94 protein-coding genes, 1 tRNA gene and 2 pseudogenes are annotated in these 111823 nt (G+C 60.2%); 57 read left to right on the plus strand and 40 right to left on the minus strand.

The annotated features are described in order from the left end of the window. Positions 1-184, minus strand: a 184-nt coding sequence (locus ACF8R3_RS05510) for a response regulator transcription factor (RefSeq protein ID WP_392515128.1), incomplete at its 3' end; no start/stop codon positions are given. Next, positions 181-2583, minus strand: coding sequence for a PAS domain S-box protein (locus ACF8R3_RS05515; protein ID WP_392515130.1), 2403 nt, complete (start codon positions 2581-2583; stop codon positions 181-183). The genes ACF8R3_RS05510 and ACF8R3_RS05515, both read right to left, overlap by 4 nt. A gap of 95 nt (positions 2584-2678) precedes the next feature. Between ACF8R3_RS05515 and ACF8R3_RS05520 the strand changes: the two genes are divergently transcribed. Further along, positions 2679-3674 carry an alpha/beta hydrolase family protein gene (locus tag ACF8R3_RS05520; RefSeq protein WP_392515132.1) on the plus strand — a complete coding sequence of 332 codons (996 nt, stop codon included), beginning with the start codon at positions 2679-2681 and terminating at the stop codon, positions 3672-3674. Positions 3675-3716: 42 nt separating this feature from the next. On the opposite strand, the gene ACF8R3_RS05525 is transcribed toward ACF8R3_RS05520, so the two are convergent. Genes ACF8R3_RS05525 through ACF8R3_RS05535 form a run of 3 tightly spaced genes read right to left on the minus strand, consistent with a single transcriptional unit; the run spans position 3717 to position 6173 of the window. After that, positions 3717-4484: a TerB family tellurite resistance protein gene (locus ACF8R3_RS05525; protein ID WP_058639603.1), complete on the minus strand. Its 768-nt coding sequence runs from the start codon at positions 4482-4484 to the stop codon at positions 3717-3719. A gap of 1 nt (position 4485) precedes the next feature. Beyond that, on the minus strand, positions 4486-5157 hold the full coding sequence (gene murU / locus ACF8R3_RS05530) for an N-acetylmuramate alpha-1-phosphate uridylyltransferase MurU (protein ID WP_392515134.1): 672 nt from the start codon (positions 5155-5157) through the stop codon (positions 4486-4488). Then, complete coding sequence (locus tag ACF8R3_RS05535; RefSeq protein ID WP_058639605.1) at positions 5154-6173, minus strand: aminoglycoside phosphotransferase family protein; 1020 nt, start codon at positions 6171-6173, stop codon at positions 5154-5156. The genes murU and ACF8R3_RS05535 overlap by 4 nt, the downstream gene beginning before the upstream one ends. 130 nt (positions 6174-6303) lie before the next feature. Here ACF8R3_RS05535 and ACF8R3_RS05540 point away from each other — a divergent pair, with 130 nt between their 5' ends. From ACF8R3_RS05540 to ACF8R3_RS05590, 11 genes are all read left to right on the plus strand, one after another. Beyond that, positions 6304-9111, plus strand: coding sequence for an LPS-assembly protein LptD (locus ACF8R3_RS05540; RefSeq protein ID WP_392515136.1), 2808 nt, complete (start codon positions 6304-6306; stop codon positions 9109-9111). Further along, on the plus strand, positions 9086-10411 hold the full coding sequence (gene surA / locus ACF8R3_RS05545; protein WP_392515138.1) for a peptidylprolyl isomerase SurA: 1326 nt from the start codon (positions 9086-9088) through the stop codon (positions 10409-10411). Before ACF8R3_RS05540 ends, surA begins: the two co-directional genes overlap by 26 nt. Beyond that, the gene (gene pdxA / locus ACF8R3_RS05550; RefSeq protein WP_196127741.1) at positions 10408-11397 is read left to right on the plus strand and encodes a 4-hydroxythreonine-4-phosphate dehydrogenase PdxA; all 990 of its coding nucleotides are present in this window, start codon (positions 10408-10410) and stop codon (positions 11395-11397) included. Before surA ends, pdxA begins: the two co-directional genes overlap by 4 nt. Further along, complete coding sequence (gene rsmA, locus ACF8R3_RS05555; RefSeq protein ID WP_078479218.1) at positions 11394-12194, plus strand: 16S rRNA (adenine(1518)-N(6)/adenine(1519)-N(6))-dimethyltransferase RsmA; 801 nt, start codon at positions 11394-11396, stop codon at positions 12192-12194. Before pdxA ends, rsmA begins: the two co-directional genes overlap by 4 nt. 166 nt (positions 12195-12360) lie before the next feature. Continuing rightward, a complete protein-coding gene (apaG, locus tag ACF8R3_RS05560; protein ID WP_058603038.1) occupies positions 12361-12741 on the plus strand; it encodes a Co2+/Mg2+ efflux protein ApaG in 381 nt (126 codons plus the stop codon). After that, positions 12741-13625 (plus strand): symmetrical bis(5'-nucleosyl)-tetraphosphatase, encoded by an 885-nt coding sequence (locus ACF8R3_RS05565; protein WP_058639608.1) that lies wholly within the window; start codon positions 12741-12743, stop codon positions 13623-13625. Before apaG ends, ACF8R3_RS05565 begins: the two co-directional genes overlap by 1 nt. Next, complete coding sequence (gene glpE / locus ACF8R3_RS05570) at positions 13622-13951, plus strand: thiosulfate sulfurtransferase GlpE (RefSeq protein WP_058603036.1); 330 nt, start codon at positions 13622-13624, stop codon at positions 13949-13951. Before ACF8R3_RS05565 ends, glpE begins: the two co-directional genes overlap by 4 nt. A 282-nt stretch (positions 13952-14233) precedes the next feature. Beyond that, entirely contained in the window at positions 14234-16156 is a 1923-nt protein-coding gene (locus tag ACF8R3_RS05575) for a PrkA family serine protein kinase (RefSeq protein WP_058639617.1), read from the plus strand. A 137-nt stretch (positions 16157-16293) separates the two neighbouring features. Then, on the plus strand, positions 16294-17565 hold the full coding sequence (locus ACF8R3_RS05580; RefSeq protein WP_058639609.1) for a YeaH/YhbH family protein: 1272 nt from the start codon (positions 16294-16296) through the stop codon (positions 17563-17565). After that, complete coding sequence (locus tag ACF8R3_RS05585; RefSeq protein ID WP_058639610.1) at positions 17562-19130, plus strand: SpoVR family protein; 1569 nt, start codon at positions 17562-17564, stop codon at positions 19128-19130. The genes ACF8R3_RS05580 and ACF8R3_RS05585 overlap by 4 nt, the downstream gene beginning before the upstream one ends. 54 nt (positions 19131-19184) lie before the next feature. Then, positions 19185-20291 carry a multifunctional CCA addition/repair protein gene (locus ACF8R3_RS05590; RefSeq protein ID WP_078479219.1) on the plus strand — a complete coding sequence of 369 codons (1107 nt, stop codon included), beginning with the start codon at positions 19185-19187 and terminating at the stop codon, positions 20289-20291. A gap of 94 nt (positions 20292-20385) precedes the next feature. On the opposite strand, the gene folK is transcribed toward ACF8R3_RS05590, so the two are convergent. Both folK and folB read right to left on the minus strand, forming a co-directional pair. After that, positions 20386-20895, minus strand: coding sequence for a 2-amino-4-hydroxy-6-hydroxymethyldihydropteridine diphosphokinase (gene folK, locus ACF8R3_RS05595; RefSeq protein ID WP_058639612.1), 510 nt, complete (start codon positions 20893-20895; stop codon positions 20386-20388). Beyond that, positions 20886-21242: a dihydroneopterin aldolase gene (gene folB, locus ACF8R3_RS05600; RefSeq protein ID WP_196124700.1), complete on the minus strand. Its 357-nt coding sequence runs from the start codon at positions 21240-21242 to the stop codon at positions 20886-20888. The genes folK and folB overlap by 10 nt, the downstream gene beginning before the upstream one ends. 74 nt (positions 21243-21316) lie before the next feature. Between folB and plsY the strand changes: the two genes are divergently transcribed. Then, entirely contained in the window at positions 21317-21886 is a 570-nt protein-coding gene (gene plsY / locus ACF8R3_RS05605; protein WP_058603030.1) for a glycerol-3-phosphate 1-O-acyltransferase PlsY, read from the plus strand. A 2-nt stretch (positions 21887-21888) separates the two neighbouring features. On the opposite strand, the gene tsaD is transcribed toward plsY, so the two are convergent. Next, a complete protein-coding gene (gene tsaD / locus ACF8R3_RS05610; RefSeq protein WP_058603029.1) occupies positions 21889-22914 on the minus strand; it encodes a tRNA (adenosine(37)-N6)-threonylcarbamoyltransferase complex transferase subunit TsaD in 1026 nt (341 codons plus the stop codon). A gap of 204 nt (positions 22915-23118) precedes the next feature. Here tsaD and rpsU point away from each other — a divergent pair, with 204 nt between their 5' ends. From rpsU to ACF8R3_RS05660, 10 genes and pseudogenes are all read left to right on the plus strand, one after another. Further along, complete coding sequence (gene rpsU / locus ACF8R3_RS05615; protein ID WP_003255575.1) at positions 23119-23334, plus strand: 30S ribosomal protein S21; 216 nt, start codon at positions 23119-23121, stop codon at positions 23332-23334. Positions 23335-23635: 301 nt separating this feature from the next. Beyond that, the gene (gene dnaG, locus ACF8R3_RS05620; RefSeq protein ID WP_392515141.1) at positions 23636-25612 is read left to right on the plus strand and encodes a DNA primase; all 1977 of its coding nucleotides are present in this window, start codon (positions 23636-23638) and stop codon (positions 25610-25612) included. Positions 25613-25679: 67 nt separating this feature from the next. Next, positions 25680-27527, plus strand: coding sequence for an RNA polymerase sigma factor RpoD (gene rpoD / locus ACF8R3_RS05625; RefSeq protein ID WP_392515143.1), 1848 nt, complete (start codon positions 25680-25682; stop codon positions 27525-27527). Positions 27528-27860: 333 nt separating this feature from the next. Continuing rightward, positions 27861-30824, plus strand: a pseudogene (locus ACF8R3_RS05630) (EAL domain-containing protein); the annotation flags it as partial. Between the two features lie 16 nt (positions 30825-30840). Then, positions 30841-30917: transfer RNA gene (locus tag ACF8R3_RS05635), tRNA-Ile, on the plus strand. Positions 30918-31043: 126 nt separating this feature from the next. Further along, complete coding sequence (locus tag ACF8R3_RS05640; RefSeq protein WP_392515145.1) at positions 31044-32105, plus strand: tyrosine-type recombinase/integrase; 1062 nt, start codon at positions 31044-31046, stop codon at positions 32103-32105. Between the two features lie 204 nt (positions 32106-32309). Beyond that, complete coding sequence (locus ACF8R3_RS05645; protein WP_104572874.1) at positions 32310-32540, plus strand: hypothetical protein; 231 nt, start codon at positions 32310-32312, stop codon at positions 32538-32540. Positions 32541-32542: 2 nt separating this feature from the next. Next, positions 32543-33310, plus strand: coding sequence for a helix-turn-helix domain-containing protein (locus tag ACF8R3_RS05650; RefSeq protein WP_392515147.1), 768 nt, complete (start codon positions 32543-32545; stop codon positions 33308-33310). A 467-nt stretch (positions 33311-33777) separates the two neighbouring features. Next, positions 33778-34107: a hypothetical protein gene (locus ACF8R3_RS05655; protein WP_392515149.1), complete on the plus strand. Its 330-nt coding sequence runs from the start codon at positions 33778-33780 to the stop codon at positions 34105-34107. Positions 34108-34179: 72 nt separating this feature from the next. Next, positions 34180-34422, plus strand: a complete 243-nt coding sequence (locus ACF8R3_RS05660; protein ID WP_392515151.1) for a hypothetical protein — start codon at positions 34180-34182, stop codon at positions 34420-34422. A 149-nt stretch (positions 34423-34571) separates the two neighbouring features. Here ACF8R3_RS05660 and ACF8R3_RS05665 read toward each other — a convergent pair whose 3' ends face one another. The 5 genes from ACF8R3_RS05665 to virB5 all read right to left on the minus strand — a co-directional run bounded on the left by ACF8R3_RS05665 (position 34572) and on the right by virB5 (position 37647). After that, a complete protein-coding gene (locus ACF8R3_RS05665; RefSeq protein WP_392515153.1) occupies positions 34572-34772 on the minus strand; it encodes an antitoxin VbhA family protein in 201 nt (66 codons plus the stop codon). 284 nt (positions 34773-35056) lie between these two features. Then, on the minus strand, positions 35057-36142 hold the full coding sequence (locus ACF8R3_RS05670; RefSeq protein WP_392515155.1) for a type IV secretion system protein: 1086 nt from the start codon (positions 36140-36142) through the stop codon (positions 35057-35059). Then, a complete protein-coding gene (locus tag ACF8R3_RS05675) occupies positions 36139-36393 on the minus strand; it encodes an EexN family lipoprotein (RefSeq protein WP_392515157.1) in 255 nt (84 codons plus the stop codon). Before ACF8R3_RS05675 ends, ACF8R3_RS05670 begins: the two co-directional genes overlap by 4 nt. Beyond that, positions 36390-36881 carry a hypothetical protein gene (locus tag ACF8R3_RS05680; RefSeq protein WP_392515159.1) on the minus strand — a complete coding sequence of 164 codons (492 nt, stop codon included), beginning with the start codon at positions 36879-36881 and terminating at the stop codon, positions 36390-36392. The genes ACF8R3_RS05675 and ACF8R3_RS05680 overlap by 4 nt, the downstream gene beginning before the upstream one ends. Before the next feature lies 1 nt (position 36882). Then, positions 36883-37647 (minus strand): P-type DNA transfer protein VirB5, encoded by a 765-nt coding sequence (gene virB5, locus ACF8R3_RS05685; protein WP_392515161.1) that lies wholly within the window; start codon positions 37645-37647, stop codon positions 36883-36885. A 392-nt stretch (positions 37648-38039) separates the two neighbouring features. Between virB5 and ACF8R3_RS05690 the strand changes: the two genes are divergently transcribed. Both ACF8R3_RS05690 and ACF8R3_RS05695 read left to right on the plus strand, forming a co-directional pair. Further along, on the plus strand, positions 38040-38585 hold the full coding sequence (locus ACF8R3_RS05690; RefSeq protein ID WP_392515163.1) for a plasmid mobilization relaxosome protein MobC: 546 nt from the start codon (positions 38040-38042) through the stop codon (positions 38583-38585). Between the two features lie 280 nt (positions 38586-38865). Then, positions 38866-39567, plus strand: coding sequence for a hypothetical protein (locus ACF8R3_RS05695; protein ID WP_392515165.1), 702 nt, complete (start codon positions 38866-38868; stop codon positions 39565-39567). Positions 39568-39672: 105 nt separating this feature from the next. Here ACF8R3_RS05695 and ACF8R3_RS05700 read toward each other — a convergent pair whose 3' ends face one another. Continuing rightward, complete coding sequence (locus tag ACF8R3_RS05700; protein WP_392515167.1) at positions 39673-41694, minus strand: ATP-binding protein; 2022 nt, start codon at positions 41692-41694, stop codon at positions 39673-39675. A gap of 61 nt (positions 41695-41755) precedes the next feature. Between ACF8R3_RS05700 and ACF8R3_RS05705 the strand changes: the two genes are divergently transcribed. Then, positions 41756-42181: a very short patch repair endonuclease gene (locus tag ACF8R3_RS05705; RefSeq protein ID WP_392515207.1), complete on the plus strand. Its 426-nt coding sequence runs from the start codon at positions 41756-41758 to the stop codon at positions 42179-42181. On the opposite strand, the gene ACF8R3_RS05710 is transcribed toward ACF8R3_RS05705, so the two are convergent. Both ACF8R3_RS05710 and ACF8R3_RS05715 read right to left on the minus strand, forming a co-directional pair. Beyond that, positions 42168-43226 carry a DNA cytosine methyltransferase gene (locus ACF8R3_RS05710; protein ID WP_392515169.1) on the minus strand — a complete coding sequence of 353 codons (1059 nt, stop codon included), beginning with the start codon at positions 43224-43226 and terminating at the stop codon, positions 42168-42170. The genes ACF8R3_RS05705 and ACF8R3_RS05710 overlap by 14 nt on opposite strands. 519 nt (positions 43227-43745) lie before the next feature. Further along, entirely contained in the window at positions 43746-44711 is a 966-nt protein-coding gene (locus ACF8R3_RS05715) for a tetratricopeptide repeat protein (RefSeq protein WP_392515171.1), read from the minus strand. 292 nt (positions 44712-45003) lie between these two features. Here ACF8R3_RS05715 and ACF8R3_RS05720 point away from each other — a divergent pair, with 292 nt between their 5' ends. The 11 genes from ACF8R3_RS05720 (at position 45004) to ACF8R3_RS05770 (ending at position 56937) form a co-directional block, all read left to right on the plus strand. Next, positions 45004-46146: a Fic family protein gene (locus tag ACF8R3_RS05720; protein WP_392515172.1), complete on the plus strand. Its 1143-nt coding sequence runs from the start codon at positions 45004-45006 to the stop codon at positions 46144-46146. Between the two features lie 80 nt (positions 46147-46226). Further along, complete coding sequence (locus ACF8R3_RS05725; RefSeq protein ID WP_058603024.1) at positions 46227-46688, plus strand: Lrp/AsnC family transcriptional regulator; 462 nt, start codon at positions 46227-46229, stop codon at positions 46686-46688. A gap of 184 nt (positions 46689-46872) precedes the next feature. After that, on the plus strand, positions 46873-48555 hold the full coding sequence (locus ACF8R3_RS05730) for an NAD(P)/FAD-dependent oxidoreductase (RefSeq protein ID WP_058639104.1): 1683 nt from the start codon (positions 46873-46875) through the stop codon (positions 48553-48555). 13 nt (positions 48556-48568) lie between these two features. Further along, positions 48569-49375 (plus strand): carbon-nitrogen hydrolase family protein, encoded by an 807-nt coding sequence (locus ACF8R3_RS05735; protein WP_058639103.1) that lies wholly within the window; start codon positions 48569-48571, stop codon positions 49373-49375. A gap of 47 nt (positions 49376-49422) precedes the next feature. Further along, positions 49423-51750, plus strand: coding sequence for a pyrroloquinoline quinone biosynthesis protein PqqF (gene pqqF, locus ACF8R3_RS05740; protein WP_392515174.1), 2328 nt, complete (start codon positions 49423-49425; stop codon positions 51748-51750). A 127-nt stretch (positions 51751-51877) separates the two neighbouring features. Further along, the gene (gene pqqA / locus ACF8R3_RS05745) at positions 51878-51949 is read left to right on the plus strand and encodes a pyrroloquinoline quinone precursor peptide PqqA (protein ID WP_003243383.1); all 72 of its coding nucleotides are present in this window, start codon (positions 51878-51880) and stop codon (positions 51947-51949) included. A gap of 84 nt (positions 51950-52033) precedes the next feature. Continuing rightward, positions 52034-52945, plus strand: coding sequence for a pyrroloquinoline quinone biosynthesis protein PqqB (pqqB, locus tag ACF8R3_RS05750; protein WP_078479231.1), 912 nt, complete (start codon positions 52034-52036; stop codon positions 52943-52945). A gap of 40 nt (positions 52946-52985) precedes the next feature. Then, positions 52986-53741 (plus strand): pyrroloquinoline-quinone synthase PqqC, encoded by a 756-nt coding sequence (pqqC, locus tag ACF8R3_RS05755; protein ID WP_023532576.1) that lies wholly within the window; start codon positions 52986-52988, stop codon positions 53739-53741. Continuing rightward, a complete protein-coding gene (pqqD, locus tag ACF8R3_RS05760) occupies positions 53738-54013 on the plus strand; it encodes a pyrroloquinoline quinone biosynthesis peptide chaperone PqqD (protein ID WP_058603019.1) in 276 nt (91 codons plus the stop codon). The genes pqqC and pqqD overlap by 4 nt, the downstream gene beginning before the upstream one ends. Beyond that, the gene (gene pqqE / locus ACF8R3_RS05765) at positions 53985-55145 is read left to right on the plus strand and encodes a pyrroloquinoline quinone biosynthesis protein PqqE (RefSeq protein WP_058603018.1); all 1161 of its coding nucleotides are present in this window, start codon (positions 53985-53987) and stop codon (positions 55143-55145) included. The genes pqqD and pqqE overlap by 29 nt, the downstream gene beginning before the upstream one ends. After that, positions 55111-56937 (plus strand): S9 family peptidase, encoded by a 1827-nt coding sequence (locus ACF8R3_RS05770; protein WP_392515176.1) that lies wholly within the window; start codon positions 55111-55113, stop codon positions 56935-56937. The genes pqqE and ACF8R3_RS05770 overlap by 35 nt, the downstream gene beginning before the upstream one ends. 37 nt (positions 56938-56974) lie before the next feature. Here the strand turns inward: ACF8R3_RS05770 and ACF8R3_RS05775 are convergent, their stop codons facing one another. Then, entirely contained in the window at positions 56975-57133 is a 159-nt protein-coding gene (locus ACF8R3_RS05775; protein WP_023532725.1) for a YqaE/Pmp3 family membrane protein, read from the minus strand. 143 nt (positions 57134-57276) lie between these two features. Further along, complete coding sequence (locus tag ACF8R3_RS05780; protein ID WP_392515178.1) at positions 57277-58521, minus strand: aminotransferase class III-fold pyridoxal phosphate-dependent enzyme; 1245 nt, start codon at positions 58519-58521, stop codon at positions 57277-57279. 202 nt (positions 58522-58723) lie between these two features. On the opposite strand from ACF8R3_RS05780, the gene ACF8R3_RS05785 reads away from it, so the two are divergent. Next, complete coding sequence (locus ACF8R3_RS05785; RefSeq protein ID WP_058603015.1) at positions 58724-59647, plus strand: LysR family transcriptional regulator; 924 nt, start codon at positions 58724-58726, stop codon at positions 59645-59647. A gap of 309 nt (positions 59648-59956) precedes the next feature. On the opposite strand, the gene ACF8R3_RS05790 is transcribed toward ACF8R3_RS05785, so the two are convergent. From ACF8R3_RS05790 to bioB, 9 genes are all read right to left on the minus strand, one after another. After that, the gene (locus ACF8R3_RS05790; RefSeq protein WP_392515181.1) at positions 59957-61735 is read right to left on the minus strand and encodes an acyl-CoA dehydrogenase C-terminal domain-containing protein; all 1779 of its coding nucleotides are present in this window, start codon (positions 61733-61735) and stop codon (positions 59957-59959) included. 122 nt (positions 61736-61857) lie between these two features. Then, on the minus strand, positions 61858-63141 hold the full coding sequence (locus tag ACF8R3_RS05795) for a diguanylate cyclase (RefSeq protein ID WP_196121326.1): 1284 nt from the start codon (positions 63139-63141) through the stop codon (positions 61858-61860). A 151-nt stretch (positions 63142-63292) separates the two neighbouring features. Next, complete coding sequence (locus tag ACF8R3_RS05800; protein ID WP_392515183.1) at positions 63293-65098, minus strand: phenylacyl-CoA dehydrogenase; 1806 nt, start codon at positions 65096-65098, stop codon at positions 63293-63295. A 264-nt stretch (positions 65099-65362) separates the two neighbouring features. Next, positions 65363-65659, minus strand: coding sequence for a pyrroloquinoline quinone biosynthesis protein PqqE (locus ACF8R3_RS05805; protein ID WP_392515185.1), 297 nt, complete (start codon positions 65657-65659; stop codon positions 65363-65365). 171 nt (positions 65660-65830) lie between these two features. Continuing rightward, complete coding sequence (gene bioD / locus ACF8R3_RS05810) at positions 65831-66511, minus strand: dethiobiotin synthase (RefSeq protein ID WP_058639092.1); 681 nt, start codon at positions 66509-66511, stop codon at positions 65831-65833. Between the two features lie 9 nt (positions 66512-66520). Continuing rightward, on the minus strand, positions 66521-67339 hold the full coding sequence (gene bioC / locus ACF8R3_RS05815) for a malonyl-ACP O-methyltransferase BioC (RefSeq protein ID WP_058639091.1): 819 nt from the start codon (positions 67337-67339) through the stop codon (positions 66521-66523). Beyond that, positions 67332-68063, minus strand: a complete 732-nt coding sequence (locus ACF8R3_RS05820; RefSeq protein WP_392515187.1) for an alpha/beta fold hydrolase — start codon at positions 68061-68063, stop codon at positions 67332-67334. Before ACF8R3_RS05820 ends, bioC begins: the two co-directional genes overlap by 8 nt. Further along, positions 68056-69228 (minus strand): 8-amino-7-oxononanoate synthase, encoded by a 1173-nt coding sequence (gene bioF, locus ACF8R3_RS05825; RefSeq protein ID WP_392515189.1) that lies wholly within the window; start codon positions 69226-69228, stop codon positions 68056-68058. The genes ACF8R3_RS05820 and bioF overlap by 8 nt, the downstream gene beginning before the upstream one ends. Position 69229: 1 nt before the next feature. Beyond that, positions 69230-70288: a biotin synthase BioB gene (bioB, locus tag ACF8R3_RS05830; protein ID WP_392475068.1), complete on the minus strand. Its 1059-nt coding sequence runs from the start codon at positions 70286-70288 to the stop codon at positions 69230-69232. An 87-nt stretch (positions 70289-70375) separates the two neighbouring features. Here bioB and ACF8R3_RS05835 point away from each other — a divergent pair, with 87 nt between their 5' ends. From ACF8R3_RS05835 to rarD, 4 genes are all read left to right on the plus strand, one after another. Further along, complete coding sequence (locus ACF8R3_RS05835; protein WP_196141937.1) at positions 70376-71110, plus strand: ComF family protein; 735 nt, start codon at positions 70376-70378, stop codon at positions 71108-71110. Positions 71111-71191: 81 nt separating this feature from the next. After that, positions 71192-71956: a TOBE domain-containing protein gene (locus tag ACF8R3_RS05840; protein ID WP_058639105.1), complete on the plus strand. Its 765-nt coding sequence runs from the start codon at positions 71192-71194 to the stop codon at positions 71954-71956. Between the two features lie 95 nt (positions 71957-72051). After that, positions 72052-73026: a serine/threonine protein kinase gene (locus ACF8R3_RS05845; RefSeq protein WP_078479242.1), complete on the plus strand. Its 975-nt coding sequence runs from the start codon at positions 72052-72054 to the stop codon at positions 73024-73026. Between the two features lie 62 nt (positions 73027-73088). Then, on the plus strand, positions 73089-73976 hold the full coding sequence (gene rarD / locus ACF8R3_RS05850) for an EamA family transporter RarD (protein ID WP_078479243.1): 888 nt from the start codon (positions 73089-73091) through the stop codon (positions 73974-73976). Positions 73977-74221: 245 nt separating this feature from the next. Here the strand turns inward: rarD and ACF8R3_RS05855 are convergent, their stop codons facing one another. Continuing rightward, positions 74222-74740, minus strand: a complete 519-nt coding sequence (locus ACF8R3_RS05855; protein WP_058639085.1) for a glycine cleavage system protein R — start codon at positions 74738-74740, stop codon at positions 74222-74224. Between the two features lie 445 nt (positions 74741-75185). On the opposite strand from ACF8R3_RS05855, the gene ACF8R3_RS05860 reads away from it, so the two are divergent. Beyond that, positions 75186-77363 carry a malate synthase G gene (locus ACF8R3_RS05860; protein WP_144964016.1) on the plus strand — a complete coding sequence of 726 codons (2178 nt, stop codon included), beginning with the start codon at positions 75186-75188 and terminating at the stop codon, positions 77361-77363. A 67-nt stretch (positions 77364-77430) separates the two neighbouring features. Here the strand turns inward: ACF8R3_RS05860 and ACF8R3_RS05865 are convergent, their stop codons facing one another. Further along, a complete protein-coding gene (locus tag ACF8R3_RS05865; protein WP_058603000.1) occupies positions 77431-77883 on the minus strand; it encodes a response regulator in 453 nt (150 codons plus the stop codon). A 208-nt stretch (positions 77884-78091) separates the two neighbouring features. On the opposite strand from ACF8R3_RS05865, the gene ACF8R3_RS05870 reads away from it, so the two are divergent. The 3 genes from ACF8R3_RS05870 (at position 78092) to ACF8R3_RS05880 (ending at position 83650) form a co-directional block, all read left to right on the plus strand. Continuing rightward, complete coding sequence (locus ACF8R3_RS05870; RefSeq protein ID WP_392515192.1) at positions 78092-80029, plus strand: DUF294 nucleotidyltransferase-like domain-containing protein; 1938 nt, start codon at positions 78092-78094, stop codon at positions 80027-80029. After that, a complete protein-coding gene (locus tag ACF8R3_RS05875; protein ID WP_058602998.1) occupies positions 80026-80736 on the plus strand; it encodes a PolC-type DNA polymerase III in 711 nt (236 codons plus the stop codon). Before ACF8R3_RS05870 ends, ACF8R3_RS05875 begins: the two co-directional genes overlap by 4 nt. A gap of 115 nt (positions 80737-80851) precedes the next feature. Next, positions 80852-83650 (plus strand): dermonecrotic toxin domain-containing protein, encoded by a 2799-nt coding sequence (locus ACF8R3_RS05880; protein ID WP_392515194.1) that lies wholly within the window; start codon positions 80852-80854, stop codon positions 83648-83650. Here ACF8R3_RS05880 and ACF8R3_RS05885 read toward each other — a convergent pair. From ACF8R3_RS05885 to glnE, 8 genes are all read right to left on the minus strand, one after another. Beyond that, positions 83623-85065 carry a lipopolysaccharide kinase InaA family protein gene (locus ACF8R3_RS05885; protein WP_196127751.1) on the minus strand — a complete coding sequence of 481 codons (1443 nt, stop codon included), beginning with the start codon at positions 85063-85065 and terminating at the stop codon, positions 83623-83625. The two genes, ACF8R3_RS05880 and ACF8R3_RS05885, sit on opposite strands and share 28 nt — an antisense overlap. Further along, positions 85065-85817: a lipopolysaccharide kinase InaA family protein gene (locus ACF8R3_RS05890; protein ID WP_326383292.1), complete on the minus strand. Its 753-nt coding sequence runs from the start codon at positions 85815-85817 to the stop codon at positions 85065-85067. The genes ACF8R3_RS05885 and ACF8R3_RS05890 overlap by 1 nt, the downstream gene beginning before the upstream one ends. Continuing rightward, entirely contained in the window at positions 85814-86548 is a 735-nt protein-coding gene (locus ACF8R3_RS05895) for a lipopolysaccharide kinase InaA family protein (protein ID WP_058602994.1), read from the minus strand. Before ACF8R3_RS05895 ends, ACF8R3_RS05890 begins: the two co-directional genes overlap by 4 nt. Further along, positions 86548-87354 (minus strand): lipopolysaccharide core heptose(I) kinase RfaP, encoded by an 807-nt coding sequence (gene rfaP, locus ACF8R3_RS05900; protein WP_058602993.1) that lies wholly within the window; start codon positions 87352-87354, stop codon positions 86548-86550. Before rfaP ends, ACF8R3_RS05895 begins: the two co-directional genes overlap by 1 nt. After that, a complete protein-coding gene (locus ACF8R3_RS05905) occupies positions 87351-88475 on the minus strand; it encodes a glycosyltransferase family 4 protein (protein WP_058602992.1) in 1125 nt (374 codons plus the stop codon). Before ACF8R3_RS05905 ends, rfaP begins: the two co-directional genes overlap by 4 nt. Next, on the minus strand, positions 88475-89533 hold the full coding sequence (gene waaC, locus ACF8R3_RS05910; protein WP_058602991.1) for a lipopolysaccharide heptosyltransferase I: 1059 nt from the start codon (positions 89531-89533) through the stop codon (positions 88475-88477). Before waaC ends, ACF8R3_RS05905 begins: the two co-directional genes overlap by 1 nt. Then, positions 89534-90583 carry a lipopolysaccharide heptosyltransferase II gene (gene waaF / locus ACF8R3_RS05915; RefSeq protein ID WP_058602990.1) on the minus strand — a complete coding sequence of 350 codons (1050 nt, stop codon included), beginning with the start codon at positions 90581-90583 and terminating at the stop codon, positions 89534-89536. A gap of 155 nt (positions 90584-90738) precedes the next feature. Then, positions 90739-93672: a bifunctional [glutamate--ammonia ligase]-adenylyl-L-tyrosine phosphorylase/[glutamate--ammonia-ligase] adenylyltransferase gene (glnE, locus tag ACF8R3_RS05920; protein WP_392515196.1), complete on the minus strand. Its 2934-nt coding sequence runs from the start codon at positions 93670-93672 to the stop codon at positions 90739-90741. 384 nt (positions 93673-94056) lie between these two features. Here glnE and aceE point away from each other — a divergent pair, with 384 nt between their 5' ends. From aceE to ACF8R3_RS05945, 5 genes are all read left to right on the plus strand, one after another. Then, positions 94057-96702, plus strand: a complete 2646-nt coding sequence (aceE, locus tag ACF8R3_RS05925) for a pyruvate dehydrogenase (acetyl-transferring), homodimeric type (protein ID WP_058602988.1) — start codon at positions 94057-94059, stop codon at positions 96700-96702. 13 nt (positions 96703-96715) lie between these two features. Then, complete coding sequence (gene aceF, locus ACF8R3_RS05930; RefSeq protein WP_078479251.1) at positions 96716-98365, plus strand: dihydrolipoyllysine-residue acetyltransferase; 1650 nt, start codon at positions 96716-96718, stop codon at positions 98363-98365. 323 nt (positions 98366-98688) lie between these two features. Then, positions 98689-101376, plus strand: a complete 2688-nt coding sequence (locus ACF8R3_RS05935; protein ID WP_145253998.1) for a bifunctional diguanylate cyclase/phosphodiesterase — start codon at positions 98689-98691, stop codon at positions 101374-101376. A gap of 151 nt (positions 101377-101527) precedes the next feature. Further along, entirely contained in the window at positions 101528-102193 is a 666-nt protein-coding gene (gene msrA, locus ACF8R3_RS05940) for a peptide-methionine (S)-S-oxide reductase MsrA (RefSeq protein ID WP_392515199.1), read from the plus strand. A 2-nt stretch (positions 102194-102195) separates the two neighbouring features. Beyond that, positions 102196-102819, plus strand: a complete 624-nt coding sequence (locus tag ACF8R3_RS05945) for a glutathione S-transferase (RefSeq protein WP_326383297.1) — start codon at positions 102196-102198, stop codon at positions 102817-102819. Positions 102820-102870: 51 nt separating this feature from the next. Here ACF8R3_RS05945 and ACF8R3_RS05950 read toward each other — a convergent pair whose 3' ends face one another. Beyond that, positions 102871-103371: an ATP-dependent zinc protease gene (locus ACF8R3_RS05950; protein ID WP_058639070.1), complete on the minus strand. Its 501-nt coding sequence runs from the start codon at positions 103369-103371 to the stop codon at positions 102871-102873. A gap of 182 nt (positions 103372-103553) precedes the next feature. On the opposite strand from ACF8R3_RS05950, the gene ACF8R3_RS05955 reads away from it, so the two are divergent. The 3 genes from ACF8R3_RS05955 to ACF8R3_RS05965 all read left to right on the plus strand — a co-directional run bounded on the left by ACF8R3_RS05955 (position 103554) and on the right by ACF8R3_RS05965 (position 106946). After that, positions 103554-104435 carry an acyltransferase gene (locus tag ACF8R3_RS05955; protein ID WP_058639069.1) on the plus strand — a complete coding sequence of 294 codons (882 nt, stop codon included), beginning with the start codon at positions 103554-103556 and terminating at the stop codon, positions 104433-104435. A 216-nt stretch (positions 104436-104651) separates the two neighbouring features. Further along, positions 104652-106004: an APC family permease gene (locus tag ACF8R3_RS05960; RefSeq protein ID WP_197844414.1), complete on the plus strand. Its 1353-nt coding sequence runs from the start codon at positions 104652-104654 to the stop codon at positions 106002-106004. 243 nt (positions 106005-106247) lie between these two features. Next, positions 106248-106946: an RHS repeat-associated core domain-containing protein gene (locus tag ACF8R3_RS05965; RefSeq protein ID WP_392515201.1), complete on the plus strand. Its 699-nt coding sequence runs from the start codon at positions 106248-106250 to the stop codon at positions 106944-106946. 11 nt (positions 106947-106957) lie between these two features. Here ACF8R3_RS05965 and ACF8R3_RS05970 read toward each other — a convergent pair whose 3' ends face one another. Together ACF8R3_RS05970 and ACF8R3_RS05975 are read right to left on the minus strand one after the other, a co-directional pair. Further along, a complete protein-coding gene (locus tag ACF8R3_RS05970; protein WP_392515203.1) occupies positions 106958-107533 on the minus strand; it encodes a DUF2780 domain-containing protein in 576 nt (191 codons plus the stop codon). A gap of 222 nt (positions 107534-107755) precedes the next feature. After that, positions 107756-107890 (minus strand): annotated as a pseudogene (locus ACF8R3_RS05975) (transposase); the annotation flags it as partial. 1355 nt (positions 107891-109245) lie between these two features. On the opposite strand from ACF8R3_RS05975, the gene ACF8R3_RS05980 reads away from it, so the two are divergent. The 3 genes from ACF8R3_RS05980 to ACF8R3_RS05990 all read left to right on the plus strand — a co-directional run bounded on the left by ACF8R3_RS05980 (position 109246) and on the right by ACF8R3_RS05990 (position 111248). Continuing rightward, on the plus strand, positions 109246-110025 hold the full coding sequence (locus ACF8R3_RS05980; protein ID WP_078479254.1) for an RHS repeat-associated core domain-containing protein: 780 nt from the start codon (positions 109246-109248) through the stop codon (positions 110023-110025). 312 nt (positions 110026-110337) lie between these two features. Next, entirely contained in the window at positions 110338-110964 is a 627-nt protein-coding gene (locus ACF8R3_RS05985) for an RHS repeat-associated core domain-containing protein (RefSeq protein ID WP_392515205.1), read from the plus strand. Beyond that, positions 110937-111248 carry a hypothetical protein gene (locus tag ACF8R3_RS05990; protein WP_153302522.1) on the plus strand — a complete coding sequence of 104 codons (312 nt, stop codon included), beginning with the start codon at positions 110937-110939 and terminating at the stop codon, positions 111246-111248. Before ACF8R3_RS05985 ends, ACF8R3_RS05990 begins: the two co-directional genes overlap by 28 nt. Positions 111249-111823: the final 575 nt, after the last annotated feature.

A 111823-nucleotide genomic window follows, 5' to 3' on the forward strand; every position in this document is an offset into this window, starting at 1 on the left:
CACTCACGCCCGGCATCGAAATATCCAGCAGCACCACGTCGCACCGGGTGTGCCGCAGGCTGTCGAGCAACTGCTCGCCGTTTGCGGCTTCCCCTACCACCTGCATGTCCTTGGCCAGCCCGATCAACTGCTTGATCCCTTCCCGGACAATGGTGTGGTCCTCGGCCACCAGCACTCGAATCACGTTCGCTCCTCCTGCTCCAGGGCAATGGCTACGCTCAAGCGCGTGCCGTCGCCGGGCTCACTGTGCAGCACCATGCTGCCGCCCATCATCAATACCCGCTCGCGCATCCCGACCAGGCCAAACGAGCTGGGGCGCGGCTGGTCTGGGCAGAAACCCTGCCCGTCGTCACTGACCGTCATGCGCAACTGCCCGGCCTCGCGCACCAGCTCGATTTCCACGCTGTGCGCCTGGGCGTGGCGCATCACATTGGTGAGTGCTTCCTGAAGGATACGGAAAAGGCCCGTTGCTCGGGCGTCGCTCAACGCCGGCAGATGGTCAGGAACCTGTACCAGGCAAGGAATCTGGGTGCGCGCCTCGAAGCGCCGGGCTTGCCACTCGATGGCCGAGGCAATCCCGGCATCCAGAATGGGCGGGCGCAGCGCCGTGGCGACATCGCGTACCAGCTGAAACAACTGGCTGATCAGACGCTTCATGGTGGTCAGCCGCTCATTGAGGCCGGGGTCCAGTTCGGCAAAGGCCAGTTCGCACATGGATACTTCAAGCTTGAGTACGGTCAGCATCTGGCCCAGCTCATCGTGCACCTCGCGGGCGATTCGGGCTTTTTCCTCCTCGCGCACGCTTTCAAGGTGCGCCGAGAGTTCGCGCAGCTGCTCTTGGGAACGGGCCAGGGCCCGCTCGGCGCGTTTGCCCTGGGTGATGTCCCAGACCACCCCGTACCAGACCAGCTGGCCGTTGCCCAGGCGCCGGGTGCTGGCCTTGATATCGGCCCAGCGCTGCTCGCCCTGACGCGTAAGGATGCGCCCCTGCCAGGCCCAGTCCTGCTCATTGGCCAGCGCCAGGTCTTGCACCCGGTGATAATCGGCGCGGTCGTCGGGATGTACCAGGTTGCGCAACCCCATCTGTGGGTGCTGGATCTCGCCAGGCGTATAGCCCACCAATGCTTCACTTCCCTCGCTGACATAAGGAAATTCAAGTCCACCCTCAGCGGGGTCTCGTTCCAGGCGAAACACCAGCCCTGGTACGTTGCCAGCGATCCCCTTCAGCCGTGCCTCGCTTTCGCGCAAGGCAGCCGTGGCGCGATGGCGCTCGGTCACATCGGCCAGGTACACCACCAGGTATTCCGCATCGCGAAACCGCAGGAAACTCAAAGACAGCTCCACCGGCAGCAGACGACCGTCAGCGCGCAGGCATCGGGTTTCGAACTGCCCCACACCGCTGTCGCCTGAACGCGCACCTTTCCACAGGTCCAGCCAGCGTTCCATGCTCAACGAGGGCTCGAAGTCCCCCAACGGCTTTTCCAGCAAGGCGCCTTCGCCATAACCCAGCATGCGCTCGGCAGCCGGGTTGGCATAGCGCACATGGCTGTCCCAGTTGACCCAGAGAATACCCACGGTGCTCTGGTCGATGGCGAACTGGCTCAGGCGCGAGGCTTCATCGCGCGCATGCCGCTCTACCAGTCGCTCACGGGTGGCCAACAGGCTGCGCTCCAGCTGGCTCTGCTGGCGGCGCTGCCATACCAGGGTGATCAACGCGCAGATCAGCAACAGCCCCAGTAACAAGGCCAGGTTTTGCCAGAACCCCGGCGACTCGCTGATCCTGGGATACCTGGGCTGCAACCAGCGCTGATGCAGCTGTTCCAGTTCTTTGGCTGGCAGTGCCTGCAAACCACGCTCCAGCACCTCGGCCAACAGTGGCCAGTCTGGCCGAGAACCCATGCGCAGCAGCTGCGGCAGGCCGATATCCCCCACCACCGCCAGTTCGCTGAACTCGCTTTCACGGGACAGACGACTGAGTTGGGCCTCGTCCATGACGGCGTAGCTGGCCTGCCCTCCGACCACCAGTTGCAGGGCCTCACGGTCGTTCGGTACGCCCTGCAGGTTCAGGTTGCCGTAGTTGGCGCGCAGGTAATTGGCCAGAACCCCGGGCATGCGCACGGCCACGCGCTGGGCGGCGTCCAGTTTTTCCAGCTCAACGCCCAGCGCCGCGTTGCGGGGGCCCACGATCAACTGCGGCACGCGCATGTAGGGGTCGCTGAATAACCATAGGCGCAAGGTGGCCGGCGTCTGGGTCAAACCTGGCGCGAAGTCGATCTCCCCTGCTTGCAAGGCCCTTTCGAGATTGGCCTGGTCTGGATAATGGCGCCACGTGAGGTCCAGATGCAGCGCTTTGGCCAAGCTGCTCACCAGCTCCACGTTAGCCCCGTACAGCTGCTGCAGGCGGCGGTCGAACTGGGCATAGGGGGCTTGCAATACCAACCCCACGCGCAAGCTGCGATGGGTCTCGAGCCATTGTTGCTGCGTCGGCTCCAGTGTGACGCCAGGCAACGTCTCAGGCCTTGCCATGACCATCAGCGGCAGCCACAGGCAGCCGATCATCAACAGGCGATGCACTCGCTTCATCTACACGTTCGTCCACACAGGGGCGGCCATCGACCGTGGCCGTAACGGGCAAATACCATTACGCTGCCGGTATCATTCTGGCTTTGGGTTGAGACATGTTCACACTCTATCGCACGACGCTGGCAATGTGCTGCCTGGTCTCGCTCCTTCCTGTGGCGGCGCGGGCTGACGACGCACCGGCTACCCCGCCCGAGACACCGCCTGCAGCAGAAGCTACGCCCTCGCGCCCGCCCCTGATCGAGCGCAGCCAGGAGGACGCCCAGGCACTCGAACGCCGCGTGCCCAAGGCCGAACAGCAGACCCTGCAAGCCGGTGCCGACAGCTTCCTGGCGTTGTGGAAACCCGCCAACGACAGCGACCCGCAGGGCGCGGTGATCATCGTGCCAGGGGCCGGCGAAACGGCCGACTGGCCCAACGCCGTGGGGCCCCTGCGCCAGAAATTCCCGGATGTGGGCTGGCACAGCCTGAGCGTAAGCCTGCCTGACCTGCTGCTCGACAGCCCATTGGCGCGTGTGCAGGCCAAGCCTGCCACAGCGCCTGTTCAGGCCGATGGGCAAACGGCGCCTGCCAAGGACGAACCTGCCGACGCCAACGCCAACGTGGCGCAAGCCACCGCTGCCGAGCCCGAAGCGGCACAAGGGACCGATGCCGAAGCTGCCAGCCAGCAGGCCGACCCCGCCGATGCCGAGCGCATTTTCGCCCGCCTGGACGCCGCCGTCGCGTTCGCTCAGCAACACAATGCCCGCAGCATCGTGCTGATCGGCCATGGCAGTGGCGCCTACTGGGCAGCCCGTTACCTGAGCGAAAAGCAGCCGCCAGAGGTGCAGAAACTGGTCATGGTTGCCGCCCAGACACCGGCGCGTGTCGAGCATGACCTGGAGAGCCTGACGCCCACCCTGAAAGTGCCCACGGCCGACATCTACTACGTGACCCGCAGTGCTGATCGCAACGCTGCCATGCAGCGCCTGCAGGCCAGCAAGCGGCAGAAAGACAGTCAATACCGCCAGCTGTCCCTGATCGCCATGCCGGGCAATCAGGCCGCCGACCAGGAACAGTTGTTTCGTCGCGTGCGGGGCTGGATGCAGCCCTGATTGTGCGGGCAGGGCAGGATCTCTGCCGGCGCTCGGTCCCGGCTAGAAATCGCGGCGCTTACGGATCAGCGCGTAAGCCTGGTGCAGTTCGCGGGTTCGCTCGGTGGCTTCGCGTAGCTGCGCCTCGCTGGCGCCGGTGCCGGCCAGCTTGTCCGGGTGATGACGACTGACCAGTCGCCGATAAGCCTGTTTGACAAGCGCGCCCTCGGTGTCAGTGTCGACGCCAAGCAGGCGCATCGCGGCCGCATAGGTCATGCCGACCCCTGCCATGCCAGCCGTTCGACGAGGTTCGTACTCCTGGGACATGGCCTGCACCTGGCGCCGGCTCATGCCCAATTTGTTCCCCCAGTCCAGCAGCAGCTCCCGCTCCTTGTTGCCCATCTTGCCGTCGGCCCAGACCATGCGCCAGCTGGCGCGCAAGGTGCCTTCCGCCCCATGGGGCTGCTGGCGGATCCGGCGCAGATAGCTGCCCAACCGCTCCTTGCCACCCTTGCCCCGATTGAAGGCATCGATCGCCCGCAACCTGGCCGCTTCATCCAGGTTCAGCCGGGCCATTTCCTGCCGAGCCTGCTGGATATGCTGCTCGACCACACGCCCATCGCTCTTGGCCAGCCGCCCCAGCAGCACGAACAGCAACTCTTCGTCCCTTGGCGCCGGACGCCCGCCCAAACGCTCGCGCACATCGTCCCAGCCTTGCAGGCGCAGGTGACGGTCCATCATCTGCCCCGCCAGCGCACCGAGCAGGGCACCAGGAATGCTGGCGATGGCAAACCCTGCCCCAGCCCCGATCAACGTGCCTGGCCACCACATCTCAGCGGTGCTCGCCCAGCAGACGCTCGGCCTCGGCCAGGCGCTCGACGGTGCCCACGTCGACCCAGTGCCCGGCAAAATGCTCACCGCTCACCTGGCCGCTGGCCATGGCCTGGCGCAGCAAGGGCGCCAACTTGAAGGCGCCAGGTTTGCAGCCCTCGAACAACGCCGGATGCAGCACCGAAATACCGCTGAAGGTCAACGTACCGGCTGCACCGTCCCCATCGACCACTTGGGTACCGACCAGGCGAAAGTCGCCTTGGCCGTGATGCCCGGGGTTGTCCACCAGCACCAGGTGGGCCTGCCCTTGCAGCGGCGCCTGCAAACGCGAGAAATCGTAATCGGTCCAGATGTCACCGTTGATCAACAGGAACGGCGCATCTCCCAGCAAAGGCAAGGCCTTGAAGATACCGCCTCCGGTCTCCAGCGGTTCGCCTTCCGGGGAATAGGCAATACGCAAGCCGTAACGGCTGCCATCGCCCAAGTGGTCCTCGATCTGCTCACCCAGCCAGGCGTGATTGATCACGACGTCGGTGACCCCTGCCGCGGCAAGGGCCATCAGGTGGTATTCGATCAGCGGGCGCCCCGCCAGCGGTATCAGCGGCTTGGGCGTATGCAGGGTCAGCGGGCGCATACGCTCGCCTTTGCCTGCTGCCAGAATCATCGCCTTCATGCACGCGCTCCCGCTTGCAGGCCAGCAATCAGCTCGCCCAGCTCGGCAAGCTCTGGCCGCCGGCCGATCACTTCTTCTATATAGGTGAAGAAGCGCGGTACGTCGGCCAGATAACGGGGTTTGCCGTCACGGTGGCAGATGCGGGCGAAGATGCCGATCACCTTGAGATGGCGCTGTACGCCCATCAGGTCGCTGGCACGCTGGAAGGCTTCGAACGTGCCCTGCACCGGAACACCTGCGGCCTTGGCCTTATGCCAGTAATCGTGCAGCCAACCTTCGACCCTCGCTTGCGGCCAACTGAGGAACGCATCCTTGAACAGGCAGGTGATGTCGTAGGTGACCGGGCCGTAAACGGCATCCTGGAAATCCAGCACGCCGGGGTTAGGGGCGCTCTGCATCAGGTTGCGCGGCATGTAGTCGCGGTGTACCAGCACCTGCGGCTGGGCCAGGGCGCTGTCGATCAGCAACTGGCTGGACCGCTGCCACGCTGCCGCCTGGGCCTCGTCGAACGCCAGGCCAAGCGCATGCTTCACGTACCACTGGGGGAAAAGTTCCACTTCCCGGCGCAGCAGTGCCTCGTCATAGCGGGGCAACGGTGCGTCCATGGGCAGCGCCTGCAAGGCCAGCAAGGCATCGATGGCATCGGCGAACAGGGCATCGGCATTGTCGGCGTTGATGACGTCCAGGTAGGTCTGGCGGCCCAGATCGCCCAGTAACAGGAAACCGCGTTCAAGGTCCTGGGCATGAATCACGGGCACATGCACACCGCCACTGGCCAGCAGGTGATCGATGGCGACGAACGGTCGGCAATCTTCCTGTGGCGGCGGTGCATCCATGATCACGAAACTGTGCCCTGCGCCCTCCCAGCGAAAATAGCGGCGAAAGCTCGCGTCGCTGCTGGCAGGCGTCAGGCTGCCGGCCGGCACCGGGCCCCAGGCCTGGCGCAGGAAAAGGTCTTGGAGTTGCTGGTCGAGCCACGCGGACAGTTGCTGCAGGCGTACATCGTGTTCAGGCATTACAAGGGTCTCCGACGGCCCTAGCCGTCAAGCGGGTCATGCTTTATTATCCAGCATCTTTTTCAGACCATCGAGAGGCGTGCGGCCCCACACGCGGGCAGATGGCACGCAGGAAGCCCGGACTAATAAGATGGCATTGAAATCCCCCGCGTTTCGTAGAAAGTTTCCGTTGCTCGTCACCGGCAGTCTGCTGGCCCTGCAACCTCTGGCCATGTCGCACGTCTTGGCAGCCGAACAATTCGACTGCCAAGTGTCCGCCTCCGGTGGTTGGGACTGCAAGCCCAAAACCGCCGTCACCAACCTGCCACCGCGCCCGGTGCACGAGGGTGCCGCCGCTGCTGGCGGTACCGGCACCGAAGCGGCCGGCGAAGCCGAGGCCGACCGGCCGGTGCTGGTCACCGAGGCCAAGGGCCGTGGGCTGAAGTCGCGCAGCGAGGACTACAGCCACCTGGACTGGGTCCCGCGTGACAAGCTGACCGCCGCGCAACTGGCCGAAACCGGCCCGTACTGCGGCGGTGCCTATGTCGAGCCGCTACGCCCCGGCATGGCTGACACCACGCCCAAGGACGAGTCGCCGACCTACATCAATGCCAAGGTATCCAAGTACCAGCAGGAGCAGCAGATTGCGACTCTGGCCGGTGACGTGGTCATGCGCCAGGGCAGCATGCAGGCCCAGGCCGACGAGGCCAACCTGTACCAGGCCGAGAACCGTGGCGAGCTCAAGGGCAACGTCAAGATCCGCGACAACGGCTCGCTGGTCGTCGGTGACCAGGCGCAGATCCAGCTCGACACCGGCGAAGCCCAGGTCGACAACGCCGAATACGTGATGCACAAGTCGCACATTCGCGGCAGTGCCCTGTACGCCAAGCGCGGTGAGAACGCCATCATCCGCCTCAAGGACGGTACGTACACCACCTGCGAACCGGGCAGCAACGCCTGGCAGCTCAAGGGCAACAACATCACCCTCAACCCGGCCACCGGGTTCGGCACCGCCACAAACGTCACGCTGCGGGTCAAGGATTTCCCGGTGTTCTACACACCGTACATCTACTTCCCGATCGACGACCGCCGCCAGTCCGGCTTCCTGCCGCCGTCGTTCAGCACCAGCAGCGACACCGGCTTCATGCTGGTGACCCCGTACTACTTCAACCTGGCGCCCAACTACGACGCCACCTTGTACCCGCGCTACATGACCAAGCGTGGCCTGTTGATGGAAGGCGAGTTCCGCTACCTGACGCCTTCGAGCGAAGGCCAGTTCGGCGGCGCTTACCTCAACGACAAGAGCGACGAGCGCAAGGACCAGACCGACTACAAAGACCAGCGCTACATGGTCAACTGGCAGCACAAGGGTGGCCTGAACGAGCGCCTGATGACCGAGGTGAACTACACCGACATCAGCGACCCGTTCTACTTCCAGGACCTGGAGTCGGACCAGATCGGCGTCGAGAACAAGGACTTCCTCGACCAGCAGGGTGCCCTGACCTACCGCGGCGACAGCTACACCGCGCGGTTGAACGTGCATGCCTACGAGGCGGCGACCATCTCGCAGATCACGCCTTACGACCGTCTGCCGCAGATCACCCTCAACGGTGTGCTGCCGTACCAACCGGGCGGCTTGACCATGGGCTACGAAACCGAAGCGGTACGTTTCGATCGTGACCTTAAGAGCGACTTCGTCCGCGACAAGGATGGCAACCCAGATCTGTCTGCAGGGTTCCCTGGCCGCCGTCTGGATCAGAATATCTTTGGCGTAGCGCGCGCCAACGGCACGCGCTTGAACGTGGCACCGTCCATCAGCCTGCCGATGACGGCCAGCTACGGTTACCTCACCCCCAAGCTCAAGTATGCATACACCAAGTACGACTTGGATCTAGACAGCGAAGGCAAACGCAACCTTATCGAAGACCCGAGCCGCATTGCGCTCGAAGGTGACTTCAAGAGCAGCCAAAGCCGCGACGTCCCGATCTTCAGCGTAGACAGCGGCCTGTATTTCGATCGCAACACTTCACTGTTCGGTACGAACTACAAGCAAACACTCGAGCCGCGCCTGTTCTACCTCTATGTCCCCTACAAGGATCAGAAAGACATTCCGCTGTTCGATACCAGCGAAACCCTGTTCAGCTACGACTCGCTGTTCCGCGACAACCGTTTCAGCGGTTCGGACCGCATTGGCGACGAGAACAAGCTCTCGCTGGGTGTCACCACTCGCTGGATCGAAGACGACGGCTTCGAGCGTCAGAACTTCAGCATCGGCCAAGCGTACTACTTCAAGGACCGCAAGGTTCAGCTGCCGGGTATCGATTACAAGAACCGCAGCTATGCCCAGTCCGAAACTTCGCCTTACGCGCTGGTGTACAACTACTACTTCAACCGCGATTGGCGCTTCAATTCGGATTTCAACTGGGACCAGGACAGCCACAGCACTCGCTCGGCCAGCGCCATGTTCCACTACCAGCCTGAGGCCAATCCGAACAAGATCGTCAACCTGGGCTATCGCTACCGGAACGACACGGTCGCCTTCGATTCCAGCACGGGTCGCTGGAAAGTGGACGGTGGCGACTATGGCACCCCAGGGAGCCCGAACTACATCAAGGACTACTACAAGATCCAGCAGCACGACTTCTCGGTCATCTGGCCGATCGTCCCGCAGTGGAGCGTCATCGCTCGCTGGCAGCATGACTACAACCGCAACCGCACCCTGGAAGCCATGGGCGGTTTCGAGTACGACAACTGCTGCTGGAAGCTGCGCTTGATCAACCGTTACTGGCTCGACTTCGACGACTACAGCCAGGCACTGCCGCAGAACGAAAAAGGCGACCATGGCGTATTCCTACAGGTCGTTCTCAAGGGCCTCGGCGGCGTCGTTGGCAACAAGGTCGAATCCTTCCTCGGCCAAGGCATTCAAGGTTACCGTGAACGTGAAGAACAAGCTTATTGATCGACTGCGCCCAGTGCTGCTGGGCGTCGCTTTGCTGAGTGGCGCGGTGCATGCCGCGGTGCAACCGCTTGACCGGGTGGTGGCCATCGTCGACAACGACGTGGTCATGCAAAGCCAATTGGACCAGCGCGTGCGTGAAGTTCAGCAGACCATCGCCAAGCGCGGCGGCAGCGTGCCGCCAAGCGGCGCCCTGCAGCAGCAGGTGCTGGAACGCCTGATCGTCGAAAACCTGCAGTTGCAGATCGGCGAGCGCTCGGGCATCCGCATCACTGATGAGGAGCTGAACCAGGCGATCGGCACCATTGCCCAGCGCAACGGCATGTCCATCGACCAGTTCCGCGCGGCGCTGGCCCATGACGGCCTGTCGTTCGACGATGCTCGCGAGCAGGTCAAGCGCGAGATGATCATCAGCCGCGTGCGCCAACGCCGGGTGGCAGAGCGCATCCAGGTGTCGGAGCAGGAAGTTAAGAACTTCCTTAATTCGGACATGGGCAAGATGCAGATGTCCGAAGAATACCGTCTGGCCAACATCCTGATCCCAACGCCGGAAGCGGCCAACTCCAACGACATCCAGAAGGCTGCGCGCAAAGTGGGCGATGTCTACCAGCAGCTCAAGCAAGGCGCGGACTTCGGTCAGATGGCAATCGCCAACTCGGCCAGCGAGAACGCGCTCGAGGGCGGCGAGATGGGCTGGCGCAAAGCCGGTCAACTGCCCCCAGACTTTGCCAAGATGCTGAGCAGCATGCCGGTGGGTGAGATCACCCAGCCCATTCGCATCCCCAACGGCTTCATCATCCTCAAACTCGAGGAGAAGCGTGGTGGCAGCGAGAACGTGCTGCGCGACGAGGTGCACGTACGCCACATCCTGATCAAGCCAAGTGAAGTGCGCAGCGAAGCCGCCACCCAGCAACTGGCTGAAAAGATCTACGAGCGCATCGAAAATGGTGAAGACTTTGCCACCCTGGCCAAGAGCTTCTCGGAAGATCCGGGCTCGGCGCTCAACGGCGGCGACCTCAACTGGGTAGACCCGAACACCCTGGTGCCGGAGTTCCGCGAGCAGATGGCCAACGCACAGCAAGGCGTGGTGACCAAGCCGTTCAAGACCCAATATGGCTGGCATGTGATGGAAGTGCTGGGCCGCCGCGCCACTGACAGCACAGAACAGGCCCGTGAACAGCAAGCCCTGAGCGTGCTGCGCAACCGCAAGTACGACGAAGAGCTGCAAACCTGGCTGCGCCAGATTCGCGACGAAGCCTACGTTGAAATCAAGCTGCCTGGCGCTGACCAGGCCGCTCAGTGAAGCCCCTGCGCTTCGCCGTCACACCCGGCGAGCCAGCGGGGATAGGTCCTGACCTATGCCTGCTGCTCGCTGCCGACGCTCAGCCCCACCCCCTGATTGCCATCTCCAACCGTGACCTGCTCGCCGAGCGGGCCACCCAGCTGGGGCTGGACATCACCTTGCTGCCTGTCATGCCAGGTCAATGGCCGAGTCAACCGGCACCCGCTGGCAGCCTGTATGTGTGGGACACGCCGCTGTCTGCCTCAGTGGTCGCCGGTCAGCTGGACAAGGCCAATGCGCCGTTCGTGCTGCAGACCTTGACCCGTGCCGGACAAGGCTGCCTGGACGGCGATTTCGACGGCATGATCACAGCGCCCGTGCACAAGGGCGTTATCAACGAAAGCGGTATTCCTTTTTCGGGGCATACCGAGTTTCTCGCTGAGCTGACCCATACCGCCCAAGTGGTGATGATGCTCGCCACCCATGGCCTGCGCGTCGCCTTGGTCACCACCCACCTGCCCCTGCGTGACATCGCCGAGGCCATTACTGCCGAGCGCATCGAGCGCGTGACACGCATTCTGCATGCCGACATGCGCGACAAATTCGGCATCGCCAACCCTCGCATCCTGGTATGCGGCCTGAACCCCCATGCGGGAGAAGGTGGCCACCTGGGCCGCGAGGAAATCGACATCATCGAGCCTACCCTGGCCCGCCTGCGTGCCGAAGGCATGGACCTGCGCGGGCCACTGCCGGCCGATACCCTGTTTACCCCCAAATATCTGGAGCACTGCGACGCGGTGCTGGCGATGTACCACGACCAAGGGCTTCCCGTACTCAAGTACAAGGGCTTCGGCGCTGCGGTCAATGTCACGCTGGGCCTGCCGATCATCCGTACCTCGGTTGATCATGGCACGGCCTTGGACCTGGCCGGCACCGGCAAAGTCGATACCGGCAGCCTGCGCGTTGCCCTGGACACCGCCTACCAGATGGCCGAGAACCGACCATGAACGAGCAATACCAACACCGGGCGCGCAAGCGTTTCGGGCAGAACTTCCTGCACGATGCAGGCATCATCGACCGCATCCTGCGCGCCATCAATGCCAAGCCAGGCGAACACCTGCTTGAAATCGGCCCGGGCCAGGGCGCATTGACCGAAGGCTTGCTGAGCAGCGGCGCGCAACTGGATGTGGTGGAGCTGGACAAGGACCTGGTGCCGATCCTGCAACACAAGTTTGCAGGCAATGGCAATTTCCGCCTGCACCAAGGTGACGCCCTGAAGTTCGACTTCAACCAGCTCGGCGTACCGGCACGTAGCCTCAAGGTGGTGGGCAACCTGCCCTACAACATCTCTACACCTTTGATCTTCCACCTGCTCAGCCACGCCGGCCTCATCCGGGACATGCACTTCATGCTGCAGAAGGAAGTGGTCGAGCGTATGGCCGCAGGGCCTGGGGGCGGTGATTGGGGTCGGCTGTCGATCATGGTCCAGTATCACTGCCGCGTCGAACACTTGTTCAACGTAGGCCCCGGCGCCTTCAACCCGCCGCCGAAAGTGGACTCAGCCATCGTCCGGCTGGTGCCGCACGACGTGCTACCCCACCCGGCTAAGGATCCGCAGTTGCTTGAGCGGGTGGTTCGCGATGCGTTCAACCAGCGTCGCAAGACGTTGCGTAATACCCTCAAAGGCTTGCTCGACAGCGCCGCCATCGAGGCCGCTGGCGTGGATGGTAGCCTGCGCCCCGAGCAGCTGGATCTGGCGGCTTTCGTACGCCTGGCCGACCAGTTGGCTGATCAACCGGCCTGACCGACCCCCAGCCCCTGCCCCGCTGACCGCAGTCAGCACTTGCAAGCTGATCGCCGCCCCGATGCTTGGGGCTTGCTTGCCGGGCCAGCCTGCCATCGCGCCGCTGGCCCTCGCCCCTCCCTATGGCCTAGACTGCATCATTGCGTCAGTTCCCCAAGGCCCTTGCATGACCGACCCTCGCTATCAGATCGACGTCAGCGTCGTGACCCGTTACCTCAAAGAGCAATCCGACCCTGAAAGCAGCCGTTTCGCTTTCGCCTACACCATCACGATCCATAACAATGGCTCGCTCAAGGCCAGGCTGCTGTCCCGGCACTGGCTGATCACCAACGGTGATGGCGAGGTCGAAGAGGTGCAAGGCTCTGGCGTGGTCGGTCAACAACCTACGATTGAACCAGGCCAGAGCCATACCTACAGCAGCGGCGCCGTCATCACCACCCGCGTTGGAACCATGCAGGGCAGCTACGAAATGTTTGCCGAGGACGGCAAGCGCTTCGACGCACAGATCGCGCCGTTCCGCCTGGCAGTACCTGGGGCGCTGCACTGATGGCCACGTACGCCGTCGGTGACTTGCAAGGATGCCTGCAGCCGCTCAAATGCCTGCTTGAACGTGTGCGCTTCAACCCGGCTGTGGACAAGTTGTGGCTGGTCGGCGACCTGGTGAACCGTGGCCCCGAGTCGCTCGAGACGCTGCGCTATTTGTATTCGATTCGCCAGTCGCTCACCTGCGTGCTGGGCAACCATGACCTGCACCTGCTTGCGGCCTGGCGCAACGTCGAACGTCTCAAGAAGAGCGACACGTTGCGCGAAATCATCGAGGCCCCTGACGCCGACCAGCTGCTCGACTGGCTGCGCCAGCAAAAGCTGCTGCATTACGATGAACCGCGCGGCATCGCCTTGGTACACGCGGGCATTCCCCCGCAATGGACACTGGGCAAAGCCCTGGAGCTGGCTGCCGAAGTCGAAGAAGTACTGCGCGATGACAGCCGTCTGCCGCTGTATCTGGACGGTATGTACGGCAACGAGCCCGCCAAGTGGAGCAAGCGTCTGGCGGGTGTCGAACGCCTCAGGGTCATTACCAATTACCTGACGCGCATGCGCTTCTGCACCGCAGAAGGCAAACTTGAATTCAAGAGCAAAGAAGGGCTGGACAGCGCCCCCAAAGGGTACAAGCCCTGGTTCGCCCACAAAGGTCGGCGTTCGCGTCACGTGAAGATCATCTTCGGGCACTGGGCCGCCTTGCAGGGCCAGGTCGAGGAACCCGGAGTCATTGCGCTGGACACAGGCTGCGTATGGGGTGGGTCCATGACCCTGTACAACGTCGATGACGGCCAGTACCACCATTGCGATTGTGCCGATGACGGCACCCTGCGCCCTGCGGCGCCAATTCCAACCTTCAACGATCAACCCGGAACAGAGCCAACTCCATGAGCGAATTCAAGCGCATCCCTCCCGAACAGGCCCTGGCCCTGCGTGCGCAAGGTGCCGTCGTGGTCGACATTCGTGACCCGCAGGCCTACGCAGCAGGTCACATCACTGGTGCCCGCCACCTGGACAACCACTCGGTCGCCGACTTCATTCGCAATGCCGACCTGGACGCACCGACGCTGGTCGTCTGCTACCACGGCAATTCGAGCCAAAGCGCAGCTGCCTACCTGGTAGGACAAGGCTTTTCCGACGTGTACAGTGTCGATGGTGGCTTCGAGCTATGGCGCTCGACCTATCCTGCCGAAACCGCCCAAGGCATTGAAGAATAAATTTTTCATTGTCACTGCAGCCCGCGCCATGCGCGGGCTGGAGACCGTTCTGACGAACGGTCGCTAGCAACTTCCGTCACCCGTGCCCTTGACCTTGCCGATTACCAACTATCCTTAAGCGCAGGCCATCCGGAAAAAGGGGAGAGCCGGTACACCGGCGTGCGGGTCATCGGTAGCGCTATAGGGTGTTTGGGGGGTATATGGCAACCGGCAATGCCGCTTGCATACCAGCATCAGCTGACTGATCCGGCGTCGTCTCAACGTATCGAGCGAGGTGACGTCATGAGTATTTTTAGCCACTTCCAACAACGCTTCGAGTCCACGCGCCAAGAAGAACTCTCGCTGCAGGAGTACCTGGAACTGTGCAAGGAGGATCGTAGCGCCTACGCATCGGCATCCGAGCGCCTGTTGATGGCCATCGGTGAGCCAGAGCTGATCGACACCTCTACCAACTCTAGGCTGTCGCGCATCTTTTCCAACAAGATGATCCGGCGCTATCCGGCCTTTGCCGACTTCCATGGCATGGAAGAGTGCATCGACCAGATCGTGTCGTACTTCCGCCATGCCGCCCAAGGCCTGGAAGAGAAGAAACAGATTCTTTACCTGCTTGGCCCGGTGGGTGGCGGTAAATCCTCCCTGGCCGAAAAGCTCAAGCAACTCATGGAGCGGGTGCCCTTCTACGCCATCAAGGGGTCGCCGGTCTTCGAGTCGCCGCTGGGGTTGTTCAACGCCACCGAAGACGGGGCCATTCTCGAGGAAGAGTACGGCATCCCGCGGCGCTACCTGAACACCATCATGTCGCCGTGGGCCACCAAGCGCTTGCAGGAATTCGGCGGCGATATCAGCAAGTTCAAGGTGGTCAAGCTCTACCCCTCCATCCTCAACCAGATTGCCATCGCCAAGACCGAGCCTGGCGACGAGAACAACCAAGACATCTCTGCACTCGTGGGCAAGGTGGATATCCGCAAGCTTGAAGAATTCCCGCAGAACGACGCCGACGCCTACAGTTATTCAGGCGCGCTTTGCCGAGCCAACCAGGGCTTGATGGAATTCGTCGAGATGTTCAAGGCGCCCATCAAGGTGCTTCACCCCCTGCTGACGGCCACCCAGGAAGGCAACTACAACAGCACCGAAGGCCTGGGCGCTATTCCCTACTCCGGGATCCTGCTGGCGCACTCCAACGAGTCCGAATGGCACACCTTCCGCAACAACAAGAACAACGAAGCTTTCATTGACCGTATCTACATCGTGAAGGTGCCTTACTGCCTGCGGGTCAGCGACGAGATCCGCATCTACGACAAGCTGCTGATCAACAGCTCGCTGTCCAAGGCCCATTGCGCCCCGGACACGCTGAAAATGCTGGCCCAGTTCACCGTCCTCTCGCGCCTCAAGGAGCCTGACAACTCCAACATCTATTCGAAGATGCGGGTGTACGACGGCGAAAACCTCAAAGACACCGACCCCAAGGCCAAGTCCATCCAGGAATACCGCGACTCGGCAGGCGTCGATGAAGGTATGAACGGCCTGTCGACCCGCTTCGCCTTCAAGATCCTGTCCAAGGTGTTCAACTTCGACCCTCACGAAGTGGCGGCCAACCCGGTGCACCTGCTGTATGTGCTCGAGCAGCAGATCGAACAGGAACAATTCCCGGCCGAGGTGCGCGAACGCTACCTGCGCTACCTGAAGGAATACCTGGCCCCCCGGTACATCGAGTTCATCGGCAAAGAAATCCAGACAGCTTACTTGGAGTCCTACAGCGAGTACGGCCAGAACATCTTCGACCGTTATGTGCTGTACGCCGACTTCTGGATCCAGGATCAGGAGTACCGCGATCCGGAAACCGGCGAGATTCTCAACCGCATCGCCCTGAACGAAGAGCTGGAGAAGATCGAGAAACCGGCGGGTATCAGCAACCCCAAAGACTTCCGCAACGAGATCGTCAACTTCGTGCTGCGCGCCCGGGCCAACAACAACGGCAAGAACCCAAGCTGGCTCAGCTACGAGAAGCTGCGGGTGGTGATCGAGAAGAAAATGTTCTCCAACACCGAAGACTTGCTGCCTGTCATCAGCTTCAACGCCAAGGCCAGCAAGGAGGATCAACAGAAACACAACGACTTCGTCACGCGCATGGTGGAGCGTGGCTACACCGACAAGCAGGTACGTCTGCTGTCGGAATGGTACCTGCGGGTCAGGAAATCGCAATAAAGCGGCAAGCGACAAGCCGCAGGCTTCACGCTGGCCGGCGCCGTGCACCCCTCGGCGCCAGTGCCCGCAGCTGCGGCGGCTGCTCTTTCTTGCAGCTTGAAGCTTATGGCTTGCAGCTGCTCCCCGCAGGAGGAACCATGAGCTACGTTATCGACCGACGCCTGAATGGCAAGAACAAGAGCACGGTCAACCGCCAGCGCTTTTTGCGCCGGTACCGTGATCATATCAAAAAGGCCGTGGAAGAAGCGGTTAGTCGCCGCTCCATCACGGACATGGAGCACGGTGAGCAGATCAGCATCCCAGGCCGTGATATCGACGAGCCAGTGCTGCACCATGGCCGTGGCGGCAAGCAGACCGTCGTACACCCGGGCAACAAGGAATTCACCGCAGGTGAGCATATCCCCCGTCCGCAGGGTGGTGGCGGCGGCAGTGGCCGTGGCAAGGCCGGCAATGCCGGTGACGGCATGGACGACTTCGTTTTCCAGATCACCCAGGAGGAGTTCCTGGAGTTCATGTTCGAGGACCTGGAGTTGCCCAACCTGGTCAAGCGTCACCTGACGGGTGCAGACACGTTCAAGAACGTGCGCGCCGGTATCGCAAGCGAGGGCAACCCGTCACGTATCAATATCGTACGCACACTGCGCTCGGCCCATGCTCGGCGCATCGCATTGACCGGCAGTAGCCGCGCCCTGCTTCGCGAAGCCCAGAAAGAGCTTGCCCGCCTGCGCGTCGAGGAGCCTGACAACTTTACGGACATCCAGGAAACCGAGCAGGAGATCGAGCGGTTGAAGGCGCGTATCAATCGGCTGCCCTTCCTCGACACCTTCGACCTCAAATACAACCTGCTGGTGAAGCAACCGAACCCCAGTTCCAAGGCTGTCATGTTCTGCCTGATGGACGTTTCGGGCTCGATGACCCAGGCCACCAAGGACATCGCCAAGCGCTTCTTCATCCTGCTGTATTTGTTCCTCAAGCGTAACTACGACCGGATCGAAGTCGTGTTCATACGGCACCACACCAGCGCGCGCGAGGTGGATGAAGAAGAGTTCTTCTACAGTCGCGAAACCGGCGGCACCATCGTCTCCAGTGCCTTGAAGCTGATGCAGGAAATCATGGCCGAACGCTACCCAGCAAGTGACTGGAACATCTACGCGGCCCAGGCGTCGGATGGCGATAACTGGAACGACGACTCACCGATCTGCCGCGACATCCTCACCCGGCAGATCATGCCGCACGTTCAGTACTACACTTACGTGGAAATCACCCCACGTGAACATCAGGCGCTCTGGTACGAGTACGAACGTATCGGCGATGCCTTCCCCGATACGTTCGCGCAACAGCAATTGGTATCGGCCGGCGATATCTACCCGGTCTTCCGTGAACTCTTCCAGCGCAGGTTAGCCACATGACCGCCAGAGCACAGAGACGCCAGCCCATCTCCACCGGCTCAGAGTGGACGTTCGACCTGATCCGAACCTATGACCGGGAAATCGGCCGCCTGGCCGAACGTTACGCCTTGGACACCTACCCCAATCAGATCGAGGTAATCACCGCCGAGCAGATGATGGACGCCTACGCTTCGGTCGGCATGCCGCTGGGTTATCACCACTGGTCCTACGGCAAGCAATTCCTCAGTACCGAGAAATCCTACAGCCGCGGGCAAATGGGGCTTGCTTACGAAATCGTCATCAACTCCGACCCCTGCATCGCCTATCTCATGGAAGAGAACACCATGTGCATGCAGGCCCTAGTGATCGCTCATGCGTGCTATGGGCACAACAGTTTCTTCAAGGGCAACTACCTGTTCCGCACCTGGACCGATGCCAGCTCGATCATCGATTACCTGGTCTTTGCCAAGCAGTACATCGCCCAGTGCGAGGAGCGTCACGGGATCGATGCGGTGGAAGACCTCATCGACTCTTGCCACGCCCTGATGAATTACGGGGTGGACCGCTACAAGCGCCCCTATCCCATTTCTGCCGAAGAAGAGCGTCGCCGGCAGAAGGATCGGGAGGAACACCTCCAACGGCAGATCAACGACCTGTGGCGCACCATTCCCAAAAGTGCCGACAAGACCAGTGAACGGGACGACGTGCGCTTCCCCGCCGAACCTCAGGAAAACATCCTCTACTTCATCGAGAAGAACGCACCGCTACTCGAACCCTGGCAGCGCGAGGTGGTGCGGATCGTGCGCAAGATCGCCCAGTATTTCTATCCACAGCGCCAGACACAGGTGATGAACGAAGGCTGGGCGACCTTCTGGCACTACACGCTGATGAACGATCTGTATGACGAGGGACTGATCACCGAAGGCTTCATGATGGAGTTCCTTCAGTCCCATACCAGCGTGGTCTTCCAGCCTGGTTTCGATAGCCCCTATTACAACGGCATCAACCCTTACGCGTTGGGCTTTGCCATGTATACCGACATTCGGCGCATGTGTGAGGCACCCACCGAGGAAGATCGCCACTGGTTTCCGGACATTGCCGGCAGCGATTGGCTTTCAACCCTCAAGTTCGCCATGAGCAGCTTCAAGGACGAAAGCTTCATCCTTCAATACTTATCGCCCAAGGTGATGCGTGATCTGAAACTGTTCAGCATCCTGGACGATGACCAGCGGGACGAACTGTACGTGCCTGCCATCCACGACGATGCAGGCTATCGCACCATCCGCGAACAATTGGCCGCCCAATATAACCTCGGCAATCGCGAGCCGAACGTTCAGATATGGAGCGTCGATCGTCGCGGAGATCGGTCGCTGACGCTTCGGCACCAGCAACACAACCGCAAGCCCTTGGGGGATTCGACCGAAGAGGTACTCAAGCACCTGCATCGGTTGTGGGGGTTCGATATTCACCTGGAAACCGTGCAAGGCGACCAGGTGATGAAAACCCATCACATGCCCCCTCGTGGCGAGCACGGCGAAGGTTCTGACTACGGGCGCCTGGACATGGCGGTCATTCACCACCTGTGATGCGCCCCCTGGCGGTCGGCAGGTTATGCTGTCGGCAATCAGGGGGAGTTACTTATGCACATTTACAAAGTGGGGGGCGCAGTACGCGACCGCCTACTCGGCCGCCCGGTCACCGATATCGACTGGCTCGTGGTAGGCGCCACGGTTGAAGACATGCTTGCCAAAGGGTTCCGCCCGGTTGGCGCAGACTTTCCGGTGTTTCTGCATCCCAAGACCGGCCAGGAATATGCGTTGGCCCGTACCGAGCGAAAGAGCGGCAGGGGCTACGGCGGGTTCACCTTTCACGCAAGCCCGGACGTCACGCTCGAGCAAGACCTGATACGCCGCGACCTGACCATTAACGCGATGGCGGAGGACGCGGACGGCACCCTCTACGACCCTTATCAGGGCAAGGCCGACCTTGATCGGCGCCTGCTTCGCCACGTTTCGCCCGCGTTTGCCGAAGATCCACTGCGTGTGCTGCGCGTCGCTCGTTTTGCAGCGCGTTATGCGCCGTTGGGCTTCAAAGTGGCCGACGACACGCTGGGCTTGATGCAGCACATCAGCGCTTCGGGTGAACTGCTGGCGTTAACGGCAGAACGCACCTGGAAGGAAATCGAGCGGGCATTGATGGAGGCGCACCCCAAGGTGTTCTTCGAAGTCCTGCGAGCATGCAATGCCCTGCACGTGCTGCTGCCGGAACTGGAGCCTCATCCCCAGACCCTGGTCGCACTGGAACAGGCAGCCCGGCATCAGCTTGCGTTGCCCGTACGCTGGGCCTGTCTGCTGCATCCTTTACCAACCGCGTCGATCAAGGCGCTCAATCAGCGCCTGAAGACCCCGCGGGAGTGCCAGGATCTGTCGATGCTGACCAGCCAGTGCCTGGAGCAGGCCAACAAGGCCTTAGAGCTGCCTGCCCAGACGCTGTTGGATCTGTTGCAAACGTTCGACGTTTACCGCAGGCCGCAGCGTTTCGAGGACTTTCTAGCAGCCTGTCGAGCGATCGCGCAGGGCAACGGACAGACAGACTACCGGCAGGCAGACTACCTGCAAGGGGCTATGGCCGCTGCCCGGGCCGTGGATGTAAAGCCGCTGGTTCAGGCTGGTTTCACCGGCCAGGCGCTGGGTGAGGCCTTGAAAAATGAGCGCTTGCAGACGCTCGATGCCTACAAGGGCAGCTAGCTACAATGTCGCGCAGCTCGCGCTCGACCTGCGCGACAACCCCAGCAGCAGCTGATGGCCGGCATGCTGGGCATTGTGTGCGACGGTATGAGTCTCAGGCAGGCGTCAGTTGCAACCCGCGCCACTCGAAGGCGACGGGCGCCAGGACCTGATCGATCTGCGACTCTTGCCACACCTGCGCCATGGTTTTGCCTACACCCGGGTGCACCAGATCAGGCGCCAGTAGCGACAACGGCCACAGCACGAAGGCATTTTTCAGAATCTCAGCCCGGGGCAGCACCAGCCCGTCGAAAGTGCCATGCAGGTCGTCATACATCAGCACGTCGATATCCAGCGGCAGGCCGAGTCGATCAGGGGCATACCGGCCATTGTCGGCCTCGATGAATTTCAGCCGCCGGTCCAGTTCGATCAACGGTAGCGTCGTCTGTCCGGTCACCACAAAATTGATGAACGGCCCGCTCTTGATGCCCACCGCCTGGCTTTCGAACGCGGGCGAGCAACGCATGTCGGTCAGAATGGCCGCCAGCGCATCGAGACCGGCACACAGGTGGGTATGCCGATCGACGTTGCTGCCAAGGCCCAGGTATACCGTGCTCAGAGACATCCGCGCTCGATCTCCACGCCAACACCACCGCGCGCTGCCGGCACTGCGCCCGGCTTGGTGAGCTTCAAGCGCACCCAGGGGATGCCGAACTCGTCCATCAACACGGCAACCAGGCGCTCGGCGAAGGTTTCGACCAACTCGAAGCGTGCCTGCTCGGCAAACCCCTGGATGCGCGTCGAAACGCTCGCGTAATCGAGCGCCAGGGCGAGGTCGTCGCCTGCGGCCGCAGGCCTGTTATCCCAGGCCAAGCTCAGGTCAAGACGCAGGCACTGGCGAATATCCCGCTCCCAGTCATAGGCACCGATCACGGTATCGACTTCCAGGCCTTCGATGAACACTCTGTCCAAGCACTTCTCTCCACAGCACGACAAGGGCGACTGGCGCCGTTAGAATCAGGGCGTCCTCGCCCGGAATAGTTAGCATGTTTTGGTTACTGGCGCTGCTCGCCTACCTGCTCGGCTCGCTGTCCTTCGCCATTGTCCTGAGCCGCCTTGCGGGCAGCCCGGACCCGCGTTGCAGTGGTTCGGGCAATGCCGGCGCTACCAACATGCTGCGCCTGGCAGGGCGCAAGATGGCGATCCTGACCCTGCTTGGCGACCTGTGCAAGGGGCTGTTGCCGGTAATGCTCGCCCGCCTTGCCGGGCTGGACCTGCACGCGCAGGCCTGGATCGGTATCTGTGCAGTGCTGGGCCACCTGTTCCCCGTGTACTTTCGCTTTCGCGGTGGCAAGGGCGTGGCGACCGCGGCTGGCATGCTGGTCGGCCTGTACTTGCCTGCCGCATTGCTGGCCATCGTTGCCTGGGTGCTGACCCTGTACCTCACCCGTACCAGCTCCCTGGCTGCGCTGATCGCTACACCGCTGACCCTGCCATTGCTGGCCTGGCGCCAGCCCGAGGCCCTGCTGCCGATGACGGTACTGACCGTCCTGATCGTATGGCGCCATCGCAGTAACCTGCGTGACCTGTTTGCAGGCCGCGAGCGGCACTTCTGACCCTACAGGGGAGGCAACTGCTCCATCGGCCAGCGCGCCTGCACGCTGATCGCCAGGTCTTGCTGCTGCCCCGCCAGCAGCCGCTGGCAGCCGGCATAGGCGATCATGGCCCCATTGTCGGTGCAGAACTGCGGACGGGCGTAATAGACATTGCCCTTGAGGTTGCCGAGCATGTCTTCCAGCGAAGCGCGCAGGGCCTTGTTGGCGCTGACCCCCCCGGCAATGACCAACCGCTTGAGGCCCGTCTGCTTGAGTGCCCGCTTGCACTTGATGGTCAAAGTCTCCACCACCGCCTGCTGGAACGCCAGGGACACGTCGCAACGGGTTTGTTCGTTGTCGTCACCAGCCTCCCGGCACTGCTGCCAGGTATTGAGGGCGAAGGTTTTCAGGCCACTGAAGCTCATTGCCAGGCCTGGCCGATCGGTCATCGGCCGAGGAAACACGAACCGCCCCGGTGTGCCGCGCTCGGCAAGCCGGGCAATTTCCGGCCCACCAGGGTAGTTCAGGCCGATGAGCTTGGCGGTCTTGTCGAACGCCTCGCCGGCCGCATCGTCCAGGCTCTCGCCCAGCAATTCGTACTGACCAATGCCATCGACGCGCACCAGCTGGGTATGACCGCCGGAAACCAACAAGGCGACGAACGGAAACGCCGGCGGGTTTTCTTCCAGCATGGGCGCCAGCAAGTGGCCTTCCATGTGGTGTACACCGATGGCCGGAATGTCCCAGGCAAAGGCCAGGGCCTGGGCGCAGGAGGCACCGACCAGGAGTGCGCCGACCAGCCCAGGGCCTGCGGTATAGGCGATGGCGTCGATTTCGGTGGCCACGCAACCCGCTTCGTCCAGCACTTGGCGAATCAGCGGCAGCATGCGCTTGACGTGGTCGCGCGACGCGAGTTCGGGCACCACGCCGCCAAACACGCGGTGCAGGTCGATCTGACTGAACAGCGCATCGGCCAGCAGGCCCCGTTCACTGTCGTATAATGCGACGCCGGTTTCGTCGCAGGATGTTTCCAATCCCAGTACTAGCATGGGCTCGTCCCTTGTGGGGGCTGAATTCGAAGGCGCGCATGATAGTCCCCGTGCAAGGTGCCGACCAGCGGTTTTCGATCAGAGGCTTTGCATTCCGGCTTGCTAAGGGTTAACATCCGCAACCCTTGAAAACCGACGTTCTCCAGCACACCTTTGTTTTGCCAGGAGCGCGTCTACCCCGGTAATGAATTAAGGTAGCCCTGGATGCCAGCCGTCAAAGTTAAAGAGAACGAACCCTTCGACGTAGCTCTGCGTCGTTTCAAGCGCTCCTGCGAAAAAGCCGGTGTACTGGCTGAAGTTCGTAGCCGCGAGTTTTACGAGAAGCCGACCGCAGAGCGTAAGCGTAAGGCAGCTGCCGCTGTCAAACGTCACGCCAAGAAAGTTCAGCGCGAACAGCGCCGCGCCGTTCGTCTGTACTAATACAGACGTTCATCGCAAAGCTTCTGCCCTGCCCGGTTAACCACCGGGCGATGGCAGTGGTCGTTTCAAACCTGAGCAGCTTGCTCAAGGCTCCATGCACATGTTCAAGCACCGTGCATGCGGGCAACCTGCCTGAAACGTCAGAACTGGTCATTGTGTTGTAGGCCAGGCGTGCACGTCCGACTGACGGGCCTCATGGGCCGGCGACGGGCACTTATTCCCCGCATAGCTTCAAGCATCACCCGCTGCATTCGGCGCGTGAGCGATTAGACTTGCCAGTTGCCAGATTGACGAGACTGCCATGGCCGGGCTGATTCCCCAGAGTTTCATCGACGACCTCATCAACCGCCTCGACATCGTCGACGTGGTCAGCTCCCGTGTCCAACTGAAAAAAACCGGCAAGAATTATTCTGCCTGTTGCCCGTTCCACAAGGAAAAGACCCCCTCCTTCACCGTGAGCCCCGACAAGCAGTTCTATTACTGCTTTGGTTGCGGCGCCGGCGGCAACGCCCTTGGCTTCGTCATGGACCACGACAACCTGGATTTCCCCCAGGCCGTCGAGGAACTGGCACGAGCGGCAGGCATGGAGGTCCCGCGCGAGCAAGGCCGGCGCGACCAGAAACCGCGCCAGCCGACCGACTCACCGTTGTACCCGCTGCTGGACGCCGCCTCGGAGTTCTACCGCCAAGCCCTGCGCAGTCACCCGACCCGCAAGGCAGCGGTGGAGTACCTGAAAGGCCGCGGTTTATCCGGCGAAGTGGCGCGCGACTTCGGCCTGGGTTTCGCGCCGCCTGGCTGGGACAACCTGCTCAAGCACCTGGGTGCCGACACGCTACAGCAGAAGGTCATGATCGATGCCGGCCTGCTGATCGAGAATGCCGAAACCGGCAAACGCTACGACCGCTTCCGCGATCGGGTGATGTTTCCGATTCGCGACAGCCGTGGCCGCATTATCGCCTTCGGCGGCAGGGTGCTAGGTGACGACAAGCCCAAGTACCTGAACTCTCCCGAAACGCCTGTGTTCCACAAGGGCCAGGAGCTGTACGGGCTGTACGAGGCCCGCAAGCACAACCGCAACCTCGACGAAATCATCGTGGTCGAGGGCTACATGGACGTGATTGCCCTGGCCCAGCAAGGCTTGCGCAACGCCGTGGCCACCCTGGGCACCGCCACCAGCGAAGAGCACCTCAAGCGCCTGTTTCGCATGGTACCGAGCGTACTGTTCTGCTTCGACGGCGACCAGGCCGGGCGCAAGGCGGCCTGGCGAGCGCTGGAGTCCGTCCTGTCGAACCTGCAGGACGGCCGTCGCGCGCGTTTTCTGTTCCTGCCTGAAGGCGAAGACCCAGACAGCCTGGTCCGCGCCGAAGGCACCGACGCCTTCATGGCCCGCATCAACCAGCACGCGCAACCACTGGCCGATTACTTCTTCGAGCAGCTGAGCACCGAGGCAGACCCTCGCTCGCTCGAAGGCAAGGCGCACATGGCCACCCTGGCTGCACCGTTGATCGAAAAAATCCCGGGCGCCAACCTGCGTCAACTGATGCGCAACCGCTTGCGGGAAATCACCGGGCTCGATCCGCAGCAGGTTGAGCAACTGGCGCAACAGGCCCCCGCGGCGCCCAGCGCAGATTACGACCCAGGCTATGACTACGATGCCATGGTCAGCTACACGCCTGATTACGCGGACATGCCGCAGCCCGATTATGCTGGCGCTCATCAGGAACAGGCCTGGACGCCCAAAAAGGCCGGCGGCAAGAAAGCCTGGAGCGACAAACCCTGGGACAAGCATCGCAAGGGCGGCAAGCCGTGGCAGCGTGACCAGCCCCCGCCCCGCGTGCCGGCACCGGTCGAACCGCCTACGCTGGCGGCGCTGCGCACGCTGTTGCATCACCCGCTCCTGGCCGGCAAGGTGGAAGACGCCAGCCATTTTGCCGACGAAGAACAGCTCTACAGCCAACTGCTGGTGGCATTGATCGAAGCTGCACAGAAAAATCCTGGGCTAAGCTCAATGCAGTTGATCGCACGCTGGCATGGCACCGAACAAGGTCGCCTGCTGCGGGCGTTGGCGGAGAAGGAATGGCTGATCGTGGCCGACAACCTTGAACAACAGTTTTTCGACACCATTACTAGCTTGTCCGCTCGCCAACGTGAGCGAAGTCTGGAACAACTGCTCAGGAAATCCCGTCAAAGCGAATTGACCAGCGAGGAAAAAACCCAGCTTCTCGCCTTGTTGAGCCGGAATGTTCCCGCACAAAACCCGACCTCATCTGGCGCGTGAGGTCCATGCTCGGGTATAATCCTCGGCTTGTTTTTTGCCCGCCAAGACCTTCAGTGGATAGGGTGTTATGTCCGGAAAAGCGCAACAGCAGTCTCGTATCAAAGAGTTGATCACCCGCGGTCGTGAGCAGGGCTACCTGACTTACGCGGAGGTCAACGACCACCTGCCTGAGGATATTTCAGATCCTGAACAGGTGGAAGACATCATCCGCATGATCAACGACATGGGGATCAACGTATTCGAGAGTGCTCCGGATGCGGATGCCCTTCTGTTGGCGGAAGCCGACACCGACGAAGCCGCGGCCGAAGAAGCCGCTGCTGCGTTGGCGGCAGTTGAGACCGATATCGGCCGCACGACCGACCCGGTACGCATGTACATGCGTGAAATGGGTACTGTCGAGCTGCTGACCCGTGAAGGCGAGATCGAAATCGCCAAGCGGATCGAAGAAGGCATTCGTGAAGTCATGGGCGCCATCGCCCACTTCCCGGGCACTGTGGATTACATTCTCGGCGAGTACGACCGCGTCACCACCGAAGGTGGCCGCCTATCGGACGTCCTCAGTGGTTACATCGATCCCGATGACAACATCGCGGCACCGACAGATGAAGTGCCGATTCCAGGCGCCAAGACTGCCGCTGCGAAGGAAGAGTCCGAGGACGAGGAAGAAGAGTCTGACAGTGACGACGAGGAAGAGACCGAAAGCGGTCCGGACCCTGTCGTTGCAGCTCAACGCTTCGGCGCGGTCTCCGATCAGCTTCAGGCCACCAACAAGGTCCTGAAGAAGAACGGCCGTGATCACAAGGAAAGCATTGCTGCCCTGCAGGCACTGGCCGATCTGTTCATGCCGATCAAGCTGGTCCCAAAGCAGTTCGAAGTGCTGGTCGAGCGTGTTCGCAGCGCACTGAGCCGCCTGCGTCAGCAAGAACGCGCCATCATGCAGCTGTGCGTGCGCGATGCCCGTATGCCGCGTGCCGACTTCCTGCGCATGTTCCCCAGCAACGAAACCGACCAGACATGGAGCGGTGACCTTGCCAAGCGCAACACCAAATGGGCTGCGGCCCTGGGTGAAAAGGACGCAGCCATTGTTGCGTGCCAACAGAAACTGATCGACCTTGAGACCGAAACCGGCCTGACCGTTTCCGAGATCAAGGAAATCAACCGTCGCATGTCGATTGGCGAAGCCAAGGCTCGCCGCGCCAAGAAAGAAATGGTCGAGGCCAACCTGCGTCTGGTGATCTCGATCGCCAAGAAGTACACCAACCGTGGCTTGCAGTTCCTGGACCTGATCCAGGAAGGCAACATCGGCTTGATGAAGGCTGTGGACAAGTTCGAATACCGTCGCGGTTACAAGTTCTCGACCTATGCCACCTGGTGGATTCGTCAGGCGATCACCCGCTCCATCGCCGACCAGGCACGCACCATTCGTATTCCGGTGCACATGATCGAAACGATCAACAAGCTCAACCGCATTTCCCGGCAGATGCTGCAGGAAATGGGTCGTGAGCCGACTCCGGAAGAGTTGGGCGAGCGCATGGAGATGCCTGAGGACAAGATCCGCAAGGTACTGAAGATCGCCAAAGAGCCGATCTCCATGGAAACCCCGATCGGTGACGATGAAGATTCGCACTTGGGTGACTTCATCGAGGACTCGACCATGCAGTCCCCGATCGATGTGGCCACGGTCGAAAGCCTCAAGGAAGCGACCCGCGATGTGTTGTCGGGCCTCACTGCACGTGAAGCCAAGGTGCTGCGCATGCGTTTCGGCATCGACATGAACACCGATCACACCCTTGAAGAAGTGGGCAAGCAGTTCGACGTGACCCGCGAGCGGATCCGTCAGATCGAGGCGAAGGCGTTGCGAAAGCTGCGGCACCCGACTCGAAGCGAGCACTTGCGCTCCTTCCTCGACGAGTGATGACCAACCCCGGCCCAGGCCGGGGTTTTTTCTGGGCTTCGTATACCGCTGGCCATCCGTCTCCAAGGCCCTGTTAAGCCTGAAAAAATCTCCCTGACACCCATCCCAGAGCTAATTGGCCGTCTACACTCGACTCAGTCCATTTGAATGCGAGAGGCCGCTATGCCCCTGATGCCGGCCATCCTGCTGGTGGCCCTGAGCCTGTGGACCACGACGGGCGTTGCGCAAGTGCAACAACCAGATCCGATCGCCGAGTACGTTGCCGTAGCGGTACCTGGCCAGACCGCGGCGCAACCCGCCCCCCCGCAAGCCTCCGCACAACACGGCACTGCGCGCATGTTCTGGTCCGATCTGGTGGTGTATGGCGTGCCCACCGTATTGTTGCTGGTACTGGTGCTGGCCACGGTCATGCGTATCAACCGGCGCCTGAGTTCCGAAATCTCCCGGCGCATCGCATTGGAGCAGGAGCTGCGCAGCAGCGAATACCATTACCGTGGCCTGGTCGAGAGCCTTTCAGCCATCGCCTGGGAAGCGGACGTAAACGATTTCACGTACAGCTATGTATCGCCCCATGCCGAGGACCTGCTCGGCTACCCGTTGAGCAACTGGCTAAAGCCTGGCTTCTGGCGCAGCATCGTGCACCCTGACGATGCGCTATGGGCCCAGGCCTACTGCGAAAGCGAAACTGCTGCCGGGCGCGACCACAGCCTGGATTACCGGGTAATTCGTGCCGATGGCCAAGCGTTGTGGGTACGCAACATCGTCAGCATGATCAAGCATGGCTACCAGCCCGTCATGCGCGGCCTGATGATCGATATCAGCGAAACCAAGCGCACCGAAGACGCACTGCGTCTGTCCGAGCAGAAGTTTGCTTCGGTGTTCCAGCAGTGCCCGGACATCTTACTGATCGCTCGCCACAGCGACGGCTGCCTGCTGGAGGTCAACGAAGCGTTCGAAGAGCAGATAGGCCTGACGCCTGGTCAGGTCATCGGCCGGACGGCGACCGAGCTCAATCTATGGGCAGTCGAGGGTTCAGGGCCTCGCTTACTGGAGCGCCTGCACCTGGGCGGCATCCGCAACCTGGAAATGAGTTTCAGGCGCAGCAACGGCCAGTTGTTCACAGGGCTTACGTCCGCTGAAACCTTTGAACTCGACGGCACGCCTGCGCTGGTGGTCGCCGTACGCGACATTAGCCAGCTCAAGGAAACCCAGCAGCAACTGCAGATTTCCGAGGAAAAGTTCGCCAAGGCGTTTCATGCCTCCCCAGATGGCCTGTTGCTGTCCCGTCAGCACGATGGCTTGCTGCTGGAGGTCAACGACGGGTTTTGCCGCCTTACCGGCTACGCCCTGCACCCCACCCTGGACCAGACGTCGCTCGACCTTGGCATCTGGGTAGATCTCAACGAACGCAAGCGCCTGCTCGACCAGCTCAACCGAGAGGGCTTCGTACGCGACTTCACCTGCCATATCCGCCGTAGCGACGGGCAGATTCGCCTATGCGAATTGTCTGCGCGCCCGCTGCCAATCGCCGGCACCGACTGCATGTTGACCATCGCCCGGGACATCACCGAACGCCACCTGATGCAGGAAAAACTGCAACTGGCCGCCACGGTGTTCGAAAACACCGCCGAGGGCGTGTTGATTACCGACATCGACCAGCGCATCAGTGCGGTGAACCGTGCTTTCAGCGAAATCACCGGGTACAGCGAGATCGAAGCGCTGGGCCAAACCCCTCGCCTGCTCGCCTCGGGCCAGCATGACAGCGCCTTCTACGCTGCCTTGTGGCATCAACTGACCGATGAAGGGCACTGGCAGGGCGAGATCTACAATAAACGCAAGAACGGCGAGCTGTACCCCAGCTGGCTGACCATCAGTGCCGTGCGCAATGCCGAGCGCGAGATCACGCACTTCGTGGCGGTGTTCGCCGACATCTCCAGCATCAAGCATGCCCAGGCCGAACTGGACTACCAGGCACATCACGACCCTCTCACTGGCCTGCCCAACCGTTCCCTGTTCGAAAACCGCCTCCAGGCCGTGCTGACCTGTGGACAACTGTCCAACCGCCAGGGCGCCGTGCTGTTCCTGGACCTGGACCGTTTCAAGCATATCAACGACAGCCTCGGCCATCCGGTAGGCGATTTACTACTCAAGGGCATCGCGCAGCGTCTCAAAGAGCAGGTGCGCGATGTGGACACCGTGGCGCGCTTGGGGGGCGACGAGTTCATCATCCTGCTGCCCGGCCTGCACAAGCCCAGTGACGCGAGCACCATCGCCAATAAGCTGCTGGCGTGTTTCAACGCCCCCTTCCAGGCCGGCGAGCATGAGTTCTTCACCAGCGCCAGCATTGGCATAAGCCTCTACCCACACGACGGCAGCGATGTCGCCACGCTCATCCGCAACGCCGATGCCGCCATGTACCGCTCTAAGGCCAAGGGGCGCAACCGGGTGGAAGTCTATACCCGCGACCTGACCGCCCAGGCCAGTGAGCGTGTCGCCTTGGAGCACGAACTGCGCCGGGCCATCGAACGCAACGAGATGAGCCTGTGCTTCCAGCCCAAGCTCAGCCTGCAAACCCAGACCCTGGTCGGTGCCGAGGCCTTGATCCGCTGGAGCCACCCGACGTTTGGCGAAGTGCCACCGGAGCATTTCATTCATCTGGCAGAGGAAAACGGCACCATCCTGCAACTGGGTGAGTGGGTACTGGAACAGGCCTGCCGTCAGATGCAGGCCTGGAAACAGCGGTACGAACCCTTTGGTCCGCTGTCGATCAACCTGGCCGGCGCGCAACTGCGCCAACCCAACCTCGCACGGCGCATCGAGGTACTGCTCAGGCAACACCAACTCAAGGCCGGCGACCTGCAGCTGGAGATCACCGAGAACTTCATCATGAGCCAGGCCGAAGAAGCCCTGGCGGTGCTGCACCAGTTGAAGAAATTGGGCGTGCAACTGGCGATCGACGATTTCGGCACCGGTTATTCGTCGCTGAGCTACCTCAAGCGGCTGCCGCTGGACATCCTCAAGATCGACAAATCCTTCATCCGCGGCTTGCCCGATGACCCCCACGATGCCGCTATCGCACGCGCCATCATTGCGCTTGGCCGCAGCATGCAACTGACCATCATTGCCGAAGGCGTCGAGAACCAGGCCCAGCAGCGTTTTCTGGCTACCGAAGGCTGCGAGCAGATCCAAGGCTACATCGTCAGCCTGCCCTTGCTGCCGGAGGAATTCGCTGCGCGGTTTCTTCGTATAGCACTAACGGATCTTTCGGATGGCACAGGTGCGAAACCCTCGTTATAATCGCGCCTCCTACTGAGGGCCTATAGCTCAGTTGGTTAGAGCAGAGGACTCATAATCCTTTGGTCCACGGTTCGAGTCCGTGTGGGCCCACCATACTCAAAGCCGCGCACTGCGCGGCTTTCGTGTTTTTGGCGGAACCACCTCAGATACAGTCCTATGGTCTAAAGGTACAGATTAGGTACAGTGCGGCTTCGCTTGCACGCCTTTGGAGTCCTTCAGATGGCCACAATCGTCAAAACCCCTGCCGGCACCTGGAAGGCCGTCATCCGCAAGACCGGATGGCCGACCAACGCCAAAACCTTCCGCACCAAACGTGACGCCGAGGATTGGTCACGACGCACCGAAGATGAAATGGTGCGGGGTGTGTATATCCAACGCAGCGGTTCCGAGCGACTGACACTCGAAAACGCACTGCAGCGATATCTGCGCGAAGTCAGCCCCACCAAAAAACCCACCACGCAGAAAGCTGAGGCAACCAAGGCTCAGCAGCTGATTCAGCACCTGGGAAAATACTCGCTCGCAGCTCTGTCATCCGAGGTAATCGCCAACTATCGCGATACACGCCTGGGCTCGCTGACCAACCGCGGCCAACCCACGAGCAACAACACTGTGCGGCTGGAGCTTGCCCTACTCAGCCACCTGTTCACAGTCGCAATTCAGGAGTGGGGACTTGGACTCACCTTTAACCCCGTGCTCAACATTCGAAAACCGAGCCCCGGTGAAGGTCGTAACAGGCGCCTGATGGCTGATGAAGAAAAGCGTCTTATGGCCGCTGTGGGCAAGCACAGCAATCCAATGCTGGGCTGGATCGTCCAGATAGCCTTGGCAACGGGTATGCGCGCATCAGAGATCGCAGGCCTGCGGCGATCACAGGTGGATGTCCAAAAACGGATCGTCCGGCTGTCGGATACAAAAAATGACAGTGCCCGCACCGTTCCGTTGACGAAACTCGCTACCGAGGTTTTCCGCGCAGCCTTGGCGAATCCCGTGCGACCAATTGACTGCGATCTGGTTTTTTTCGGTGAGCCAGGGCGTGATGGAAAGCGTCGCCCCTATGCGTTCACCAAGATCTGGGGCGCCATCAAGAAAAAGGCTGGCGTGCCGGACTTCCGTTTTCACGATCTGCGGCACGAAGCCGTGAGTAGACTGGTTGAGGGCGGTCTTTCCGATCAAGAAGTCTCGGCAATCAGCGGGCATAAATCGATGCAGATGCTCAAGCGTTACACTCATCTGCGGGCTGAAGATTTAGTTCACAAGCTCGATAGACTAGGAACTAAATAACCGCCTTTTTTGTTTTCCTATTGTTTTCTTTCTGTTGCCACGTTGTTGTCAACGTGTTTTCAAAACTTTTTCCAGCAGGTCTTATAACGAGGTTTGGTGACAACTCAACGACCATCCACAGTCTTTACTGTCACCAAACTTAATTGATAGCTTCACTCCGAACTTACAAAGATACGTAATTCAACGTAAGCAAGGAGAAAGTCCATGACTGCTGAAGAGTACCTTCTAGACCGATTCGGCCCTTTGATGAGCATGGCACAGGTTGCAAGCCTGTTGGACAGATCACCAGATGGCTTCAGAGTCGCCATGTACAGCGATTCAGAGCTTTCACGAAAGCTGAAGCCTGCCGTAGTCCGCGTGGGGCGTCGAGTGTACTTCCGCACGCTACAAGTCAACCAAGCACTATCTCTCGACGCACCTGCTTTGCGAGCTTAACTATGAGCTACAGCACAATTGACTGGGTGTACAACCAGAATCTGCCTGCGCAGGAAAAGCTGATATTGGTATACATCGCAAAGTGCGAAAACCCGAACGAGCCTTGCTTTGCAAGTGTAAAGCACCTGGCCAATAAATGCGGGGTATCCACGCGCACCATTCAGAGAATTCTTAAAAAATTGTGCAGTACCGGATACGTCACTTCCACTCCGCGCTTCAGGAGCGACGGCTCACAAACGAGCAATTTCTACACAGTCAACATGATAGAGAACGACACAGCTGTGTCACCCCCCCATGACATCAATGTGGCAGGGGGGAGTGGCAGCATAGGGTCACCACCCACTGTCGATAAGGTGACGGGCCAAGAACTACCAAAGAAAACAAAATCAAAGACACCACTACGGGAAGCGCTAGGAAACGTCTCGCAGTTGGCCTATCCCGGTGGGTTGTCTATGCACTCGAAAAGCTCGGTTGATCGGATACTCCAGGGCATTTCGCTTGATGATGCGCAAATGCTCCTCGATGAACTGGCAGGAGCTATGGCCAACGGCCTCATCAGGAAAGCTCCCGAGTATTGGCTTTCAGGAGTCGCGATGAAGTACCGGGCGGGGCAGTTCAGAGCAAACCTGGGACTCGAAATCGCCAGGGACAGAAAACGAAAATCCGCGATGCCTGCCCAAGAACGCCAGAACGCGCAAGTGCTCGAAATCAATAGTGAGATTGGAAACAAGTTCCTCGCCAAGCTGCAGCGAAACCGTCCTAACCAATGAGAACATCATGGTTCCGAACACTCCGCGCTTCGCTTGGGCAACCCCTTCGGTTGCATCCCGCGTCCTATCCTTGCCGGACGGGCGGCAGGGGCAGGTCCGGCGGCTTCGCCTTGTTCCTCCCCCTGTCGCTAGGCTTGGTCGCTTACAGCTGCATCAAGGGTACGGCTACGCCCATCATCCTCACCCGTTCGGTGCTCGCCCTCCGGGCTGCGCTCCGCTGCGGCTTGCGGTGATGCCCTTGACCCAGCAGTCAGCTAACACACACTGCTCCGCCCTCTAGACAAGTATCAATGGAGCATACCTAAGGATGATGACTGACCGGAAAACCTTCTGTTCGCTCTACTACAGCATCGAAAAGGCATACCAGCTTTCTATAAACAAAAACATTTAGACATGCTAAACATTTTTGTTGACTACCAGAGCGTTGAGCTGGCACGCTAGCGTCACACACACCAGAGACGGGCAGCATGACCAAGAAACCAACAAACTCCCAACCTGATCCACTCGAGCAGGTTATGGCGACCGTGATTCAGGGTTTCCAGATGACCACCGCGTCCATCCAGGAATTACGTGATCGACAAACTAATTTAGAGCAACAACTCCAGCAGCAGGCCCGAGCCGCTTACCATGGCATGACTGCAAGTGGAAAGTCGAGGTATGCCTCTGAGCTGGTGAAAATCGAAAGCGAGATCAACCCGCGCGGTGCCCAGGCGCGAGTCGCAGAAACTTTAGGCGTCACCCCCGGCCGCGTCACCCAGTTGCTGAGCTCTGAAAAAAATCGGAAGAACGGAAAGTAATAACGCTCAACTATATTCAGAGCCACCAGTACAACACAAATCCGCTCATAAATACGCGCACGAGGAGTTAACATGGGTAGTTTCGGAAAAGCTTTGAAATATCGTGGCAATATTAATCGCATTCTTGAAATGCATGAGCATGGAAATGGACCTAATGCAATTGCAGGAACGTTCCAAGATCATGGCATCGACGTTACACCGAATCAAGTTAAAGCAATTCTAGATTCGCACGACGCACTCTCCTCTAAGGCTCTGCCAAAATCAGCCGTAAAGGCTCTGACTACCGGAGCTCAGCAAGCGTTCATACCAGCGTGATGGGCCGCAAAAGCACGCGTCAAGCTAAAGACGCGTGCTCCCGCCCCAAAGCCATTTGAATCATTCTGTCCTATTAACATGGCAAGCACAATTGCAATCGCCATGCACATATTTATAAAAATACGACCATCAAATAATTAATATAGTTTCTATACGAAATTGGTCTTCTCTTCCGAACTAGTAAACTCGACCAGCGTGAGCTCACCATTGATAAAGGCCTGAGCACGACGCTCTTGCTCAAGAGTCAACACGAATCCTTCGAGTCGGATTGATGCTCGAGCATAACTCACTGCCTTCTTGCGAAGCATTCGTTCGGTATTTGATATTCTTACTTCAGGTAGATTATCCATAGGCGGCTCATACCTCAGAAACAAAACAAGACAATTTCAGCGCAAATAAATTTTTAAAGAGTCAAGGGCGGCACCGCAGGCCGCAGCCCGTGAAACGGGACCGGGTGAGGATGACGGCGAAGCGAACCCTTGACGCTGCGCACCTCCAATCCTACATGCGGGGGCTGCTGGATGCCTTTCCCAGCGGCCCCTGCTACCGGCGAGGGCGGGAAGTCCAGAGGGGCAGAGCCCCTTTGGGTAAGCCCGCCAGGGCGCGCAGCATGCTCCACGGCACCAACAAACCTTTAACTGCCGACCTTCCCTCCTCTCGCCCTACCCCAGTTCTTGCCCAAGTTCTGCATGACATGCTGCCGGTAGGCGGGATTCCAAACGCTGTTCCCTGCGATCATATGATTCAAACCTCTTGCAGTGGTCATCATGCCCGACTGCAGGTCTCGGCGCGTTGACATCGGGTTAACGGTGTTGAAGACCGCCTTGGCTGGGTTTAACGCAGCCTGAGCCATCTGCCGCAATGTGATTGCACTGGACGACAGACCACCTGCAAGCTGACCTCCCAATGAGTAAGCCTGATAAACCATGTAGAGCACGATCCCACTCAACGCGAGGATTTCCAGCATGTCGGTCGCTAGACCGCTTCCAGCAGTGGGCTTCACATCAGCCAGCATTGTCGAGAAGAACTTCATTCCCAGCGTAAGCACTGACATGATCGCGGCGCATTGGATAATGTAGGTCATCACCTGGGCGAACCATTGATCGAACCATTTGCTGGTCATCTGACCGAACAGCAGTAGCGCGATGAATAGCGGGCCGCACCCCAGCAGAAATGCCAACAGCACCTTGGCTGTGATGATGATCGCTCCAGCGGGCAGCGTAATCAGGAATGTTGCGATGATCATCGTTCCTGCGATAAGCCAGTCATAAAGAATCATGCCTACCTCGGTCATGCCACGACGTCCGGCGCGAGCAATCAGATCGGAAGCGATATCAAATCCATCGGTCATGGCTCTATCAATCACCTGATACACCGATGTGGCAGCCACACCTTTGCCATTTGGCGAGAACGCATCTGCCAAGCCAACCTCCAGGCCGCGAATCGCTTCCACGACCCATCCAAGGTACGTATCAGCATTGAGTGCCAATGCGCCGATGAATACCCATTTCAACATGAGCTTGAAGACATGCGGGAGAGGATGCTCGATGAAGCCACCGACTGACAGAAGGCCCAGGATCATGAAGAAAAGGCCGCCGCCAGCAACGAACAAGCCCGAAGAATTATCAATGACACTATGTGCCATGAGTTGCACGTAGCCGTTCAACACCGAGTCGATTGAGCCACCTACCCATTCGTAAAAATTGGACTCCATGGTCATTGCCCCTCCAGATTCAGCATTTCACGCTTCCGATAGCCGCGCTGATCAAGCTGCTGCTCATTCCTGGCCTGCTTGGCATTAACGCAGTTCGGCGTAAGAGCCATAGTCCCGGCATGTCGCTCGCACTCCGATATACGAATATCCCTTTCCGAACTGTGGGCTTTGTACCAATCAACAGAATGGACCGGTTCATCCGCCCCGCAGCCCGTGAGCAGAAATAAAACGACAATTGAGAAACGAGACGCTGTCATTTCCGGCCCTCCCGATTCTGATCCGTCCCATTCACATCACGAGGCAGCACATGCTCCGCCTCCGTGCGGAATTCCCCAGCAAACTTCAGCGAATAGGCCAGCTCAGCAGCGTTGATAATCTGAAGTGCTGCAAGCGTTCTCAACGCGCTTTCCCTTGAACCTGCCCAACTACCCGCGATGCGGTACTCAGACCTCGAAATCAATAGCGATGAACCCAGTGCACATGCGAACGAGATCAAAACGGCGAGCGTTGAAGAGATTGGTCCAGTTGCTCGGGGCGGCACTATCTGCAACCAATCGGCAAGCGCCAGTATAAAAGGCATGATTGCGGCCGACGCCGCCAGGAGATCGCTCTGGATCAACCCAGGTGCACGTCTTGACACCTCTTTCAAAGCCCCGAACCGGCCAATGCAAAGCCAGAATCGTCGTAAGGAAGTGAGGATGAAGAAGCACACGACCAAGGGGAGGATATGAGCGTACGAGATCATTTCAGTTGCCTCCCAGGTTCAGCACTTCGCGATTCTTGTAGCCCCTCTTGTCGAGCACCTGGGCATTCAATTCCCGTTGTCGCTGCTCCTGGATCTTGCCCTCAGCCTCAGCGACCATTTGGAACATCTGCAATTTGGTCTGCTCGTTCTGGATCATCGCTTGCTCTGCCGCGATGCGACCTTGCAGCTCTGCGATCCCTTTGGGATCTTGCGTTTGATTGATCTGCCCCATGAGCTGGTCAATCTGACGTAGGCGGGCTTCGGCCTGGTCAAAGGCTTCCAGCGCAAACGCTTTATCTTGCGAGGGCTTCACCGCCTGTGCTCGGCAAGCATCGCGCTGCTGATCCTGAACCAGGCTTTCGCAGGCATCGAACACCTTGTTATCCGCGTAGATCGAGCCAGCACGACCATTCAGGCCTGAATAGCCGCCACGATTCACTGCGTCATACACAGCCTGCCAGTCCTGAGGCAGATAATCTCGCAGCTGTGGGTCATCGAATACTCGACTGAGACCACGCGACCCCGTGAGCGCGCCGTACTGCTGCTTCATCTGATCAATCTGAGATGTCATCTGCTGAACCTGTTGGGCCCAGCGAGTCGCGTTAAATGCGAACTCTGCAACAGTCATAGGGGAATCCGTCACTTGGCTTGTAACGGTTACAGGGATTTGCGCGTATCCCTGCTGCGAGCCGAGCAGCAACGCGAGCGTTGTCGCGAAACTAAATGGCCGGACGCCTTTGAAGGCGAGACGCTTGAAAAGACCCATAGTCACCTCTCCATTGGACATGGTGAACGCTGGGCCGTCTGTCCGGCCTGTCGATCTGTTTAGAAATCGCACCCAGCACGGTTGTACCGTTCTTGGGGTGACTATGCGCCAGTCTTACCCGGTGTAGGCCCCGTCTTTTAAGGGCCGCGCCCATAATGCATTAAGCATCAGCGAGGCGGTTACAGCGCTCATAAAATAAGCCAAAGCACTGCACTTTGGCGACATCTATTATCTCACTTTGGCTCAACATCTTAAAGTGCCATACATCTCAAATTCTTCGTCATGACGAAATCCTGATTGCTACGAAGGACTACTGCAGGATAGGCTATTCGCCGGTAGTATGTCATACATTATGCAGTCACTTATCCACCGGCTCTAAACAAGGTTGGCGTATGGGCAGTAAAAGCAAATCATCAATTCTTAGTGTCAGGCTAGGACCCGATCTGAAAGAGCAATGGGAAAACTATTGCGCGGCTTTAGGTCTTGCTCCAAGCTCGGCCATCAAAGATGCTATCAAGCAACAGCTAAAAGCCGCTGAAGCACTTCCTACACCCAAGATCTACCGTCAAACAGAGAATGCCAAGGAGGCGACGGAGCGTTTTGAAATTCTTCTGACCATATCTGAGAAAGCCGCAGTCAAAGCACGCGCTCAGACTGAGCGTTGCTCTATGAGGCGCTGGATCGTCGATGCCATCCGCACCGGATTAACCCACGAACCGCAGTTTGGTATGTCCGAAATCGATGCCCTTGGTGAATCCAACTATCAGTTGCTCGCACTAGGGCGGAACCTTAACCAAATTTCTCGGCGCTTGAACGAGGGCCATTACGAACCGTTCACAGTCAAACGGATCAAAGCGCTTAGTCATATAATTGACAAACACACTGATGCGGTTAGTGATGCCATTCGGGCCAGCCTTGAGCGCTGGAGTCTCAAATAATAAATTTGATAAATTTCAACGTAACGCGGAACCACAGGGATTAGCATCATCACGATAAATCTTTACTTTAATAAAGCCTTGGATAGGTTCAACCAGTTTCTAGAGTTTCTCCTCCGCACACAGATGAAACCCAGCGCGTACGGTTGACATGAGCAAAAATCATCATTCATGCGCCAGCTCACGACAATGGGCTATACTTGACTTGATCTGCAACCAGACCAACAAAGGGCCAATACAAGTTATCTTCTTAATAACGCCACACTCATAAACGAGGACAGCGATGGATCCTAAACATCTTTTTATAGATGAGCGATTGACGGGACAATGCATCTATTGCGGAAGATTCCCGGAAACTGTCGAGCACGTACCATCCAGAATCCTATTAGACAACCCTCTCCCAGAAAACCTACCAGTAGTCGATGCTTGCCGAGAATGCAACACCAGCTTCTCCTTAGATGAGGAATACTTGGCCTGTTTACTGGAGTGCGTCGCAGCAGGAACAACAGAACCAACTGAACTTTCACGAGAAAAGATTAAAAAATCAATAGCCAGAAATGGACGTTTGAAGTCGAATTTAGAACAGTGCCGTCGGATTGATGGCAATGGGAATATATGGTGGCAACCTGATGAAAAGAGAGTAAGACGTATTATTGTGAAACTAGCACGAGGGCATACAGCCTACGAGCTTGGAGAGCTTTTAGACGAGGATCCTGATTTTTTCTCAATGCGTGCCATACCAACTATGAGCGAAGCTGAGCTGCAAAATTTTGAAACACCGAACGATGATTATCAATTGATTTGGCCTGAGATAGGCAGTCGAGCATTCCTTAGGGCGACGGGAAAATCTATACCTCCAAAAAAAGAAGGTCATTGGTTCGTAGTACAAAGCAATCGCTATAGATACTGGATTGACTGGCAGAATGGAGTAGAGGTGCGCATGATGATAGGTGAATACCTAGCCTGCCAAATAATATGGCAATAAATCTAAGGCTATGGCAATCAGCATACAATTCAACGTTACACCGAGACAACCAAACCAATAAATGAAACCTCTCCCGACGCAATTATCATCAGGAGAGGAATGAGATCAAGCAATATTAGAAATTATATCGTCGATACCTGATAGCTTCGGACTAGCGTCAAGATATTCCTGATAAGCTCGACGAGCATTGGTAATCATCCCCTTATAAGTGAATGACTGCATATCGCTATTTCTAAGATCTTGAATCGGGTCACCATACGTTGTTTTCGGCAGCTCTTCCGTTACAAAGAAGACATCAATTGGTGGTGTACGACCGTAAAACGCACAAACATCAGGATGGTTTTCTAAATACTGGGTCACGGCCGCCTTGTATTTTTTACCCTGCTTAATTAGATCATCGACATCCACAGCCTTCAAACCTGGCCGCTTCAATTCTACTATGATGTGTCGACCCGATGATGTTCTGTATGCTATATCGATCCTTGCTCCAGTCTCGGCAGCGGGCGCCACTTCCAGAAGTTCTTTTGTTAAAGTTTGCTCCATAACTCGACTCTCTCCCACTGGCCCCCAAGTAGGATCGAGAAGCCACAAGTGGTCGAAAAGATATTTCTGAGCAACTTTTTCCAGAGATCCCGGATCAACAATCTCTTTTTCAAACTTTTCAATCACCTGCAATCTTGAGCGTGTAATCTCATGATAATGAGTAGCCTCGACATCATCCAGGCTATTGAAAAGTCTTTGAAACTCAACTGAAAGTACATCTGTTACTTTTTCAAGCTTATCAAGCTGCTTTCGGATACGTAGCTTTTCGAACCCAACTATCGCACTTCTGACGAGATCGCGCTTAATATCCTGATTTTTAGTTTCATCATTGGAATGCTCAGCTGATAGGATTGGGCTGATTAGTCTCTGCGCGAGCTTCCTATCCCTTGAATCGGCAAGAGATGCATACCATGCTTCAAGAGCAAGCTTTGTTCTTTCATCGTCACTATCAGGATTCTGCTGACGGCGCCATTCATCCCACTGATTTGCGATATCATCAAGAGAGTTTTTTAGCCAGTTACGCACTGCCGTGACAAGCGGGTCGCCTGTTTTGACTGCTTCACGGTTAGCAGTAGCTCTATCGACGCCATCCGCGTCCAAGAAGTCTGCATGTACTTCACCGACTATATAACTGTTAAAAACCTTGGCATTACCAATATCTTTGAGCATATCTTCCTGAAAGACACGCCCATTGGCAAATAACGATATCTGATTGATATTATCTTCTGTCTTCTTCAGACTTTTTGGCTTAGCAACCGTTGCGATGAAGCCTCTCAAGCTGTAGGCATGCGTCCCAACAATAACAGTACTGTTGATACGCTTGATGCATTCATTGCCATCCTCATCGGTTGCCAAATTTTTCAGCAGCGGTTTCTGTGCCAGCCTTGTAGCATCATCAAGATCCCACCAAAACTGAATATCTTGATGGTATCCTCTGTCTTGGGTGGTGATAGCAGATCCGCCAAGAACTACTTTGAAGTCGTGAATATCGCCCAGCACGCTGAAGCGACGAGCAATACGGGGACGAAGAAACGCTTCGGTTTTATCTGTTCCAGCAGTCAGCCTGGACAGCACTATTCGCGTCCCGGTAGATCCTTCCCAATCATAGTCTTTATCTAATAGCTCGAGCTGGTACTCTTTATCTGTCTTTATATCTTCTTTGAGTTGCTCAACATTTATCCTGGCAGATACCGGATCTCTGCCATTTTTTTTGGACCAGATATCTATCTGGTTGGCGAGCGAAAACATCGCTAACTTTCCAATACCTTTACGTCCCATAACCGGACGATCTTTGGTATCGCTTCTATTACCCTTTCCTTGATCACGTCGAGCATAGCCTACGCGTAGGAAGCGGGCTTGTAGCTCCTCAGCGCCCATTCCATGGCCATTATCTTGAACGATGATGCGGTCATCGAAAATTTCGACACTGACCTGCGTCGCGTCGGCATCCCATGCGTTAGCGACAATCTCAGTCACCACAGCCGGTGTGCTGCTATAAAGGCCGATGCCTAGATGATTCAGGACATTTAGATCAATTTCGATCTTGTATTGACTTTTTTCAGTGCTTACGACTGCCGCTTCCATTGCCGTGTTGTCCTATCAGTAGCCCCAGTTACGCGTGGATGGTTACATGAATCGCTTGAGTATGCAGCATCGAATCGCCATCACAGATGAGCTTTCCGTCTCCAGCCGTCGGATGAGGGCGGTTAAGCGAGAGCACACGTCACCAGAGCTCACGGTGCGGAGGTTGCTCCACGCCCTAGGTCTGAGATTTCGCCTCCACAAACGGGCTCTGCCTGGTAGCCCTGATATCGTTCTGAGCAAGCATCGGACAGTCATTTTCGTTCACGGTTGTTTCTGGCATCGACATCCAGGCTGCCGCTACGCGTCAGTGCCGAAAACGCGGCAGGAGTATTGGATACCGAAATTTATGGCCAATATCGAAAGGGATGCCAGAAAGGCTTCAGAGCTGGAGGCACTAGGTTGGAGGGTGCTGACTGTGTGGGAGTGCGAGACTAGAGATCTAGCCGCTCTGAATGAGCGGCTGAGAAGGGATTTCAGCTCACCGTAGTCGAGTTACTGATGCCGTCGAGGTGGAGCTGAATACTGAGACCGATGATTTCCCCGAGGCGTACCGGTACAGCGTTACCAATCATACGTCCAACAGCCTTGAAGGTAATCTGCTCGGGGGGCATAAATTTGTAGTCGTCGGGGAACGACTGCAATGTTGCTGCTTCTCTCAGTGAAATAGCTCGGTTTTGATCTGTATCATAGTGACCGAAACGGCCGTTACCGAAGCCATAGCATAGGGTTGTCATTGTTGGGCTTGGCTCATCTGCGCGCATCCGACCGTAGACGCTTGCGAAGGTTTTACCGCTAGCTTTCCGATGACAGTCTGCGCGAAGCGATTCTGGCCAGTCGTGCCAGGTACCACCAGGCCGAGAAAGCATGATTCGCTTCAAATTTGTAGGATTCAACGTCGCTGAACGGTGGAGCGGGTCATTCGGGTCACACTCACCCGCCGCGATTTTTGGTAGATGTCCAATGGCCTCAGCAACGGTAACCGGTTTACCTGCATGGGTTTTCGGTATCATTGAAATTGGCCCTAGCTTCGAGGCTAGCAACACGTGACGTCGACGATGCTGAGGCAGGCCATACTCAATGCAACGTATTGTGTCTGACCAGATATGGTAATTCTCATCCTTCAGCCCTTGCACAAAGTCATGATAGACCTTGTGTTTGGTGACGTCCGGGACGTTCTCCATGGTTACAAGCTCAGGTTTGATGTCTTTTATGAGCTTTTCAAAGGAATACAGAAGCGGCCACTTCACGTCCGTGCTGGTGTCACGGCCGAGGTTATACGTCGAGAAGGGCTGGCAGGGAGCGCAGCCAGCTAGCAGCTTGATTTTCCCTGGGCGATACCACGCAGCCACATCCTTTGAGTCGACGATGGCAACGCTCTCAGCTATGAATTCGGCACCGTTGTTCTCACGGTATGCGTACTCACAATTGAGATCGATGTCGTAGCCGGCGCGCACCTTAATGCCGGTCTTGAGCAAACCAGCGGTTAGGCCACCCGCACCGCAGAATAGGTCAACGGCGTCAATATCATGCATAGTCAATGCCTCCAAGCGGAGGTCATTTTAGCCTCTCTCAGTGTAAAGATCGAGGTCTACCACTGAAAATTTATACATCTCTAAGCTTGAGAGAGCCACGGCGCCATGGAGCGGCGACGGGATGATGTGAATTGGCTGGACGAATCGAAGGCTTCTGACTCCTTCAGTAACTCGCAGCTCAGCTAAGCTAGACGACGGCACAGAAAATTGTCACAAAAAGCCTCAGCGGCCGTGGGCTAGCAGCGAATTTAGACCATTTTAAAGAGAAAAAATCAGTACAATCACGGTACAGTGCTGAGCTTGATTCAGTTTCTCGAAATTACGCTCAACAGCAGATGCTGTGGGGATGCAGCATATGTCAGGCTACGGTCTCCTTCGAAAGGTTACTCTAGGGATATCCACTCGCCCAGCAACTCATAATCCTTTGGTCCACGGTTCGAGTCCGTGTGGGCCCACCATACTCAAAGCCGCGCTTAGCGCGGCTTTCGGCTTTTTGGGTCGGCAGCGCGAGCAGCAAGCCTATCGTGGCTCAGCCAGCAACCGGTCAATCAACGCCTGCTCGTAATCATCGAGAGGCTGATCCTCGTAGAGCTTGTCGGAAGCCGCGACCAGCGCCTGGCCCTCGACCTCACGCCCAGTATCGCCATATACATGCCCAAGGTTCTCCAGCGACTGCAGGTTGCCGTGCAGGGAGAACGAGATCAGGTACCAGCGCTCGGCCGCCTCGAGCTCGCCCAAACGGTGATAGGCCACAGCCAGGTTGTGCTGGGCGTAGACGTGGTCGGACTCCAGGGCCTGCAACAACGCCTGCTTGGCCTGCTGATAATCTTCGAGCTGCAAATACAGAAGGCCAAGATTGTTGTAGCCGTCGACATTGCCCAACTCGGCCGCGCGCCGGTAGGCCTGCTCAGCCTGCGGATAACGTTCGGCATGCAGATGGACGTCGCCGAGCAGGTTCAGCGCCTCTGGATGATCGTGGCGCACGGCGTCGTTGAGGTGCTCGACGGCGGTATCATGATCGCCGTCCTGATAGGCCATGCTGCCAAGGTAGAAGTGGCTACGGGCACAATCGTACTCGGCGGCTTTCTGGAAGTACTGGCGGGCGGTGTCGTGATCACCCTCCTGGAAGGCCATGCTGCCGAGGTTGTAATGACTGCCCGGATAATCGTGCTCGGCAGCCCTCTGGAAGTGTCGACGGGCGACGTCGTGATGACCGTCCTGGTAGGCCATGATGCCGAGGTTGTAGTGGCTGCCGGGATAGTCACGATCAGCAGCCCTCTGGAAGTGTCGATGGGCATCGGCGCGATCGTCACGCGCCAGGCTCACCGCGCCAACGCCATTCATCCAGCGCGGGTCGTCGGGACACGCTTTGGCAAGGTTTTCGAAGCACTCCTGCGCGGTGTCCAGATCCTGCTCTCGGAACGCCGCCCAGCCCTGGTCATTAAGCGCAGTCGCCTGCTCGGCACTGAGCGTTTTCTTGTTCATGAACCACATAGTGTTTCCTGCCTTGCGAGGGCCTCCCATTCTAGAGGCGTGTATAGAAGCCAACAAGACAATGGCTCTGCTGGGCAGGTTTGAACCACCCTCTGCGAAATCGCGCAGTTGTGCGGCTTTTTTTCATCTTCATATCGGCGTTATGGACCCGATGCCCGCGTTGAAACCGCTCATCAAGCCGCTTTTTCCCTCCATTCATTAGACAGTGAGCCGAATAGCAGGCATTATCGGCTCACTTAATGAGCCGAATAGGCTCGCTAATCGGCTCACGTGAACGCTACCCATGAACGACCCGCAATGGATCTGGCAGCAGCCCGATTGGCCAGCGTTTACCTGGCAAACTGAAACACTTGCCCCGCTGCTGCGCGCCTGCGGCCAGGTACAAGGCCGTCTATTGGGGATGCTCGATGCCGTAGGGCATGACACTGAAGTGCAAAGCAGCCTGGATGCCCTGCTGCAGAACATCGTCACGTCTTGCGCCATCGAAGGCGAGCAACTGAATGTGGGTTCCGTGCGCTCATCGCTGGCGCGGCGCTTAGGGCTGAACGAAGAAAGCCAATCGACCACACCACGCTCCGAAGGCCTGGCAGCATTGCTGCTCGATGCCACTCAGGGGTATCAACAAACGCTGGACACAGAACGGCTCTTCATTTGGCACCGTTGGTTGTTTCCAAGCGATGACCCGTTGCTGGCGAGACCTCTGCACATCGGCACACTGCGCGGCGATGAGCCCATGCAGGTGGTGTCCGGCCGGATCGACCGCCCGACGGTCCATTTCGAAGCGCCTCCGCGGACGGGATTGGAAACACAACTGGCGGACTTTCTAGCGTGGTTCGAGCGCAGTCGCAGCGATGCGAACCTGGATCCTTTCTTACGTGCAGGTATCGCGCACCTCTGGTTCGTTACCCTACACCCGTTCGATGACGGTAACGGCCGTCTTACCCGTGCGCTCACCGACTTGGCATTGGCGCAGGGTGAACGACAAACCATCCGTTTCTATGCGATGTCCGCGAGCATTCTCGACGACCGCGCCGGTTATTACCGTATCCTGGAAGCCAGTCAGAAAAGCGGACTGGATATCACCCGTTGGCTGTATTGGTTCCTAACCACCTTGCTCAACAGCCTGGAAAAGGCTCTTGTACGTATTGATCGAGTACTGGCAAAGGCGCGATTCTGGCAGGTGCACCGCGGCCAGGGGTTATCAGCAGAGCAGGTAAAAGTACTCAACCGTCTGCTCGACGGTGGCGAGCGCGGCTTCGAGCACGGCATCAACGCGGCGCAATACCAAGCCGTGGCGAAGGTATCCAAAGCCACTGCGACTCGCCACCTCAGTGACCTCCTGGAAAAAGGCTGTATCGAACGCCTGCCCGGAGGCGGCCGCAGTACCCGTTATCAAATAGCACAGCGAGCCCCAAGAAAAGGCTGAGCGCACTCGTGCACGCCTCCTTGCCCCCACCCACCCACGCTAGCTAGGCTACCTCCCCCTTCCGCTCGCCGAGCCACGCCATGCCAGACCTTCGCCCATTTGCCCTGGATGAAATCGACCGCCAGCTGATCGCCCTGTTGCAGATCAATGCCCGCGAAAGCGTAGCCATGCTCGCGCGCCAGTTGGGCATCGCTCGCACCACGGTCAACTCACGGCTCGAGCGGTTGGAGAAGAACAAGGTGATTTCCGGTTACGGCGTGCGCTTGGGGCAGCAGGTGATGGGCGGTGGGCTACAGGCGTATGTGGGCATCAAGGTGCAGCCACGCTCGGGCAAAGAGGTCGTCAAACGGCTAAGCGCGATGGCCGCTGTGCGGCAGTTGTGCGCGGTGAGCGGTGAATTCGACTACGTGGCCTGGCTGCACACGGAGTCACCGGAACTACTGGACCAGTTGCTGGACCGGATCGGCAACGTCGAGGGCGTCGAAAAAACCACCACGTCGATCATCCTCAGCAGCAAGGTGGATCGCGGTCAGGCGCTTTGAAACCTGTATTCACAAACATGAATTCGTCAAAATACTCACAAACCACGCCACTATGACCAAAGAGGAGACATTTCGACCTCATTCTGCTTCTTAATAACGAAATGCCCCCTCTCTAAAATGACCGCCAGACGTCTCCTATACTCAGGCTCAGCACATCGCGCAGCCGCTCTGGCAAGGTCCTTTAATGAACAAGAACAACCGGCACCCTGACGACGGCAAGAAACCCATCACCATTTTCGGCCCTGACTTTCCATTCGCCTTCGATGACTGGCTGGAGCATCCGGCGGGCCTGGGCACGATTCCGGCGCAACGCCACGGCGAGGAAGTCGCGATCATCGGCGCCGGAATCGCCGGCTTGGTGGCCGCCTACGAGCTCATGAAACTGGGGCTCAAGCCAGTGGTGTACGAAGCCTCGAAGCTGGGTGGCCGGCTGCGCTCGCAAGCCTTCAATGGCACCGATGGCATCGTCGCCGAGTTGGGTGGCATGCGCTTTCCGGTGTCGTCCACGGCGTTCTATCACTACGTGGACAAACTGGGGTTGCAGACCAAGCCCTTTCCTAACCCATTGAGCTCGGCCTCCAGCAGCACGGTGATCGACCTCGAAGGGCAGACCTACTACGCCGAAACCCCTGCCGATCTTCCCAAGCTGTTCCATGAGGTGGCTGATGCCTGGGCTGACGCGTTGGAAAGCGGTGCGCAATTCGCCGATATCCAGCAAGCCATCCGTGATCGCGATGTACCACGCCTAAAGGCGCTGTGGAACAAACTCGTACCGCTGTGGGACGACCGCACCTTCTACGACTTCGTCGCCACCTCGCGCTCGTTCGCCAAGCTCAGTTTTCTGCACCGGGAAGTATTCGGCCAAGTGGGCTTCGGCACAGGCGGTTGGGACTCGGACTTCCCCAACTCGATGCTGGAGATCTTCCGGGTGGTCATGACCAACTGCGACGACCACCAGCATCTGATCGTGGGCGGCGTGGAGCAGGTACCGCAAGGTATCTGGCGCCATCGGCCCGAGCGCTGCGCCCATTGGCCCGAGGGCACCAGCTTGCGTTCCCTGCATGGCGGTGCACCCCGCACCGGGGTCAAGCGGATCCAGCGCGCTGCCGATGGCCGCCTGGCCGTCACCGACAACTGGGGGGACACCCGCCACTACGGCGCCGTGCTCGCCACCTGCCAGACGTGGTTACTGACCACCCAGATCGACTGCGAAGAATCGCTGTTTTCCCAGAAAATGTGGATGGCACTGGACCGTACCCGCTACATGCAGTCGTCGAAAACCTTCGTCATGGTCGACAGGCCGTTCTGGAAGGACAAGGACCCGGAAACCGGCCGCGACCTGCTGAGCATGACCCTGACCGACCGCCTGACCCGCGGGACGTACCTGTTCGATAACGGCGACGACAAACCGGGGGTCATCTGCCTGTCCTATGCCTGGATGAGCGATGCCTTGAAGATGCTGCCGCACCCGGTGGAGAAACGTGTGCAGCTGGCCTTGGACGCGCTGAAGAAGATCTATCCGAAAACCGACATCGCCGGCCACATCATTGGCGACCCGATCACCGTTTCGTGGGAAGCGGACCCGTATTTCCTCGGTGCCTTCAAGGGCGCCTTGCCGGGTCATTACCGCTACAACCAACGCATGTACGCCCACTTCATGCAAAAGAACATGCCCGCCGAGCAACGCGGCATCTTCATTGCCGGCGACGATGTGTCGTGGACGCCTGCCTGGGTAGAGGGCGCCGTGCAGACGTCGCTCAATGCGGTGTGGGGTATCATCAATCACTTCGGCGGGCACACCCACCCCGAGAACCCGGGGCCGGGCGATGTGTTCGACGAGATCGGCCCGATCGCGCTGGCCGACTGACCCAGGAGCTGTCATGCGCATAGCCTTGTTCCAAGCCCTACCTGGCCCGCTGGATGTGCCTGGCAACCTGCAGCGGCTGCGCGATCAGGCTCAGTTGGCAGCCGGCCAGGGCGCGTCATTGCTGGTTTGCCCGGAAATGTTCCTGACCGGCTACAACATCGGCTCGGCTCAGGTGCAGCAACTGGCCGAAGCATGCGATGGCCCGTCAGCACAGCACATCGTGCAGACCGCGCGCACCTGCGGTATCGCCATCGCCTACGGCTATCCGGAACGGGATCCGAACGGTGCCGTTTTCAACAGTGTGCAATTGATCGCTGCCGATGGCCGCCGCCTTTGCAACTACCGCAAGACGCACCTGTTCGGCGAGCTCGATCGCACGATGTTCGAGCAAGGGCCGGATCACTTTCCGGTCGTCGAGCTGGACGGCTGGAAAGTCGGCCTGCTGATTTGCTACGACATCGAGTTCCCGGAAAATGCCCGTCGGCTGGCCTTGGCCGGCGCCGAACTGATCCTGGTCCCGACGGCCAACATGCAGCCCTACGACTTCGTTTGCCAAGTGACGGTGCGGGCACGGGCCCAGGAAAACCAGTGTTACCTGGTGTATGCCAACTACTGCGGCGCAGAAGACGCCATCGCCTATTGCGGACAAAGCAGCATCGTCGGCCCGGATGGCGGCGTATTGCGCATGGCAGGTCATGAAGAGTGCCTGCTGCTGGCCGAGCTGGAACAGCAAGCCGTGGTGCAGGGCCGTCGGGCCTTCCCCTACCTCACCGACCTGCGTCAGGCCTTACACGGACGAACGCCCCAGCAGGATCACTGACAGCGCACCGCTTGCAAGCTAGCATGGTCGGACCACACGGAGCCCCCATGCCTGACACCATCCGCCAGCTCACCCTTGCCAACGGCCTGCAGCTCAGCCTGCGCCACGCCCCTCGTCTCAAACGCGCGGCGGCGGCGCTCAGGGTGCACGCGGGCAGCCATGATGCCCCTGCCAAATGGCCTGGGCTGGCGCATTTTCTCGAGCACCTGTTTTTTCTGGGTACAACGCGCTATCCCCTGGAAGATGGCCTGATGCGCTACGTGCAGGCGCTCGGCGGCCAGGTCAATGCCAGCACCCGCGAGCGCACGACGGACTTCTTCTTCGAAACCCCGCCCACGGCCTTGGCGGGCGGTTTGATGCGGCTGTGCCAGATGCTGGCCGAGCCGGACCTGGCCATCGCCCGCCAACGCGACGAGCGCGAAGTGATCCACGCCGAATTCATCGCCTGGTCGCGTAGCCGCCAGGCCCAGACGCATCATGCCTTGCTGCAATCCGTTGCGCCGGGGCATCCGTTGCGGGCCTTCCAGGCCGGTAACCGTTATACCTTGCCGCTGCAAGACCCCACCTTCCAGCAAGCGTTGAGCGAGTTTCACCGAGGCTATTACCAGGGTGGTCAGATGGTGCTGGCGGTGAGCGGCCCTCAGTCCTTGGATGAGCTGGAACAGTTGGCCGTGCAATCCGCTCGACTATTCGGCAGCGGCACGCGCGTGTTACAGCGCCCTCCACCCCCATTGGGCACAAGCTGCAACCGGCAACTGTTCGCCCATGAGCAGATGCCGGCCGGCGCTGAGCAGGCCCTGGCGCTGCTGATCAGTTGTCTGAACGACAGTCGCCCCGGCATGTGGCTCGCGGCCGCGCGCCAGCACTGCGGGTTGCAGGCCATCAAGGTGGAAACGCTCTACGCCTTTGCCGGGCAGTTGCTCTGGCACATTGACCTTACGCTGGGCGCCGGTATGCCAACTGGGCAGGCCATGGCCCTGCTGCACGGCTGGTTCGGATACATGCAGAACGCGGATTTTGCGCAACTCAATCGAGAATTCGGGCGTTTGCAAAGGCGCCGTGAGCACAGCGCCAGCGCCATGGAACTGGCACGCAGGGACAGCGCAGGGCTTCCCTTCACCGCGCTCGATAAACAGGGGCAGCACGCCTTTGCTGCGCTTCTGGCGAGCTTGCCACGTTCGGACCTGGGCCGTTGGCAGTTCCCTTCGAGCGAGCCATTGCTGCACACGTGGTTGCCTGAAACCGGTGAGTGTTCGTTACCCGGCGGGCTGAGCATCAGTGACGCCTTGCCCACCGCGCGTCAGCACGCCGCCCTGCTTGTACGCTGGCAGGTGCCCCTTGCTTTGAAGGAATCACTGCATGCCGTTCTGGACCAGGCCCTTGCCCCACTCAAAGCGCGCTGTGAGCGCGCCTCGGTACAGCTACAGTTCAGCGGAGCGGGCCAGGGATGGGAGCTGCGCTGTGCAGGCGTAGCCTCGGCCGTGGTCACCGCCATCGGGATTGCCCTGCCCTTGTTGAAGGCCCCGCCGGCCGACTGTTGGGCTGACCGTGCTGGGCCACCCAGTGAACCCATGCCCATCAGGGCATTGCTGGAACAGTTGCCAAACGCCGTGGCAGGCCTCGACGTGCAAGCGGTGGCCGGGTCACGACAGAGCCAGCCCCAACTCGACAGGCTCTGGCAGCAGGTCACCTGGCACGGGCTGGCCGTCGGTTTCGATGCAGATGCACAGCAGGCACTGTCAGCCGTCCTGCAAGGCCTGCCCGGCCATGGCGGCGCGCCTGTTCCCGTTCCGCCGCTCACCCGTCGTTGGTACACGGTGGGCGGGTACGGCAGCGAACATGCCTTGCTGGTGTTCTGCCCTCTGCCAGCGGGCATGGAGGCAGCGGGCAGGCTGCTGGCTCACCTGCTGCAAGGCCCTGTCTATCAACGTCTGCGGGTCGAGCTGCAACTGGGCTATGCGGTGTTCAGCGCCTTGCGCCAGGTGGAGGGGGTGCACGGGCTGATGATCGGCGTTCAATCGCCTCACGCCAGCCCGGACATGATTCTGGAACAGGTGGTCACGCTATTGCGCGAGCGCGTCACGCTGGACGTTCCCTCGCAGCAACTGCTGGCCGATCAGTTCGATGAAGTGGTCATGAGCAATGTCGAGGTTGTGGAGTGGGCCTGGCAGACACACCTGGCTACACAACCCCGGACGCTAGATGACGTACGCAAGGCTATCCTCAACGTGCGGCAGCATGATCTGGAAAGGCTACAGGATGCATTGCTCGATGGGCAGGCGCCCTGGACCTGTCTGGCCAACGCTGCCGCGCCACCTGACTTTCAGGCGCAGCAGCGCGAGATTGTTGCACCTGGTGCAACGCTACTTTCCTGATACACAGTCTTCGGATGAACGGTTTTCTTGTAAGATAGCGCAACCCTGATTCAGGGAACCTCCTGCCTATGGCGGTACCCAAGTAGTAGTCAAGCGTTCCTCAAACCCATTCGGAAGGAGTAATCCCATGTGGACCAAACCTGCATACACTGACCTGCGTATCGGCTTCGAAGTCACCATGTACTTCGCCAACCGCTAAGCACGGCTTAGGGTACGACGCCTCGGCCTGCCGGGGCGTTTTCGTTTTTTGGACATGACTTTCCGCACAGCATAGAGAGCACCCATGTATATCCAGGTTCTCGGCTCGGCCGCCGGTGGCGGGTTTCCGCAGTGGAACTGCAACTGCGACAACTGCAAGGGCTTCAGGGACGGTACCCTGCGGGCCACTGCCCGCACCCAGTCATCCATCGCCCTGTCAGACGACGGTGTGCATTGGGTGTTGTGCAACGCTTCGCCAGACATTCGTGCACAGCTCCAGGCCTTCGCGCCCATGCAGCCTGCCCGAGGTCTGCGCGATACCGGCATAGACGCCATCATCCTGCTAGACAGCCAGATCGATCACACCACTGGCCTGCTCAGCCTGCGCGAAGGTTGCCCGCACCCGGTCTGGTGCACGGACATGGTCCACCAGGACCTGACCACCGGCTTTCCGCTGTTCACCATGCTCAGCCACTGGAACGGCGGCCTGCAATGGAACCGAATCGAGCTTGAAGGCAGTTTCGTCATCCAGGCCTGCCCTAACCTGCGGTTCACCCCTTTCCCGCTGCGCAGTGCGGCACCGCCCTATTCCCCACACCGCTTCGACCCGCACCCAGGCGACAACCTTGGCCTGCTGGTGGAGGACACCCGCACCGGTGGCAAGCTGTTCTATGCCCCGGGCCTTGGCCAGGTGGACGAGCAGTTGCTGGAGATGATGCAAGGCGCCGATTGTCTGCTGGTCGATGGCACCTTGTGGGAGGACGACGAGATGCAGCGCCGCGGGGTGGGCACGCGTACCGGCCGTGAAATGGGGCACCTGGCCCAGAACGGCGCCGGCGGCATGCTCGAAGTACTCGACGGCTTTGCGCGCCAGCGCAAAGTGCTCATCCACATCAACAACACCAACCCGATTCTCGACGAAGACTCACCCGAGCGCGCCGAAGTGCTGCGCCGCGGTGTGGAAGTAGCCTTCGACGGCATGAGCATCGAGTTGTAACGGGCCTGCCCGCCACCCCAGCCTTCCAGGAGCCAGCCGAATGAGCGATGCACTGCCAATGTCCCCTGCCGAGTTCGAGCAGGCCCTGCGCGCCAAGGGCGCCTACTACCACATTCACCATCCCTACCACGTAGCCATGTATGAAGGCCGTGCTACCCGCGAACAGATCCAGGGTTGGGTAGCCAACCGCTTCTATTACCAGGTCAACATCCCGATGAAGGACGCCGCCATCCTGGCCAATTGCCCGGATCGCGAGGTACGCCGGGAGTGGATACAGCGCTTGCTCGACCATGATGGCGCACCTGGTGAAGACGGCGGCATCGAAGCCTGGCTGCGCCTGGGCCAGGCGGTTGGCCTTGACCCTGAGCAGTTGCGCTCACAGGAATTGGTATTGCCGGGGGTGCGCTTTGCCGTGGATGCCTACGTGAATTTTGCCCGTCGCGCCAGTTGGCAGGAAGCGGCCAGCAGCTCGCTGACCGAACTCTTCGCCCCGCAGATCCACCAATCACGCCTGGACAGCTGGCCGCAGCACTACCCCTGGATCGACCCGGCAGGCTACGCGTATTTCCGCACGCGCCTTGGCCAGGCTCGCCGCGATGTTGAGCATGGCCTAGCCATTACCTTGCAGCACTACACCACCTGGGCTGGGCAGCAGCGTATGCTGGAAATCCTCCAGTTCAAGCTGGACATCCTGTGGAGCATGCTCGATGCCATGAGCATGGCCTATGAGCTGAACCGGCCGCCCTATCACTCCGTCACCCAGGAGCGGGTGTGGCATAAAGGAATCACTCTATGAAATTCGATCGTCAGCAAGTGCCCAGGTGGCGCCAGGGTTACCGCTTCCAGTACGAGCCTGCCCAGAAAGGCCATGTACTGCTCTACCCTGAAGGCATGATCAAGCTCAACGAGAGCGCCAGCCTGATCGGTGGGTTGATCGACGGCCAGCGCGATGTGGCAGCCATCATCGACGCACTCCAGCAGCAATTCCCCGATGTGCCGGAAGTGGCCGACGATATCGAGCAGTTCATGGAGGTGGCCCGTGCCGAACACTGGATCGAGCTTGCCTGAGCTACCGCCCACGCCCGAGGTCGGCCTGCCGCTGTGGCTGCTGGCCGAGTTGACCTACCGCTGCCCGCTGCAGTGCCCCTATTGCTCCAACCCCCTGGATTTCGCAGCCCAGGGCCAGGAGTTGAGCACTGCGCAGTGGTTCAAGGTCATGGCCCAGGCCCGCGAGATGGGCGCCGCGCAGATTGGGTTTTCCGGGGGCGAGCCGCTGGTTCGCCAGGACCTCGCCGAGCTGATCGCCGAGGCCCGCCGGCTGGGGTACTACACCAACCTGATTACCTCGGGTATCGGCTTGACCGAGGCGCGCATCGCCGCCTTCAAGCAGGCCGGCCTGGACCATATCCAGATCAGCTTCCAGGCCAGCGACGAGCAGGTGAACAACCTGCTGGCCGGTTCCCGAAAGGCGTTCGCACAGAAGTTGGAAATGGCCCGCGCCGTGAAGGCCCATGGTTACCCCATGGTGCTCAACTTCGTAACCCACCGGCACAACATCGACAAGATCGACCGCATCATCGAGTTGTGCATCGCCCTGGATGCGGATTTCGTCGAACTGGCCACGTGCCAGTTCTACGGTTGGGCGCACCTTAACCGGGTTGGGCTGTTGCCCACTCGTGATCAGCTGGAACGGGCCGAGCGGATAACCAACGAGTATCGCGACAAGCTCAAGGCCGAAGGCAACCCGTGCAAGCTGATCTTCGTCACGCCGGACTACTACGAAGAGCGGCCCAAGGCCTGCATGAACGGCTGGGGCAACCTGTTCCTGACCATCACCCCCGACGGCACCGCCCTGCCATGCCATGGGGCCCGTCAGTTGCCGGTGCAGTTCCCCAATGTGCGTGAGCATGACCTGCGACACATCTGGTATGAGTCGTTCGGTTTCAACCGCTTCCGTGGCTACCAGTGGATGCCGGAACCTTGCCGCTCCTGCGATGAAAAGGAGAAGGACTTTGGCGGCTGCCGCTGCCAGGCTTTCATGCTCACCGGTGATGCCAGCAATGCCGACCCGGTATGTGCCAAGTCGCCCGACCACGGCTTGATCCTCAAGGCCCGCGAGCAGGCGCAAAGCGCCGACCTCGCCATAGATCAGATGACTTTCCGAAATGAACGAAACTCCCGTGTCATCGCCCGAGGCTGAATTCACCGCCGCCCAGGCCGTCGCCGCCGGCACCGATTTCGCCGAACTCAAGGTCGGTGATGCCGGCCTGTTCTGGGTTGAATTTCGGCCGGCCGACGACGCTTGCCGCATCTGGCACTGGCATCATCACCAGGCACGTTGCCTGACCCCGGACGGCTTCAGTGTACGCAGCCGTGTCTACGAATATGGTGGGGGCAGTTTCTGCCTGGGCGGGGACGGCCTCGTGTTCGTCAACGAGAAGGACCAGCAGGTTTACACCCAGCCCTTGGACAACACGCCGCCGCGCCCCCTTACCCAGGACCCCGCCTGCCGCTATGGCGATGTGCAATGGCATGACGGGCAGGCTCTGGCTGTGGAGGAGCGCCATGGCGAAACCGTGGAGCACCGCCTGGTGGCTTTGGCCGAGGGGACGCGTCAGGTGCTGGCCGAAGGCGCCGATTTCTACGCCTCGCCCACGGTCAGCCCGGACGGGCAGCGCCTGGCCTGGATCGAATGGGACCGCCCGACGCAGCCGTGGACGGTAACGCGGCTGATGACCTGCCGTCGCGAGGCCAGCGGCCAATGGGGGGCAGCGCAAACGGTAGCAGCGGGCGATGAATCGCTGCAGCAACCTCGCTTCGATACGGCTAACCGCCTGTACTGCCTGTCCGATCGCAACAGTTTCTGGCAGCCGTGGGGTGAGCTTGATGGCAGCTGGCAAGCGCTGGCAAGCGAGCCTGCCGACCATGCCGCAGCACCGTGGCAACTGGGCGCCAGTACCTGGCTGGCACTCGGGCCACAGCATTACCTGGCCACTTGGTTCGAAGCAGGTTTCGGGCAACTGGGCCTGCGCACGCCCGATGGTCGCAGCGAGCGGTTCGCCAGCGCCTATACCCGCTTCCGCCACTTGGCCATGGACGCCACCTGCGTGTATGCCATCGCCGCCTCGCCTATCAGCCCTGCGGCGGTCATTGCGATTGCCCGTGACACCCATGAAGTGAACGTACTGGCCGGTGGCGCCGAGGTATTACCGGCGCATCGGATCAGCTTGCCCCAGTCATTTCATTGCGGGGCTGGAGAGGCGCTGGCCCATGGCTTTTTCTATCCGGCTGCCGGCAGTATCACGCCATCGCCGCTGATCGTCTTCGTTCACGGCGGCCCGACCTCGGCCTGCTATCCCGTGCTCGACCCGAGAATCCAGTTCTGGACCCACCGAGGCTTCGCCGTTGCCGACCTCAACTACCGCGGCAGTAGTGGCTATGGCCGTGAGTACCGCCGTGCCCTGCACCTGCGTTGGGGCCAAAGCGATGTAGAAGATGCCTGCTCAGCCGTCGAGCGTCTGGCTGCCGATGGCCTGATCGACAGGACCCAGGTGTTCATCCGGGGCGGCAGCGCCGGCGGCTACACCGCTCTTTGCGCACTGGCGTTCACGGACGTATTCCGGGCAGGCGCGAGCCTGTATGGCGTCAGCGACCCGGTGGCACTGGCGCGTGCCACGCACAAGTTCGAGGGTGACTACCTGGACTGGCTGATCGGTGATCCGGTCCAGGATGCCGAGCGCTACCGGCAGCGCACGCCGCTGCTGCACGCCGAGCGAATCAAGGTGCCGGTGGTGTTCTTTCAAGGGGAACTGGATGCGGTCGTGGTGCCAGAGCAGACCCGCGCCATGCTCGCAGCGCTCAATGCCAATGGCATCGAAGCCCAGGCACATTTCTACGAGGGCGAACGGCACGGGTTTCGCAAGGCCCGTAACCTGGAGCATGCGCTCGATCAGGAATGGCGATTCTACTGCAAGGTGCTTGAGCAGCATTAAGCCAGCGGCTCACGGCTATCCGTGAGCCGCACGGAATTCAGCGCCTGGCGATGATGTACACCGCGTGCACGATGCCTGGGATATAGCCCAGCAAGGTCAGCAGAATGTTCAGCCAGAAGGCTCCACCAAACCCCACCTGCAGAAACACGCCCAAGGGCGGCAGAATGATTGCGATGATAATCCGGATAATGTCCATGCGAGTCTCTCCGTAAGGGGTTACATCACAGACTCGCCGCCGCTTGCAGAGGTTCCACAGCCAAAAAAAACGCCCAGGGCCGAATGTGACAGGCCCGGGGCGGTGCGCAGAAACGCCAGACGGTTCGGTTTTACGTGGGTGGCCTAGGCGGGCATCTTTCGTCCCGAGGCCTGGACAGCGTGCAGTCGCGCGAACGCGCGCGAAAGCCTCAACAGCATTTCGTCGACATTGCCGCGGGTCACCGTTAGCGCCGGCGAGAACCGCAGCACATCGGCCTGGGGCGCACCGACCAGCAGGCACTCTTGCAATGCCGCACGCTCCAACGCCCGTGCCAGGGGATCACTGAGCTGCAACGTCCACAACAGCCCACTCCCGCAGACCTGGCCCTGGCCAAAGCGGCCCGCCAGGCGGCTAAGTCCCTCACGTAGATGACGGCCAGTGTCCTGCACGTGCTCGAGAAAGCCTGCATCCAGCACCGTCTTCAGGACTGCCAGGCCTGCTGCGGCCGTCACCGCATTGCTGTACCGGGCATCCGGCAGCCCTGCCAACGGCGAGCAGCAAGCGCTGTTGCGCACCAGCACAGCGGCAAGTGGCACACCCCCACCAAGGCCGGCACCCAGCACCAAGATGTCGGCTCGCACGCCGTACAGGGTTTCGGCCAGCAATGCACCGCAGCGGCCCATGCCTGTGCGCGCTTCATCAATAATCAGCAGAATGCCCAGCTCGCGGCAAAGGGCCTCAGCGCCCTTGAGGTATTCGGCGGTTGCAAGAACGATCGCACCCTGGCTTTGCAATGGTTCCAACACGATGGCTACCGTGCGCGACTCGACTGCGGCGTGCAGTGCAGCCAGGTCATTGAACGGCACATGGCTCAGATGGGCGTGTTCCGTTTTGCTATGGCTTGCACTGCTGGCCACAGGCGCACCGTATACGTCTTCCCCGCCCTGGCGGGCAACGATGATATGGCCCGCGCCGTGGCGGTGGCGTTCACCCCAGTGGCGAGCCAGGCGAATAGCGGCTTCATGTGCCTGTGCCGCGCTGTCGAAAAGCAGGGCACGTTCACTCCCGGTCGCTTGGCAGAGCTGGTCGCTCAATGCCAGAACGCCCTCGTGCGAGCGCCCCACACCCGGATTGATCAAGGCCTGAGCCTGGTTCGCCACCGCCTTGACGATCGACTCGGGGCTGTGCCCCAGCGTGTTGACCCCGTCGCCTTGGTTGAAGTCCAGACAGGCTTGGCCTTGGTCGTCCCAAAGCCACGCGCCTTGCCCTCTGATGAAAACAGGTGAGTCAGGGGCCTTGGCATCAATACGAGGCCGAGCGCGTGCTGGCTCAGGCAACGTTTCAGTCCCGACAGCACGCGCTGGACGGCGAAGGTTGAACAGGTTCATCGAAGTTATGCACGCTTGGATGATGGGCAGGGCTGGAACGGCCTTAATTGGAGTGAAATGCCGTGCCTATGGATAGGGAGTCGACCGTGGTAAGGATAAGGTCCTCGTAAAGCCTGTAACCCGTTGTTATACCGCGATAGACTAGGCGCCGGATGCTGATTCCGACATTTCGATTTAGCAGTATTTTCAATAAGTAGAACTTATGGATTTTCGCCAACTGCGTTATTTCGTCGCGGTCTACGAAGAAGGCCATGTCGGGCGTGCCGCCGAGCGCCTGTCATTGTCTCAGCCGGCCCTGTCTCAGCAGATTCGCCAGCTCGAGCATGGCCTGGACCTAAGCCTGTTCGAGCGCAGTAACAAGCGCCTGCTGCCTACACTGGCGGCGCACACCTTGTACAACCATGCCCTGCCCTTGCTCGATGGCTTGCAAAGGGCCCACGAGGCGATGCGAAACTTCAAGGGGCAGGCACTGCGAACCCTGGCGATCGGCGTCTTGCAAACGGTTCGGCCGAGCCTGGTACCGCAGCTTCTGGAACGACTGCGCAAGGCCCAGCCGCATCTGGTAGTGCAGATCTATGAGTTGTCGGGGTTGGAAATCGAGAAGCGCCTGATCAGCGGCACGCTGGACATCGGCATCAGCTACCTGCCCGCGCGCCAACCTGGGCTGCATGGCGTGTTGTTGTACGAGGACGAATTGCAGTTGGTCATCCCAGCGACCCACCCGCTCAAGGACTTCAAGAAGGTGTCGATCCGCCAGGCGGCGGAACTGCCCATGCTGATGCTGGGCGAGGAATTCCAGATGCGTCAGATCTGGCAGGCACAGCTGGCCAGCCAAGGTCGTCGCCCGCAGGTTCAGGCAGAAATGAATAACATGGCAGGCATTCTCGACAGCCTATCGCACACCTCACTGGCGACCATCCTGCCGGGGCGGGCCAAGGAAGCCGAACAGGCGCAGCAAGGGCTGCTGTGGAAGCCGTTGAGTGAACCCAGAGTGCCCTTGAAGGTAGGCCTGGTGTTCCGTGACGCTCAGCGTCAGCAGGCCTCAATAGAACTTCTGCGTGGCCTGCTCGAAGAAGAGACTGACTTGCGTGGACCGGCGGCTTCGCCACTCGATGCACTGGGCTGAACGTGACGCACAAGAAAAACCCCGCCGAGGCGGGGTTCTTCAGACTGTTTCCCTGTGACATCCGTATCGCCCCACCATCCTGGCAGGAAATCCTTCGTCGTCTTCCGTGATCTGTCCTATGCGCTTCCTGCGCAACGTCCATGGAATAAAGATAACCCTGGATCCAATCTGAGAACAGTGGTGAAAAGTCACCACGTGCTGTAGGAAAAGGCTTACAAAGGGTAATCATTCCTATCTCCACCCTTTGTAATGGCGCCCACCCTGAAGCAGGCGCCCTTAGCTACGGCCGTATCAACGTCTGCGCCAGTCCTAGAACTGCTCCGCATCCAGCAGGTACAGCGTTTCGCTACCCGCCTTGACCGAGGCGATGAGCGAGTCGACGCGCGGCAGCAAGCGAGCAAAATAGAAGCGTGCCGTGCCGAGCTTGCTTTGGTAGAACGCTTCATCACCCTCGCCTGCCAGGGCAGCCTGGGCCATCAATGCCCACATGTAGGCATAGGCGACATAGCCGAAGGCATGCAGGTATTCAACCGACGCTGCCCCGATCTCGTTCGGATTGCCCTTGGCTTGTTGCAGCACCCAGTCGGTCACACCGTCCAGCTGGTCGAGCGCGGCGCCTAGGGGAGCGGTAAACGCAGCCATGTCAGCCCCGGCACCGGCAATGAACTGACGCACTTCGTCGGAGAACAACTGGTAGTACGCGCCACCACTGGCCACCACCTTGCGGCCCATCAAGTCCAGCGCCTGGATACCATTGGTGCCTTCGTAGATTTGGGTAATGCGCACATCGCGCACCAGCTGCTCCTGCCCCCATTCGCGGATATACCCGTGCCCACCGAACACTTGCTGGCCGTGAAGGGTGCACTCAAGGCCCAGGTCCGTCAGAAATGCCTTGGCCACAGGGGTTAACAGCGCGACCAATTCTTCGCTGCGCTTGCGTACGGCACTGTCTTGCGCGTATTTGGCGCTGTCCAGCTGCATGGCCACGTAGCTGGAAAACGCCCGCCCGCCCTCGGTCAGCGCCTTCATGGTCAGCAGCATGCGCCGCACATCCGGGTGCACGATGATCGGGTCAGCAGGCTTTTCCTTGGCTTGCGGCCCAGTCGGCGCACGACTTTGCAGGCGCTCGCGGGCATAGTCGACAGCATTCTGATAAGAGCGCTCGGCCGAGGCGAGCCCCTGGATACCAACGCCAAGCCGCTCGTAGTTCATCATGGTGAACATCGCGGCCAGGCCCTTGTTGGGCTCCCCAACGATGTAGCCGACCGCCTCGTCGAAATTCATCACGCAGGTGGCCGAGGCCTGGATACCCATCTTGTGCTCGATGGACCCGCAGGTCGCCGGGTTGCGGGCACCCAGGCTGCCGTCGTCGTTGACCAGGAATTTGGGGACCAGAAACAGGGAGATCCCCTTGGGGCCCGCCGGTGCGTCCGGTAGCTTGGCCAGGACCAGATGAATGATGTTCTCGGTCAGGTCGTGCTCGCCACCGGTGATGAAGATCTTGGTGCCGGTCACCCGGTAGCTGCCGTCAGCCTGAGGCTCGGCCTTGGTTCGGATCATGCCAAGGTCAGTGCCCGCATGGGGTTCGGTCAGGCACATGGAGCCTGCCCACAGACCTGAATACATGTTCGGCAAATACGTGTGCTTGAGCGCCTCGTCGGCGTGCGCGTTGATCGACAGGCAGGCGCCTGCGGTGAGCATGGGGTACAAGCCAAACGACAGGCTGGCTGCGTTGACCATCTCCTCGACCTGGGCCGATACCGCCTTGGGCATGCCCATGCCGCCGAAGGCTGGATCACCACCCACGCCTACCCAACCACCTTGAGCATAGGTGTCATAGGCTTCGATGAACCCCGCGGGCGTATGCACCGCGCCACTGTCCCAGCGGCAGCCTTCCTCGTCGGCAGCGCGGCTGAGCGGTGCGATGCTGCGTGCAGTGACCTTGCCCGCCTCTTCAAGCACCGCCATGGCCGTTTCGACATCGACCAACTCGGCCAAGCCCGGCAGCTGCGCCCACTGCTGGCCTACGTTGAAGACTTCATTCAGTACGAAGCGCATGTCGCGCAGGGGCGCTTTATATTCAGCCATGACAACCTCTCGCTGGTCAGGACGGGCGGCGATGAGTACCGCAGCACGGGTAGTAGGACCAGTGTAACCGAACAACTTTTACGACACATAGGGTCATCAACAGACTGTAGAGTCAGCAATGGTCACGCTTCCCGCACCGCTCCACGACGGTTTCTCAGGCCGTGAACCATCAAACAATTGCGCCCTGCGGCCTTGGCAGCGTAAAGCGCCTGGTCGGCAGCCTTGAGCACCTCATCAACGCTACGGTTGTCGCCCTGCCGCTCGGCCACACCCAGGCTGATGGTCACCGTAACCGTGTCGCCACTGCTGCCCGCGCGGCGCTGGCGCCCGGTGATGTCATCCAGCGGACGCGCACTTTGGTCACGCAAGTGCATGCCATAGCCTGCGATCGCCTCTCGAACCGCTTCCAGATGCGGCACGCACTGCTCGGCCGTCTTGCCCGCGAACACCACGGCGAACTCTTCGCCGCCGTAGCGATAGGCGCGGCCTCCCCCTTTGACCTTGCCAAGCCGGCTGGCGACGAGGCGCAATACCTGGTCGCCGACATCATGCCCGTGGGTATCGTTGAAGCGCTTGAAATGGTCCACGTCGGCCATGGCAATCACATAGGAGCGCCCTAGTCGCTGCAGGCGCTCATTGAGCGCGCGACGGCCCGGCAACCCGGTGAGCTCGTCACGAAATGCCATCTGGTACGCTTCATGGGCGACTGCCGTGGCAATCATCAGCATGACCTGACTGCACATGATGTTAAGCGTGAAGGGCAACACGAACGTCTTGGGCAGCATCCAGAAAATACCGATCAGGCCCACGATCAAGGCGCCATGCAGGGGCCTGGGCGCACGCAGGTACTGCACGACGAGTAGCGCCAGCATGCCCATGAACACCGGGTAAGCCAGCTGAATCAGGCTCATCCACTGGCCGTGCAGGACCGGCCAGCGGATTTCCGCCAGGCTGGCCAGCAACGCCTCGGGAAAGCTTTGCTCGAAGCCTGCCGCCACCGCGGCCGTGGCCACCAGCACCGCACACCGGGCGACCAGGTCCTGGAGCAGATGCAAGCGCTCCTGCCAGATGCCATAAAGGCCATACAACGCCGGTAGTAGCAGGCACACCAGGTGGAAGATCACGGCAGCGTCTTCACGAACGCGGCCGTTGTACCGGTAGAAGTCGGTCTGGGTATCGAGCAGGAAATAGGCGATGTACACCGTGAGCATTAGAAACAGCTCCCGCTGGCGCCTGTATACCGCGCAATAGGCGCCGCCCATCAACAGCACGAGGGTTGGCAAAACATTGAAAAGCGACGTGAAGAAAACGCTGAGGTCCTTGACGTAAGCCGCAGCCAAGCCTGCCCCCAGCAAGACGAGAGAGGGTACGAAATGGCTTGCGCGAACAGCGTCAAGGCGAAGCAAAGGCAATTCCAACCTGGCAGACCAATAGTGGCATTGTGCCCTTAGTTGATCGGCCATTCACCTGTACACTTGAGCACCTTTGCTATTGACTTGCGCCAGACATAAAAAACCGTCTGCCGGAGCAGACGGTTCGCGTACAACCTGAGGTAACTCAGTAAGCCAGGCCGAAGTGTTCTTCGTCCATGGCCATCAGGTTGTCCGCACCGGACAGCATGGCAGCCACATGCGTGCGGGTGCGCGGCAGGATGCGCTGGAAGTAGAAGCGTGCCGTCTGCAGCTTGGCGGTGTAGAACGCCGCTTCACTGGTACCTGCTGCCAGCTTTTCGGCAGCCAACCGGGCGATGTCGGCCCAGAAGTAAGCCAGGCAGGCGTAGCCGGAGTACATGAGGTAGTCCACCGAGGCCGCGCCAACTTCCTCACGGTCCTTCATGGCGGCCATGCCTATCTTCATGGTCAGCTCACCCCATTCCTTGTTCAACGCAGCCAGGGGCTGAACGAACTCGTTGACGGCTTCGTTGCCTTCCTGCGACTGGCAGAACTTGTGCACGATCTTGGTAAAGCCCTTCAGGGCCTCGCCTTGGGTCATCAGCACCTTGCGGCCCAGCAAGTCCAGGGCCTGGATACCTGTGGTGCCCTCGTACAGCATGGAAATACGGCTGTCACGAACGTTCTGCTCCATGCCCCACTCGGCGATGAAGCCGTGCCCACCGTAGACCTGAACCCCATGGTTGGCAGCCTCGAAGCCTACTTCGGTCATGAAGGCCTTGGCGATTGGGGTCAGGAACGCCAGCAAGGCATCGGCCTTCTTGCGCTCTTCCTCGTCCTGGCTGTACTTGACGATGTCCACCTGCTTGGCGGTGAAGTACACCATCGCACGGGTGCCTTCGGCAAAGGCCTTCATGGTCAAGAGCATACGACGCACATCCGGGTGGACGATGATCGGGTCGGCGGCCTTCTCAGGCGCCTTGGGCCCGGTCAGCGAACGCATTTGCAGGCGCTCGCGGGCATACTTCAAGCCACCCTGGAAGGCCACTTCGGCATGGGCCAGACCTTGCAGCGCAGTACCCAGGCGTGCCGTGTTCATGAAGGTGAACATGCAGTTCAGGCCTTTGTTGGCCGGGCCAATCAGGTAACCAGTGGCTGCGTCGAAGTTCATCACGCAAGTGGCATTGCCATGGATGCCCATCTTGTGCTCAAGGGAGCCGCAGCTCACACCATTGCGCTCACCCGCTGCGCCTTCGGCGTTAGGCAGGAACTTCGGCACGATGAACAGGGAAATACCCTTGGTACCAGCCGGTGCATCAGGCAGGCGTGCCAGCACGATGTGCACGATGTTCTCGGCCATGTCGTGCTCACCAGCCGAAATGAAGATCTTGGTACCGCTGACTTTGTAGCTGCCGTCGGCCTGGGGTTCGGCCTTGGTGCGCAGCATGCCCAGGTCGGTGCCGCAATGGGGTTCGGTCAGGCACATGGTGCCGGTCCACTCACCCGAAACCAGCTTGGTCAGGTAGGTGTGCTGCTGTTCGGCAGTACCGTGGGCCGAGATCGTGTTCATCGCGCCGTGGGACAAGCCTGGGTACATGCCCCAGGACCAGTTGGCACCGCCTACCATTTCGCTCAGGGCCAGGCCCAGCGACTCGGGCAGGCCCTGACCACCATGCTCCACATCGTGCGCCAGGCTTGGCCAGCCGCCTTCGACGAACTGCTGGTAGGCTTCCTTGAAACCGGTCGGCGTCTTCACGCCCGACTCGCTCCAGGTGCAACCTTCCTGATCGCCTACGCGGTTGAGCGGCGACAGTACCTGCTCACAGAACTTCGCACCTTCCTCGAGGATCGCGTCCACCATGTCGGGCGTGGCGTCCTGACAGCCTGGCAGGCTTTGATAGTGCGCCTCGTAGCCGAGCAGTTCGTCACGCACGAAGCGAATATCACGCAGGGGGGCTTTGTAGTCAGGCATGGCGATGAACCTCTAGGTGAGTTCTGTGGGGGACCGGCACACGCGGCAGGGTCTATCAAACAGTTGTTTGAAACTTACGTTTACCGCTGCCGGATGTCAAGAAGGCCCCACGATGCCATTTACGCCACGAAAAATGACGAATCTGCCATCCGCACACATGCCTGCGTCCCTGCAGGGAACGAGGATACTTCAAGCGGAGAAGAGGAAACGAGGCAGTGCAAGCTTCCGAGCGTTGCGTGTCAGGCGAGAACGCGCTATCGACCGTCAGGCATAGGTGTCGATGATACGACCCAGCATTTCGTCGGATGCCTTGACGACTTTGGCGCCAAGCTCGACTTCGGTTCTGCCCAAGGCCATTTGCACGGTGCTGGTGGCCATGTCCATTTGCTGACTTCTGTCGACGGCACGCCGCCGCTCGGCCTGAAAGTCACTCGATTGACTGGTGGCGGAACGTTCGGCGGTGGAGTTGGCGATCTGGCTGGCGGCCTGGTCGACGCGATTCTGACCAGTGTGAATGGCGCCTAGGCCGGCGTAGAAGGCGGAGCTACCGGTGATTTCCATGTCAGGACTCCATCGACACTGGATGACGGTGAGGCCCCATTAAAGCAAGCCAGCCACAAAAAAACCCGTTTAAATCGCTAATGGCTCGGTGCCACTTGATAGACCTTGACCATGCCAGCGTCGGGTAACCTTCATACGCTCGACCCTATCCGCAGCGCAGGTACGCGCAGGTTATGCCAGCAGGTCCAGCTGCAAATGCTCGGCCACCTTGTCCGCCGTGGCTTGCTTGAGCTTGGGCACACGGCCCAGACAAGGCGCTGGCAGCCGTTCAGCCAGGCTGGCCAGGTTATCTTCGAGCCGCGACGTTCTTGGCTCGATGATGTTCGCCACCCATCCGGCGAGCTGTAGTCCGTCACGCTCGATGGCTTCGGCACTGAGCAGCGCGTGGCTGATGCAACCCAGCCTTACCCCTACCACCAGGATGACCGGCAGCTTCAATGCAACGGCCAGGTCGGACAGGTTCTCAAGGCCCGAGAGCGGCACCCGCCAGCCACCGGCACCCTCGATCAAGGTGAAATCGGCCTGCTGCTCCAATACCGTGTGCATGTCTGCCAGCAACTTCGCCACCGCCAGCGTCACACCGGCCTCCCGCGCGGCGACATGGGGGGCGATGGCTGGCTCGAAGGCGAATGGGTTGACCTGCTCGTAGGCGAGCTTGATGGTGCTTTCGTCGATGAGCGCCAAGGCGTCGCTGTTGCGCAAGCCCTTGGCTGTCATGTTGCAGCCCGATGCCACCGGCTTGGCGCCCAGGGTGCTCAACCCCTGCAACTTCGCTGCATGCAGAAGACCGGCGGCAATGGTGGTCTTGCCGACATCGGTGTCAGTTCCGGCAATGAAATACGCCTGACTCATGAAGTACTCCTATGCCACAGGTTTGCGCAGCACGCCGTAGACCACTTGATAAGTGGCAGGCAGCCCTTGTGGCTGGCGATAGGCTTCGTATGCCTGGAGCATACCCTGTAGACGGGCGCGTCCGGTGAGCCCGGCGGGACGACCCGGGTTGAGATTGTGTGCCCCCAGTGCTTTGAGCTCATGGGTCAATGTGCGCACGTCCGCATAATGCAATACATGCGGCAACTGTTGCAGGGTCAGCGTCTCGAGCGTGCTGGCTGCACATGAATGTTGGTATTCGTCGAAGCGCCTGAAGCGGTTGACATGCACTTGGCCATCCACGGCCTGCCAACTGCCGCGCAATTCATCCAGCGTACCCACGCACAGGCTGCTGAAGGCCAGGACACCGCCCGGTCGCAAGATACGCAACGCTTCATCCAGCACTTGGGCGAAATGGTTGCACCACTGCACGGCCAGGCTGGAAAAGACGAGATCGACGCAACCCTCGCCCAGCGGCAGGCGCTCGGCATCGCCGACGATGTAGCACTGGGCGCCATCGGCTCGACCGCGAGCATGGCGCAGCATGCCTTCGGCGATGTCCACGGCGATACCGCTTGCAGGCCCGTAACGCTCTGCAAGCGCCCGGCTGAAATGGCCCGTGCCACTGCCCAGGTCCAGCCAGCGAGACGGCTCGAGGTCAGATGGCAGCATCGTCAACAGGTTCATGCCGACCGCACGCTGCAGGGCTGCCACGCTGTCATAGCTGGCGGCCGCACGCGAAAACGACGCGGCCACCTGGCGTTTATCGGGCAAGGCGCCAGGCAAACCTGGCTGGGATAGGTCAGTCATCGCCACTCTCATGCAGAAAACTTTTGATACCGCTGGCCAGTTCTTGTGGATACTCGAGCACAAACGCATGGGAACTGTCTTCCACAAGGCCGACTTCCACGTCAGGCAACAGCTCGCTCAACCCCTGCGCAGCTTCGGCTGGCACCAAGGCATCTGCGCCGGCAAAAAGGTGAAGCTGCGGGCCGGCGAATGCCTCGAGGGCTGCGCGGGTATCCAGCAGCGCCAGTACCTGCAGCGCCGTAGCCAGGTACAGCGGGTCCGTGTCTGGAACGCCTACGCCCAGCTGCCGAAGCAATGTGCGCGGTTGCATCGCCCCATCGCTGCACAGGGTGCGAAAGCGCTTGAGCGTGACCGAAGGATGGCTGCGACAACCATCCAGAAACGTTCCGAAGGTGTCTTCGGCCATCCCGTGAGGCCAATCGGCACGGGCCACGAAACTGGGGTTGCTGGCCAGGGTGAGCAAGCCGCAGCAGTGGTCGCCGCGCTTGTCGGCCAGGGCACTGGCCAGCATGCCGCCCAATGACCACCCCCCAAGCCACACATCGTGGGGTACCTTGCGATCCAGGTGGTCGACCCACCCCTGCACATCACAGTGATCCAGCTCCGGCAAGGGCATCAGCGTCACCTCAAGCCCAGGGTCCTGGGCGCGCAGGCTGGCTGCAAGCGGCTCAAGGGAAGCGGTTCCCAGGCCCCAGCCTGGTAGCAGTACGAGTCGGTTACGCATCGGCGCGCTCCAGCTGTGGATAACACTCTGCCAATGCATTCAACAATAGCTGCACCTGGGCTGCCGTGTGGGCGGCGCTCAAGGTAACGCGCAATCGCGCACTACCGACCGCCACCGTAGGTGGCCGGATAGCCGTCACCAACAGGCCGCGCTCACGCAGTAACCGCGACAGGCGAAGCGCTTGAGCGCTGTCACCGATGACAATCGGCTGGATCGGCGTCTGGCTCTCCATCAGGCGCAAGCCCAGTTGTTCTGCGCCCTCGCGAAATTGTTGTATCAGTGCCGCCAGGTGCTCGCGCCGCCAGGCCTGTGTCCGCACCAGCTCAAGGCTCTTGAGGGTGGCGCAGGCCAAAGCGGGCGGCTGACTGGTGGTGTAGATGTAGGGCCGGGCGAACTGGATCAGCGCCTCGATCAGCGCTTCACTGCCTGCCACGAACGCACCCGCCGTACCGCACGCCTTGCCCAGCGTACCCACCAGTACCGGGACATCGTCCACGCCAAGGCCATAGTGCTCGACGACCCCACCGCCGCCCGCACCCAGGGTGCCCAGGCCGTGGGCATCGTCCACCATCAGCCAGGCGTCGCGCGCACGGGCCGCCTGGGCCAGCGCCGGCAGATCGGCTACATCACCGTCCATGCTGAACACGCCATCGGTCACGACCAGCGCATTGCCTGTAGCCTTGGCCAGACGGTCACTCAGGCTGCCAACATCATTGTGCAGGTAACGGCTGAAGCGCGCGCCGCTAAGCAGGCCGCCGTCGAGCAACGAGGCATGGTTCAGGCGGTCCTGCAACACCGTATCGCCCTTGCCCACCAAAGCGGTGATCACCCCCAGGTTGGCCATGTAGCCGGTGGAGAACAGCAGCGCTCGCGGCCGCCCGGTTAGTTCGGCCAATGCTTCCTCAAGTTGGTGGTGTGCCGTGGTGTGGCCTATGACCAGGTGCGAAGCCCCCCCACCTACACCCCAGCGATCGGCACCCGCCTGCCAGGCAGCGACCACGTCGGGGTGATTCGCCAGGCCCAGGTAATCGTTGCTGCAGAAGGCCAGCAGCGGCTGGCCATCGACCACCAGCCTTGGCCCTTGTGGGCCTTCCAGCAAGGGGCGCTGTCGGTAAAGGTCCGCCGCGCGCCGTTCGGCCAGCCGCGCGGCCAGGTCGAAGGCCATGTCAGGCCGACGCTGCGTCGTAGAACAACGCGTCGTTGCGCTGCTCGACCAGCGCCTGCTCGATCGCAGCCTGGTGCACTTCGTCGGCGTGCTCTTCACGGGCTTCAGGCTGGATCCCCAGGCGTGCGAACAGCTGCATGTCCTTGTCGGCCTGGGGGTTGGCCGTTGTCAGCAACTTTTCACCGTAGAAGATCGAGTTGGCACCGGCCAGGAAGGCCAAGGCCTGCATTTGTTCGTTCATCTGCTCACGGCCTGCCGAAAGGCGCACGTGCGACTTGGGCATGAGGATACGGGCCACCGCCAGCATGCGGATGAAGTCGAACGGATCGACGTCGGCCTCATCGGCCAGCGGCGTACCGGCCACCTTGACCAACATGTTGATCGGCACGGACTCCGGATGCTCGGGCAGGTTGGCCAGTTGGATCAGCAGGCCTGCGCGGTCATCGAGTGTCTCGCCCATGCCGAGGATGCCGCCAGAGCAGATTTTCATGCCGGCATCGCGCACATAGGCCAGGGTCTGCAAGCGCTCGGCGTAGGTGCGAGTGGTGATGATGCTGCCGTAGAACTCGGGGGAGGTATCGAGGTTGTGGTTGTAATAGTCCAGGCCCGCCTGGGCCAGCGCCTGGGTCTGTTCCTGGTCGAGCTTGCCGAGGGTCATGCAGGTTTCCAGGCCCATGGCTTTGACACCTTTGACCATCTCCAGCACATAGGGCATGTCCTTGGCCGAAGGGTGCTTCCACGCAGCGCCCATGCAAAAGCGCGTAGAACCAATCGCCTTGGCGCGCGCGGCCTCCTCGAGCACCTTATGCACCTCCATCAGCTTCTGCTTTTCCAGGCCGGTGTTGTAGTGGCCGGACTGCGGGCAGTACTTGCAGTCTTCGGGGCAGGCACCGGTCTTGATTGACAGCAACGTGGAGACTTGCACCCGGTTGGCATCGAAATGCGCACGGTGTACGGCCTGTGCGTTGAAGATCAGGTCGTTGAACGGCTGTTGGAACAGCGCCTTGACCTCGGCCAGGGACCAGTCGTGACGTGTTGTTGCAGTTGTGCTGGCGCTCATCGGCGTTTCCTTGTTTAGGCTCTAGCAGGCGCCGGGCAAGGAGAACGCCCGCGCTTCACGGATAGCCGAAATAGTCAGGGAAGGCCCATGAACTGTCAACTTAAGCTTAAAAGACTGGTTTACAAATGGTCAGTAATTAACCAAACATGTGGTTTATGCAATGCACCTGCGTTGCAACCTTACGCACTGTGCGAGCCATGTGAACAACAATTGCCCTGGCTGGATGATGACCACTGCATACGCTGCGCCCTGCCTCTGGCCATGGCAGGCATGGAGTGCGGGCAGTGCAACCGCAGGCCGCCAGCATTCGAACGGGTGCTTGCACCCTGGCATTTCACCTTTCCGGTGGACACCCTGATCAGTCGATTCAAGCACAACCGCCAGTGGCCGCTGGGACGCCTGATGGCTGAGATTGCCGGTCATGCATTGAGCCATCACTACGCCGAAGACCTGCCCCGTCCCGACGTGCTGGTTCCCGTACCCATGGCACAGCGCCGGCTGCGCGAACGGGGATTCAACCAGGCCGCGATGCTGGCGCGTTGGTGGTCCAGGCAATTGGCAGTGCCCTGCGTCGAACATCTGCTGGTACGCACCCGCCACACCACGGCCCAACAGCATTTGAGCGCCAAGGCTCGATGGCGCAACCTGCGCCAGGCGTTCGCCGTGTGCGATGGCCTGCACGGCCAACATGTCGCGCTCGTCGACGATGTACTGACCACCGGTGCGACGGCGCAGGCTATTGCACAGGTCCTGCGCAAGGCAGGTGCCGCACGTGTGGACGTCTATTGCCTGGCACGTACACCCAAGCCCGGCCATGCATAGCCTGCAGACCAGTGATGGCGACGCAGTGGTACGCTACGCCCACCCCGTACACTGGCCCATCACCGAACCGGTCGGATCCCCATGCCCCTACCTGTCCCACTGACCCACCACATTACCTGCCGACCACAGCGCGTGGCCCTCTTGCAGCATATTGCCGAGCAGGGTTCCATTACCCGCGCCGCCAAGGCTGCCGGCATGAGCTACAAGGCTGCCTGGGATGCCATCGATGAACTCAACAACCTGGCCAGCAGCCCCCTGGTGGAGCGCAGCACTGGTGGTCGCGGTGGCGGGGGGGCACGCCTGTCTGCCGAAGGCGAACGGGTGCTGCGGCTGTATCAGCGTCTGCAAGCCCTGCAGGCTCAGTTACTCGAAGCCACCGATGATGTGAGCGACCTTGACCTGCTCGGTCGCCTGATGCTGCGCACCAGCGCCCGAAACCAGCTGCAAGGGCAGGTCAGCGACCTGCATCGCGTGGGATGGCATGACCGAGTTGGGCTCGCACTAAGTGGGGGGTTACAGATCCAAGCCTTGATTACCCACGACAGCACCGAGCGCCTTGGGCTAACCCTGGGCACGACGGTGGTGGCCTTGCTCAAGGCAGGCTGGGTGCGCCTGCTGGGCCACAGCGACCAGGCGGATCAACAGCACAATTGCCTGCAGGTGACCGTGGACGCGCTTCTCACGGGCACCGACGGCCCCCACGAAGTGCGCCTTGCGCTTGGCAATGGTCAGATCCTGTGCGCCTTCGCCGAACCGGCCTGGCTGGCAGAGCACCAGGTGACAGTGGGTAGCGCCCTGCGTGTGCAGTTCTCTGCCGCTGATGTGGTGATTGGCATCCCGGCCTGACCTGTCGCGGCCCTGGCAAATGGCCGAGTGCCCTGCGGCGCCTGGCTGGCCAACGCGGTAACATGAGGACCACGCTGCCTACCGCCGGAGTCATCATGTCCCACCCGTTCGCCACACTTACCCCCGACTTGGTGCTCGACGCCGTGGAATCCCTGGGGTTTCTCAGCGATGCGCGGGTATTGGCGCTCAACAGCTATGAAAACCGCGTTTACCAGGTGGGTATCGAGGGCGAGCAGCCCTTGATCGCCAAGTTCTACCGGCCCGGACGCTGGAGCGATGCAGCCATCGTCGAGGAGCACCGCTTCACGGCCGAACTGGCCGCCTGCGAAGTGCCGGTGGTAGCGCCCCTGCAGCATCAAGGCAACACGCTGTTCGAACACGGTGGCTTTCGCTTTACGCTGTTTCCGCGACGTGGTGGCCATGCCCCGGAACCCGGCAACCTCGACCAGCTGTACCGCCTTGGCCAGTTGATCGGTCGTCTGCATGCCGTGGCTGCCAGCAGACCGTTCGAACACCGGGAGGCGCTGGCTGTGGATAACTTCGGGCATGACTCGCTGGATACACTGCTCAAGGGCGATTTCGTTCCCCGAGAATTGCTGCCCGCATTCGAATCGGTTGCGCGCGATGTGCTGGCACGCGTGGAAGCCGCCTATGCCCGCACCCCGCACCAGACCATCCGCCTGCACGGTGACCTGCACCCGGGCAACCTGATGCACCGCGACGAGATCTACCATGTAGTTGACCTGGACGACTGCCGCATGGGCCCTGCGGTGCAGGACCTGTGGATGCTGCTGGCGGGCAATCGGGATGAGCGTCAGGGCCAGCTGGCCGAATTGGTTGAGGGCTACAACGAATTTCACGACTTCGACCCGCGCGAGCTGGCGTTGATCGAGCCGCTGCGTGCCCTGCGTCAACTGCACTACAGTGCCTGGCTGGCGCGTCGCTGGGATGACCCGGCATTCCCACCCAGCTTCCCCTGGTTTGGTCAGCCGCGGTACTGGGGCGATCAGATTCTGGCGCTGCGTGAGCAAATGGCCGCCCTCGATGAGGCCCCACTCAAGTTGTTCTAGATCGACCGTCGGCTCTGTCTACAATAACTGCCGTTAATCAGCATCTTAAGCAAGGACTCTGCATGCACGCTGCAAACCCGCGTCGCGGGTATCTCCTGGGCCTGAGCGCCTACATCATCTGGGGCCTGTTCCCCCTGTACTTCAAAGCCATCCAGAGCGTGCCCGCCGTGGAGATCATCGTCCACCGTGTGCTGTGGTCAGCACTGTTCGGCTCGGTACTGCTCGCCTTCTGGAAGCACCCCGGCTGGTGGCGTGACCTGCGCGACAACCCGCGGCGCCTGGCCATCCTGGCGTTGAGCGGCACATTGATCGCAGCCAATTGGCTGACGTATGTCTGGTCGGTGAACAATGGACGCATGCTCGAGGCCAGCCTTGGCTACTACATCAACCCGCTGATCAACGTCCTGCTCGGCATGCTCATCCTCGGCGAGCGACTGCGTCGCCTGCAGTGGCTGGCGGTCGGCCTGGCCGCGCTCGGCGTGATGCAACAGGTCTGGCAAGTGGGCAGCTTGCCCTGGGTATCCTTGGCACTGGCGCTGACCTTCGGGTTTTACGGGCTGATTCGCAAACAAGCCCCCGTGGCGGCCCTACCCGGACTGGTGGTCGAGACCTGGATGCTGGTACCGCTGGCGCTTGGCTGGCTGCTGCTGCACCCCGCCGCCATGAGCGCGCAAGGCACGTTCTACACCACAAGCGAGGCCTTGTGGCTCATGGCTGCAGGCCCTGTGACGCTGGTGCCGCTGGTGTGCTTTAACGCTGCCGCACGGCACCTGCCTTACACCACGCTGGGCTTTCTGCAGTACCTGGCACCAACGCTGGTCTTGCTCCAGGCCATATGGCTGTTCGACGAGCATCTGTCCCCAAGCACGCTCACGGCATTCATGTTCATCTGGGCGGGGCTGGCGCTGTACAGCGTCGATGCGTGGTGGAGTTTGCGTAAAAGCCGCTGATCAAAAAATGATCATGTCTCTGTATACCTTGATTTCCAAAGGCTGCAGAGACATCTCCAGAGCTTATCCACACCCTCTTCCCCGTCGTTTGTGAACAACCCCCTCTGCATTGATCAATTTTCGATCAAATCTCCGCAGCCCTTGCAGGCCGGGCGCTCGGGCGCGATAGCCCCAGCTTATCCACAAGGCCGTCCCCTTTAAATAGGGATAACCCCTGCAAGCTTTACTGCAAGCGCGATCGGCATTCACTCATCCGCGCGTAGTCGCAACTCCACCATCAAGTCATCGGCCAGGGCCTCCAAACGTTGCTGCAGTTGCTCCAGAGGAAGGGACGCGGGCACTGCCAGAAGGGCCTCGGCATGGAACAGCGGTTCGTTGCTCATCGGTGCCGGACGTACCTGCGTGGCGATCCGTTCGACGTTCACGTTCAGCTCGGCCAGCACACGGGTGATATCGCGCACGATCCCTGGCCGGTCGTTACCAACCAGGTCCATGCCAAAGGGTTTGGATGCATGGGTAGGCTCGCCGCCACTTTCTGCCAATTGCACGCGAATGCCGTGTGCGGACAATGCCCCAAGCGCGTCTACCAACGCGTCATACCGATCCGCCGGCACTGCTACCCGCAGGATGCCGGCAAATTGCCCAGCCATGCGCGACATGCTGCTTTCCAGCCAATTGCCCTCGAAATCAGCGATGCACTGGGCGATCCGCTCGACTTGGCCAGCCTTGTCCGGGGCGATCGCGGTAAGCACAAGATGTTCCACGGGATGTTCCTCGAGTGGGGTTCAGGCCCTGCAGGGGCCGGGGTGTCGCCACAGTATAGGCACGGCGCGTCAACCTGCCGCAGGGCAATCTGACTTATAAATCGTGTACTGTTTTTAGATTTATCTGGAACAATCACTCCGTTTTTTGCGAACATGGCGTTTCCTTGCATGATCTTGTGCGACCAACAGGTCGCCTGACGCCGCTTTTAGTCTGATAGTGCCCAGCCGGCTGCTTCATGTAGTATCCGTGGGCGCGGACTACACAACGTCGTTTGAAGGTCTGTCGAGGCGCCTGTGAAGAATGCACGCTGCTTGCCGTCAGGCAGGCAAACCGCACCCAGCCGCGTCCGGGCTCCTACCGGAGGCATGCACTGGTGCCGTGCGAGGAGAAGCGCTACAGGCTCAATACAAAAGAGCGAAATAGCTGAGCAGAGTGAGGCAAGCAATGACTGGATACGTTCAAGTCGGTGGCCTTCAGGTCGCCAAGGTCCTGTACGACTTCGTGAACAACGAAGCCATCCCCGGAACCGGCATCGTCGCCGAGCAGTTCTGGGCAGGTGCTGAAAAGATCATCAACGACCTCGCTCCAAAGAACAAAGCCCTCCTCGCCAAGCGCGACGAGCTGCAAGCCCAGATCGACGCCTGGCATCAGGCCCGCAAAGGCCAGGCCCACGACGCCCCGGCTTACAAGGCTTTCCTTCAGGAAATCGGTTACCTGCTGCCACAAGCCGACGATTTCCAGGCCACCACGCAAAATGTGGACGAAGAAATCGCCCACATGGCCGGTCCGCAGTTGGTGGTACCGGTCATGAACGCACGCTTTGCCCTGAACGCCGCCAATGCCCGCTGGGGCTCGCTATACGACGCGCTTTACGGCACCGACGCCATCAGCGACGAAGGCGGTGCCGAGAAGGGGCAAGGCTACAACAAGGTACGTGGCGACAAAGTGATCGCTTTCGCCCGTGCCTTCCTCGATGAAGCGGCACCGCTGGCGGCAGGTTCGCACGTCGATTCCACGGCTTATCGCATCGAGGCCGGCCAGTTGGTCGTCACCCTCAAAGGCGGTAGCAACACCGGCCTGCGCGACGATGCCCAACTGGTTGGGTTCCACGGCGACAGCAACGCCCCGACTGCCGTGTTGCTCAAGCACAACGGCCTGCACTTCGAAATCCAGATCGATGCCAGTACCCCGGTGGGCAGCACCGATGCTGCAGGCGTCAAGGACATCCTGATGGAATCGGCACTGACCACCATCATGGACTGCGAAGACTCCGTGGCGGCAGTCGATGCCGACGACAAGGTGATCGTGTATCGCAATTGGCTGGGGCTGATGAAAGGTGACCTGGCCGAAAGCGTCAGCAAAGGCGGCAAGACGTTCACCCGCACCATGAACCCTGATCGCGAGTACGCAGCGCCCAACGGGGGCAGCGTCACCCTGCATGGTCGCTCGCTGCTGTTCGTGCGCAACGTGGGTCACCTGATGACCAACCCGGCCATCCTCGACGCCCAAGGCAACGAAGTCCCGGAAGGTATCCAGGACGGTCTGTTCACCAACCTCATGGCGCTGCACAACCTCAACGGCACCACTAGCCGTCGCAACACCCGTACCGGCAGTGTGTACATCGTCAAGCCGAAGATGCATGGCCCGGAAGAAGTGGCGTTCGCCGCCGAGATATTCAGCCGGGTCGAAGACCTGCTGGGCATGAAGCGCAATACCGTCAAAGTCGGCATCATGGACGAGGAGCGCCGCACAACGGTCAACCTCAAATCCTGCATCAAGGCCGCTGCCGAGCGCGTGGTGTTCATCAATACGGGCTTCCTCGACCGCACTGGCGACGAAATCCATACCTCCATGGAGGCAGGCCCGGTGGTGCGCAAAGGCGCCATGAAAAACGAGAAGTGGATCGGCGCCTATGAAAACAACAACGTCGATGTAGGCCTTGCCACCGGCCTGCAAGGGCGTGCGCAGATCGGCAAGGGCATGTGGGCCATGCCCGACCTGATGGCCGCCATGCTGGAGCAGAAGATCGCTCACCCGCTGGCCGGTGCCAATACCGCGTGGGTGCCTTCCCCAACGGCCGCCACCCTGCACGCCCTGCATTACCACAAGGTGGACGTGCAGGCGCGCCAGCGCGAGCTGGCTTCGCGCACACCGGCTTCGGTCGATGACATCCTGGCCATTCCGCTGGCGACCAACCCCAACTGGTCGGACGAGGAAATCCGCAACGAGCTGGACAACAATGCCCAGGGCATCCTGGGCTATGTGGTTCGCTGGATCGACCAGGGCGTGGGTTGCTCTAAGGTGCCCGACATCAACAACGTGGGGCTGATGGAGGACCGTGCCACCTTGCGCATTTCTGCCCAGTTGCTGGCCAACTGGCTGCGCCATGGCGTAGTTAGCCAGGAGCAGGTGCTCGAAAGCCTCAAGCGCATGGCGGCGGTGGTCGACAAGCAGAACGCCAGCGACCCGCTGTATCGCCCGATGGCGGGCAACTTCGACGACAACGTTGCCTTCCAGGCGGCAGTCGAGCTGGTACTCGAAGGCGCCAAGCAACCCAACGGCTATACCGAGCCTGTGCTGCATCGCCGTCGCCGTGAGTTCAAGGCACGCAACGGACTTTGAACGACCGGTGGGTAAAGTGAGCTGCTTGCAGCGTTGATCGGCGGGGCCTTAGGGCCCCGCTTGCGCGTCAGGCCATCTTCAGTTCGCGCTTCACCAGTTCGAGCAGCTTCGTGAGGTCCACGGGCTTCAACAGAAAGTCCACAACCCCCAGGTGCATGACATCAACGGCCTCTTTCACATCGGTATCGCCTGATACCACGATGATCGAAAGCGCGGCCCGGTCCGCCTCCGGCATCTCGCGCACCTTGTGGATAAGGGACAGCCCATCCTCGGGCTGCATCCGCAGATCGGTGATCATCAGCGCGATTCGAGGTTCGTAATGAAGCTTGAACAGCGCCTCCTGGGCGCCATCGGCCGTCATGCCGTCGATACCCTTGCTTTTGAGGTACAACATCAAGGCTTCGCTATTGACCGGATTGTCGTCGACCACGAGCACCACCGGCCGGGCAGGCGGTGGCGCGCTCACAGCAGCCAGTGCCGCGCGCTCTGCGTCGCTCAAAATGTCGGTGTGCTCAGACATGGTCGTCTCGTATCCATTCGCTCTACAGGTAAGACCGCGGATTTTCCGACACCCGATTTACCTTTCGTCGGATCATTGACGTGGTCGCGCCCTAGACTTACGTCCAATGGGCACCAAGCCCCTGCAGGCCGACCATGAACGCCGAAAACAACAAAGCCGGCCCTATAGATAGATATATATAGTTCGGCGTAGCGATACGGTCAGGTCGATGAGCAAAAAAGACGCCTACCAGCAAGCGGGTAGAACTGCGGTGCTGCAGAACATTCAGGGCACCCTGCAATTCCTCCAACGCTTTGCACCCTTCAATCAGATGGAGCAGAGCCATCTGGCCTATCTGGTCGAGCAGTGCCAGCTGCGCTTCTACGCCAGCGGCGAAAGCATCATCAAGCCAAGCGACGGGCCGGTTGAGCATTTCTACATCGTCAAGCAGGGCCGCGTCGTCGGTGAACGGCAGCACCTGGTCAAACCGGGGGTTGAGACCACGTTCGAGATTACCCATGGCGAGTGTTTTCCATTGGCGGCCCTGCTCGGCGAGCGAGCCACGCGTACGGAGCACCTGGCCGGTGACGACACCTTCTGCCTGCAACTGAACAAAGCGGCATTCATCCGCGTCTTTTCCCTCTCCGAGGTGTTCCGCGATTTCGCCTTGCGAGGGGTCAGCAGCCTGCTGGACCAAGTCAACCAACAAGTCCGTCAGCAGGCGGTGCAGACCCTGGGCACCCAGTACTCCCTGAATACACCGCTGGGCGAACTGGCCATGCGTCATCCCGTGGTCTGCGCCCCTGAGACTCCGCTGCGCGAAGCCGTAAGGCTGATGCATGAGCAGCAGGTTGGCTCGATCGTGATCGTCGATGGGCAGCGCCAGCCCACGGGCATTTTCACCTTGCGCGACCTGCGCCAGGTGGTGGCCGCAGCCGATGCCGACCTGGGTGCACCCGTGGCGCGGCACATGACCGCCGCACCGTTCTACCTGAGCCCCCAGGCAAGTGCCTTCGATGCCGCCATGGCAATGACCGAGCGGCACATCGCGCACGTCTGCCTGGTGGAGAACCGGCGATTATGTGGGGTGGTGTCCGAGCGCGATCTGTTTTCCCTGCAGCGGGTAGACCTTGTTCACTTGGCACGCACCATTCGTCATGCACCGCGCCTGGACACCCTCGTTTCCCTGCGAGGCGAAATCAGCCAGTTGGTCGAGCGCATGCTCGCACACGGTGCTTCCTCTACACAGATCACCCAAATCATCACCTTGCTCAACGACCACACGGTGCGCCGAGTCATCGAACTGGCGCTGGCAGAGCGTGGCGATCCGGGGGTGCCATTCAGTTGGCTCTGTTTTGGCAGTGAGGGGCGGCGCGAGCAGACCCTGCACACCGACCAGGATAACGGCATCCTCTTCGACGCGGCCGATGACAGCGAAGCCCAGGCCATTCGGGCGCGGTTGCTACCGTTGGCGCAGTACATCAACCAATGCCTGGCGCAGTGCGGTTTTACGCTGTGCAAGGGCAATGTCATGGCCGGCAACCCTGCGCTGTGCCTGTCGCACAGTGAGTGGTCACGGCGCTTTGCCGGCTTCGTGCGTGAGGCCAGCCCGGAAAACCTCCTGGGCTCGAGCATTTACTTCGACCTGCGGGTGGTTTGGGGCGATGAGCACACCTGCGAGGCGTTGCGCAGCACATTGCTGAAGCAGATAGCCGACAACCGTATCTTCCAACGCATGCTGGCTGACAACGCCCTGCGCCAACGCCCGCCTGTGGGCCGTCTGCGCGACTTCGTGCTGACCCGCCAGGGCACTGACAAGGCTGGCACGCTAGACCTCAAGGTTCAGGGCCTGACGCCCTTCGTCGACGCCGCACGTGTGCTGGCGCTGGCTCACGGGATCGGCGCCTGCAATACCCTGGAGCGCATTCGCCAACTGGTGGGCAAGGGCGTGATCGACCCACTGGACGGCGCCGCATACGAAGAGGCGTACCATTTCATCCAACAGACCCGCATGCAGCAACATCAACGCCAGGCACGCGAGCACCTGGCCTACTCCAACCGCCTGGACCCAGATAGCCTCAATCACCTGGACCGGCGCATCTTGCGCGAGTCCCTGCGCCAGGCTCAGCGGTTGCAAAGCAGCCTGGCCATGCGGTACCAGCTGTGAGCTTGTTCGCATGGCTGCGTCCCCATGCTCCGCAGCTAGCGCTTTCGCAGCGTGAACGCCTGGCGGCCTTGCCTGCACCCACTGCGCTTGGCACCTGCACCCTGCGCGAGCAGCGCTGGGTGGTGCTTGACCTGGAAACCAGCGGCCTGAACACCAACCGCGATCAAGTGCTGTCCATAGGCGCAGTGGCTATCGAGGACGGGGCGCTGGACTTCTCGCAGCAGTTCGAGCGAACCCTGTACCGACCTGAGCAGAAAACCAACCCCAGCGTCCTGATACATGGCCTGGGCCCAAGCGCTCTGGCAGCGGGCTGCGACCCAGGGCACGCACTGCTTGACCTGCTCGAGTTCATTGGCACCAGCCCGGTACTGGCATTCCACGCGCCATTCGACGAACGCATGCTTGCACGGGCCCTCAAACAGAGCCTGGGTTATCGTCTGCAAATACCCTTCCTAGATGTGGCCGAGATGGCACCCATGCTCAATCCCGACACGGTGTTGCGAGAGGCCGGGCTCGATGACTGGGTGGCGCGTTTCGGGCTGCAGGTACAGGCGCGTCATCACGCCAGCGCCGACGCACAGGTGACCGCCGAGCTGGCGTTGATTCTGCTGAGCCAGGCGCGCCGCCAGCACATCCAGAGCCCGGCGCAACTTGAGCAATGCCTACACAACTGGCGACGCCGGATGGCCCAGCGCCACGGCCTATAGGCAACGGGGGCGTGGTCTGGCAGCCGCGCCTTACTGCGTAATGGCAGTAGCGGGTTAGCACGCATGCCCCTGCCATATCGCCCAGGCTCGCGATCTCTCTAAAGGAGCTCGCATCATGCCATCCGTCTCACCCTTGCAACATTTCGAGTCATTCGACGCGGCAATCACTGCCCTGTTGTCCCCCCTGCCCTCACCAGACTTGCAGCTTCCACCGGTGGCGGGCCGGCAACAGTTCTTCGGCGCGCTCGCAGACTACTGGAACCTGCCGGACGCAGCAGGCAAAAACCGCCGTACTCGGCTCATTGCGCTTCGGCGACAACAGCTTCAGGCCGAAATGGACCTGCGCATCGCTGACGCAACATTGGAGCCTCTGGCGGCATCGCTGTTACAGACCTGCCTTGACCACCCCATGTCCTGGGCTCGCCAAGGCATCGAGGCGTCCAAGCGTCCACAGCTCTATCGCCTGCTGCTCGACTGCTCACGACCCAACTGGAGGGCCTACTTGCCAGGCGCCGTACTGCTTGTACAAGGCGGTGTCGAGGGGCAGATGATGACGGGCGATGCGGGCAGCGGCCCAGCATTGTTATGCAGCCTCTCCCACGGCATCGAAGCGTTCGCCGATGTTCAGAGCCTGCACCTGGAACTGTGCGAGCGGCTGGATGATCCCCTGCAAAGTCAGCCGATGCTCACGCTGCTGGCGCTGGGTGATGCCGACCGCGCCCATAACGCACAGCGACTGCGTTACGACTGGCTGCCCGACGATCTTGTGGAAGTCCAGATCCAGGCCTTGATCGATGCCCAGCATGGGCGATTGAACGAGGCATGGAGTAGCCAACCCATGGATCAACCGGGTTTTGCCGAGCGCCTGACCAAGGCCGCAGACCTGCTACCCTGGGTGACCAGCAAGGCAGCGATGCCGACGCGTTATGGCCTGCTGCTTGAAAAGCATGCTCCTGCGTGGCTCAAGAAGACCTCTATCCCAGGGCTCACGCATATCATGCAGACGATGCAAGAGCTGATCGTGGCCATCGATCAGGCCGCAGCGCCGGGCATTCCTACGCTTGAACAGTTCACCGAACGCAACAGCCTGCTACAGTGGACCCGTGCCCGTCTCAGCGAGCGCCTGAGATTGGACCACCAACTGGATCTGGCACCGGAGCAGATCTTCATCAGTGTCACCATTGCCCGTCAGACCGGCCCGGTGATGCCTCCAGGTCAGCCCAGCAGCTATATACCCATCGCTAGCCGGCCGCAGGCAGGGGATACCGTGGAGTTGGTCAGGCAAACCTACAGCCTGGATCAGTTGGCGTTGCTGAACGTGGGCTTGCTAGACCTGGACTATTGGCTAACCGCTCGCGTCCACCATAGGGACGAGACGAACATTCAAGGCTTGTCCCCTGCGCAGGCTCGCCAGATGGTCCGTGAACTCAATGTCGGCGACAGCTATTCGCGTTTCCTGCGCAGCCACCTGATCGACCTCGCGCAAGGGCAGTGGCGACGGGATGCACATGCCCGAATCAACTGTGCTCGCATGCGGGCAGAGGCCGCCAAGGCCCGCTATGCTGGCCACTTCATACCCGACCCGCTCGAACAGGGCTATCGCTGGAGCAGGGCCGTTCTCAACTACCCCGACAGCGACTGGCGCCCCTTGGTGCAAGAGAACCGCCTGAGTGTCCGGCAGTTGTTGATTGCCGGGCACACCGTACAGGGGGTATTGCTGATCACGCCTGAAACACCCCAGATGCAGCGCTTTCTGGTGTATGCGCCAGATGCACCGGATCGCAGGCCATGGCGCGAATACGCCAATGCGCGTGCGCTGCTCCGATCGCTTCGCGCCAGCCCGGATCTACGCACTTACGTGATCGACCGCATGCCCTTGGCCCGGCGCAAAACCGTCGAGCGCCTGTTGAGCAAGGGCGGGCTCGCTCAACGGCTGAGTCGTCCGGTCATCTCCGGCAATTTTTTGCATGCCTGTTATTTGGCAGAGGTCCGCGCGTTCATATCGGCGGTCGATGCCAGCACTAATACCAAACAGGAGCTGCTGGGCGAGGCCAGCCTGCATGCCTTGTGGATCATGCTCGATTTGATCAGCTTCGTGATTCCGGTCCGTGCCCTGACGCCGCTGGCATTCGCCCGCGCTGTGCTGAGCGTACTGGACAGCCTTGAAGCACTGGAAAAGGAGGATCAGGTAGGCGTGCTCAAGCATATGGTGGAGGCTTTTACCCATATGAACGATGGCATCAACAGCATCGGCGGCACGACAGTGATCAGGCGCGCCATTCGCGCCATGCCTCCTACTTCGCCATTGATGCTACCACCTACCTTCCAGGTACGCCCGGACACCGCCAAGTTGCGTTACCGAATCGATGGTATCCATAGCGAAGGCGTGTATGAAAAGCCATCCGAACGTGCAGGGCTGGCTCTCTACTACATCCAGGACAAGCAAGGCCGGTACTACCAGGTGGCGTTCGACGGTTATCGCTGGCGCGCCATCGATCCCAGGCAACCCGATGCCTACAGCAAGGTGGCGGTCAGACGGAGCGCTGAAGGCGAGTGGATCGTCGACTCACCCGTCCTGTGGCACGACGGCCTGCCAGACCTCACCGCATTGCTGGAACACTGCCAGCTTCCCGCGACCCCGGATGGGGTACCACTGGAAGGGGCGAGTGAACTGTACGAGAGCGATGGCCAACCCTACTTGCTCGCCGGTGGCCATGCCTTGCCCGTGCGTGCCCACCTGCTAGCCGATCACTACCATCTGCTGATACCCGGACAGCCTGCCGCGACCACCACCGCCTGGGCAATCCTGCGCTGGCGCGACGGCCAGTGGCGTATACGTGTGCGCCAACCGGGGCGAAGCAGCGACTGGCTGGCTCTGCCTGCCGCTTATGCCGCCAACGTGGGCAGCACCTGATCCAGCCGTTGGTGCAAGGCACTTTCAGCCGGCCAGTTGCGCAGCAGCCGCGCCCGGTCCCGAGCGAAGGCCGGCGCGAAGCTGCCCTGGCTGCTGTGCTGGCACACGGCGTCCAAGTCGATCAGCGACCACCGACCCTGATCCCAAAACAGGTTGTGGCCCTTGAAGTCACCGTGGCTGATGCGCTCGCGGATCAGCTGTTGCATGAGCTGCACCAGGGCCTCCACCTGTTCGGCCGGCGCATCGCCCTGCTCGACGAAGGGGGCAAAGCATTCGATGAGGTCGGGGCCGTCGATGTAGTCGGTGACCAGGTAGGCACGCGTGCGCAATCCCAGCACTCGCTGCTCCAGCACCGCCAGTGGGCGCGGGGTAGCGATGTCGAGAAATGACAGGCGATGCCCTTCGATCCATGAGTGCCAGGCCCTGCTCGGTCGCCAGAAGCGCTTGAGCCAGTGGACAGTGTTCTTGATGTTGTAGCGTTTGATGACCCGTTTGCGGCCATCCACCTCGACCCGTGCCACGCTGGCCGCGCCGCCAGTCTTGTACAGGTGCCCACGATCGATCAGCGCATCCGCCTGTTCAAGCACTGGCAACAGGGCCTGGGCCTCGCTACGGACCACCGCCCGCAGGGCGGTCAGGCTGCGCTCGACACTGAACAGGCTACAATCGCGGCCGGCCTTGTCCAGGAAGTCGCGTTGGCGCCAGGCGCGGACTTTGTCTATTTGCTTCTGCAAGGCCTCCATGGGCAATGCGTGCTCGGCATTGGCCAACAGGTAATGCACCAGCAGCTCTTCGGTGAACGGCTCCAGCCGCTTGGGTAGCTGCGCGAAGAACACACCCAGGTTTTCCAGTACGCGAGGACGCGAAAGCTGCTGGCCTGGCGTTTCAGCCTTGATACCGGCCCCATCGATCAGGTACAGCTTGCCTGCATGACGCAGCAGGTTGTCCAAGTGCAGGTCTTCCTGCCACAGCCCCCGGCGGTGCATCTGCGCCACAGCCGCCAGGGCCTCGCCCAGCACCTGCTGCTGCTCGTCGGCAAGCACAGGCAGGTGCTCGACCACGGACCAGGCATCGGCCAGGCTTTGGGCGCCATCGAGGTACTCGAACAACAGCCAGCCGCCCTCGCCTTCCACCAGGCCATCGGCGAGCAGTACCGGCGTGGTCAGCCCCTGCGCCGCGAGCAGCTTTACCCCTTGCAGCTCACGCTGGAAGTGACGCGCGGCATTGCTGCCCACCAGCAACTTGGCCAGGACCGGCCTGCCACGCCAAACCCCGGCCCCCACGTAACGCTGGCCCGGCAGCACGCGCAGCAGGCTGAGCAATTGCAGCTCAGCGCTACCGGCGGCATCGGCGAGGTTGACGGCAAGCGGCAGCGATGGGCTGCGACCTGTTTCCTTCAGCTCGGAAAGCTGCATCAGCGAGCCTCCTTATGATGACGGCGTTGTACCAGGCGGTTGACCCAGGTTTCGACCAGCGTGCTGTCGATGGGTTGTGCGAGGTAGGCTGCCAGCAATGTACGTATCTCGCCGTCACTCCATACCGGCGCCCGGCGCAGCAAGGGCTCGAGGTCCTTGAGGCGGTCACGCATGCCAAAGAGCAAGGGACGGGTTTTCTCCAGGTCGATCAACTGCGCGTCCCAGCCTTCTCTGCGCTTACGCAGAAAAATGTGCTTGGGATAGAAGCAACCATGCACCTGCCCAGCACCGTGCAGCGTGCGCGCCAACTGGCCGCAGGCCTGGAGCATGCCAATGCGCACCGATGCATCGAGTTCGGGCCATTGCAGCAACTGGCTGTCGAGGTCGTGCCAGCCGTCCAGCGCGCGGGTCATCAACAGGGCTCGATGCTGGCCACCTTGCTTGCGCTCGCCGTAGAACACGGCTTCCAACGCAGGGATGTGCAGCTTCTGGTAGCGAACGATATTGCGAAATTCGCGGGCGAAGGTCGGCTCGCCAAGGGGCTTGTGCAGGCTGCGGGTAAGGTAGTCGCTCTGGCGCTTGAGGTAATAGCCCTTGCCCTCGAGTTCCAGGCGGTAAACGCTGCTCCAACCGCCGCGGCCGGTATTGGGCTCGTCCACCGCGTCGAGTTCGAGTGCCCACAGCGCCTCGAAGTCGTCCAGGCCATGGCGCTGGAGCAAGGCACGGTCTGCACTGGCCATATAGTCGGTCATTCCCTTCCCTCGAAAAAGCCCAGCACCTGACGAATGCGCTTCTTGTCCCGGGCGTTCAGCCGGTCGCGGCCTCGGTACTGCAAGTAAAAGCGCAGGCGCTGGGTTGCCGAAAGGTGGTACTTGGCGACCTTGTCCAGGCAGGCCAGGTCCTTGATCAGGCGATGGCGCCACATGAACCCACGCCAGAAATCACCTGTGGGGCAGTCGATGAAGAACAGCGTCCCTTGGTCATCGACCAGCAGGTTGCGCCACTTCAGATCGTTATGGGCGAAGCGGTGCTCGTGCATGACCCGGGTATGGCGTGCCAGCTGGCGGCTGATGTGGTCCACCCAGGCGCGATCGGCCAGGCGGGCATCGTTGCGCTCGGCCAGCGCCGAGAGGTCCTCGGTGTTGGGCAGCTCGCGGGTAATCATCGCGCCACGGCCGAACGCCAGGCCATTGCGTTCGAGCCCCCAGGCGACCACCTCGGCCGTGGGAATGCCCCACTTGGCGAACTGCTTGAGGTTCTGCCATTCGGCCTTGATACGTGGGCGGCCCAGGTAGCGGCGCATGTGCTTGCCAGCGCCGGTGTAGCGCTTGACGTAATAGTTGACGCCTTCACGCTCGACACGCACCACTTCGCTGAGCGGATCACGGGTCAGGCGTTCGCCCTGAACGGCGAATACCGCCTCGAGGCTGCCAAAATCCTTCGCCAGGTGCTCGTAACCTGGCGCCAGTGTCCAACTGGCCATCAGAGTGCATCCCCATAGCGTTGTTTACGGTCGTAGAGTTTCTGCGCCTTGCGCTCAAGCCAGGCGAGCAGTGCAGCTTCGTCCTTCATGACCTGACGCAGCGGGCGCTGGAAGTAGCTGCGCAGAAAACGCAGCTTGTCGCGTTGGGTCAGGCCAATGTCCAGGGCTGAGAAGTACAGGGCGGCCAGGTCCTTGTTACGCCAGCGGCGGCTAATGGCGGGGCGTGTCTGGGCGCGGTGCAGGTCGATCACCGACAGCTTGAAATCATCGGCCGTCACGGGCCGGTCGGTGTGCAGCAGGAAGTGACAGATGTAGCAGTCCCGGTGGTTGACGCCGGCACGGTGCATGCCACCGGTCATCTCGGCCACGCGCGCGATCAGGGCACGCTTGAGGCGTGGCGCAGGCGGCTGCCGGAGCCAGTCGATGCTGAAGTCTTCCAGGCTGACGGTCGGCGCCAGTTCCTCGGTGATGATGAAGGAGTGCTGGGTGGCCGGGTTGCCGCCCCGCTCACCGAAGGCCACGGCCGTCATGGTTGGCACGCCGACCTGATGCAGGCGCTCGATGGCTTGCCACTCCTGGCCGGCGCCCAGTACTGGCAACTTGGCCGTGAGCAGGTTCTTGAAGATCTCGCCCCAGCCGATGCCACGATGGATCTTCACGAAGAAGCCTTCGCCGGCGACCTCCGTACGCAGGGTACGGCGCCCTTCAAGTTCCCGATAGACTTCGCCTTGCAGCGCTTCTACCGCCTCGAAGGCATCGCGCCCCGCCCAAAGCCGCTTGAAGGGCTCTGCCACGATCAACTTCATGCCCCCTCCTGCCCTAGGATCACATCGGCGGCATGCTGCGGCATGCTGTAAAGGTCGGCCGTATCGGCATACGCCAGGCCGTTGCGCGACCAATCGGCCCGCGCCGCGGGGTCATCGAGCATACGCTGCAGGTAGCGGTTGAGCTGCTCCTGCTCGAACGGCTCGTCCAGCACCAGACCGCAGTCGGCCTCGGCGATGTAGTGGGCATAGCCGCACACGCGCGACACCAGCACCGGCAAGCCCGCGACCAGGGCTTCGAGCAGCACGGTACCGGTGTTCTCGTTGTAGGCCGGGTGGATCAGCAGGTCGGCGCCCAGCAGGAAGCGCGGGATATCGCTGCGCCCCTTGAGAAACTGCACTTGGTCGCCCAGGCCCAGCGTCGCGCTCTGCAACTGGAAGACCTTGGGGTCATCCTGACCGATCACCAGCAATCGGGTACGCTTGCGCAAGGCCGTGGGCAATGCCGCCAACGCCTTGAGGCTGCGGTCCACGCCCTTGGTCTTGAACCCTGAACCGATCTGCACGATCAGCAACGCATCCTCGGCCAGATCGAACTCCCTGCGCAGGTCGGCACGGATTTCAGCGGCGTTGGGCGGTGCACGACGATCCTGGGAGATGCCCGGCGGCAGCAGGTGAAAACGCTCGACCGGCGTGCCGTAGTGCTTGATGAACAGCGGCTGCTGCACCTCGGAGATCATCAGGATCTCGGTACCGGCCTCCTTGGCGAACACCGCCCGCTCGTATTCGGCGAAATGCCGGTAGCGGCCCCAGCGCCTGTACAGGTCGCTGCGCAGGTTCTGCGCCTTGTCCTCGAAGCAGCCGTCGGCGGCGTAGTACACATCCAGCCCAGGCATCTTGTTGAAACCGATGAGCCGGTCCACCGGACGCTTGGCCAGGTCGGCCTGCATCCAGGCGGTGAGTTTCTCATTGCGCCGGTGATTGAAGATCGCCTTGACCGGCGCCACCAGCACTTCGAAACCTGGCGGAATGTCGCCCTCCCAGATCAACGTGTAGACCCGGATCTGGTGGCCGCGCTGCTGGCATTCCAGGGCTATGCGCATGAAATCGCGCTGCAGGCCGCCAAAGGGGAAGTATTTGTAAAGTACGAAAGCCAGTTGCATCAACGGACATCCTCAGCCAGCAGCAGCGCGCTCAGGCGGCTCGCTACATGCTCGGGATTCAGGCGAGTGAAGCACAATGGCCACTCGCGGTTCAGATCGTACCGGCGCAGGTCTTCGGCGCTCGGTTTGTAGGTGCACTTCTTCTGCAAGCAGGGTGCGCACGGCCAGTCACTGGCCTGGTGGATCTGGGTCCGTCCATAGGCGCCGGTCAGGCCCGGGTTGGTCGGGCCGAACAGCGAAAGCGTCGGTACATCGAGGGCTGCGGCCAAGTGGCCCAGGCCGGTATCGACGGCGACGCAGGCCTTTGCAGCGGCCAGCACCCTTGCGACGCCAGCCAGATTCAATTTGGGCAGCACTTGGCAATGGTTCAAGCCTTGGGCAATGCGCTCGGCCCTGGCCTTCTCGGCCGGGTTGCCCCAGGGCAGGCGCACTTCCAGCCTGCGCCGGCCCATGCGCTCGGCCAGCTCGCGCCAGTAGGCCTCGGGCCAGTGCTTGGTGGCCCAGGTGGTACCGTGCAGGAAAACCACGTAGGGCGCTGCCGGCGGCAACTGCAAGCGTTCAAGGTCCAGGCCGTAACGGCCGATGCCCTCGGGCAGGTCATAGGCCAGTGCCATGGCGAACAACTGGCGCACACGCTCGACGGCATGCTGGCCGACCGCGACCGACAGGCGTCGGTCGTAGAAGCGGCTGGCCCAGCCTTCACGGGCCGAATACCGGTCCAGGCCTGCGACCGGTGCCTTCACGTAGCGTGTCAGCCATGCTGACTTGACCAGGCCCTGGGCATCGATCACCAGGTCGTATTGGCGCTCGCGCAGGCGCTGCTTGAAGGCCTTCCACTCGCCGCTGCGAACGGTCTGCCAGAGGTGCTTGCGCCAGCGACGGATGGCCACCGGAATGACCTGATCGACCGCCGGATGCCAGCTGGGTATCTCGGCGAAACCTTCCTCGACGACCCAGTCGAAGCGGATGCCGGGGATGGCATGGGCTGCATCGGTAAGCGCTGGCAGCGTGTGGATCACATCACCCAGCGAGGACGTCTTGATGATCAGTACCCGCACTTAGTCGACCTCGGTCAGCACGTCGATGATGTTCGCACCGCCCAGGCGGGTCAGCGCGGCGATGACCTGACCGGGTTCGAGCAGACGCAGGCAGTTGTAGTGACCGAAGCGGCAGGTGCGATCAAAACACGGGCTGCATTCGATGCCCAGGCGCACCACCTCGACCTGGCTGGCCAGCGGCGGTGTGAAACCAGGCGATGTGGAGCCGTACACGGCGACCAGCGGGCGATTGAGCGCCGCCGCAACATGCATCAAGCCAGAATCGTTAGAGACCACGGCGTCTGCGCAGGACATCAGGTCGATCGCCTCGGCCAGGGAGGTTTCACCGGCCAGGTTCACGGACTCTTCGCGTAGCCCAGGGATCAGCCGTTCGCGGATCTGCTCACCCACTGGGTGATCGCTTTTCGAACCGAACAGCCAGACCTGCCACCCCTGGCGGATCATGGCATCGGCCACGGCGGCATAGTGCTCGGCCGGCCAGCGCTTGGCTTCGCCGAATTCAGCGCCTGGGCATAGCGCCAGCACCGGACGGTCCAGCTCCAGGCCGAACTTGGTCAGCGCCGCTTCACGGCTGTGTGGCTCGATCTGCAGGCTGGGCTGGGGGTAGGGCTTTGGCAGCTCGGCACCGGGGGCATAGGCCAAGGCCATGAAGCGCTCGATCATCAACGGGTAACGCGCTTTGTCCAGCTTGCGGACATCGTTGAGCAAACCGAAACGCATTTCGCCACGCCAGCCGGTGCGTTTGGGGATACCGGCAAAGAACGGTACCAGCGCCGATTTCAGCGAATTGGGCAACAAGATGGCCTGGTCGTACTGACCGCTGAGCGACTTGCCGATGCGCCGCCGTGTGGCCAGCTCCAGCGCACCGTGGCCGAGCGGGAAGCTCAAGGCCTGGCGCACCTCGGGCATGCGCTCAAGGATTGGCCGGCTCCATTCGGGGGCCAGCACATCGATCACGCAGTCGGGGTGCTGCTGTTTCAGGCACTGGAACAAGGTCTGCGCCATCACCATGTCGCCGACCCAGCTGGGGCCAATGATCAGTATTCTCATGCTAGGTCCAGAAACGCTCGGGGAGGCGACAGGCTGCAATTCAGCCCGGCCTCCCCTCTTTATATTCAGGCTATGTGGCCGACAGTGTAACACCGGGGCTGCTTCACGCCTCAATCGCGGCGGATCCTCACCCTGAGGAGCCGCCTCGACTGGGCTCAGCTCAGGCCGAGCTCGCTCCAGATACGCCGCACCTGGCGGCGCTCATCGGCAAACTGCGCAGCATCGATCACCCCGGCCTGCTTCTGCAGCGCCTGGCGGTGAGAGGCCGAGCGAAATGCCTTGTACACCTCGCGCAGCAACACCGCGTCGGCGGCAGGCATCAGCCCCACTTGCTCCAGCTCTTCAAGAATACGGATGTTATCGGTCCATCGAACCAGGCCCGTGTGGTCATGGGACCAGGCCAAAGCGGCGTATTGCACCATAAATTCGATATCGACGATACCGCCCGCATCCTGCTTGATGTCAAAGGGCATACCCGGCTCGAAGGCGTTGGGTGCGGTGCCGGCGACCGTGGCCTTCGTGCCCAGGCTGGCGCGCATCTTGGCGCGCATTTCACTGACTTCGATACGCAGCTTCTCAAGGTCGCGGGGTTGTCCCAGCACCTGCGCCCGTACTCTCTCGAACGCCTGTCCAACCCGCGGGCAGCCCACCAGCACGCGGGCACGGACCAGTGCCTGGTGCTCCCAGGTCCAGGCCTCGCTTTGCTGGTAGCGCTCGAATGCGCCCAGCGAGCTGACCAACAGGCCCGCGGCGCCTGAGGGCCGTAGACGCATGTCCACGTCATACAGCTGGCCCGAGTTGGTCTGGGTGGTCAGCAGGTGAATGATGCGCTGCCCCAGCCGCGTGAAGAACTGGGCACCGTCGATAGGCTTGGCGCCGTCGGTTTCGGCCTGGGGGTCGCCATCATGGATGAACACCAGGTCCAGGTCCGACCCATGTCCCGTCTCCAGGCCGCCAACCTTGCCGTAGCCGATGATGACGAAACCCGGGTCGAAGGGTATGCCGTCGCTGCCCATCGGTTGGCCGTGGCGGGCAACGGTCTGGCGCCAGGCCAGGGCAAGCACCTGGTCGAGGATGGCCTCGGCCAGCCACGTCAGGTAGTCGCTGACCTTCATCAACGGCAGGTTGCCACTGATTTCCGAGGCGGCCACGCGCAAGCTATGCGCCAGCTTGAAATGACGCAGCGCCTCCATTTGTTGTTCCAGGTCATCTTCCGGAATGCGCGTGAGGCGCTCGCGCAATTCGCTGGCCAGCTCCGGTGCCAGGGGCGGGCTGAACAGGCGGCCTTCATTAAGCAACTCATCGAGCAACAACGGGTAGCGTGCGATCTGCTCGGCAATCCATGGACTGGCTGCGCACAGGGTCAGCAGACGGCGCAGGGCACCGGGGTTCTCGGTGAGCAATACCAGGTAGGCAGAGCGCCGGGCCACGGCCTCGACCAGCGGCAGTACTCGCTCAAGCACCAGGTCGGGGTTCTCGTGCTCGACCGCCTGGGCCAGCAATCGCGGAATGAAGGCGTCCAGCCGCTCGCGCCCAAGGCGCTGCATCGAACGCAGCTGCGGGCTGGCACGCAGAGCTGCCAGGCGCCGCAAGGCCTCGCCCGGCAGCTTGAAGCCGGCCTCCTCCAGCTGACGGCCAGCAGCCTCTTCATCCTGGGCCTGCTCCCATAACGGCGACCATTCACCGCCGACCACCAACTCGCTTTCGCTTTCGTCTTCGTCGGGGTCGGCGATGACCTGCCGGAAATGCCAATCAATGCGCTCACGCCACTGGCTAAGTTGAGCTTGGAAGGCTTGCCAGTCGGCGTAGCCCAGCATGTAGGCGACACGGGCCTGATCGGTTTCGTTCTCCGGCAACATCTGCGTCTGGCGGTCGGCAATGGCCTGGATGGCGTGCTCGGTGTAGCGCAAGAATGCATAACCCTCCCGCAGCTCGGTGACTACGGCAGGGGGCAGGTAGCCTTGGCCTTCCAGGGTAGCCAGCACCTTGAGCAGAGGCCGCTGCTGCAAGCTGAGGTCGCGACCGCCGTGAATCAGCTGGAAGGCCTGGGCGATGAACTCCACTTCGCGAATGCCGCCTGCTCCCAGCTTGATGTTGTCCGCCATGCCCTTGCGCCGCACTTCCTGCTGAATCAGCTGCTTCATGGTGCGCAGGGCTTCGATGGCCGAGAAATCCAGGTACCGCCGGTAGACGAACGGGCGCAGCATGTCCTGCAGCTGAGCGCCGGCGGCCTGATCGCCTGCCACTACCCGTGCCTTGATCATGGCATAGCGTTCCCAGTCGCGGCCCTGGTCCTGGTAATACTGTTCCAGCGCGTTGAAGCTGAGCACCAGTGCACCGGACGACCCGTAAGGGCGCAGGCGCATGTCGACGCGAAACACGAAGCCATCGACCGTGACCGGGTCCAGGGCCTTGATCAGGCGCTGACCCAGGCGGGTGAAGAACTCCTGGTTGTCCAGCGAGCGTTTCACGCCTTCGGTTTCGCCGCCTTCGGGGAATGCGAAGATCAAGTCGATGTCCGAGGAGAGGTTCAGCTCGCGTGCACCGAGCTTGCCCATGCCCAGCACCACCATGTGTTGTGGGTGGCCGCTGCGGTTGCCGATCGGCGTGCCGAATTGCTGGCAGTGCCGTGGGTACAACCACTGGTAGGCCTCGTCGATGGCGGCATCGGCCAGGTCGGAGAGATCGCGGCAGGTCTCACCAAGATCGGCCTGGCGGGTAATGTCACGCCAGATGATGCGTACCTGCTGGCGGTTGCGCTCGCGACGCAGGTTGCGGGCAAGCTCGTCCTCGCTTTGCGCCGCCTGGGCAACCTTGGCAACATGGCCGCGCAGCTCGCCTGGCCCGTAGCTGCGCTCCAGCTCGCCGCTGCGCATCAGGCCGCAGAGCAGGCCCGGGTCGCGCTGCACCTGGGTCAGCACGAAGTCGCTGACGGCCGCCACCTGGTCGAACTGCCGAGCATGCCGCTCGCTCCAACTGCCCAGGTCCAGTTCGGGGTGTGCGGCCACCGCCTCGTGCAGAAACTGTTGGTTGCGCAGGGTCAGTGGTTGAAGAACGGCAGGCAGCTGGCAAGGCAAAGGCAGGCGCATGGGCTATCCTTGATCGGCGTGAAATGGATGAGGAAAGGCGGCCAAGGGAAAGCCGGACCACGGTTGGACTGTCATACAAAAGTTGGAAATAGCTGAAAACATCGAATTCGTGGCATGGAACATCAACAGTTACCCGTTCGTGGAACATTGCCAACCAACATGAACGTTTTTCCTCACAAGCCAGGATGCGACCAAACGTCGCACAAATGTAGTTTTACTACTGTGCCTGTCGCGCAAAAGCATGAAATGCGAAAGCAAATGTAGTAAAACTACACGGCGCCGGACGAAGATCCCGGTAATCCAAGAATTCACGACGTCTGCCCATAAGGCCAGTCGCAATCTCAGGCAATCGATTCTGGTTGCCTTTCCGCCCTGGAGCAAGCCATGCAAGACCTCGATCCAATCGAAACCCAGGAATGGCTGGATGCCCTGGAGTCGGTCCTCGACAAAGAAGGCGAAGACCGCGCTCATTACCTGATGACCCGTATGGGCGAGCTGGCCACCCGCAGTGGCTCCCAGCTGCCATATGCGATCACCACGCCATACCGCAACACCATCCCTGTCACCCACGAAGCACGCATGCCTGGCGACCTGTTCATGGAACGCCGCATTCGCTCGATGGTGCGTTGGAACGCCCTGGCCATGGTCGTGCGCACCAACCTGAAAGACTCGGACCTGGGCGGACACATCTCCAGCTTCGCCTCCAGCGCTACCCTGTACGACATCGGCTTCAACTACTTCTTCCAGGCGCCGACCGAAGAGCACGGCGGCGACCTGATCTTCTTCCAGGGCCACGCCTCGCCGGGCGTCTACGCCCGCGCCTTCATGGAAGGCCGCATCAGCGAAGAGCAGATGAACAACTTCCGCCAGGAAGTCGATGGCAACGGCCTGTCCTCGTACCCACACCCCTGGCTGATGCCTGACTTCTGGCAGTTCCCGACCGTTTCGATGGGTCTGGGCCCAATCCAGGCTATCTACCAGGCACGCTTCATGAAGTACCTGGAAGCCCGTGGGTTCATTCCGGCAGGCAAGCAGAAAGTCTGGTGCTTCATGGGCGACGGTGAGTGCGACGAGCCCGAATCCCTGGGCGCAATCGCCCTGGCCGGCCGCGAGAAGCTGGACAACCTGATCTTCGTCATCAACTGCAACCTGCAGCGCCTCGACGGCCCGGTTCGCGGCAACGGCAAGATCATCCAGGAACTCGAGGGCGTGTTCCGAGGCGGTGGCTGGAACGTCAACAAAGTGGTCTGGGGTCGCTTCTGGGATCCGCTGCTGGCCAAGGACACCAACGGTGCCCTGCAACGCCGTATGGACGAAGTCATCGACGGCGAGTACCAGAACTACAAGGCCAAAGACGGCGCTTACGTGCGTGAGCACTTCTTCAACACCCCAGAACTCAAGGCCATGGTCGAAGACCTGTCCGACGACGAGATCTGGAAGCTCAACCGTGGCGGCCACGACCCGTACAAGGTCTATGCGGCCTACCACCAGGCGGTCAACCACAAGGACCAGCCTACCGTCATCCTGGCCAAGACCATCAAGGGTTACGGTACCGGTGCCGGCGAAGCCAAGAACACCGCGCACAACACCAAGAAGGTCGATGTCGACAGCCTGCGTCACTTCCGTGACCGCTTCGATATTCCCGTCAAGGATGCGGACCTGGAGAACCTGCCGTTCTACAAGCCCGAAGAAGGTTCTGCCGAGGCCCGTTACCTGGCCGAGCGCCGTGCAGCCCTGGGCGGCTTCGTGCCCCAGCGCCGCGCCAAGAGCTTCAGCGTGCCAACCCCGCCTCTGGAAACCCTCAAGGCGATCCTGGACGGCTCGGGCGACCGCGAAATTTCCACTACCATGGCGTTCGTGCGGATCCTGGCGCAGTTGGTCAAGGACAAGGAAATCGGTCAGCGCATCGTGCCGATCATCCCTGACGAAGCCCGTACTTTCGGCATGGAAGGCATGTTCCGCCAGCTGGGCATCTACTCGTCGGTTGGCCAGCTCTACGAGCCGGTCGACAAGGACCAGGTGATGTTCTACCGCGAGGACAAGAAAGGCCAGATCCTCGAAGAAGGCATCAACGAAGCCGGCGCCATGTCGTCGTTCATCGCTGCCGGTACTTCGTACAGCTGCCACAACCAGCCGATGCTGCCGTTCTACATCTTCTACTCGATGTTCGGCTTCCAGCGTATCGGCGACCTGGCCTGGGCCGCTGGCGACAGCCGTACCCGTGGCTTCCTGATCGGCGGCACCGCCGGCCGTACCACGCTCAACGGCGAAGGCCTGCAGCACGAGGACGGTCACAGCCACATGATGGCCGGTACCATCCCGAACTGCCGCACCTATGACCCGACCTACGGCTACGAGCTGGCGGTGATCATCCAGGACGGCATGAAGAAGATGACCGAAGAACAACAGGACATCTTCTACTACATCACCGTGATGAACGAGTCCTACCAGCAGCCAGCCATTCCGGCCGGTGCCGAGGAAGGCATCATCAAGGGTATGTACCTGCTCGAGGAAGACACTCGCGAAGCCGCACACCACGTGCAGCTGATGGGTTCGGGCACCATCCTGCGCGAAGTGCGCGAAGCGGCGAAGATTCTGCGTGAAGAGTTCAACGTCGGTGCCGACGTGTGGAGCGTCACCAGCTTCAACGAACTGCGTCGCGACGGCCTGGCCGTGGAACGTGCCAACCGCCTCAAGCCTGGCCAGAAGCCACAGCAGACCTACGTCGAGCAGTGCCTGAGCGGCCGCAAGGGGCCAGTCATCGCTTCCACCGACTACATGAAGCTGTTCGCCGAGCAGATCCGCCAGTGGGTGCCGAGCAAAGAGTTCAAGGTCCTGGGTACCGACGGTTACGGTCGCAGCGACAGCCGCAAGAAGCTGCGTCACTTCTTCGAAGTAGACCGTCACTTCGTGGTACTGGCTGCCCTGGAAGCGCTGGCTGACCGTGGCGAGATCGAACCCAAGGTTGTGGCTGACGCCATCGTCAAGTTCGGCATCGACCCGGACAAGCGCAACCCATTGGACTGCTGAGGAGTATTTTTAAGTGAGCGAACTCATTCGCGTACCTGACATCGGCAGCGGTGAAGGTGAAATCATCGAGCTGTTCGTCAAGGTCGGTGACCGTATCGAGGCTGACCAAAGCCTGCTGACCCTGGAGTCCGACAAGGCCTCCATGGAGATTCCGGCGCCAAAGGCCGGCATCGTCAAGGAACTGAAAGTCAAGCTGGGTGATCGCCTGAAAGAAGGCGACGAACTCCTGGTTCTGGAAGCCGAGGGTGCCGCTGATGCGGCCCCTGAGGCACCTGCGGCCGAACAGAAGCCAGCACAGGCCGAAGCGGCCGCACCGGCACCTGCTGCCGAGGCCGCGCCAGCATCCGCTGCCGCTCCGGCTGCCGCTAGCGTGCAGGACATCCACGTGCCGGACATTGGCTCGTCGGGTAAGGCCAAGATCATCGAAGTGCTGGTCAAGGCAGGCGATACCGTCGAAGCCGATCAGTCGCTGATCACCCTGGAGTCCGACAAGGCCTCCATGGAAATCCCTTCGCCTGCCGCTGGCGTGGTCAAGGAAGTCATTGCCAAGCTTGATGACGAAGTGGGCACCGGCGACCTGATCCTCAAGCTGGAAATTGCAGGTGCAGCGCCTGCCCCAGCGCAGGCTCCAGCCGCCGCTGCACCGGCCAAGACCGAAGCCGCACCCGCCGCTGCCCCTGCCGCTGCTGCCCCGGCTGCCGCTGCGCCTGCGCCAGCTGCAACCGCCCCGGCTGCCGGCAACAACGCCAAGGTGCATGCCGGCCCAGCCGTGCGTCAGCTGGCCCGTGAGTTCGGCGTAGAGCTCGGTGCCGTGGCAGCGACCGGCCCACACGGCCGCATCCTGAAAGAAGACGTGCAGGTTTACGTCAAGGCCATGATGCAGAAGGCCAAGGAAGCGCCGGCAGCTGCCGGTGCAACCGGCGGCGCTGGCATTCCGCCAATTCCGGTAGTCGATTTCAGCAAGTTCGGTGAAGTCGAAGAAGTGGCCATGACCCGCCTGATGCAGGTCGGTGCTGCCAACCTGCACCGCAGCTGGCTGAACGTGCCGCACGTGACCCAGTTCGACTCGGCTGACATCACTGAGCTCGAAGCCTTCCGGGTTGCCCAGAAAGCCGTCGCAGAAAAGGCCGGCGTCAAGCTGACCGTCCTGCCGCTGCTGCTCAAGGCCTGCGCCTTCCTGCTCAAGGAACTGCCAGACTTCAACAGCTCGCTGGCACCAAGCGGCAAAGCGGTCATCCGCAAGAAATACGTGCACATCGGTTTTGCCGTGGACACGCCCGATGGCCTGCTGGTACCGGTAATCAAGAACGTCGACCAGAAGAGCCTGCTGCAGCTGGCTGCCGAAGCGGCTGCCCTGGCCGAGAAGGCGCGCACCAAGAAGCTGTCGGCGGACGAGATGCAGGGCGCCTGCTTCACCATCTCCAGCCTTGGTCACATTGGCGGCACCGGCTTCACGCCGATCGTCAACGCCCCCGAGGTGGCCATCCTGGGCGTCTCCAAGGCGACCATGCAGCCTGTCTGGGACGGCAAGGCCTTCCAGCCCAAGCTGATGCTGCCGCTGTCGCTGTCGTACGATCACCGTGTGATCAACGGCGCCGCCGCTGCGCGCTTCACCAAGCGTCTGGGCGATGTGCTGGGCGATATCCGCACCATGCTGCTGTAAGGCAGCGCACTGCCCCTCCTGGTGAGGGGCAGCTTCTTTTTCGAGCTGCCACGCTCGTACCTCAACCCCGTCGATTGACGGGGCTTTTTTTGCCTGAAGCAAAGTAGGCGCTGAGCGGGAACAGGATGGCCCCGGCGCACGGCCGCGTTGCCGAGCATCGCTGCAAACCCGCACTCAACAGCCGTCCTACAGATTTCGTGGCGTCGGCCGATAACCTTGTTACAGCTTCGTACATGGCCGCTTGCCAGCTATAGGGACATGATGCAACCTTGCCAGATTCGACGCGGTCCAACGGGCGCGTTCCCTCTTCAAGCGAGTCTTCGATGAAAAGCCAACCCGATGCTGGCAACCGTGTGACGGGCGAGGTCGTCACGCAGTTACCCGTGCCCTCGCGGTTGGGCATGCTGCGCTTCGAAAGGCTCAACGAAGCCAGTTGGTCGCTGCTCTACCTGGACCCAGCCTGCGAGCGCCAGTTCGGCGTTCATGCCAGTGACCTCTGCGCGCTGGTCGATGCCCCTTACGCCAGCCTCATGGAACCCGAGGCCCGCTACCGACTTCATGACGACATCCAGCTGCAACTGTCGCAACGCGGCTATTACCGCGTGCGCTACACCCTGCACACGCCAGGCGCCTGCGTGCGCATGCTGGAGGTCGGCGAAGTTTTCAAACAGCATGCCCGCCAGTTGTTATGTGGTTACCTGAGCGTACTCGACGATCACCCGGAAGACACGGGCGAGACCGCCAGTGACCTGGAATCACGCAACAACCGCCTGCAGTTGGCCCTGCAACTGAACCAGCGTGCCCAGCGTGAGCAGCTCGAGCACCTGGAGCGCGTGCGCAGCCAGCAGGACCTCATCCTGCGCCTGGCCCGTCAACGCTACAGCGCCGAGAACTCGTTGCTCGAAGCCGCCGAACTGATCACCCGTAGCGCTTGTGAGATCTACAAGATCGACTGCGCCGGTATCTGGCACTTGGAAGGCCAACGGCTTGAGCCGATCACCGCCTGGTACAGCGACGTGCAAGCGCACCGCCAGCCCGAAGCCATCGATGCCAGCCATTTCCCGGATTACCTCGAGGCCCTGCATGCCAGCCGTGCGATCGACGCGCACAACGCCGGGCACGATCCCCGTACACGTGCATTAATGCAGAGCCTGGGGCCTGGCAACAAGGCGATGCTCGATGCCAGCATCCGCGTCGACGGACAGGTGGTGGGCGTCTTGTGCCTGGAGCAGGCCGGCCAGCCACGCGCCTGGCAGTCCGATGAGATCGCCTTTGCCGGTGAGCTGGCCGACCAGTTCGCCCAGGTCATCACCAACCACAACCGCCGTGCGGCGGCCAGTGCGCTGCACCTGTTCCAACGCGCCGTGGAGCAGAGCGCCAGTGCCTTCCTGCTGGTGAACCGGGATGGGCAGGTTGAGTATGTGAACCCAAGCTTCACCGCCATCACCCAATACAGCACCGAGGAAGTGCAAGGGCGTCACCTGGGTGAACTGCCCGCCCTGGAGAACCTCAACGAGCTGCTGTTCGACTCGCCTTCAAGCCTGGCCATGGGTAACAGCTGGCAGGGCGAATTCAAGAGCCGGCGCAAGAACCTGGAGCCCTATTGGGGGCAGCTGTCGATTTCCAAGGTGTATGGTGACAACCGCGAGCTGACCCACTACATCGGCATCTACGAAGATGTCACCCAGAGCAAGCTTGCGCAGCAGCGCATCGAGCGGCTGGCCTACACCGACAACCTGACCAACCTGGGTAACCGTCCGGCGTTCATCCGCAGCCTGGACGAATGCTTCGCCCGGGATGTGCAGAATCCGATGTGCCTGCTGCTGGTGGACATCGACAACTTCAAGCGCATCAACGACAGCCTGGGCCATCATACGGGCGACAAATTGCTTATCAGCCTGGCCAGGCGCCTGCGCAACAGCCTGCATGCCGGCGGCATCCTGGCCCGATTTGCCAGCAACGAGTTTGCCGTGTTGCTCGACGACACCAGCCTGGAGGCCGGCCAGGGGGTTGCCCAACAACTGTTGCGCACCCTCGACAAACCAATGTTCGTCGACAACCAGCTGATCAATGTCACTGCATCGGTGGGCCTGGCCAGCGCTCCCCAGCATGGTGCCGACCCCACCAGCCTGATGAAAAACGCCGGGTTGGCACTGCACAAGGCCAAGGCCAACGGCAAGCACCAGGTGCAGGTATTCACTGAGGTCCTCAACGCCGAAGCCAGCTACAAACTGTTCGTCGAGAACAACCTGCGCCGCGCATTGACCCAGAACGAGCTGGAGGTGTTCTATCAGCCCAAGCTGTGCCTGCGCAGCGGCCGGCTGCTGGGCTTGGAAGCCCTGCTGCGCTGGAACCATCCCGAACGGGGCATGATCCGCCCTGACCAGTTCATCAGCGTGGCCGAAGAAACCGGTCTGATCATTCCCATCGGCAAATGGGTGGTGCGCCAGTCGTGCCGCATGAGCAACGATCTGCGTGCAGCAGGGCTTGGCAACCTGCACGTTGCGATCAACCTGTCGCCCAAGCAGTTTTCCGACCCTGATCTGGTCGCCTCGATCAGTAGCATCATCGGGGAAGAAGGCTTGCCTGCGCACCAACTGGAGCTGGAGCTGACCGAAGGGTTGCTGCTCGAAGCCAGTGAAGACACCCATCGGCAACTCGACGAGCTCAAGGCATTGGGCCTGACCCTGGCCATGGATGACTTCGGCACCGGTTACTCCTCGCTGAGCTACCTGAAGAAGTTTCCGATCGACATCCTCAAGATCGACCGCAGCTTCATCAAGGACATCCCCGACAACCAGGACGACATGGAAATCACCTCGGCGGTGATCGCCATGGCCCATAACCTCAAGCTGAAGGTGGTGGCCGAGGGCATTGAAACTCCTGCGCAGCTGGGTTTCCTGCGTCGACACCGGTGTGACATCGGGCAGGGCTATCTGTTTGACCGGCCTATCCCGGGGCGAGAGCTGGCAGAGCGCCTGCAACGCTACCCGCGAGGCCCAGCCGCCTGACAGCAGCGCAAACCTCGGGCACACTAGAAACCATTCGGGCTGCATCGCAGGCAGGTCCGTCCTCACAGATCGCGCAGGTCATGTGATCGGGAACGGACTTGGCGGCGATGGCCCTGACGCTATCCAACTGAATAGACACAGAGGAACGGCCATGGTCCTGCGTTCGGAAATACTGGTGAACAAAAATGTCATGCCTACTGCGGAGCAGGCCCTGCCCGGCCGCGAAACGCCGATGAGCCTGCCCGAGTTCCACTACGTGTTCAAGGAGACGCCGCTGCTTGGGCCATTCTTCGAGGACGTGGATTTCGCGATTTTCGGCCTGGGGTGTTTCTGGGGCGCGGAACGCCGATTCTGGCAGCGTGAGGGGGTGGTCAGTACCGTTGTGGGTTATGCCGGCGGCTTTACGCCGAACCCGACCTACGAAGAGGTCTGCTCAGGCCTGACCGGGCACACCGAAGTGGTGCTGGTGGTCTTCGACAAGAGCAAAGTGAGCTACGGTGAACTGCTGACCATGTTCTGGGAACTGCACAACCCGACCCAGGGCATGCGCCAGGGCAACGATGTCGGCACGCAGTACCGCTCGGCCATCTACTGCACCAGCCCCGGACAGTTGGAACAAGCCAAGGCCAGCCGCGACGCTTTCCAGGCCGAACTGAGCAAGGCTGGCTTCGGCGAAATCACCACTGAAATCGACCAGGCACCGACGGTGTACTTCGCCGAGGCCTACCACCAGCAGTACCTGGCCAAGAACCCGGACGGCTACTGCGGTATCGGCGGCACGGGCGTGTGCATGCCGGCCAGTTTGCAAGGAAACTGAGCATGAGCACCATGACCCTGTTCCACTCGCCCCTGTCGCCATTCGTACGCAAGGTCATGGTAGTGTTGCACGAGACCGGCCAACTGGACCGAGTGGCACTTGAGCCTGTGAACATCAGCCCGGTCAAAGGGGACGAGCAGCTCAACGCCGGCAATCCGATTGGCAAGATTCCGGCGCTGCGCCTGGCGGACGGTACCGTGCTGCACGACAGCCGGGTGATCTGCGAGTACCTGGATCAGCAACATGTGGGGTTGCCGCTGCTGCCCCGTGAAGGCTCTGCTCGCTGGCGACGCATGACGCTGGCCTCTCAGGCGGATGCCATTCTGGATGCGGCCGTCTCGAGCCGCTACGAAACATTCGTGCGACCGGTCGAGAAACGTTGGGATGGGTGGCTGGAAGCGCAGGGGGACAAGATCCGCCGCAGCCTGGCCAACCTTGAGCGAGCCCACCTGGCGGAGCTGACGTCAGGGTTCGACTTGGCCGCGATCGGCGTGGCTTGCGCATTGGGGTACCTGGACTTGCGCCAGCCTACGTTCGGCTGGCGTGAACGCCAGCCTGGCCTGGCGGCCTGGTATGCCGAGGTGAGCACGCGGCCTTCGATGGTGGCAACGGCACCGGCTGCCTGACAGACGGCCAGTGGAGCGGCCGCACCGATGCGCCTGCTCAGGCAACGATGATCAGCAGTCAGGCTCGCCAGCGGTGAATCGTTTTGCCGGATTCACCGCGCCCTTGAACTCACGCAGCGCCTTGGCACCCACCAGCAGCGGGTAGTTGAAGTTGCTGCGATCCACCAAGTTGACCTCCACGGTTCGTTTCACGTCTCCCAGGCACAGTTCCAGGTCTACCACCGGGCGCTTGGCACTCTCGGGTGTATCGCCCTCATCCTCGTCATCGGCACGGCCCTTGATCTTGCTGATACGCGAGACTTGGTGCTCGTAAACCTTGCCGTCGGCATCCTTGGTCGCCAGGCGGAAACGTACCCACTCCTGCCCATGGCGGGTGAACAACTCGATGTCCTTGGCCGACAGCGACGCCGTATAGGCGCCAGTATCCATCTTGGCCTTGAGCGTCTGGCCAATCTCCGGCAGCGCGATATTCTCGTAGCGCCCGTACAGCGTAGGTTCGGCGGCCACCACCGGTAGCGTCAACAACGTCAGCACGGCAAACAGTGATTTCACAAGCAAGGTTCCTTGATCGATTTACGGATTAGACCGCACAAGCAGCCCAGGTTCGCGGTCCAAAGCCTAACCAACATAATGTGAAACATTTGTCCGTGCCGCCGGGCATTGGAGGTTTGGCGTAGTCCGCAAGCCTGCTTATCATTGCCGATCGTTATGGTTCTGACAGAAAGAGTCTCCTTATGCGTCGCGTGCTGACCGGCATACTTACAGCCACCTTGCTGCTGCTCAACACCTTGGTGTTGATCGGGCCCCTGCTGGTGTTCGCCTTGTTCAAACTGGTGCTGCCTGGCCGTGGGCGCGACCGTGCATCAGGAGCCGTGATGTGGGTGGCCGAAACCTGGTCGGAAATCGACAAAGCCATCTTTGCCTTGTGCACACCCACCCAATGGGACATTCGCGGTATCGAAAACCTGCGTCGTGACACCTCGTACCTTGCAATGAGCAATCACCAGAGCTGGGTGGACATTCCCGCCTTAATCGAGAGCCTCAACCGGCGTACCCCCTTCTTCAAGTTCTTCCTGAAAAAGGAATTGATCTGGGTGCCGCTGCTGGGCCTGGCGTGGTGGGGCCTGGACTATCCGTTCATGAAGCGCTACAGCAAGGCCTTTCTGGAGAAGCACCCCGAGCTCAAGGGCAAGGATCTGGAAATCACCAAGGCTGCCTGCGAGCTGTTCAAGCGCCAACCGGTGACCGTGGTCAATTACCTGGAAGGCACCCGCTTCACCGAGGCCAAGCGCCAGGCGCAACACTCACCTTACCGCCATCTGCTAAAGCCCAAGGCCGGTGGCGTGGCGTTCGTGCTCGCAGCGCTGGGTGAGCAGCTCGATGCGCTGCTGGACGTCACCATCGTGTACCCCGGCGACAAGGCGCCAGGTTTCTGGGACTTGCTCAATGGCAGTGTCAGCCGGGTAATTATCGACATTCAGGTGCGCGAGCTCGACCCAGCGCTGTGGGCGGGCGATTACGAAAGCGATCCTGTTTTCCGTCAGACAGTGCAGGCGTGGGTGAACCAGCTGTGGCTGGAAAAGGATGAGCGGATCGGGCGGTTGCGTTGGGAATGAATGCACTTTGTTGCTTCTGTGGCTCTAGCGCCGGCAAGCCGGGGCCTGAAGGATCATGACAGCCATCGGACATTAAGGCGGCCGGGCTACTTGACGCTGGAACAGCCTGCCAATGCCCGCCAAGTTTTTTTTCGGCCTCCTGATACTTCTTGTCACACACCCCTTTTGTGGATAAAGATCGATCACAGACAACTACAAAAAACTCTGGATCGATCGATGACCCAACCATCAAGCTCAGCCCCACCCCAACTCCGTCGAGTTCTGGGCCTCCCTGCCCTGGTATTCTTCGGCCTTGTGTACATGGTCCCGCTGACCATTTTCACCACCTACGGCATCGTCACCGAGCTTACCGGTGGCCGCACGTCAGGCGCCTATCTGATCACGCTGATGGCCATGCTGTTCACAGCCGCGTCCTACAGTTTCATGGTCAAACGCTTCCCGGTCGCGGGTTCGGCCTACTCCTACACCCACATGGCTTTCGGCCAGAACACAGGCTTTCTGGCGGGCTGGTCGCTGCTGCTCGACTACCTGTTCCTGCCGATGATCAACTACCTGCTCATCGGCCTGTTCCTGAATATCGCCTTCCCAGCAGTGCCGGCCTGGGCTTTCGTCCTCGCCTGCATCGCCTTGGTGACCGTTCTCAACGTGGTCGGTATCAGCTCGGTGGCCAAGACCAGCAACCTGATCGTGGGCGCGCAAATCGTCTTCATTGGGGTGTTCATCGCGCTGTCCTGGCAGACCCTCAACCACGGCCAGCCCATCGACTGGCTGGCGCCGCTGCACGGTGACGGTAGCGCACCTGGCTTTGGTCCGATGATGGCAGGCGCGGCAGTGCTATGCCTGTCCTTCCTGGGGTTCGATGCCGTCTCCACCCTCGCCGAGGAAAGCCGCGATGCTCGGCGTGACGTGCCTCGGGCGATCATCCTCACCACGCTGTTCGCCGGCCTGCTGTTCACCGTGCTGGCCTATGTGAGCCAACTGGTGCTGCCAGGCAGCACCTTCGCCAATGCCGATGCTGCTGCGAATGAGGTCATGCTCAAGGCAGGCGGGCAGTTCCTGGCCAACTTCTTCACTGCCGCTTATGTCGCCGGTAGCCTCGGCTCGGCCTTGGCATCGCAGGCCGCAGTGTCGCGCATCCTCTACACCATGGGCCGTGACCGAGTGCTGCCGCAGCGCACCTTCGGTCACCTGTCGCCACGCCTCGGCACACCGGTATTCGCCATCGTGGTGGTGTCGGCGTTCTCACTGCTGGCGCTGGTGATCGACTTGTCCACCCTGGCCTCGCTGATCAGCTTCGGCGCCTTGGTGGCGTTCTCGGCGGTGAACCTGGCGGTGGTGAAGACGCATCTGATGGACGATGCAAGCCTGCGCACTGCGAAAGGGCTATTGAGCTATGGCGTAGTGCCACTGGTGGGCTTGGGATTGACGCTGTGGCTGTGGACCAGTCTGTCGGCGCTGACCTTGGTGATTGGCCTGTGCTGGTTTGCGCTGGGGCTGGCATACCTGGCAGTGCTGACCGCCGGCTTCCGCCGCCCGGTGCGCTTGGTGGACTTCACCGAGGCTGCCTGACCCAATCACCTCGCGGCCTGCGCGGCCCCTTGAGCGGCCTTGCCGGGGCGCCGGACCGGTCGGAAAGGGCCGCGTAGCTGTCCTGGCAATCTCCGAGGCGAAGCTGAAATTCCGGAGCCGCTACGCCAGGGCAGCTCCCCTGAAGTAGTCTGAAGCCAGCGGCGTGCACTAGTAATTCTGCTAGTTGTACCTGGCCTCGAAAGCGCCAAGACTCAGGCTTACCGACTTGCAAGGCCAAACCCTGTGTCAGCAGCGCTGCGTGCCTATTGCCCTTACGGGTACCACCAAAACCAAGCAAGCCCTGCATCTATGCTTGGCTTCAATGGTGAGCGATACGACCCGTTTACTTATGGGTATGCCTTGGGTCAAGGCTATCGTTGCTACAGCCCGACATTGATGCGTTTCCAAGGGCCAGACGACCTCAGTCCGTTTCTAGAAGGAGGGTTTAATACCTATATTTATTGCAAGGGTGATCCCGTCAATTACCAAGACGACTCAGGGCGTGCTCCGACGCCCGCGCAACTGAATGCGGCCATCAATAAGCTGAAGCCTGTTTCATCGGCCCGTGCCGAACAGCAAATCTTTACCAAAACAAATAGGCGCCACGAGCAACCCGCCGCCCTTGCGATTAAAATGAAGCAGAAGGCAAAAAGCGTGAGTTTTGCGGGAGACACCATCTTTGAAAGGAACCGCTCTGCTCATTACAGGGAGTACCAAGAGCGAAAAAAACTTATCAACGAAATGAATCGGCTTCATACATTTAATGACGAACTGAATAACGACCTCAATCAACTCTGGAGCCCTGTCACTCGAAGCAACTATCGAGCGTATAACCTCTTACCCGATTATCGGCGCCGGCTTGAGTCGATCAATCACAGCCTCCGTAAAGTGCAGTTGAAAAAGGAAGCACTCCAGTTACGCCTGCAACAAATCCGGCGATAAAGCACGCTATTTCACACCGACGGAGTGACTGCCGCTGCTGGCATAGTCCATAGACTACCCAGATTCTGCAACAACGACCCGGCAATTCCCTGCTGCCCTAGGTACTGCAGCAGCAACGGCGCAAACTTCCCGATCATCCCGGTATCCATCCCCAGCGCTTTGAACGCATTGTCCAGGTCGCTCCGGCTCTGCACATCATAGCCCAACGCCTTGTTCAAGGCGGACTGGCTGCCCTTGTCATTGCCCAGCAATTCACCCAGCCCGCTCAACCCGCCCAGGACATTGGCGCCCGACAGCAGGTCCAGGCGCGGCACGGCCTTGGTCAACTGGCCATAGTCGTCGCTGCTCAGGTTGTTACGCGCCAGCCCCAGCATCGCCCCTGCCCCGCCCACGGCCTGCTCGAGGGTAATGTTCAACTGGCTGCCCAGCGTGTTGAGCAGGTTGGCCTGCCCTTCAGGCGACTGCACCTGGCCTTTTTGCTGCGGGTTCTGCATGGCGGAGACGGTGTTGGCAGCATCGCTGAGGTTGAAGGCGAACACAGGGCTTGCGGTGAGGGTCACCAGGGTTGCCAGGGTGAACGCTTGCATCGGGAGGGACCTCGTTGGCCGGGATGGCCTGGGAAACGACGATTTTGACTCGGTAATTGGGAGATTGTTCCGATACTGTTGTCAGCGGGTGTTTTCCGACCAGAACCGTTAGCCACTCCCTGTTATTTCTGCCAGTAGCGGTGTGCGCAGATCGCCGAGATACTAAGCAGTACCCATGGTAACGGGGCGAAAAATATGTTCCGCCTTCAAAGCGAGCACAACGGAACAAAGTACCCAAAGCACGCCATCGAGCATCAGCCGGTCACTTACTCGAGGCCGACCACGCCTACGGGTTTCGATTAAAAGATCGGAAACCGCATCCCAGGCCTCATGCGAGATTTCGCATCGCTTTGCCATCACAGGATTCCTTTCCGTTGGTGGCCGGGGAATGTACGAAATCATTGGGGATGCGTGGAGATAACTGGGTTTCTACGAATTTTGTACAGAGCCTAGAAGCAGACGTGCTTTGTGTTGGGACAGGTCGGCTTGTGAAACACAGCTTGAACGCGTGGCGTCTAGCAATTCTGCTAGTTGTGGATGGCCTTACTGTGAGGAACACTTAGCCGACACGTCCTTGCGGAGCCTACACGGTGACAACGGCCTACAGCGCTTACGAGTACAACAGTCAATCTCACCAGCTCGCCATCCTTGGGCTCAACGGAGAGCGGTGCGACCTACTCAGTAGCTTACACATGCTAGGGCAGGGCTTTCGATCATACAGTCCCATGCTGATGCGCTTCAATGCATCGGACAGCTTAAGCCCATTTGATGACGGGGGGGTATCAATATGTACAGTTATTGTTCTGGAGACCCTATCAACTATTCAGACCCAACGGGCAATTTTAGAAGTGTGGCGGGACGCCCAAGAAGCATCCTGAAAAGAACCTCGACCTCCGTATCTATGTTTGCTGAAACGGGTACGCCACGCAGACAGGTTCAAACAGCCGACTGGGTTAAATTCCACCATTACGACGAGGAGGTTCGCATGAGATCTGCAAAGCTCTATACTGAGATGAAACCTATAAAGCTTGAGCCAGACATGACACAGCCCCCATTCGCGGCCCAACCTTGTTACCCATACCTTCACGTCAAAAATTGACAGAGGGTTATCGAGGATTGGTTACAATCTACAGTACAACAACCACTAAGCTTCATCGAGCAAGGTCATATCTTGAATATAAAGCGATCCGGCAGGAGTCAGTATCGCTAGACAATCTTGAGCGCATTGAAAATGCTGGAGTTCCGATACAGTACATTACGCAATCTGTATTATAGCTACCATACCGATTATAGGCGGTCGCCCCCACAGCATGCGGCGGAAGTCCGGCAGTTTGGTTGACTGCTCGATGGTCAGAAACGAGCGCTCCTAAAGGAACCGACGGCGTAGCCGGGAGTTACGACAGTGACGTGCGTTTCCGCAGACACTAGAGACACGATCTGGGCTTAATCGTCCTGATCAGGTTCTGGGGCCGCGCTCCGTGGTGAAACCCTGTATAAACCGGGGCCATGAATTCTCTGTCTGGTGACCTTTCTGATGACCTTATTTTGCTCAAGCAACTTTTGTTTTAGCCCCTCAATCGCCAGGATGAAACCAGGTGCTGAGGCAGCGATCCTTCACCTATCACTTATACCAGTAGATGGACATAAACCAATCAAGATACTGATAGTCCATGGGACGCCAAGTACTCTCAAATATCCAGGAGGTCTGAAAGATGGAGTTGATTGAAACACGTACTTATACTGCCTATGGGCAGTGGCGAGCGTTGTCATCGAACGCGACACGCCTAGGGTTCAACGGAGAGCCCATAGATAAGTCTTTAACACTCTACCTTTTAGGAAATGGCACCCGCGGCTATTACCCGGCATTAATGCGATTCATAAGCCCCGATACAGAGAGCCCATTTTTCAGAGGGGGCCTGAATTGCTATTGCTTCACACTCAACGACCCGATTAACGGTAGCGATCCAACGGGCCACTTTACGATATTCAGTAAAAGCATAACTTACAAATATCCATTATTGCCAGTCAAAAATCTCCCGGGCAAAGCCTTCTATGCCCCCTCCCCTGTTAACCCCGAGGTGAAGGCTCTAACGATAATGGCGCATTCTGGAGAGCAGGGCTTTGGCAATAGAACAACTGTAGACTATCGAGAATTAATGACGTTATTAACCAATGCCAAGGTACTCAAGAAAGGAATGCCCTTACATATCATAGGCTGCAGATCTGCACACTTGGCCGAATCAATCACAAAAGACTATAACATCGAAACCATTGCTTATAAAGACATTGTGAACGCCCCCTTTATCCGCGCACCCGCACTCCACTCCAATTTCAAACTCATCGAAAAAGAGTCTACGTTCAATAAGTTGACCGGCAGTAAATCAGCTTACTCCAGCCGGGTAGTTTTCGAACCCATCAGATCAGCTCGGAGGCATACTACAAACAGCCAAGCCATCAGAAACCCTAACCAACGGACTGATTTACTTTATTAAACGAACGCTGCTACCGTCGCCATGACTCCATCCGCACCGGAGGTTGCTCAAATTCCCGAACATTTGAATGTGCATTATTCCCTGGTGGAGGCTTTTGAAAGATACTTGCCGGCGCTCTAGGTCGCTTTTACACTGGGCTGCATGATGGTCTCGGCCCGTCGTTGTGAACGTGCCGTCCGAAGGGCGCGGGTCGGCGTTCTAGGGATTCGTACAGCGCCTAGCATTTTTGTCAGTAGCGGCTCCCCCCTCATCCGATCCATGATCGGTCACATCTCAGTGAATCATGACGGGAAGTCTCCCATGTCAACGAGTATGAATATCACTCAATTGTTCTACTCTGGTAGCCATTTGCATACCGTTTCAGGAGCAACTCACAGCGTCCTCCTGCGTGGCGGAGTCCTGCCACTGGCTGAACTCAACAGCACGCTCCCTACGGGAGTGCTCGCAACCGATCAAAACGGCTCAGCCATGCACGCTGTTAACTCAGCTGACCAACTCAAGGTGTATACCCCATACGGCTACCACCGCGCTGCGCCATCAGGGCTGCAACTCGTAGCCTTTAACGGTGAACGGCTCGATCCAATATCGGCAGGTTACCCGCTCGGCAATGGCTACCGGCTATACAGTCCGGCACTGTTGCGTTACTTGGCGGCTGACAGCCTTAGCCCATTCGACATTGGCGGCATCAATCCCTATTGCTACGTGCTAGACGACCCCATCAATAAATCCGATCCTTCCGGACGTGCCCCAGGCATACCGCTGATAAACAAACTAGGTGTACTGGCAATCGCGAAAAAAAACCTTTTAGCAGGTCGCTTACCATCCAGGCTCATGGTGGGCCAGGCGAGGCGCTCGTGGGCAGTGAAAGACTGGGTGCAGCGGAATTTAATGCGTTTCTTCAAGAGAATGGCGTGTTTGCTGAAAAATACAAAAAAATAACGTTATGCATGTGTTATTCAGCCAGCACCGCCGAGAATAATTCGATTTCTTTTGGGCAAACATTCGCCAACTTTACCGGCCGTCCAATCAAAGCGTTCGATGGCATCGTATTTCACCTCGTGAGTGAATATAAAAAATCCGGAAAATTTGAAATTCAAATCTTGAAAAAGGACGCTCGCAATCACACCGATGCGCAAATCAGTGTCTCTCCGGACGTGCCCTTCAACTACCGCCCCAAAATATTCATGCCAATTGATCAACAAAAAAAGGTAAGGCAAGACTGACCAGTCGGAAATTTATAGGTTCGAGACAGCTCTAGTGCCATACTAAGAAAAGTACAAAAATTTGAGCATGAAGAAAGCTTTAGCCTTTTCAAGACACAACAATGACGCCCCAACCGGCCTCAAATATCTTACGAGTAGTTGACCCATAGGGCAATGGAGGCTTTCTTGCTTAATCTATTCTACCAACACAGCACCTTGTGCACAGTCACTGACGCTCATCGTCAACGCTCCCTCTTTCGGTCCGATAAACATAGTCTGGCAGAACATAATTCCGATAGGAGTGGAGCACCTCTTCTGCTAGGCTACGGACCAAAGAAACATCAATCTGTATGACCGCTCTGGCCGGGATCTAGACGCTCACACCTATCTGCCTTTCGGATATTCAGTAAATTCCCTAGCCAGCGAATACTACAAGGCTTCAATGGAGAGTTCATTGAGCTACAGCTCGGCGCCTATCTACTAGGTTTGGGATACCGCATGTATACGCCTGCACTGATGCGCTTTCAATCGCCAGACAACCTAAGCCCTTTTAGGCGGGGGGGGGGGGGATCAACTGTTATGCCTACTGTAGCAAT

Source organism: Pseudomonas sp. FYR_7 (assembly GCF_043106155.1).
Classification (GTDB): domain Bacteria; phylum Pseudomonadota; class Gammaproteobacteria; order Pseudomonadales; family Pseudomonadaceae; genus Aquipseudomonas; species Aquipseudomonas parafulva_B.

Coding starts and splice junctions, on each gene's coding strand:
- ACF8R3_RS05515 (WP_392515130.1), bottom strand. CDS start 2,583: ATGAAGCGAGTGCATCGCCTGTTGATGATCGGCTGCCTGTGGCTGCCG.
- ACF8R3_RS05520 (WP_392515132.1), top strand. CDS start 2,679: ATGTTCACACTCTATCGCACGACGCTGGCAATGTGCTGCCTGGTCTCG.
- ACF8R3_RS05525 (WP_058639603.1), bottom strand. CDS start 4,484: ATGTGGTGGCCAGGCACGTTGATCGGGGCTGGGGCAGGGTTTGCCATC.
- murU (WP_392515134.1), bottom strand. CDS start 5,157: ATGAAGGCGATGATTCTGGCAGCAGGCAAAGGCGAGCGTATGCGCCCG.
- ACF8R3_RS05535 (WP_058639605.1), bottom strand. CDS start 6,173: ATGCCTGAACACGATGTACGCCTGCAGCAACTGTCCGCGTGGCTCGAC.
- ACF8R3_RS05540 (WP_392515136.1), top strand. CDS start 6,304: ATGGCATTGAAATCCCCCGCGTTTCGTAGAAAGTTTCCGTTGCTCGTC.
- rsmA (WP_078479218.1), top strand. CDS start 11,394: ATGAACGAGCAATACCAACACCGGGCGCGCAAGCGTTTCGGGCAGAAC.
- apaG (WP_058603038.1), top strand. CDS start 12,361: ATGACCGACCCTCGCTATCAGATCGACGTCAGCGTCGTGACCCGTTAC.
- ACF8R3_RS05565 (WP_058639608.1), top strand. CDS start 12,741: ATGGCCACGTACGCCGTCGGTGACTTGCAAGGATGCCTGCAGCCGCTC.
- glpE (WP_058603036.1), top strand. CDS start 13,622: ATGAGCGAATTCAAGCGCATCCCTCCCGAACAGGCCCTGGCCCTGCGT.
- ACF8R3_RS05575 (WP_058639617.1), top strand. CDS start 14,234: ATGAGTATTTTTAGCCACTTCCAACAACGCTTCGAGTCCACGCGCCAA.
- ACF8R3_RS05580 (WP_058639609.1), top strand. CDS start 16,294: ATGAGCTACGTTATCGACCGACGCCTGAATGGCAAGAACAAGAGCACG.
- ACF8R3_RS05585 (WP_058639610.1), top strand. CDS start 17,562: ATGACCGCCAGAGCACAGAGACGCCAGCCCATCTCCACCGGCTCAGAG.
- ACF8R3_RS05590 (WP_078479219.1), top strand. CDS start 19,185: ATGCACATTTACAAAGTGGGGGGCGCAGTACGCGACCGCCTACTCGGC.
- folK (WP_058639612.1), bottom strand. CDS start 20,895: ATGTCTCTGAGCACGGTATACCTGGGCCTTGGCAGCAACGTCGATCGG.
- plsY (WP_058603030.1), top strand. CDS start 21,317: ATGTTTTGGTTACTGGCGCTGCTCGCCTACCTGCTCGGCTCGCTGTCC.
- tsaD (WP_058603029.1), bottom strand. CDS start 22,914: ATGCTAGTACTGGGATTGGAAACATCCTGCGACGAAACCGGCGTCGCA.
- rpsU (WP_003255575.1), top strand. CDS start 23,119: ATGCCAGCCGTCAAAGTTAAAGAGAACGAACCCTTCGACGTAGCTCTG.
- dnaG (WP_392515141.1), top strand. CDS start 23,636: ATGGCCGGGCTGATTCCCCAGAGTTTCATCGACGACCTCATCAACCGC.
- rpoD (WP_392515143.1), top strand. CDS start 25,680: ATGTCCGGAAAAGCGCAACAGCAGTCTCGTATCAAAGAGTTGATCACC.
- ACF8R3_RS05640 (WP_392515145.1), top strand. CDS start 31,044: ATGGCCACAATCGTCAAAACCCCTGCCGGCACCTGGAAGGCCGTCATC.
- ACF8R3_RS05645 (WP_104572874.1), top strand. CDS start 32,310: ATGACTGCTGAAGAGTACCTTCTAGACCGATTCGGCCCTTTGATGAGC.
- ACF8R3_RS05650 (WP_392515147.1), top strand. CDS start 32,543: ATGAGCTACAGCACAATTGACTGGGTGTACAACCAGAATCTGCCTGCG.
- ACF8R3_RS05655 (WP_392515149.1), top strand. CDS start 33,778: ATGACCAAGAAACCAACAAACTCCCAACCTGATCCACTCGAGCAGGTT.
- ACF8R3_RS05660 (WP_392515151.1), top strand. CDS start 34,180: ATGGGTAGTTTCGGAAAAGCTTTGAAATATCGTGGCAATATTAATCGC.
- ACF8R3_RS05665 (WP_392515153.1), bottom strand. CDS start 34,772: ATGGATAATCTACCTGAAGTAAGAATATCAAATACCGAACGAATGCTT.
- ACF8R3_RS05670 (WP_392515155.1), bottom strand. CDS start 36,142: ATGACCATGGAGTCCAATTTTTACGAATGGGTAGGTGGCTCAATCGAC.
- ACF8R3_RS05675 (WP_392515157.1), bottom strand. CDS start 36,393: ATGACAGCGTCTCGTTTCTCAATTGTCGTTTTATTTCTGCTCACGGGC.
- ACF8R3_RS05680 (WP_392515159.1), bottom strand. CDS start 36,881: ATGATCTCGTACGCTCATATCCTCCCCTTGGTCGTGTGCTTCTTCATC.
- virB5 (WP_392515161.1), bottom strand. CDS start 37,647: ATGGGTCTTTTCAAGCGTCTCGCCTTCAAAGGCGTCCGGCCATTTAGT.
- ACF8R3_RS05690 (WP_392515163.1), top strand. CDS start 38,040: ATGGGCAGTAAAAGCAAATCATCAATTCTTAGTGTCAGGCTAGGACCC.
- ACF8R3_RS05695 (WP_392515165.1), top strand. CDS start 38,866: ATGGATCCTAAACATCTTTTTATAGATGAGCGATTGACGGGACAATGC.
- ACF8R3_RS05700 (WP_392515167.1), bottom strand. CDS start 41,694: ATGGAAGCGGCAGTCGTAAGCACTGAAAAAAGTCAATACAAGATCGAA.
- ACF8R3_RS05705 (WP_392515207.1), top strand. CDS start 41,756: ATGCAGCATCGAATCGCCATCACAGATGAGCTTTCCGTCTCCAGCCGT.
- ACF8R3_RS05710 (WP_392515169.1), bottom strand. CDS start 43,226: ATGCATGATATTGACGCCGTTGACCTATTCTGCGGTGCGGGTGGCCTA.
- ACF8R3_RS05715 (WP_392515171.1), bottom strand. CDS start 44,711: ATGAACAAGAAAACGCTCAGTGCCGAGCAGGCGACTGCGCTTAATGAC.
- ACF8R3_RS05720 (WP_392515172.1), top strand. CDS start 45,004: ATGAACGACCCGCAATGGATCTGGCAGCAGCCCGATTGGCCAGCGTTT.
- ACF8R3_RS05725 (WP_058603024.1), top strand. CDS start 46,227: ATGCCAGACCTTCGCCCATTTGCCCTGGATGAAATCGACCGCCAGCTG.
- ACF8R3_RS05730 (WP_058639104.1), top strand. CDS start 46,873: ATGAACAAGAACAACCGGCACCCTGACGACGGCAAGAAACCCATCACC.
- ACF8R3_RS05735 (WP_058639103.1), top strand. CDS start 48,569: ATGCGCATAGCCTTGTTCCAAGCCCTACCTGGCCCGCTGGATGTGCCT.
- pqqF (WP_392515174.1), top strand. CDS start 49,423: ATGCCTGACACCATCCGCCAGCTCACCCTTGCCAACGGCCTGCAGCTC.
- pqqB (WP_078479231.1), top strand. CDS start 52,034: ATGTATATCCAGGTTCTCGGCTCGGCCGCCGGTGGCGGGTTTCCGCAG.
- pqqC (WP_023532576.1), top strand. CDS start 52,986: ATGAGCGATGCACTGCCAATGTCCCCTGCCGAGTTCGAGCAGGCCCTG.
- pqqD (WP_058603019.1), top strand. CDS start 53,738: ATGAAATTCGATCGTCAGCAAGTGCCCAGGTGGCGCCAGGGTTACCGC.
- ACF8R3_RS05770 (WP_392515176.1), top strand. CDS start 55,111: ATGAACGAAACTCCCGTGTCATCGCCCGAGGCTGAATTCACCGCCGCC.
- ACF8R3_RS05775 (WP_023532725.1), bottom strand. CDS start 57,133: ATGGACATTATCCGGATTATCATCGCAATCATTCTGCCGCCCTTGGGC.
- ACF8R3_RS05780 (WP_392515178.1), bottom strand. CDS start 58,521: ATGAACCTGTTCAACCTTCGCCGTCCAGCGCGTGCTGTCGGGACTGAA.
- ACF8R3_RS05785 (WP_058603015.1), top strand. CDS start 58,724: ATGGATTTTCGCCAACTGCGTTATTTCGTCGCGGTCTACGAAGAAGGC.
- ACF8R3_RS05790 (WP_392515181.1), bottom strand. CDS start 61,735: ATGGCTGAATATAAAGCGCCCCTGCGCGACATGCGCTTCGTACTGAAT.
- ACF8R3_RS05800 (WP_392515183.1), bottom strand. CDS start 65,098: ATGCCTGACTACAAAGCCCCCCTGCGTGATATTCGCTTCGTGCGTGAC.
- ACF8R3_RS05805 (WP_392515185.1), bottom strand. CDS start 65,659: ATGGAAATCACCGGTAGCTCCGCCTTCTACGCCGGCCTAGGCGCCATT.
- bioD (WP_058639092.1), bottom strand. CDS start 66,511: ATGAGTCAGGCGTATTTCATTGCCGGAACTGACACCGATGTCGGCAAG.
- bioC (WP_058639091.1), bottom strand. CDS start 67,339: ATGACTGACCTATCCCAGCCAGGTTTGCCTGGCGCCTTGCCCGATAAA.
- ACF8R3_RS05820 (WP_392515187.1), bottom strand. CDS start 68,063: ATGCGTAACCGACTCGTACTGCTACCAGGCTGGGGCCTGGGAACCGCT.
- bioF (WP_392515189.1), bottom strand. CDS start 69,228: ATGGCCTTCGACCTGGCCGCGCGGCTGGCCGAACGGCGCGCGGCGGAC.
- bioB (WP_392475068.1), bottom strand. CDS start 70,288: ATGAGCGCCAGCACAACTGCAACAACACGTCACGACTGGTCCCTGGCC.
- ACF8R3_RS05835 (WP_196141937.1), top strand. CDS start 70,376: ATGAACTGTCAACTTAAGCTTAAAAGACTGGTTTACAAATGGTCAGTA.
- ACF8R3_RS05840 (WP_058639105.1), top strand. CDS start 71,192: ATGCCCCTACCTGTCCCACTGACCCACCACATTACCTGCCGACCACAG.
- ACF8R3_RS05845 (WP_078479242.1), top strand. CDS start 72,052: ATGTCCCACCCGTTCGCCACACTTACCCCCGACTTGGTGCTCGACGCC.
- rarD (WP_078479243.1), top strand. CDS start 73,089: ATGCACGCTGCAAACCCGCGTCGCGGGTATCTCCTGGGCCTGAGCGCC.
- ACF8R3_RS05860 (WP_144964016.1), top strand. CDS start 75,186: ATGACTGGATACGTTCAAGTCGGTGGCCTTCAGGTCGCCAAGGTCCTG.
- ACF8R3_RS05865 (WP_058603000.1), bottom strand. CDS start 77,883: ATGTCTGAGCACACCGACATTTTGAGCGACGCAGAGCGCGCGGCACTG.
- ACF8R3_RS05870 (WP_392515192.1), top strand. CDS start 78,092: ATGAGCAAAAAAGACGCCTACCAGCAAGCGGGTAGAACTGCGGTGCTG.
- ACF8R3_RS05880 (WP_392515194.1), top strand. CDS start 80,852: ATGCCATCCGTCTCACCCTTGCAACATTTCGAGTCATTCGACGCGGCA.
- ACF8R3_RS05885 (WP_196127751.1), bottom strand. CDS start 85,065: ATGCAGCTTTCCGAGCTGAAGGAAACAGGTCGCAGCCCATCGCTGCCG.
- ACF8R3_RS05890 (WP_326383292.1), bottom strand. CDS start 85,817: ATGACCGACTATATGGCCAGTGCAGACCGTGCCTTGCTCCAGCGCCAT.
- ACF8R3_RS05895 (WP_058602994.1), bottom strand. CDS start 86,548: ATGGCCAGTTGGACACTGGCGCCAGGTTACGAGCACCTGGCGAAGGAT.
- rfaP (WP_058602993.1), bottom strand. CDS start 87,354: ATGAAGTTGATCGTGGCAGAGCCCTTCAAGCGGCTTTGGGCGGGGCGC.
- ACF8R3_RS05905 (WP_058602992.1), bottom strand. CDS start 88,475: ATGCAACTGGCTTTCGTACTTTACAAATACTTCCCCTTTGGCGGCCTG.
- waaF (WP_058602990.1), bottom strand. CDS start 90,583: ATGAGAATACTGATCATTGGCCCCAGCTGGGTCGGCGACATGGTGATG.
- glnE (WP_392515196.1), bottom strand. CDS start 93,672: ATGCGCCTGCCTTTGCCTTGCCAGCTGCCTGCCGTTCTTCAACCACTG.
- aceE (WP_058602988.1), top strand. CDS start 94,057: ATGCAAGACCTCGATCCAATCGAAACCCAGGAATGGCTGGATGCCCTG.
- ACF8R3_RS05935 (WP_145253998.1), top strand. CDS start 98,689: ATGAAAAGCCAACCCGATGCTGGCAACCGTGTGACGGGCGAGGTCGTC.
- msrA (WP_392515199.1), top strand. CDS start 101,528: ATGGTCCTGCGTTCGGAAATACTGGTGAACAAAAATGTCATGCCTACT.
- ACF8R3_RS05945 (WP_326383297.1), top strand. CDS start 102,196: ATGAGCACCATGACCCTGTTCCACTCGCCCCTGTCGCCATTCGTACGC.
- ACF8R3_RS05955 (WP_058639069.1), top strand. CDS start 103,554: ATGCGTCGCGTGCTGACCGGCATACTTACAGCCACCTTGCTGCTGCTC.
- ACF8R3_RS05960 (WP_197844414.1), top strand. CDS start 104,652: ATGACCCAACCATCAAGCTCAGCCCCACCCCAACTCCGTCGAGTTCTG.
- ACF8R3_RS05970 (WP_392515203.1), bottom strand. CDS start 107,533: ATGCAAGCGTTCACCCTGGCAACCCTGGTGACCCTCACCGCAAGCCCT.
- ACF8R3_RS05980 (WP_078479254.1), top strand. CDS start 109,246: ATGGAGTTGATTGAAACACGTACTTATACTGCCTATGGGCAGTGGCGA.
- ACF8R3_RS05985 (WP_392515205.1), top strand. CDS start 110,338: ATGAATATCACTCAATTGTTCTACTCTGGTAGCCATTTGCATACCGTT.